This window comes from Parasphingorhabdus sp., from assembly GCF_048267785.1.
Lineage (GTDB): Bacteria > Pseudomonadota > Alphaproteobacteria > Sphingomonadales > Sphingomonadaceae > Parasphingorhabdus.
Map to the genome: position 1 here is coordinate 1 of NZ_JBLWWU010000003.1, position 114973 is coordinate 114973.

General features: G+C 57.7%; 111 protein-coding genes and 1 riboswitch (1 of these 112 cut by a window edge). Of the genes, 33 read left to right on the forward strand and 78 right to left on the reverse strand.

Annotation, left to right across the window (positions count from 1 at the left end; genetic code table 11):
- The 5 genes from atpA to ACN0VD_RS03385 form a co-directional block, all read left to right on the forward strand.
- On the forward strand, positions 1 to 1524 hold a 1524-nt coding region (atpA, locus tag ACN0VD_RS03365; RefSeq protein WP_417591616.1), incomplete at its 5' end, for a F0F1 ATP synthase subunit alpha.
- An 86-nt stretch (positions 1525 to 1610) separates the two neighbouring features.
- On the forward strand, positions 1611 to 2486 hold the full coding sequence (locus tag ACN0VD_RS03370; RefSeq protein ID WP_417591618.1) for a F0F1 ATP synthase subunit gamma: 876 nt from the start codon (positions 1611 to 1613) through the stop codon (positions 2484 to 2486).
- Between the two features lie 25 nt (positions 2487 to 2511).
- Positions 2512 to 3957, forward strand: a complete 1446-nt coding sequence (atpD, locus tag ACN0VD_RS03375; RefSeq protein ID WP_417591620.1) for a F0F1 ATP synthase subunit beta — start codon at positions 2512 to 2514, stop codon at positions 3955 to 3957.
- A gap of 50 nt (positions 3958 to 4007) precedes the next feature.
- The gene (locus ACN0VD_RS03380; RefSeq protein ID WP_417591622.1) at positions 4008 to 4265 is read left to right on the forward strand and encodes an ATP synthase F1 subunit epsilon; all 258 of its coding nucleotides are present in this window, start codon (positions 4008 to 4010) and stop codon (positions 4263 to 4265) included.
- 457 nt (positions 4266 to 4722) lie between these two features.
- Positions 4723 to 6264 carry a CpaF family protein gene (locus ACN0VD_RS03385; protein WP_417591624.1) on the forward strand — a complete coding sequence of 514 codons (1542 nt, stop codon included), beginning with the start codon at positions 4723 to 4725 and terminating at the stop codon, positions 6262 to 6264.
- A 9-nt stretch (positions 6265 to 6273) separates the two neighbouring features.
- Here ACN0VD_RS03385 and ACN0VD_RS03390 read toward each other — a convergent pair whose 3' ends face one another.
- From ACN0VD_RS03390 to ACN0VD_RS03425, 8 genes are all read right to left on the reverse strand, one after another.
- Positions 6274 to 6471, reverse strand: a complete 198-nt coding sequence (locus ACN0VD_RS03390; protein WP_417591626.1) for a hypothetical protein — start codon at positions 6469 to 6471, stop codon at positions 6274 to 6276.
- A gap of 7 nt (positions 6472 to 6478) precedes the next feature.
- Positions 6479 to 7360, reverse strand: coding sequence for a 3-hydroxyisobutyrate dehydrogenase (gene mmsB / locus ACN0VD_RS03395; RefSeq protein ID WP_417591628.1), 882 nt, complete (start codon positions 7358 to 7360; stop codon positions 6479 to 6481).
- 64 nt (positions 7361 to 7424) lie between these two features.
- On the reverse strand, positions 7425 to 8207 hold the full coding sequence (locus ACN0VD_RS03400) for an enoyl-CoA hydratase-related protein (protein ID WP_417591630.1): 783 nt from the start codon (positions 8205 to 8207) through the stop codon (positions 7425 to 7427).
- On the reverse strand, positions 8204 to 9247 hold the full coding sequence (locus tag ACN0VD_RS03405) for an enoyl-CoA hydratase/isomerase family protein (protein ID WP_417591632.1): 1044 nt from the start codon (positions 9245 to 9247) through the stop codon (positions 8204 to 8206). Before ACN0VD_RS03405 ends, ACN0VD_RS03400 begins: the two co-directional genes overlap by 4 nt.
- A gap of 7 nt (positions 9248 to 9254) precedes the next feature.
- A complete protein-coding gene (locus ACN0VD_RS03410; RefSeq protein WP_417591634.1) occupies positions 9255 to 10397 on the reverse strand; it encodes an acyl-CoA dehydrogenase family protein in 1143 nt (380 codons plus the stop codon).
- Positions 10398 to 10399: 2 nt separating this feature from the next.
- A complete protein-coding gene (locus tag ACN0VD_RS03415; RefSeq protein ID WP_417591636.1) occupies positions 10400 to 11641 on the reverse strand; it encodes a dipeptidase in 1242 nt (413 codons plus the stop codon).
- Between the two features lie 10 nt (positions 11642 to 11651).
- Complete coding sequence (locus ACN0VD_RS03420) at positions 11652 to 12605, reverse strand: polysaccharide deacetylase family protein (RefSeq protein WP_417591638.1); 954 nt, start codon at positions 12603 to 12605, stop codon at positions 11652 to 11654.
- 156 nt (positions 12606 to 12761) lie between these two features.
- Entirely contained in the window at positions 12762 to 14264 is a 1503-nt protein-coding gene (locus ACN0VD_RS03425) for a CoA-acylating methylmalonate-semialdehyde dehydrogenase (RefSeq protein WP_417591640.1), read from the reverse strand.
- A 90-nt stretch (positions 14265 to 14354) separates the two neighbouring features.
- On the opposite strand from ACN0VD_RS03425, the gene ACN0VD_RS03430 reads away from it, so the two are divergent.
- The 3 genes from ACN0VD_RS03430 (at position 14355) to hmpA (ending at position 18657) form a co-directional block, all read left to right on the forward strand.
- Entirely contained in the window at positions 14355 to 15278 is a 924-nt protein-coding gene (locus ACN0VD_RS03430; RefSeq protein ID WP_417591642.1) for a DMT family transporter, read from the forward strand.
- A gap of 25 nt (positions 15279 to 15303) precedes the next feature.
- A complete protein-coding gene (locus ACN0VD_RS03435) occupies positions 15304 to 17043 on the forward strand; it encodes an amidohydrolase (RefSeq protein ID WP_417591644.1) in 1740 nt (579 codons plus the stop codon).
- Between the two features lie 369 nt (positions 17044 to 17412).
- Positions 17413 to 18657, forward strand: a complete 1245-nt coding sequence (gene hmpA, locus ACN0VD_RS03440) for an NO-inducible flavohemoprotein (RefSeq protein ID WP_417591646.1) — start codon at positions 17413 to 17415, stop codon at positions 18655 to 18657.
- 245 nt (positions 18658 to 18902) lie between these two features.
- Here the strand turns inward: hmpA and ACN0VD_RS03445 are convergent, their stop codons facing one another.
- The 4 genes from ACN0VD_RS03445 to ACN0VD_RS03460 form a co-directional block, all read right to left on the reverse strand.
- Entirely contained in the window at positions 18903 to 19415 is a 513-nt protein-coding gene (locus ACN0VD_RS03445; RefSeq protein WP_417591648.1) for a DUF305 domain-containing protein, read from the reverse strand.
- A gap of 99 nt (positions 19416 to 19514) precedes the next feature.
- Positions 19515 to 21857 carry a heavy metal translocating P-type ATPase gene (locus ACN0VD_RS03450; protein ID WP_417591650.1) on the reverse strand — a complete coding sequence of 781 codons (2343 nt, stop codon included), beginning with the start codon at positions 21855 to 21857 and terminating at the stop codon, positions 19515 to 19517.
- Positions 21858 to 21991: 134 nt separating this feature from the next.
- Complete coding sequence (locus tag ACN0VD_RS03455) at positions 21992 to 22456, reverse strand: DUF411 domain-containing protein (RefSeq protein ID WP_417591652.1); 465 nt, start codon at positions 22454 to 22456, stop codon at positions 21992 to 21994.
- Between the two features lie 52 nt (positions 22457 to 22508).
- A complete protein-coding gene (locus ACN0VD_RS03460) occupies positions 22509 to 22784 on the reverse strand; it encodes a metal-sensitive transcriptional regulator (protein ID WP_417591654.1) in 276 nt (91 codons plus the stop codon).
- A gap of 60 nt (positions 22785 to 22844) precedes the next feature.
- On the opposite strand from ACN0VD_RS03460, the gene ACN0VD_RS03465 reads away from it, so the two are divergent.
- Positions 22845 to 24656, forward strand: a complete 1812-nt coding sequence (locus ACN0VD_RS03465) for a copper resistance system multicopper oxidase (RefSeq protein ID WP_417591656.1) — start codon at positions 22845 to 22847, stop codon at positions 24654 to 24656.
- Complete coding sequence (locus ACN0VD_RS03470) at positions 24653 to 25573, forward strand: copper resistance protein B (protein ID WP_417591658.1); 921 nt, start codon at positions 24653 to 24655, stop codon at positions 25571 to 25573. Before ACN0VD_RS03465 ends, ACN0VD_RS03470 begins: the two co-directional genes overlap by 4 nt.
- A gap of 41 nt (positions 25574 to 25614) precedes the next feature.
- Here ACN0VD_RS03470 and ACN0VD_RS03475 read toward each other — a convergent pair whose 3' ends face one another.
- The 31 genes from ACN0VD_RS03475 to ACN0VD_RS03625 form a co-directional block, all read right to left on the reverse strand.
- Positions 25615 to 26037 (reverse strand): BLUF domain-containing protein, encoded by a 423-nt coding sequence (locus ACN0VD_RS03475; protein ID WP_417591660.1) that lies wholly within the window; start codon positions 26035 to 26037, stop codon positions 25615 to 25617.
- 165 nt (positions 26038 to 26202) lie between these two features.
- Positions 26203 to 26625: a PaaI family thioesterase gene (locus ACN0VD_RS03480; RefSeq protein WP_417591662.1), complete on the reverse strand. Its 423-nt coding sequence runs from the start codon at positions 26623 to 26625 to the stop codon at positions 26203 to 26205.
- 130 nt (positions 26626 to 26755) lie between these two features.
- Entirely contained in the window at positions 26756 to 28330 is a 1575-nt protein-coding gene (locus ACN0VD_RS03485; protein ID WP_417591664.1) for a long-chain-fatty-acid--CoA ligase, read from the reverse strand.
- A gap of 221 nt (positions 28331 to 28551) precedes the next feature.
- Complete coding sequence (locus tag ACN0VD_RS03490; protein WP_417591666.1) at positions 28552 to 29193, reverse strand: DUF938 domain-containing protein; 642 nt, start codon at positions 29191 to 29193, stop codon at positions 28552 to 28554.
- Positions 29186 to 30169: a bile acid:sodium symporter family protein gene (locus tag ACN0VD_RS03495; RefSeq protein WP_417591668.1), complete on the reverse strand. Its 984-nt coding sequence runs from the start codon at positions 30167 to 30169 to the stop codon at positions 29186 to 29188. Before ACN0VD_RS03495 ends, ACN0VD_RS03490 begins: the two co-directional genes overlap by 8 nt.
- Before the next feature lie 121 nt (positions 30170 to 30290).
- Positions 30291 to 31874 (reverse strand): aminomethyl-transferring glycine dehydrogenase subunit GcvPB, encoded by a 1584-nt coding sequence (gcvPB, locus tag ACN0VD_RS03500; protein WP_417591670.1) that lies wholly within the window; start codon positions 31872 to 31874, stop codon positions 30291 to 30293.
- On the reverse strand, positions 31871 to 33229 hold the full coding sequence (gene gcvPA / locus ACN0VD_RS03505; RefSeq protein WP_417591672.1) for an aminomethyl-transferring glycine dehydrogenase subunit GcvPA: 1359 nt from the start codon (positions 33227 to 33229) through the stop codon (positions 31871 to 31873). The genes gcvPB and gcvPA overlap by 4 nt, the downstream gene beginning before the upstream one ends.
- 142 nt (positions 33230 to 33371) lie before the next feature.
- Entirely contained in the window at positions 33372 to 33743 is a 372-nt protein-coding gene (gene gcvH / locus ACN0VD_RS03510) for a glycine cleavage system protein GcvH (protein WP_417591674.1), read from the reverse strand.
- Positions 33744 to 33764: 21 nt separating this feature from the next.
- On the reverse strand, positions 33765 to 34907 hold the full coding sequence (gene gcvT, locus ACN0VD_RS03515) for a glycine cleavage system aminomethyltransferase GcvT (RefSeq protein WP_417591676.1): 1143 nt from the start codon (positions 34905 to 34907) through the stop codon (positions 33765 to 33767).
- 257 nt (positions 34908 to 35164) lie between these two features.
- Positions 35165 to 35266, reverse strand: a riboswitch (glycine riboswitch).
- Positions 35267 to 35384: 118 nt separating this feature from the next.
- Positions 35385 to 36044, reverse strand: coding sequence for an NAD(P)H-binding protein (locus ACN0VD_RS03520; RefSeq protein ID WP_417591678.1), 660 nt, complete (start codon positions 36042 to 36044; stop codon positions 35385 to 35387).
- Between the two features lie 128 nt (positions 36045 to 36172).
- Positions 36173 to 37327, reverse strand: a complete 1155-nt coding sequence (locus tag ACN0VD_RS03525; RefSeq protein ID WP_417591680.1) for a deoxyguanosinetriphosphate triphosphohydrolase — start codon at positions 37325 to 37327, stop codon at positions 36173 to 36175.
- Positions 37324 to 39126 (reverse strand): SPOR domain-containing protein, encoded by a 1803-nt coding sequence (locus tag ACN0VD_RS03530; protein WP_417591682.1) that lies wholly within the window; start codon positions 39124 to 39126, stop codon positions 37324 to 37326. Before ACN0VD_RS03530 ends, ACN0VD_RS03525 begins: the two co-directional genes overlap by 4 nt.
- A 185-nt stretch (positions 39127 to 39311) precedes the next feature.
- Entirely contained in the window at positions 39312 to 40868 is a 1557-nt protein-coding gene (gene ftsZ / locus ACN0VD_RS03535) for a cell division protein FtsZ (protein ID WP_417591684.1), read from the reverse strand.
- A 105-nt stretch (positions 40869 to 40973) separates the two neighbouring features.
- A complete protein-coding gene (gene ftsA, locus ACN0VD_RS03540; protein ID WP_417591686.1) occupies positions 40974 to 42233 on the reverse strand; it encodes a cell division protein FtsA in 1260 nt (419 codons plus the stop codon).
- 57 nt (positions 42234 to 42290) lie between these two features.
- The gene (locus ACN0VD_RS03545; RefSeq protein ID WP_417591688.1) at positions 42291 to 43172 is read right to left on the reverse strand and encodes a cell division protein FtsQ/DivIB; all 882 of its coding nucleotides are present in this window, start codon (positions 43170 to 43172) and stop codon (positions 42291 to 42293) included.
- A complete protein-coding gene (locus ACN0VD_RS03550; RefSeq protein WP_417591690.1) occupies positions 43169 to 44101 on the reverse strand; it encodes a D-alanine--D-alanine ligase in 933 nt (310 codons plus the stop codon). The genes ACN0VD_RS03545 and ACN0VD_RS03550 overlap by 4 nt, the downstream gene beginning before the upstream one ends.
- The gene (gene murB, locus ACN0VD_RS03555; RefSeq protein WP_417591692.1) at positions 44098 to 44994 is read right to left on the reverse strand and encodes a UDP-N-acetylmuramate dehydrogenase; all 897 of its coding nucleotides are present in this window, start codon (positions 44992 to 44994) and stop codon (positions 44098 to 44100) included. Before murB ends, ACN0VD_RS03550 begins: the two co-directional genes overlap by 4 nt.
- A gap of 136 nt (positions 44995 to 45130) precedes the next feature.
- Complete coding sequence (gene murC, locus ACN0VD_RS03560; RefSeq protein ID WP_417591694.1) at positions 45131 to 46537, reverse strand: UDP-N-acetylmuramate--L-alanine ligase; 1407 nt, start codon at positions 46535 to 46537, stop codon at positions 45131 to 45133.
- Positions 46534 to 47718, reverse strand: coding sequence for an undecaprenyldiphospho-muramoylpentapeptide beta-N-acetylglucosaminyltransferase (gene murG / locus ACN0VD_RS03565; protein ID WP_417591696.1), 1185 nt, complete (start codon positions 47716 to 47718; stop codon positions 46534 to 46536). The genes murC and murG overlap by 4 nt, the downstream gene beginning before the upstream one ends.
- The gene (locus ACN0VD_RS03570) at positions 47715 to 48974 is read right to left on the reverse strand and encodes an FtsW/RodA/SpoVE family cell cycle protein (protein ID WP_417591698.1); all 1260 of its coding nucleotides are present in this window, start codon (positions 48972 to 48974) and stop codon (positions 47715 to 47717) included. Before ACN0VD_RS03570 ends, murG begins: the two co-directional genes overlap by 4 nt.
- Positions 48971 to 50305: a UDP-N-acetylmuramoyl-L-alanine--D-glutamate ligase gene (gene murD, locus ACN0VD_RS03575; protein WP_417591700.1), complete on the reverse strand. Its 1335-nt coding sequence runs from the start codon at positions 50303 to 50305 to the stop codon at positions 48971 to 48973. The genes ACN0VD_RS03570 and murD overlap by 4 nt, the downstream gene beginning before the upstream one ends.
- A complete protein-coding gene (mraY, locus tag ACN0VD_RS03580; RefSeq protein ID WP_417591702.1) occupies positions 50302 to 51372 on the reverse strand; it encodes a phospho-N-acetylmuramoyl-pentapeptide-transferase in 1071 nt (356 codons plus the stop codon). The genes murD and mraY overlap by 4 nt, the downstream gene beginning before the upstream one ends.
- The gene (locus tag ACN0VD_RS03585; RefSeq protein WP_417591704.1) at positions 51372 to 52769 is read right to left on the reverse strand and encodes a UDP-N-acetylmuramoyl-tripeptide--D-alanyl-D-alanine ligase; all 1398 of its coding nucleotides are present in this window, start codon (positions 52767 to 52769) and stop codon (positions 51372 to 51374) included. The genes mraY and ACN0VD_RS03585 overlap by 1 nt, the downstream gene beginning before the upstream one ends.
- Positions 52766 to 54208, reverse strand: coding sequence for a UDP-N-acetylmuramoyl-L-alanyl-D-glutamate--2,6-diaminopimelate ligase (locus ACN0VD_RS03590; RefSeq protein WP_417591963.1), 1443 nt, complete (start codon positions 54206 to 54208; stop codon positions 52766 to 52768). The genes ACN0VD_RS03585 and ACN0VD_RS03590 overlap by 4 nt, the downstream gene beginning before the upstream one ends.
- Positions 54195 to 55913: a peptidoglycan D,D-transpeptidase FtsI family protein gene (locus ACN0VD_RS03595; RefSeq protein WP_417591706.1), complete on the reverse strand. Its 1719-nt coding sequence runs from the start codon at positions 55911 to 55913 to the stop codon at positions 54195 to 54197. Before ACN0VD_RS03595 ends, ACN0VD_RS03590 begins: the two co-directional genes overlap by 14 nt.
- Positions 55910 to 56494 (reverse strand): hypothetical protein, encoded by a 585-nt coding sequence (locus tag ACN0VD_RS03600; RefSeq protein ID WP_417591708.1) that lies wholly within the window; start codon positions 56492 to 56494, stop codon positions 55910 to 55912. Before ACN0VD_RS03600 ends, ACN0VD_RS03595 begins: the two co-directional genes overlap by 4 nt.
- Complete coding sequence (gene rsmH / locus ACN0VD_RS03605) at positions 56491 to 57438, reverse strand: 16S rRNA (cytosine(1402)-N(4))-methyltransferase RsmH (protein ID WP_417591710.1); 948 nt, start codon at positions 57436 to 57438, stop codon at positions 56491 to 56493. Before rsmH ends, ACN0VD_RS03600 begins: the two co-directional genes overlap by 4 nt.
- Positions 57435 to 57938: a division/cell wall cluster transcriptional repressor MraZ gene (locus ACN0VD_RS03610; protein ID WP_417591712.1), complete on the reverse strand. Its 504-nt coding sequence runs from the start codon at positions 57936 to 57938 to the stop codon at positions 57435 to 57437. Before ACN0VD_RS03610 ends, rsmH begins: the two co-directional genes overlap by 4 nt.
- 272 nt (positions 57939 to 58210) lie before the next feature.
- Positions 58211 to 59002, reverse strand: a complete 792-nt coding sequence (locus ACN0VD_RS03615) for a Gldg family protein (RefSeq protein ID WP_417591714.1) — start codon at positions 59000 to 59002, stop codon at positions 58211 to 58213.
- Complete coding sequence (locus ACN0VD_RS03620; protein ID WP_417591716.1) at positions 59003 to 59374, reverse strand: hypothetical protein; 372 nt, start codon at positions 59372 to 59374, stop codon at positions 59003 to 59005.
- The gene (locus tag ACN0VD_RS03625) at positions 59364 to 60359 is read right to left on the reverse strand and encodes a cysteine synthase A (RefSeq protein WP_417591718.1); all 996 of its coding nucleotides are present in this window, start codon (positions 60357 to 60359) and stop codon (positions 59364 to 59366) included. The genes ACN0VD_RS03620 and ACN0VD_RS03625 overlap by 11 nt, the downstream gene beginning before the upstream one ends.
- A 178-nt stretch (positions 60360 to 60537) precedes the next feature.
- On the opposite strand from ACN0VD_RS03625, the gene ACN0VD_RS03630 reads away from it, so the two are divergent.
- Together ACN0VD_RS03630 and ACN0VD_RS03635 are read left to right on the forward strand one after the other, a co-directional pair.
- Complete coding sequence (locus tag ACN0VD_RS03630) at positions 60538 to 61389, forward strand: crotonase/enoyl-CoA hydratase family protein (RefSeq protein WP_417591720.1); 852 nt, start codon at positions 60538 to 60540, stop codon at positions 61387 to 61389.
- A 17-nt stretch (positions 61390 to 61406) separates the two neighbouring features.
- Entirely contained in the window at positions 61407 to 62324 is a 918-nt protein-coding gene (locus ACN0VD_RS03635) for an AEC family transporter (protein ID WP_417591722.1), read from the forward strand.
- A gap of 19 nt (positions 62325 to 62343) precedes the next feature.
- On the opposite strand, the gene ACN0VD_RS03640 is transcribed toward ACN0VD_RS03635, so the two are convergent.
- The 3 genes from ACN0VD_RS03640 to ACN0VD_RS03650 all read right to left on the reverse strand — a co-directional run bounded on the left by ACN0VD_RS03640 (position 62344) and on the right by ACN0VD_RS03650 (position 64939).
- Positions 62344 to 63042 (reverse strand): glutathione S-transferase family protein, encoded by a 699-nt coding sequence (locus ACN0VD_RS03640; protein WP_417591724.1) that lies wholly within the window; start codon positions 63040 to 63042, stop codon positions 62344 to 62346.
- 147 nt (positions 63043 to 63189) lie between these two features.
- Positions 63190 to 64386 carry a formate-dependent phosphoribosylglycinamide formyltransferase gene (gene purT / locus ACN0VD_RS03645; protein ID WP_417591726.1) on the reverse strand — a complete coding sequence of 399 codons (1197 nt, stop codon included), beginning with the start codon at positions 64384 to 64386 and terminating at the stop codon, positions 63190 to 63192.
- 85 nt (positions 64387 to 64471) lie between these two features.
- Positions 64472 to 64939, reverse strand: a complete 468-nt coding sequence (locus tag ACN0VD_RS03650) for a VOC family protein (RefSeq protein WP_417591728.1) — start codon at positions 64937 to 64939, stop codon at positions 64472 to 64474.
- 131 nt (positions 64940 to 65070) lie between these two features.
- Here ACN0VD_RS03650 and ACN0VD_RS03655 point away from each other — a divergent pair, with 131 nt between their 5' ends.
- Positions 65071 to 67221 (forward strand): TonB-dependent receptor, encoded by a 2151-nt coding sequence (locus ACN0VD_RS03655; protein WP_417591730.1) that lies wholly within the window; start codon positions 65071 to 65073, stop codon positions 67219 to 67221.
- Positions 67222 to 67256: 35 nt separating this feature from the next.
- Positions 67257 to 67358 carry an entericidin A/B family lipoprotein gene (locus ACN0VD_RS03660; protein WP_417591965.1) on the forward strand — a complete coding sequence of 34 codons (102 nt, stop codon included), beginning with the start codon at positions 67257 to 67259 and terminating at the stop codon, positions 67356 to 67358.
- 93 nt (positions 67359 to 67451) lie between these two features.
- On the opposite strand, the gene tatC is transcribed toward ACN0VD_RS03660, so the two are convergent.
- The 9 genes from tatC to ACN0VD_RS03705 all read right to left on the reverse strand — a co-directional run bounded on the left by tatC (position 67452) and on the right by ACN0VD_RS03705 (position 74607).
- Entirely contained in the window at positions 67452 to 68228 is a 777-nt protein-coding gene (gene tatC / locus ACN0VD_RS03665; protein WP_417591732.1) for a twin-arginine translocase subunit TatC, read from the reverse strand.
- A complete protein-coding gene (gene tatB / locus ACN0VD_RS03670) occupies positions 68225 to 68593 on the reverse strand; it encodes a Sec-independent protein translocase protein TatB (protein ID WP_417591734.1) in 369 nt (122 codons plus the stop codon). The genes tatC and tatB overlap by 4 nt, the downstream gene beginning before the upstream one ends.
- A 35-nt stretch (positions 68594 to 68628) precedes the next feature.
- Positions 68629 to 68859 (reverse strand): twin-arginine translocase TatA/TatE family subunit, encoded by a 231-nt coding sequence (gene tatA, locus ACN0VD_RS03675; protein ID WP_417591736.1) that lies wholly within the window; start codon positions 68857 to 68859, stop codon positions 68629 to 68631.
- Positions 68860 to 68884: 25 nt separating this feature from the next.
- On the reverse strand, positions 68885 to 69526 hold the full coding sequence (gene scpB, locus ACN0VD_RS03680; RefSeq protein WP_417591967.1) for an SMC-Scp complex subunit ScpB: 642 nt from the start codon (positions 69524 to 69526) through the stop codon (positions 68885 to 68887).
- Positions 69527 to 69572: 46 nt separating this feature from the next.
- The gene (locus ACN0VD_RS03685) at positions 69573 to 70358 is read right to left on the reverse strand and encodes a segregation and condensation protein A (protein ID WP_417591738.1); all 786 of its coding nucleotides are present in this window, start codon (positions 70356 to 70358) and stop codon (positions 69573 to 69575) included.
- Complete coding sequence (gene nagZ, locus ACN0VD_RS03690; RefSeq protein WP_417591969.1) at positions 70355 to 71374, reverse strand: beta-N-acetylhexosaminidase; 1020 nt, start codon at positions 71372 to 71374, stop codon at positions 70355 to 70357. Before nagZ ends, ACN0VD_RS03685 begins: the two co-directional genes overlap by 4 nt.
- Before the next feature lie 112 nt (positions 71375 to 71486).
- Positions 71487 to 72125: an SPOR domain-containing protein gene (locus tag ACN0VD_RS03695; RefSeq protein WP_417591740.1), complete on the reverse strand. Its 639-nt coding sequence runs from the start codon at positions 72123 to 72125 to the stop codon at positions 71487 to 71489.
- 28 nt (positions 72126 to 72153) lie between these two features.
- Positions 72154 to 73878: an arginine--tRNA ligase gene (gene argS / locus ACN0VD_RS03700; protein ID WP_417591971.1), complete on the reverse strand. Its 1725-nt coding sequence runs from the start codon at positions 73876 to 73878 to the stop codon at positions 72154 to 72156.
- Between the two features lie 69 nt (positions 73879 to 73947).
- Entirely contained in the window at positions 73948 to 74607 is a 660-nt protein-coding gene (locus ACN0VD_RS03705; protein WP_417591742.1) for a hypothetical protein, read from the reverse strand.
- Positions 74608 to 74766: 159 nt separating this feature from the next.
- Between ACN0VD_RS03705 and ispH the strand changes: the two genes are divergently transcribed.
- The 3 genes from ispH to rnhA are packed head-to-tail and all read left to right on the forward strand — an operon-like array spanning position 74767 to position 77143.
- On the forward strand, positions 74767 to 75726 hold the full coding sequence (ispH, locus tag ACN0VD_RS03710) for a 4-hydroxy-3-methylbut-2-enyl diphosphate reductase (RefSeq protein ID WP_417591744.1): 960 nt from the start codon (positions 74767 to 74769) through the stop codon (positions 75724 to 75726).
- Entirely contained in the window at positions 75726 to 76685 is a 960-nt protein-coding gene (gene thrB / locus ACN0VD_RS03715) for a homoserine kinase (protein ID WP_417591746.1), read from the forward strand. Before ispH ends, thrB begins: the two co-directional genes overlap by 1 nt.
- Complete coding sequence (rnhA, locus tag ACN0VD_RS03720) at positions 76682 to 77143, forward strand: ribonuclease HI (RefSeq protein ID WP_417591748.1); 462 nt, start codon at positions 76682 to 76684, stop codon at positions 77141 to 77143. The genes thrB and rnhA overlap by 4 nt, the downstream gene beginning before the upstream one ends.
- On the opposite strand, the gene ACN0VD_RS03725 is transcribed toward rnhA, so the two are convergent.
- From ACN0VD_RS03725 to ACN0VD_RS03735, 3 genes are all read right to left on the reverse strand, one after another.
- On the reverse strand, positions 77140 to 77316 hold the full coding sequence (locus tag ACN0VD_RS03725; RefSeq protein WP_417591750.1) for a YegP family protein: 177 nt from the start codon (positions 77314 to 77316) through the stop codon (positions 77140 to 77142). The two genes, rnhA and ACN0VD_RS03725, sit on opposite strands and share 4 nt — an antisense overlap.
- A gap of 83 nt (positions 77317 to 77399) precedes the next feature.
- Entirely contained in the window at positions 77400 to 78515 is a 1116-nt protein-coding gene (locus ACN0VD_RS03730; RefSeq protein ID WP_417591752.1) for an NAD(P)/FAD-dependent oxidoreductase, read from the reverse strand.
- Positions 78512 to 79468: an alpha/beta fold hydrolase gene (locus tag ACN0VD_RS03735; protein WP_417591754.1), complete on the reverse strand. Its 957-nt coding sequence runs from the start codon at positions 79466 to 79468 to the stop codon at positions 78512 to 78514. Before ACN0VD_RS03735 ends, ACN0VD_RS03730 begins: the two co-directional genes overlap by 4 nt.
- 95 nt (positions 79469 to 79563) lie before the next feature.
- On the opposite strand from ACN0VD_RS03735, the gene ACN0VD_RS03740 reads away from it, so the two are divergent.
- From ACN0VD_RS03740 to ACN0VD_RS03770, 7 genes are all read left to right on the forward strand, one after another.
- Entirely contained in the window at positions 79564 to 80046 is a 483-nt protein-coding gene (locus ACN0VD_RS03740) for an A24 family peptidase (RefSeq protein ID WP_417591756.1), read from the forward strand.
- Between the two features lie 74 nt (positions 80047 to 80120).
- Positions 80121 to 81080 carry a Flp pilus assembly protein CpaB gene (gene cpaB / locus ACN0VD_RS03745; protein ID WP_417591758.1) on the forward strand — a complete coding sequence of 320 codons (960 nt, stop codon included), beginning with the start codon at positions 80121 to 80123 and terminating at the stop codon, positions 81078 to 81080.
- Positions 81080 to 82696: a type II and III secretion system protein family protein gene (locus ACN0VD_RS03750; RefSeq protein ID WP_417591760.1), complete on the forward strand. Its 1617-nt coding sequence runs from the start codon at positions 81080 to 81082 to the stop codon at positions 82694 to 82696. Before cpaB ends, ACN0VD_RS03750 begins: the two co-directional genes overlap by 1 nt.
- Before the next feature lie 21 nt (positions 82697 to 82717).
- Entirely contained in the window at positions 82718 to 83317 is a 600-nt protein-coding gene (locus tag ACN0VD_RS03755; protein ID WP_417591762.1) for a CpaD family pilus assembly protein, read from the forward strand.
- On the forward strand, positions 83317 to 84603 hold the full coding sequence (locus ACN0VD_RS03760) for an AAA family ATPase (protein ID WP_417591764.1): 1287 nt from the start codon (positions 83317 to 83319) through the stop codon (positions 84601 to 84603). Before ACN0VD_RS03755 ends, ACN0VD_RS03760 begins: the two co-directional genes overlap by 1 nt.
- Before the next feature lie 40 nt (positions 84604 to 84643).
- On the forward strand, positions 84644 to 85615 hold the full coding sequence (locus ACN0VD_RS03765) for a type II secretion system F family protein (RefSeq protein ID WP_417591766.1): 972 nt from the start codon (positions 84644 to 84646) through the stop codon (positions 85613 to 85615).
- A gap of 18 nt (positions 85616 to 85633) precedes the next feature.
- Positions 85634 to 86623 carry a type II secretion system F family protein gene (locus tag ACN0VD_RS03770; protein ID WP_417591768.1) on the forward strand — a complete coding sequence of 330 codons (990 nt, stop codon included), beginning with the start codon at positions 85634 to 85636 and terminating at the stop codon, positions 86621 to 86623.
- Positions 86624 to 86675: 52 nt separating this feature from the next.
- On the opposite strand, the gene ACN0VD_RS03775 is transcribed toward ACN0VD_RS03770, so the two are convergent.
- The 7 genes from ACN0VD_RS03775 to infA form a co-directional block, all read right to left on the reverse strand.
- Complete coding sequence (locus tag ACN0VD_RS03775; RefSeq protein ID WP_417591770.1) at positions 86676 to 87119, reverse strand: MarR family winged helix-turn-helix transcriptional regulator; 444 nt, start codon at positions 87117 to 87119, stop codon at positions 86676 to 86678.
- A gap of 9 nt (positions 87120 to 87128) precedes the next feature.
- Positions 87129 to 89222: a TonB-dependent receptor gene (locus ACN0VD_RS03780; protein WP_417591772.1), complete on the reverse strand. Its 2094-nt coding sequence runs from the start codon at positions 89220 to 89222 to the stop codon at positions 87129 to 87131.
- A 3-nt stretch (positions 89223 to 89225) separates the two neighbouring features.
- On the reverse strand, positions 89226 to 89636 hold the full coding sequence (locus tag ACN0VD_RS03785; protein ID WP_417591774.1) for a GFA family protein: 411 nt from the start codon (positions 89634 to 89636) through the stop codon (positions 89226 to 89228).
- A 1-nt stretch (position 89637) separates the two neighbouring features.
- Entirely contained in the window at positions 89638 to 90270 is a 633-nt protein-coding gene (gene maiA, locus ACN0VD_RS03790) for a maleylacetoacetate isomerase (RefSeq protein ID WP_417591776.1), read from the reverse strand.
- Positions 90271 to 90336: 66 nt separating this feature from the next.
- Positions 90337 to 91335: a ribonuclease gene (locus ACN0VD_RS03795; RefSeq protein ID WP_417591778.1), complete on the reverse strand. Its 999-nt coding sequence runs from the start codon at positions 91333 to 91335 to the stop codon at positions 90337 to 90339.
- Complete coding sequence (locus ACN0VD_RS03800) at positions 91328 to 91897, reverse strand: Maf family protein (RefSeq protein WP_417591780.1); 570 nt, start codon at positions 91895 to 91897, stop codon at positions 91328 to 91330. Before ACN0VD_RS03800 ends, ACN0VD_RS03795 begins: the two co-directional genes overlap by 8 nt.
- Before the next feature lie 110 nt (positions 91898 to 92007).
- On the reverse strand, positions 92008 to 92226 hold the full coding sequence (gene infA / locus ACN0VD_RS03805; protein ID WP_066742521.1) for a translation initiation factor IF-1: 219 nt from the start codon (positions 92224 to 92226) through the stop codon (positions 92008 to 92010).
- 231 nt (positions 92227 to 92457) lie between these two features.
- Between infA and ACN0VD_RS03810 the strand changes: the two genes are divergently transcribed.
- On the forward strand, positions 92458 to 94977 hold the full coding sequence (locus ACN0VD_RS03810; RefSeq protein ID WP_417591783.1) for a TonB-dependent receptor plug domain-containing protein: 2520 nt from the start codon (positions 92458 to 92460) through the stop codon (positions 94975 to 94977).
- Positions 94978 to 95105: 128 nt separating this feature from the next.
- On the opposite strand, the gene ACN0VD_RS03815 is transcribed toward ACN0VD_RS03810, so the two are convergent.
- The 11 genes from ACN0VD_RS03815 to hisG all read right to left on the reverse strand — a co-directional run bounded on the left by ACN0VD_RS03815 (position 95106) and on the right by hisG (position 105523).
- Positions 95106 to 95414, reverse strand: coding sequence for a putative quinol monooxygenase (locus ACN0VD_RS03815; RefSeq protein WP_417591785.1), 309 nt, complete (start codon positions 95412 to 95414; stop codon positions 95106 to 95108).
- Positions 95411 to 95911 (reverse strand): hypothetical protein, encoded by a 501-nt coding sequence (locus ACN0VD_RS03820; RefSeq protein WP_417591787.1) that lies wholly within the window; start codon positions 95909 to 95911, stop codon positions 95411 to 95413. The genes ACN0VD_RS03815 and ACN0VD_RS03820 overlap by 4 nt, the downstream gene beginning before the upstream one ends.
- 262 nt (positions 95912 to 96173) lie before the next feature.
- Positions 96174 to 97043: a transcriptional regulator gene (locus ACN0VD_RS03825; RefSeq protein WP_417591789.1), complete on the reverse strand. Its 870-nt coding sequence runs from the start codon at positions 97041 to 97043 to the stop codon at positions 96174 to 96176.
- Positions 97040 to 98233, reverse strand: a complete 1194-nt coding sequence (locus ACN0VD_RS03830) for a GNAT family N-acetyltransferase (protein ID WP_417591791.1) — start codon at positions 98231 to 98233, stop codon at positions 97040 to 97042. The genes ACN0VD_RS03825 and ACN0VD_RS03830 overlap by 4 nt, the downstream gene beginning before the upstream one ends.
- Before the next feature lie 184 nt (positions 98234 to 98417).
- Positions 98418 to 100544: a sodium-translocating pyrophosphatase gene (locus ACN0VD_RS03835; protein ID WP_417591792.1), complete on the reverse strand. Its 2127-nt coding sequence runs from the start codon at positions 100542 to 100544 to the stop codon at positions 98418 to 98420.
- Positions 100545 to 100701: 157 nt separating this feature from the next.
- Positions 100702 to 101637: a thiamine-phosphate kinase gene (gene thiL / locus ACN0VD_RS03840; protein WP_417591793.1), complete on the reverse strand. Its 936-nt coding sequence runs from the start codon at positions 101635 to 101637 to the stop codon at positions 100702 to 100704.
- Positions 101634 to 102557: an alpha/beta hydrolase fold domain-containing protein gene (locus ACN0VD_RS03845; RefSeq protein ID WP_417591794.1), complete on the reverse strand. Its 924-nt coding sequence runs from the start codon at positions 102555 to 102557 to the stop codon at positions 101634 to 101636. Before ACN0VD_RS03845 ends, thiL begins: the two co-directional genes overlap by 4 nt.
- 30 nt (positions 102558 to 102587) lie before the next feature.
- The gene (gene nusB / locus ACN0VD_RS03850) at positions 102588 to 103034 is read right to left on the reverse strand and encodes a transcription antitermination factor NusB (RefSeq protein WP_417591796.1); all 447 of its coding nucleotides are present in this window, start codon (positions 103032 to 103034) and stop codon (positions 102588 to 102590) included.
- Complete coding sequence (locus tag ACN0VD_RS03855; RefSeq protein ID WP_417591798.1) at positions 103031 to 103555, reverse strand: DUF1993 domain-containing protein; 525 nt, start codon at positions 103553 to 103555, stop codon at positions 103031 to 103033. The genes nusB and ACN0VD_RS03855 overlap by 4 nt, the downstream gene beginning before the upstream one ends.
- Positions 103556 to 103577: 22 nt before the next feature.
- Positions 103578 to 104873: a histidinol dehydrogenase gene (hisD, locus tag ACN0VD_RS03860; RefSeq protein ID WP_417591800.1), complete on the reverse strand. Its 1296-nt coding sequence runs from the start codon at positions 104871 to 104873 to the stop codon at positions 103578 to 103580.
- Positions 104873 to 105523 (reverse strand): ATP phosphoribosyltransferase, encoded by a 651-nt coding sequence (gene hisG / locus ACN0VD_RS03865; RefSeq protein ID WP_339826438.1) that lies wholly within the window; start codon positions 105521 to 105523, stop codon positions 104873 to 104875. Before hisG ends, hisD begins: the two co-directional genes overlap by 1 nt.
- Before the next feature lie 45 nt (positions 105524 to 105568).
- Between hisG and ACN0VD_RS03870 the strand changes: the two genes are divergently transcribed.
- A complete protein-coding gene (locus ACN0VD_RS03870) occupies positions 105569 to 106624 on the forward strand; it encodes a DUF2332 domain-containing protein (protein WP_417591802.1) in 1056 nt (351 codons plus the stop codon).
- A gap of 181 nt (positions 106625 to 106805) precedes the next feature.
- Here the strand turns inward: ACN0VD_RS03870 and ACN0VD_RS03875 are convergent, their stop codons facing one another.
- Both ACN0VD_RS03875 and ACN0VD_RS03880 read right to left on the reverse strand, forming a co-directional pair.
- A complete protein-coding gene (locus ACN0VD_RS03875) occupies positions 106806 to 107699 on the reverse strand; it encodes a pirin family protein (protein ID WP_417591804.1) in 894 nt (297 codons plus the stop codon).
- A 135-nt stretch (positions 107700 to 107834) separates the two neighbouring features.
- Positions 107835 to 108110 carry a BolA family protein gene (locus tag ACN0VD_RS03880; RefSeq protein ID WP_417591806.1) on the reverse strand — a complete coding sequence of 92 codons (276 nt, stop codon included), beginning with the start codon at positions 108108 to 108110 and terminating at the stop codon, positions 107835 to 107837.
- 114 nt (positions 108111 to 108224) lie between these two features.
- Here ACN0VD_RS03880 and ACN0VD_RS03885 point away from each other — a divergent pair, with 114 nt between their 5' ends.
- The 7 genes from ACN0VD_RS03885 to ACN0VD_RS03915 form a co-directional block, all read left to right on the forward strand.
- On the forward strand, positions 108225 to 108836 hold the full coding sequence (locus ACN0VD_RS03885; RefSeq protein WP_417591808.1) for a J domain-containing protein: 612 nt from the start codon (positions 108225 to 108227) through the stop codon (positions 108834 to 108836).
- Between the two features lie 54 nt (positions 108837 to 108890).
- Complete coding sequence (cobS, locus tag ACN0VD_RS03890) at positions 108891 to 109880, forward strand: cobaltochelatase subunit CobS (RefSeq protein WP_417591973.1); 990 nt, start codon at positions 108891 to 108893, stop codon at positions 109878 to 109880.
- A gap of 137 nt (positions 109881 to 110017) precedes the next feature.
- A complete protein-coding gene (locus ACN0VD_RS03895; RefSeq protein ID WP_417591810.1) occupies positions 110018 to 110260 on the forward strand; it encodes an AbrB/MazE/SpoVT family DNA-binding domain-containing protein in 243 nt (80 codons plus the stop codon).
- A complete protein-coding gene (locus ACN0VD_RS03900) occupies positions 110257 to 110655 on the forward strand; it encodes a type II toxin-antitoxin system death-on-curing family toxin (RefSeq protein ID WP_417591812.1) in 399 nt (132 codons plus the stop codon). The genes ACN0VD_RS03895 and ACN0VD_RS03900 overlap by 4 nt, the downstream gene beginning before the upstream one ends.
- 76 nt (positions 110656 to 110731) lie before the next feature.
- Positions 110732 to 112849, forward strand: coding sequence for a transglycosylase domain-containing protein (locus ACN0VD_RS03905; protein WP_417591814.1), 2118 nt, complete (start codon positions 110732 to 110734; stop codon positions 112847 to 112849).
- An 81-nt stretch (positions 112850 to 112930) separates the two neighbouring features.
- Entirely contained in the window at positions 112931 to 114754 is a 1824-nt protein-coding gene (cobT, locus tag ACN0VD_RS03910; RefSeq protein WP_417591816.1) for a cobaltochelatase subunit CobT, read from the forward strand.
- A gap of 32 nt (positions 114755 to 114786) precedes the next feature.
- On the forward strand, positions 114787 to 114973 hold the 5' end (the start) of the coding sequence (locus ACN0VD_RS03915; RefSeq protein WP_417591818.1) for a hypothetical protein. The gene runs 443 nt beyond the window's last position; the window shows 187 of its 630 coding nt (coding positions 1-187); the start codon lies at positions 114787 to 114789; the stop codon falls past the right edge of the window.

Consider the following 114973-nt stretch of genomic DNA (forward strand, 5'->3'; position numbering starts at 1 on the left):
ATTCGCGCCGCAGAAATTTCAAAGGTCATCAAGGACCAGATCGCCAATTTTGGCAATGAAGCCCAGGTTTCCGAAGTCGGAACCGTGCTCGCCGTCGGTGACGGCATCGCCCGTATCCACGGCCTCGACCAGGTCCAGGCCGGTGAGATGGTCGAATTCTCCAACGGTATTCAGGGCATGGCGCTGAACCTCGAGGCTGACAATGTCGGCGTCGTGATTTTCGGCTCTGACGCCGAAATCAAGGAAGGCGACGTGGTCAAGCGGACCGGCACGATTGTGGACGTTCCAATCGGCAAGGAACTGCTCGGCCGCGTGGTTGACGGTCTCGGCAACCCGATCGACGGCAAGGGCCCGATCAAAACCAAGAAACGTAGCCGTGTTGAAGTGAAGGCACCTGGCATTATCCCGCGTAAATCGGTTCACGAACCCGTTCAGACCGGTCTCAAGGCACTTGACGCTCTTGTTCCTGTTGGCCGTGGCCAGCGCGAATTGATCATTGGTGACCGTCAGACCGGCAAGACCGCTGTCGCAATCGACACGTTCATCAACCAGAAGACCGTCAACGCCGGCGACGACGAAGGCAAGAAACTCTACTGCATTTATGTGGCTGTCGGCCAGAAGCGTTCGACCGTTGCACAGATCGTCAAGAGCCTCGAAGAAAATGGCGCGATGGAATATTCGATCGTGGTTGCTGCAACCGCTTCCGAGCCTGCGCCTCTCCAGTATCTCGCACCTTATACCGGTGTGACCATGGGCGAATATTTCCGCGATAACGGCATGCACGCCTGTATCGTTTATGACGATCTCTCCAAGCAGGCCGTGGCCTATCGCCAGATGTCCCTGCTGCTGCGTCGTCCTCCAGGACGTGAAGCCTATCCTGGTGACGTTTTCTATCTTCACAGTCGCTTGCTCGAACGTGCCGCGAAGATGAACGAAGCCAATGGCTCCGGTTCCTTGACCGCATTGCCGATCATCGAAACCCAGGCTGGTGACGTTTCCGCCTATATTCCGACCAACGTGATTTCGATCACCGACGGTCAGATCTTCCTCGAAACGGACCTGTTCAACCAGGGCATCCGTCCTGCGATTAACGTGGGTCTGTCGGTGTCCCGTGTGGGTTCCGCTGCACAAACGAAGGCGATGAAAAAGGTCTCCGGCTCGATCAAGCTCGATCTCGCGCAATATCGCGAAATGGCTGCCTTTGCGCAGTTCGGTTCGGACCTCGACGCATCGACGCAGAAATTGCTCGCACGTGGTGAGCGTTTGACGCAGCTTCTGAAACAGGCGCAATTCTCGCCGCTGCCGTTCGAAGAGCAAACCGCTTCGATCTACGCCGGTACCAACGGCCACCTCGACAGCGTCGCGGCGGATGACGTTGTGCGCTACGAAGAAGCGATGCTGGCATATATGCGCAGCGAACATGCAGACATCTTGAAAACGATCCGTGAAAGCGGTGACCTGTCGGATGACACCAAGGCGGCTCTCGAAGACGCTCTGGCAGCATTCGGAAAGACGTTTGCTTAAACACGCGTCATGCTGAACCCGTTTCAGCATCTCTTGAGATCCCGAAACAAGTTCGGGATGACGAAGATTGGAGTATTTGACTAGCTATGGCCAGTCTTAAAGAACTGAAAGATCGGATCGCGTCGGTTAAGTCGACCCAGAAGATCACCAAGGCCAAGAAAATGGTGGCCGCTGCCAAATTGCGCCGTGCGCAAATGGCGGCCGAGGCAGCGCGCCCATACGCCAACCGGATGGAAAAGGTGATGACAAGCCTCGCCTCGAAGGTTTCGATTGATGAAAATTCATCGAAGCTGCTGGCAGGCACCGGCAAGCTTGAAACGCATTTGCTGGTCGTCGCGACATCGGATCGTGGCCTTTGCGGCGCGTTCAATGCCAATATTGTCAAGGAAGCCCGCGTCAAGGCTGAAAAGCTGCTGGCTGAAGGTCACAAGGTTCTGTTCTACATGGTCGGTCGCAAGGGCATTCCGATCATCAAGCGCTTTTTCCCTGGTCAGATTTTGAAGCATTTCGATACATCGAACGCCAAAACGCCCGGATATGAAGAAGCCAAGGCAATCGCCGCAGATCTGACCGCGCTGATCGAAGAAGGCAAATATGACGTTGCCCATCTATTCTATGGCAAGTTCAAATCGGCTCTGGTTCAGGAACCCACGGTTCAGCAAATCATCCCGATCCCCGTTCAGGACGGCGCGGTCGCTGAATCGGAAGGCGCAGTAGATTATGAACCGGACGAGGAAGAAATTCTCGCCGAGTTGCTGCCACGCAATCTGACGACCCAGATTTTCGGCGCACTGCTGGAAAATATGGCGTCGGAACAGGGCGCATCGATGACCGCAATGGACAATGCGACCCGCAACGCCGGCGACCTGATCGACAACCTCACGATTGTTTACAACCGCAGCCGCCAGGCCGCGATCACCACCGAATTGATTGAAATTATCGCTGGCGCTGAAGCGCTCTAAAGCACGTACGCAAGGAAACGTAAAAATGGCAAAAACCAAAAATGTAGGCCGCATTTCACAGGTTATCGGCGCTGTCGTCGACGTAACCTTTGATGGCGATATTCCGACAATTCTGTCGGCTCTGGAAACCGACAATAACGGTAACCGGCTGGTTCTTGAGGTTGCTCAGCATCTCGGCGAGAACACCGTTCGTACCATCGCCATGGATGCAACCGAAGGCCTGACCCGCGGTCAGGAAGTCACCGACACCGGTGCACAGATTCAGATGCCTGTTGGTCCTGAAACGCTCGGCCGGATCATGAACGTGATTGGTGAGCCCATCGACGAACGCGGCCCGATCGGTAGCAAAGCGACCGCTCCTATTCACGCAGAAGCCCCTGCTTTTGTCGACCAGTCGACCGAAAATGAAATTCTGGTGACCGGCATCAAGGTTGTCGATCTGCTCGCACCTTATGCGAAGGGCGGAAAGATCGGCCTGTTCGGCGGCGCCGGCGTGGGCAAGACCGTTCTTATTCAGGAACTGATCAACAACATCGCAAAAGGCCATGGCGGCACATCCGTTTTCGCCGGTGTTGGTGAGCGTACCCGTGAAGGCAACGATCTCTATCACGAATTCCTCGACGCTGGCGTTATCGCCAAGGATGCCGACGGCAATCCGAAGTCTGAAGGCTCTAAAGTGGCACTGGTCTTCGGCCAGATGAACGAACCTCCAGGGGCGCGTGCCCGTGTTGCTCTGTCCGGTCTGACCCAGGCGGAGTATTTCCGCGATCAGGAAGGCCAGGACGTGTTGTTCTTCATCGACAATATCTTCCGCTTCACCCAGGCTGGTTCGGAAGTGTCCGCACTGCTTGGCCGTATTCCTTCGGCTGTGGGCTATCAGCCTACCCTGTCGACCGACATGGGCGCGCTGCAGGAACGCATTACCTCAACCAACAAGGGTTCGATTACATCGGTTCAGGCCATTTATGTTCCTGCCGACGATTTGACCGACCCTGCACCGGCAACCTCCTTTGCCCACCTTGACGCCACCACCGTTTTGAACCGTGCGATTTCGGAGCTGGGCATCTACCCGGCTGTGGATCCGCTCGATTCCTCCTCGCGTGTTCTGGAACCCCGCGTTGTTGGCCAGGAACATTATGATACGGCCCGTGCCGTTCAGGAAACCCTGCAGAAGTATAAATCCTTGCAGGACATTATCGCCATTCTCGGCATGGACGAGCTTTCGGAAGAAGATAAGCTGGTTGTCCAACGTGCTCGTAAGATCCAGAAGTTCCTGTCGCAGCCGTTCCACGTTGCGGAAGTCTTTACCGGCATTCCCGGCAAATTCGTTGATCTCGAAGACACGATCAAATCGTTCAAGGCGGTTGTCGAAGGCGAATATGATCATCTTCCCGAGAACGCCTTCTACATGGTCGGCGGCATCGAAGAAGCGATCGAAAAAGGCAAGAAAATGGCGGCAGAAGCGGCTTAATCCATTAAATCCCTCTCCCTCACGGGAGAGGGCCTAGGAATTACAAAGACATGGCAAACCTGCATTTCGAACTCGTAACCCCTGAAAAGCTCGTCCGGTCGGATGATGTGTTCATGGTGGTTGTGCCCGGTACCGAGGGTGATTTTGGCGTGCTCGCCAATCACGCACCTGTGATGTCGACGATCCGCGATGCAGATCTGCTGGTCTACGCCAGCGAAGGCGCGACGCCGGAGACGATTTCCGTGCAGGGCGGATTTGCCCAGGTCGACGAAAATGGCCTGACGGTTCTGGCAGAAGCCATTTCCTGACCAAGGCCATGCCTCCAGCAACGAGGTCGCCCTGCCCTCGCCACGCTAAAGCAGCAACTCACTGAAAATAATGACAATTATTCCGTCATCGCGGTGCTGTTGGTCGGATCACCGAAGACAAGGATGCTGATCGCCATAGCTATTGGCAGTTGAATATCCACAATCGCTGCATCCCTGGTCCAGGCGACATCTTGTCCTTTAAAAGCCAACCGGAAAGCCGGCGAACGCCACGAGAACCAGCGTGACAGTTGCTCCCCTTTGTCCGGATATATGGTCAGCGTTCAAGATATTCTCTTCGCTGCATTTTTTGCCCTGAAGACTGTTCGTCATTGGGCAAGCCCCAACGATAATATTCTCAATCTTCCCGATGCAACGCAATGAATTTTGCGGTTTATTAACCAATTTCGGGGAAAGAGGGCATGTATCTTGTGATATTATTGAAATCGGACAGAACAGCATGAGCGCATTTGGCAAGAAAAATGGACTGGGTGGCGGCAAGCCATCCTTTGGTGTCGCCAAACCGATGAACGGTGGCGGCAAGAAAACTGCCAAATCAGATTCTCCCGAAGACAATTTGGGGGGCAATCAATTTCCTCCCCTGGAATCCATTCCGTTGCCGGGCGAAGGTGCGCCAGCCCCAGCCCCCGCTCCAGCCGCTCCTGAACAGAGTGATGCGATGGCGCGGCTTTCGGAACGGTCACAGCCAATGGCGGACGGCGGCGACAAGGAAGAGGGCTTTGGCGCTTCTGTCCACAAAATCAAGGAACAGGTGCTTCCTCGCCTGCTCGAACGCGTCGATCCGGAAGCCGCAGCGACCCTGAACAAGGAAGAGCTGACCGAAGAATTCCGTCCGATCATCATGGAAGTGCTGACAGAGCTCAAACTCACGCTCAACCGGCGCGAGCAATTCGCACTGGAAAAAGTTCTGGTCGACGAGTTGCTTGGGTTCGGACCGTTGGAAGAGCTTCTGCAAAATCCGGACATTTCCGATATCATGGTCAACGGCCCGGAACAGACCTATATCGAAATCAAGGGCAAGCTTGAAATCGCACCGATCCAGTTCCGCGACGAGGAACATCTCTTCCAGATCGCCCAACGGATCGTGAACCAGGTCGGCCGCCGTGTCGATCAGACCACGCCGTTGGCCGATGCCCGACTGAAAGACGGTTCGCGTGTGAACGTGATCGTGCCTCCGCTGAGCCTGAAGGGCACAGCGATCTCGATTCGTAAGTTTTCAGAGAAGCCGATCACGCTCGACATGATGAAAAACTTCGGTTCAATGTCCGAAGAAATGTGCACCGTGCTCAAGATTGCGGGTGCCTGCCGCTTCAACGTGGTTATCTCTGGCGGTACGGGTTCCGGTAAAACGACCATGCTCAACGCCATGTCCAAGATGATCGATCCGGGTGAACGCGTGCTGACGATTGAGGATGCCGCCGAGCTTCGCCTGCAACAACCGCATTGGCTGCCACTTGAGACCCGCCCGCCCAACCTTGAGGGCCAGGGCGCGATTACCATCGGCGATCTTGTCAAGAACGCCCTGCGTATGCGGCCGGACCGGATCATCCTCGGCGAAATTCGTGGCGCAGAATGTTTCGACCTTCTCGCCGCGATGAACACCGGCCATGACGGTTCCATGTGTACGCTCCACGCCAACAGCCCGCGCGAGTGTCTCGGCCGTATGGAAAACATGATTCTGATGGGCGACATCAAGATTCCGAAAGAGGCGATTTCGCGCCAGATAGCAGAATCTGTCGATCTTATCGTTCAGGTCAAACGTCTGCGCGACGGTTCGCGTCGTACAACCAATATTACCGAAGTGATCGGGATGGAGGGCGACGTGATCGTGACCCAGGAATTGTTCAAATATCAATATCTTGACGAGGATGCCGAGGGAAAAATCATCGGTGAATATCAATCCGCCGGCCTGCGCCCCTATACGCTCGACAAGGCGCGGCAATATGGATTTAACCAGCCGTTGCTCGAAGCCTGCCTGTAGTCTTTCCCTCTATTCGGTCGAGATAAATCCCAGGCCGAAAGCCATGGATATGCCGAAAGTCAACAAGGCCAGAGCGGTGATGGTTGACCAGGGCATGAAACCGACATCTTCGATGTCATCCCGATTGTTGCGGCGGCGGTTACCGATTTCGGCAATCACGGCAACCGTCCCTGACAGACCGCACAGCACAATCCACAGCGGCGGCATCAAAAGCTCAGCCCTTGGCCAGCATATTGATGATGCCGGAGAAATCCTTGCCGCCCTGCCCCTCTGTTTCGGCATATTGTTCATAGAGCTTCGCGGCTTCAGCGCCCATCGGCACATCCGCGCCGGCGCTTTGCGCCGCTTCCATCGCCAAACGAAGATCCTTCAGCATCAGAGCAGCGGCGAAACCACCTTCATAACCGTTGTCTGCCGGGCTTTGCGGCCCGACGCCGGGGACCGGACAATAGCTGGTCATCGACCAGCTCTGGCCGGAGGCTTTTGAAGAAATGTCATAGAATGTCTGCGGGTCGAGGCCGAGCTTCTCCGCCATCTTGAACGTCTCGCAGGTCGCGATCATCGACGCGCCGAGCAGCATATTGTTGCAGATTTTCGCCGCCTGTCCCGCACCATTGCCGCCGGCGTGGATCACCGCCTTGCCCATGTCGGACAGGATCGGCTCAGCGCGCTTGAAGCCTTCGTCGCTGCCGCCGACCATGAAAGTCAGCGTACCGCCATTGGCCGCCGCGATACCGCCGGATACCGGAGCGTCCACGGGCACGAGCCCCTTGGCCTCCGCCATGGTCGCCACATCACGCGCGCTGTCGACGTCAATGGTGGAACAATCGATCACCAATGTGCCGGGATTGGCATTGATGATGATCTCATATTCATAGACCTTGCGGACATGGGTGCCGGCCGGGAGCATGGTCACCACAGCCTCCATATTCTGGACCGCCTGTGCGGCGTCGCTTACCGGATGGCAGCCCGCTTCGCCAGCCCGTGCCAGCGCTTCGCCGGACAGGTCAAAGGCAAAAACCTCGTGCCCCGCTTTTGCGAGATTGGCGGCCATGCCGCCGCCCATATTGCCAAGGCCGATAAATCCGATTTTCATTATAGTCTCCAGTGATTGTCAGCAAAACAAAGCCAGCGGCCCTGCAAGGTAGACGCAGCTATTCCTAGCGTCCCTTCCATTGGCCTTCGCGCTTCTCGATAAACGCGGCCATGCCCTCTTTCTTGTCTTCTGTTGCGGTCAGGATCTGGAACAGACGCCGTTCGTGGACCAGGCCCTGCTCGAGATTATTTTCGAAGGCCGCGTTGACCATTTCCTTGTTCACCTGAGCGGCCATCGGCGGCATCGAGGCGACAAGCGCGGCAGATTTCAGCGCTTCATCGAGCAGATCATCGTGCGGAACCACGCGGGCGACAAGACCGGAACGTTCGGCTTCCTCAGCATCCATCATTCGCCCGGTCAGGCACATTTCCATCGATTTGGCCTTGCCGATCGCACGGGTCAGCCGCTGCGAGCCGCCCATGCCCGGTGCGACACCCAGCTTGATTTCCGGCTGTCCGAATTTCGCCTTGTCGCTGGCGATGATATAATCCGCCATCATAGCGAGTTCACAACCACCACCGAGCGAAAAGCCGTTGACCGCAGCGATCCACGGCTTGCGGGTCGCCTTGACGATATGGCTGGTCCATTTGGCGAAGAAATCTTCCAGATAGAAATCGGCGGCCGACTTGTCGTACATTTCCTTGATGTCGGCACCGGCGGCAAAAGCCTTGTCGCCTGAACCGGTCAGGACGGCACAATTCTGCGTCTCATCCGCCTGAAATGCAGCGAAGGCATCGATCAGTTCGTCGAGAACCTGGCTGTTCAGCGCATTGAGAGCCTTTGGCCGGTTGAGCGTGATCAGGGTGACTGCACCCTTTTTCTCGGTGAGAATTGTTTCATACGTCATAGGGGCTTCCATTCTTCATTGGCTGGGAGGGGCGCGAAAATCGCATCAATCCATTCGTCGGTCACTTCCTCGGGCGTCGCCGGATTCCATTTCGGGTCATTGTCCTTGTCGACAATCAGGGCCCGCACGCCTTCGAGGAAATCGTGCATCACCAGCACATGATAGCCGATCCGATATTCATTGCGCATCTCGTCGGCGAAGCTTTCCATCTCCGCGCCTTCCTTGAGCTGGCGCAGCGCCACCTTGCAGGTCTGCGGGCTCTTGGTGCCCAAAGTATCGCGTTCCTTGGCCGCCCATTCGCTGTCGTCGGCTTCCAGTGCGGCAAGAATATCTTCGAACCGGTCGGAGGCGAAAAACTTGTCGATCTTGTCGAGATTCTTGGTGATGCGGGCTTCGGGAACATTGCCCGAGAGCTGCCCCAATATGCCGTCGATACGATCGGGCTTCTCGGCAATGCGCTGCTTGGCTTCTTCTAGGGCTTCCGACGGCAGATAATGGGTAGCGATGCCCACTTCCTTGCACTCGGCGCCATCCAGCCGCGCACCGGTGAGGGCGAGAAACTGGCCCAACCGGCCTTCGAGCCGGGACAGGAACCAGCCGCCGCCGACATCGGGGAATAGTCCGATACCCGTCTCGGGCATGGCAAATCGGGTATGCTCGGTGGCCACGCGATATTTGGCCGGTTGCGAAATTCCGACGCCGCCGCCCATGGTGATGCCGTCCATGAAGGCGACCACGGGTTTGGGATATTCGAACAACAGATGGTTGAGCTGATATTCGTGATAGAAGAACTCACGGCCCTTCTTGCCATCGGTCATGCCGGATTCGCGTAGCATGGCAATATCGCCACCAGCACAGAAGCCCCTGCCCTCGCTATGGTCGAGGATAACCGCTTCCACGCCGTCATCGTCGCGCCATGCGAGCAATGCCTCGGTCATCGCAAGGCACATGTCGAGGTTGAGCGAATGGATCACTTTGGGCCGGTTCAGGCTGATATGGCCAACCCGCCCGGTTTTTCTGATAATGAGATCTTCTGTCATAAATTTCCTATTGGCGCAGCAATTCGCGCGAAACGATCATACGCATGACCTGGTTGGTACCCTCTAATATACTATGCACGCGCAAATCGCGCCAGAAGCGCTCGATCGGATAGTCCTGCAAATAGCCATAGCCACCAAAAAGTTGCAGCGCGTCATTGACAATCTTGCTGCCGTTGTCGGTCGCCAGCCGCTTCGCCATGGCGGCGAATTTGGTCTTGTCCGGCGTGCCTTCGGTCACTTTCGCAGCCGCTAGATACAGCAACGCGCGAGACGCTTCAAGATCGGTTGCCATGTCGGCGAGCATGAACTGGGTATTCTGGAAGTCGCTGATCGCCTTGCCAAATTGCTTGCGCTCTTTGGTATAGTTCACCGCTTCATCGAGACAGCGCTGCGCGCCGCCGAGCGAACAGGCACCAATGTTCAGACGCCCCCCGTCCAGACCCGCCATGGCGATGCGAAAGCCTTCACCCTCGTCACCGACCCGGTTTTCAACCGGCACCCGGACATTGTCGAAATTGACCTGGGCGGTGGGCTGCGAATGCCAGCCCAGTTTCTTTTCGTTGGCGCCGAAGCTGACGCCTTCCATGTCCTTTTCGATGACAAGGCAGGTAACGCCCCTTGCACCATCATCGGAGGTGCGCGTCATCGTGACGTAAATCTCGTTTTCGCCCCCACCGGAAATGAATTGCTTGGAGCCGTTGACGATATAATCATCTCCATCTCGGACAGCCTTGGTCTTCAGCGAGGCAGCGTCGGATCCTGCTCCGGCTTCGGTCAGGCAATAGCTGGCGATTTTTTCCATCGGCACGAGATCGGGCAGATATTTGTCCTTCACCGCCTGCGAACCATATGTGTCGATCATCCAGCTGGCCATATTGTGGATCGAGACAAAGGCGCTGGTCGAGGGACAGCCATAAGCCATGGCCTCCATGATGATCGCCGATTCGAGCCGCCCGAGACCGATCCCGCCCGATTCCTCAGACACGTAAATACCGCCGAAGCCGAGGTCGGCCGCCTGCTTGACCGTGTCGCGCGGGAATATATGTTTTTCATCCCACTCGGCCGCAAAGGGCGTGATCGCGTCGGCGGTGAATTTCTGCGCCATTTCCTGAATGGCAAGCTGGTCTTCGGTCAGAGAAAATTGGGTCATATCTATTTCTTGTTTCTTGCCATGGCAGCGGCGGTTGATTCGGCTCCCCGCATTACCCGCAATATATTGTGGCGGGCAATCTTTGCCAGGTCGCCAGCGCTATAACCACGCCTGGCCAGTTCGGCAAATAGCACTGGATAGGTCGAGACATCAGAGAGATCGTCGGGCGTAAACCTGATTCCGTCATAATCGCCGCCAAGGCCGATATGGTCGATACCGGCGACATCGCGGATATGATCGATATGGTCGGCGATATCCTTTGCGGTCACCGGAGGCATCGGATTTTCTTCATTCCATTTCGCCAAATGGGCTGCGCGTGCGGCCTCGTCTCCGGGATAGAGTGCTGCTGCGCGCGCTGTCTCGGCCTTCTGTCCTGCGTCCCAGTCGCGGTTTTCCGCACTGACATAAGAGGGTACGAAGGTAACCATCACCACGCCGCCATTGGTCGGCAACCGTTTCAAAACCGAATCGGGTACATTGCGGGAATGTCTGGTTACGCCATCGGCAGAACTATGACTGAAAATCACCGGTGCGCGGGTCACGTCCAGCGCATCATTCATCGTCGCTTCCGATACGTGGCTGAGATCCACCATCATCCCCAGCCGGTTCATTTCCTGCACGACGGAAACACCGAATTCCGACAAGCCGTCGCTTTTCGGCGCATCGGTTGCGCTGTCGGCCCAGTCGAGCGTCTTCCAGTGCGTCAGCGTCATATAGCGGGCACCCAGAGCATAAGCCTGCCGCAGCACGGCGAGCGAATTACCGATTGAATGGCCGCCCTCCATACCGATCAGCGAGGCGATACGGCCGTTTTTTTGGGCAGCTGCAACATCCGCAGCGGTCAGGGCGAGTTGCAGATCATCGGGATATGTATCGACCAGCCTGTGGACGATATCAATCTGCTCGATCACCCGTTGAACGGCCTCAAATTCCGGCAATTCCGGGTCGATCCAGACCGACCAGAACTGACCGCCGACTCCGCCTTGCCTGAGCCGGGCGATATCGGTGTGCATCACTTTCGAACCCGTCCCGGTGGTGGGCAGCGTGTTGCGAAAATCGAATTGCGAGAAATCACTCGCGAACCGCTCGGCAATCTGTTCCGGGGCGTCATTATGCCCGTCGATCACCGGGCTTTTGGCAAGCACGTCTTGCGCGACCTGCTCGGGCGTTTGAGCCATCACGGATTGCGGTCCCAGCACAGCGATGCCCATAGCCAGACCACGGAAGATGTTAATGTTTTTCATGCACCAAGGTCTAGTCGTGCAGGACCCTCTCGGCAAATAGCTTTTTTGCTACTTTTTGATCATTGCGCTGATACCAGCGGTTTCCGACATTGCGCTCCGCTGCGAGCATCTGGATGCGGGTGCCGTCGGCGAATTCAACGTCCGGTTCCATATAGGCAATGGGATCCCGAAAAGCTTCGTCGGCAGAAACAATGGTCCAGCCCTGCTTTTTCAAAGCTGCTGCCAGATCATCTACGAACATCGCTGCCAGATCGGTCTCATGCAGCAATATCATCTGCACGGGTGCCCTGCCCAAAGTCCGCCGGGCGAGATCATCCGAAAACTCGGCCGACTCCACATAGGATTCGACAAAAAGATCGCGCAACGCGTTCCAGTCCATAATCTTTCCAGCCTTGGCCGCAGAGATCGCCATATCCTCGAGATACCAGTCCGACGCATCGACAGTGACGTAGCCGTTCATCAACCCGCGCTGTTTGAGACCGGCACGAACCGCATCGCGCTTGGCCCTGTTTTTCTGTCCCTCGTCCAGAAATGGAAAGCGGAACCAGGGCCGGTAATTGGGCTTGTCTTTGAGCCATGCTTCTGCCGCATCGATATCGGCGAGAAATGTCGCTACCGTTACGGCAGAAAGCTTGCTGTGTTTGGCAGTATGATTGCCCAGGACATGTCCGGCCTTGGCATAAGCAGCGATATCGGCGGCGTCGTTATCATGAGCGGTAATCCGGCCCGGATTGATGAAGAATACCGCCTGCTCGACACCGGCGGTTTGCAGCGCCTCGATCAGCAATCTCGGCCGTTCATCCGGCTCCAGAAACGCACCCGCGCCGCGCGGGGCGTCGTCGAAACTGAAGGCGATGCGTTTGTCGGACATGGTAACGGGTGGCGGCAGAGACACCGTCTCGCTTGTTGCGTTTTCCGCAGGCCAGAAAGCGAACAAAATGATTGCCAGCAACAATGATGGCAAGAACACCCGTGGTGACAGCGCTAGCAACGCGGCACCGGAAATGATGTTGGCTGGACAGTCATAATCGTCATGTCCGCCCGAAATGCCGGAATTTCCAGCATTTCGGGAGACTTGTCCTGATTTGGAACTCTGTTGCGCTCAGGCCTTGCCGGGCATTTACCCCATGGTGGGAATGACAAAGGCATCCTTGTTACCGCCATCCGCTGTGCCATCGGGCCAGCGCTGGGTGATGGTCTTGACCTTGGTCCAGAATTTCACGCCTTCCATGCCGTGCTGGTTGGTGTCGCCGAATGCAGAGCGTTTCCAGCCGCCAAAGCTGTGATAGGCAACCGGTACCGGAATCGGCACGTTGATACCGACCATGCCGACATTGACGCGGCTGGCGAATTCGCGGGCCGCATGGCCGTTGCGGGTGAAGATCGCGACGCCATTGCCATATTGATGCTGGCTCGGCAGCGCGAGCGCTTCCTCGAAATTCTTGGCGCGGACGATCTGCAGCACGGGGCCGAAAATTTCTTCCTTGTAGCTTTCCATCTCGGGTTTGACATGATCGAACAGGGACGGTCCGATGAAGCAGCCGTCCTCGTGACCCTGCAGCGAGAAGCCGCGGCCGTCGACGACCAGTTCCGCGCCTTCATCGACGCCGGTCTGGATCCAGTTCTCGACCCGCTGCTTGTGCGCCGGATTGACGACCGGACCATAATGGGCTTCCTCGTCGGTCGAAATGCCGACCCGAAGAGCTTCCATCGCCGGGATCATTTTCTCGCGGAGACGATCTGCCGTGTCTTCGCCCACCGGTACGACCACCGGCAATGCCATACAGCGTTCGCCAGCCGAACCGAAAGCTGCGCCGGACAGATCATTCACAACCTGATCGAGATCCGCGTCCGGCAGAACGATACCGTGGTTTTTCGCGCCGCCCATTGCCTGGACCCGTTTGCCGGCTGCAACGCCGCGCTGATAGACATAATGGGCGATATCGGAGGAACCGACAAAGCTGATCCCGCCAATGGCCGGATGATCGAGAATGGCGTCGACCATTTCCTTGTCACCGTGCAGACACTGCAAAATACCGGCTGGCAGGCCAGCTTCAAGCATCAGTTCGACCAGCCGGACGGGAACCGATGGATCACGCTCGGACGGCTTCAGAATGAAGGCGTTGCCGGTCGCGATCGCCGGGCCGAACATCCACATCGGGATCATCGCCGGGAAATTGAACGGGGTGATGCCGGCGCCAATGCCGATTGGCTGGCGCATCGAATAGACGTCGATGCCGGGCCCTGCGCCCTGAGTATATTCGCCCTTCAGGACATGGGGGATGCCGCAGCAGAATTCGATGACTTCCAGACCGCGCTGGATGTCGCCCTTCGAGTCGGCGATCACCTTGCCATGTTCTATCGACAGCAGGTTGGCCAGCTCGTCCATATGCGCTTCAACAAGTTCCTTGAACTTGAACATCACCCGTGCGCGGCGCTGCGGGTTGGTTGCTGCCCAGGCCGGTTGCGCCGCCAGCGCCGCGTCTACGGCCTTGTCGAGCACCGCTGCATCACCGAGATCCACCTTGCCCTGGATGCCGCCATTATTGGGGTCAAAAATATCGCTCTGGCGGGCCGCTGCTGCGTTTCCTCCGGAGGCCAAGACATGGGTTACTGTGCGCATTGAAAGACTCCTGATTGCTTTTGCGGGCTATATGCTATTAACCGCGTCAATGCACAACACCCGCAACGCTATCTTTATTGGCAAGATTGCATGAATAATGACAATGCCGTCAGTCAGAACCGGCCCTTGGCCGGAATCGTCACCCGTCTCGCGGCGATGCTTTCGCTCGCGTTCATGTTTGCCTTCGTCAAACTGGCCGGAGAACAAGGCGTACATGTCACCGAAAGCCTGTTCTACCGCCAGTTGATCGCCATGCCGCTAATCTGCTTCCTGATCTGGCGCAGTCAGGGCGGATGGCCCTCGATTATCTCGAACAAGCACGGTCTGCACATGTTGCGCTCCGCTCTTGGCATTTTTGCCATGGGCCTCAATTTCTGGGCGATGACCCTGCTGCCGCTGGCGGACGCCACGACGATCAGCTTCACCGTTCCCATCTTCGCGACTTTATTCGCCGCGCTGGTCCTGCGGGAAAAGGTCGGCATCCGGCGCTGGTCGGCGATCCTGATCGGCTTTGTCGGGGTGCTGATCGTGGTCCAGCCGGGCGGATCGATGATCCCCGCCTTCGGCGCAGCCGTTGCTCTGGGCGGCGCTCTGGTCACGGCGGCCGTGACGATGGTTATCCGCATGCTGGGCCGCACCGAAACCAGCGTCGTCACGATCTTCTGGTTCTCGGTCTACACCCTGCCCGCGCTGACCGTTTGTGCCTTCATCTACGGCGGAGGGCATGACGCAAAGACCTGGGGCTATCTGCTTGGCGTCGGTATATTCGGCGCGCTCGGCCAACTGTGCATCACCCAGTCGCTGCGCTATGCGCCGGTCTCGACGATCGTGCCGATGGACTATAGCGCGCTGATCTGGGCGACCTTCTTCGGCATTGTCATCTTCGACCAATATCCCGGCCTGTCGATCTGGCTGGGTGCACCGATCATCATCGGCTCCGGCCTGTTCATCGCCTGGCGCGAACATGTCAAGGCAAGCAAGCTGACGGTTGCCAAGGCGGAGCCGAGCGCATAATCATTCCCTCAACAGGGAGAGAGACATGCTGAAATTCATATCGTCCATCGGGGCGGCGCTGGCGCTTCTGTTGGCAAGTGGCGCGCAGGCCGAAGAGGCGCTCGTGGCCCTCCCCTATCCCGAAGTAACCATCTTCGAAGCCGCAAAGATCATCACCATGGAGCCGGGCTATCCCGAAGCCCGCTATGTCGCCACGTCCGACGGCATCATCCTTGGGCTTGGCCAGACATTGGAAGATCTGGAAGCATGGACGCGGGATCGCGAGGTCACCGTCGACCGGCAGTTTGCGAAGCAGGTCCTGATGCCCGGCTTTATCGAGCCGCATGTCCATCCGATGCAGACGATCATGATGCTGCCGATCCCGTTCATCAGTCCCGAGGAGTGGAAACTGCCCGGCAAGACCTATCCGGCGGCGCGCGGCAAGGCGCAATATGAAGAGCGGCTGCGCGCGGAAATGGCCAGGAGCGAGGATGCCCTGTTCATCACCTGGGGCCATCACAAGCTGTTCCACGGCGACATGGACCGCGCCGAGCTCGACCGCATCGCGCCCGACCGGCCGGTGGTGATCTGGCAGCGCAGTTTTCACGAAATCATCGCCAACAGCAAGGCACTCACCCTGCTCGGCATCGGCGACAAAGCCGCGTTCACCGCCGCGTTCAGCAAGCCCAATATCGATCCCGGCCATGCCGACTTCGCCAGCGGCATCATCCACGAGACCGCTTTGTTCAACGGCATCGAAATGCTCCGCCCCTATCTCTTCTCGCCGGCCAAGGTGCAGCAGGGCCTGACCGACATGCGCCAGATGATGCTGGAAAATGGCGTCACCACCAGCGCCGATCTCGCTTTCGGCGGCTTTGGCGGACCGGAGATGGAGTCGGCTTTGTTCAAGAGCCTGTACGACCAGCCGACGACGCCATCCCGGATTCTCGCGATTCCCGTTGCGCCGCTGGTGACTGGCGATCCCAATGTCTGGCTCAAGGACATGAAAGCCAAATATGACAGCAGCAAATTCTTCTTCTCCAACCGGGTGAAGCTGTTCGCCGACGGCGCCTTCTTCGCCCAATATATGCAGATGAACCCGCCCGGCTACAGTGACGGTCACGAGGGCAAATGGCTGACCGAGCCGGAGGAATTGCTGAAGCAGACCGAACGTTTCTGGAACGCCGGCTGGAACCTGCACACCCATGTCAACGGCGACAAGGGTCTCGATGTGGTGCTCGACATCACCGAAAAGCTCGCCCTCCGCAACGGCCAGAATATCGTCATGGAGCATCTCGGCTATTCGACCGAGGCGCAGAACCGGCGGATTGGCGATATGGGCCTCTATGTCTCCGCCCAGCCCAACTATATCCGCATCCTCGGCGATGCTTACGCGAAGACCGGCATGGGTCCCGACCGCGCCGCGCAGATGAGCCGGCTAGGTTCGCTTGAGCGCAAGGGTGTGCCGCTCGGCCTGCACAGCGACTTCAACATGGCGCCGATCGACCCGCTCTATCTCGCCTGGGTGGCGAGCAACCGGATCACCCTCGACGGCAATGTCAAGGCGCCGAAGGAACGGCTCTCGCTCGACAAGGCCCTGCGCGCGATCACCGTGGAGGCGGCGCAGGTAATCGGGCTGGACGCGATGGTCGGCAGTATCGCCACGGGCAAGAAAGCCGATTTCACCGTGCTGGATCGCGACCCCTATGCCGGCGGCGCGGCGAAGCTGCAGGAGGTCGGAATCAAGGGCGTGATATTCGAAGGGCGCTGGTTCCCGGCGGAATAGCGCGTCTGCAAACACCGTTCGCACTGGGCCTGTCGAAGCGTTCGGCGCGAGCAAGCCAGACAGCATCGTCATCCTGAACTTGTTTCAGGACCCCTTGAGATGCGGGCCGACCGCCTGAGGTCCTGAAACAAGTTCAGGATGGCGGGTGCCCCCTGATCCGTTCGTGTCGAGCGCAGTTGAGCCGCTGGCCAGCGAAGGCAACGTCGGCGACAACAGCGCGCCCCCTTGACTGTGCTCACAATGGAAATTCCACCTTTAAACCAGCAGTTTAACCCCGGAATATTTTAGCACGAAACAGGCTTGCCAATCTCTTGCCAACCTTCTAATAGATAACATGCATTTTATATACATGTATTAAAGGACAAGAAATTGCTGAACCAGAATACCATTGATATCGTCAAATCCACCGCCCCCGTTCTTCAACAGCATGGCGAAACGCTGACCAAACATTTTTATCAGCGCATGTTCTCCCACAACCCTGAAGTGGGCCCGTTTTTCAACCAGGCCAACCAGGCCGAAGGAACGCAGCAACGCGCTCTCGCCGGCGCAATTTGCGCTTATGCCGCCAATATTGACAATCTCGAAGTGCTCGGCGGCGCGGTCGAACTCATTGCCAACAAGCACGCCTCCCTGATGGTGAAGCCGGAACATTATCCGATAGTCGGAGAAAATCTGCTCGCGTCGATCAGGGAAGTATTGAGTGACGGCGCAACCGATGATGTCATCAATGCCTGGGCCGAGGCTTATGGTTTCCTGACCGACATTCTGGTCGGACGCGAAGAGCAATTATACCGCGCCAGCGCAACCAAAGACGGTGGCTGGGAAGGCTTCAGAAAATTCAGAATCGACAAGAAGGACCAGGAAAGCCGGAATATCGTCTCTTTCTATCTGAAGCCCGAAGACGGCGGCGCTCTGCCGGAGTTTCTGCCGGGCCAATATATCACCATCCGGGTTCCCACGCCGGATGGATCCACCACCATGCGCAATTACAGCCTGTCCAACCAGCCGGGTCGTGACTATTTCCGGATCAGTGTGAAGCGCGAAGTCGCTCCGGCTGACGGTGCGCCGCACGGCTATGTCTCTAACTTGTTGCACGACAATATCGCGGCGGGAGATGTGCTAGAAGTCGGACCGCCTAACGGTGAGTTTTTCCTCAATGTCAAAGACAAGCACGAACGCCCGCTGGTATTGCTGGCAGCCGGGATCGGCATAACGCCGATCATGAGCATATTGAAAACGACGCTGAGCGCGATGCCGGACCGTCAGATCATTCTCGTTCACGGATGCCTGAATGATGATGTCCAGCCGTTCAAACCTTTCATTGATCAACTGGCGATCAAACACCCCAATCTGAAAGCCCATTATCGCTATAGTGACATGACACCGGATGAAGTCGGGTCGGATGAAAATTGCTCAGCCGGATTTGTCGATGCGGATCTGATCGAATCGCTGATACCGAGCCGCCATGCGGATTATTATTTCTGTGGCCCGAAACCGTTCATGATCAACATTTACCAGGACTTGCTGGTCTGGGGCATTCCGGCATCGCAGGTCCATTTCGAATTTTTCGGCCCGCGGGAGGAATTGGATCAGGCGCCGGCTGGACAAGCATAATACATATAGCGCTCTGATCGGGGACAGCCCGATCAGAGCATGTCCGGCAGGACATCCCTGTCGTTCGCCGGAAGCGCCATCAGATAGGCAAAAGTCCGGGAAACCGCCCTGGAATTTATTGCGCAAGCGATCATCAAACGCCGGTGCGCGGGGGCATTGGTTACCGTATCACTCTCGGAGAACACCCATGTGTTGATTGCGGGGATGCAAGGGCGAGAGCCACATCCTATTGCAGGCGCTAGCTCTTATAACGCGCCTTGAAATTCCGGAACCGGACGCGCTTTCGCTTCAGATTCTGTGACTGCTTTGCCGTTTGTGCGAATATCCTCGATCAACCATTTCATTTCCTTGATCTCGCGGCGTTGCGCCTTGATGATGCCATCGGCCAGTTCCCTTACGCGCCGGTCCTCGATATTGGCACGCTCGCTGGTCAGGATCGCGATGGAGTGATGGGGGATCATCGCTTTCTGCCACGCTTGATCCGAGATCGTGTCCTGCGAGCGGACCAGATAGAGCGAGCCGGCAAACAGGGCAGCAGCGCCTACGAGGATCATCGCATTCTTCCTTTTGTCGTCATACATGCCGAGCATGAAGAGCAGCATGATGATGGCCATCGCACCGCCCATATAAAGGGCCATCCATGTTCTCGTTTCGCTGAAATGGACATGATCGAGCGCGTAGGTGTTGAGATACATCAGACCAAACATCACCAACGTGGAGGTGGCGATCATCACGATGAATCCGGTATATTTAGACATTTGATTTCCCCATCAGATTGGCTCAATTCATGGTCTTGCGGGGTAATTTACGTCCGGGCAGGGAAAAAGTTCCTATTGGGCGCCGCCGACTCCCTTTCGCTAAAGCTGCTTGCCCCTGAGCCTAAGCGCGTTGCCGATCACCGATACCGAGGAGAGGCTCATCGCGGCCGCGGCAATCATCGGGCTGAGCAGAATCCCGAACCAGGGATATAATATGCCCGCGGCAACCGGCACGCCCAGCGCGTTATAGAAAAATGCGAAGAACAGATTCTGCCGGATGTTACCCATGGTCAGCTGGCTGAGATGGCGCGCCTTGGCGATGCCGCCGAGATCGCCTTTGACCAGAGTGATACCCGCGCTCTCCATGGCTACATCGGTGCCGGTGCCCATCGCAATCCCGACGTCCGCCTTGGCCAGCGCCGGCGCGTCATTGATGCCGTCGCCGGCCATCGCGACCCGTTTTCCAGCAGCCTGCAACTCGCTGATCACGCGATGCTTGTCTTCGGGCGAAACATTGGCGTGGATTTCGTCGATCCCGATCATCTTGCCAACCGCCTGCGCTGTGGCTTCGGCGTCACCGGTCAACATTACCACATGGAGTCCGGCCTTGTGCAGCGCCCTGATCGCGTCGATCGTGGTCGCCTTGACCGGATCCGCGACACCGATCAGGCCGGCTGGCTGCCCATCCACCGCGACAAACATCACCGTCTGGCCCTGCGAGCGGCCATCATCGGCTTTTGCCACCAGATCGGCGCTGGTCGCGCCAAGCCGTTCCATCATCTTTTCATTGCCGATCGTAACCCGTTTCTTCTCGACCGTCGCTTCGACGCCTTCGCCGGTGACCGACTGGAAATCGCTCGCTGCCTCAAACTCCATGCCTTTGTCTCTCGCGCCTTCGACAATCGCGGCGGCAAGCGGATGCTCGCTCGCGACTTCGACAGCGGCCACAAAAGCGAGTAGCCCGTCCGCGTCAAAGCCGCTTTCCGGTTCGACCGATACCAACTTCGGTTTGCCTTCGGTCAGCGTCCCGGTCTTGTCGACGACGATCGTGTCGATCTTTTCGAACGTCTCGAGCGCTTCGGCATTCTTGATCAATATGCCGTTCTGCGCGCCCTTGCCGGTGCCGACCATGATCGCCATCGGCGTGGCGAGACCCAGAGCACAGGGACAGGCAATGATCAGCACGGCGACGGCGTTGACCAGACCATAAGCCAGCGCCGGCTCCGGCCCCCATATCGCCCAGACCACGAAGGTTATCAGTGCGACCAGAACCACGGTCGGTACGAAATAGCCTGCCACGGTATCGGCGAGCTTCTGGATCGGGGCGCGGCTGCGCTGGGCGTCGGCAACCATCTGGACAATCTTTGCCAGCAGCGTGTCCTTGCCGACGCGCTCTGCGGTCATCACGAAGCTGCCGGTCTGGTTGACCGTGCCGCCGGTGACAGCATCGCCTTCGGATTTTTGCACCGGAACGGGCTCGCCGGTGATCATCGCCTGATCAATCGTGCTCGCGCCTTTGGCGATGGTGCCGTCGGCAGGGACTTTCTCGCCGGGCCGGACGCGCAGCTCGTCACCCGAGTGCACTTCGTCGAGGGCGATTTCTTCTTCCGAGCCGTCCTCGTTGATCCGCGTGGCAACGGGCGGAGCCAGTTCCAGCAGAGCGCGCAGGGCGCTGGAGGTCTGGCCGCGCGCTTTCAGCTCCAGGACCTGTCCCAACAGGACCAATGTCGTGATGACGGCAGCGGCTTCATAATAGACGGCGACCGTGCCGTCGTGGCCGCGGAAGGCCGCAGGGAATAGCCCGGGAAAGAAAGTCGCGACCAGACTGAAACCATAAGCCACGACAACGCCCAGCCCAATCAGGGTGAACATATTGGGGTTCATGGTCTTGATCGATTGTACGGCGCGGACAAAAAACGGCCAGGCGCCCCAGAGGACGACCGGCGTTGCCAGCAATAGCTGTATCCATGTTGCGGCGGGGGGATCGAACCAGGACTGGAACGGCTGGCCGGGGATCATGTCGCCCATGGCATAGACGAACAAAGGCAGGGAAAAGACCGCGCTGATCCAGAAACGCCGGCGCATGTCGATATATTCGGGATCGGGGCCGGTATCGAGCGAGAATGTTTCTGGTTCCAGCGCCATGCCGCAGATCGGACAGGAGCCGGGACCTTCTTGCCGGATTTCCGGATGCATCGGGCAGGTATAGATCGTGCCTTCGGGAACATCCTCCTGCCCGGCAGAAGGATTTGGCGAAAGATAGCGATCCGGATCGGCGACAAATTTGGTCCGGCAACCGGCAGAGCAGAAATGATAGTCTTGGCCGTCGTGATGCGCGTGATGTTCGGTGTTGGCGGGATCGACGGTCATGCCGCAGACCGGGTCCTTGACCGGGTGGGCACAATCTTCATGGCCATGATCGGGGGAAGTGGCGCCGGTCATCTCAATATCCTTTTCGATCTCGATCAATATACCCTATAGGGGTATATGCGAACTCAAGGCGAAAATGTCAATGTCGTCGCGACTGCGCCTGTCAGAAGCCCCGGATCGCTAGCGCTGCGACCCAGGGCCGGTGACTAATTATAGCTGGCGAATACGCGCTGGCCCTTGGGACCGAAGGCAATCACCTGATAAGGCTCTGTCCTATCCTGATATTCCATGCCGGGCGATCCCACCGGCATGCCGGGAACCGCAAGGCCGATCACATCTTCAGGTTTTTCGCTGAGCAATTTCCGGATCGCTTCGGCCGGGACATGACCCTCGATAACATAGCCTTCAACGATCATCGTGTGGCAGGCGCGCAGTTCGTTTGGCACACCGTGCAGATTCTTGACGATCTGCATATCGGCATTTTTAGCGATTACCTCGGCATCAAGACCGGTAGAAGCATGATCCGCCCATTCCAGACAGCAGCCGCAGCCGGCATCCCGGTACATGGTGTAGCTTGCCGCCTGCGCTGCCGTCGAACAGGCCGCCAGCGATAGCAGCAACAGTCCGGCCGCGCTGGTCTCCCGCATCGATTTGGCAATAGCTCCGATCATCAAACTTTCCTTTCCAACTGCCGCCTGCTGCCGAAGCAGCAGGAGCGGCGGATCACCGTTTCACTTTTTCAAACAGGTCGATCAATTCTTCAAATTTCTCTTTTTGCTCGGCCGAACTTCCGGTCGCGATCGCCTCGCTGACGCAACAGGCGGCGTGGTCTTTCAATATCTGGCTTTCGACCTTTGCCAGCGCCGCCTTCACTGCCTGCACCTGATGCAATATGTCGATACAATAGCGGTCGTCGGTCACCATCTGGGCGATGCCACGCACCTGTCCCTCGATACGGCGGAGCCGGTTTATTTTCTGATCCACTGCACCTTTGGCCATGACATCCCTCTTGTATTGGTACCCCATGGGGGTATATGCGAACTTATGCAAAACTCCAACATGAAATATTCCCGCCGCTCGATGATCGGCTCTCTCGCTGCATTGAGCAGCCTTGCTGCCCTGCCCATGCCCGCCTGGGCCATGGGCCAGATGGACAGGCGTGGAGGTGGTCTTGTGCGCAAGGGCATCAACGAGCTTTCCGGTGCGAAGATCGATCTGCATATTGCCGATGGCCGCTTTGCGACCGGTGGCCGGTCGGGCCATGCGATTGCCGTTAACGGCACCGTCCCGGGCCCGCTGATCCGGCTGAAGGAGGGTGAGCAGACGATACTCTCGGTGCACAATATGCTCGATGTCGACAGTTCGGTGCACTGGCATGGGCTGCTTTTGCCGTTCCAGTTTGACGGCGTGCCGGGGATCAGCTTTCCGGGGATCAAGCCCGGTGCGCGTTTCGATGTGCCGCTGACGCCGCGCCAGTCGGGAACCTACTGGTGGCACAGCCATAGCGGGCTGCAGGAGCAAGTCGGTCATTATGGCCCGATCATCATCGATCCCGCCGGCCCCGATCCTGTCGCCTATGACCGCGAGCATATCATCCTGCTCAGCGAATTCACCCCGATGCACCCGCATACCATCATGAAGAAACTGAAAGCGGCAGAGGGCTATTTCAGCATGCAGAAGACCAGCGCCACGGACGACTATGATCTGAGCGGTGAAGAGCGGCGGATGTGGGGAAAGATGCGGATGATGCCGACCGACATCGCCGATGTCTCGGCCCCGACCTACAGCTATCTGATCAACGGCCACGGACCGGAGGACGGGTTGGAGCTTGCCTTTAGTCCCAGCGAGCGGGTCCGGCTGCGGATCATCAATGGCAGCGCGATGAGCTTCTTCAACATCCGCCTGCCCGGCCTGCCGATGACGGTGGTACAGGCCGATGGGGTCAACGTGCAGCCGGTCGAGGTCGACGAACTGCAGATCGGGGTCGCCGAAACCTATGATGTGATCGTCACGCCGACCGAAGCGGGTGCTTTCGCGATTGCGGCGGAGAGCATGGATCGCAGCGGCATGGCGCAGGCCTCCCTCACCTCGCAACCGGGGCGCAAGGCCGCCTTTCCTGCCCTGCGCGCCCCGCCTTTGCTGTCGATGGCGGACATGGGGATGGATCACGGCAGCGATGCAACCGAACCACCCGAACCGATGGACCACGGCAAGATGACCCATGCCGCCATGGGTCATGCGATGCCGGACCCTGCGCCTGCTGACGCGCATGGCGGACATGACATGGCAGCCATGGACATGAGCGGCGGCATGGCCATGCGCGATACGTCGCTGCTGCCGCCGACAGTGAAGACCGGTCCCGGCATCGATATGGTGGCTATGAACCCGCAGGACCGGACCGGCTATCCCGGCCTTGGCCTGGATGATGTGCCGCATAGAGTGCTCAACTATCGCCTGCTGAAATCGCTCGAGATGGACCATGGGAAACGCGCACCCGAGCGCGAGATGGAATTGCATCTGACCGGCAATATGGAACGCTATATGTGGAGCTTTGACGGCAGGAAAATGAGCGCGGTCGGCGATGACCCGATCCGCTTCGCCTATAACGAGCGCGTACGGGTCAAGCTGGTGAACGACACGATGATGGCCCACCCGATCCATTTGCACGGCATGTTCTTTGAACTGGTCAACGGCCAGGGCCATCACCAGCCGAAAAAGCATACGGTGATTGTCCAGCCGGGCAGCAGCGCGACGTTTGACGTGACCACCGACGAGCCGGGTGACTGGGCCTTTCACTGCCATCTGCTCTACCATATGCACGCCGGGATGATGCAGACGGTCAGCGTTGCCTTTCCGGGAGGAGCGGCATGATGCGGCTATTTGCAACAAGCTTGGTGGCGATGATCGCGACCACGCCCGCACTGGCGCAGGACCATAGCCAGATGGACCACAGCGCGCATCCGATCCCCGCAGCCCCGGAAGAAGCGCCCGAGGTAGATCATTCAAAAATGGACCATGGCGCTATGGGTCACAGTCCGCCGGCCGCCCCGCAAGCATCCTCCCCGAACAACCTGACCGGCCCGCCCAATGCGGCGGATGCGATCTGGGGTGCGGAGGCCATGCGCCCGACCCGCGAAGCGCTCTATCAGGAGCACGGCAATATGCAGATGTTCTGGTTTCAAGGCGACCGGCTGGAATATCGCGCACGCGCAGGTGACGACGGCTATCTCTGGGATGTGCAGGGCTATTATGGCGGCGACCTCGACAAATTCTGGTTCAAGAGCGAAGGCGAAGGCAGTTTCGGCGAGCCGCTGGAAAGCGCCGAAGTGCAGGCTTTATACAGCCGTGCCATAGCGCCGTTCTTCGACCTGCAGGCCGGCGTCCGGCAGGACATGACCGGCCCCGACCGCACCCATGCGGTGATCGGCATCCAGGGTCTGATGCCCTATATGTTCGAAGTCGATGCCGCCGCATTTCTCTCCAGCAAAGGCGACCTCACCGCACGGGTCGAGACAGAATATGACCAGCGCCTCACCCAGCGTCTGACCTTACAGCCCCGTGCCGAAATGAATTTGTCGACGCAGGATATCCCGGAACTGGGCATCGGGTCCGGGATCGACAATCTCGAACTGGGCCTGCGCCTGCGCTATGAAATTGCGCGGGAATTCGCGCCATATATTGGCGTCGAGCAGGAATGGAAACTCGGTGGTAGCCGTGATTATGCCAGACTTGCTGGTGAGGATCCGAGCGCCACCAATTATATCATAGGGGTGCGCTTCTGGTTCTAGAACGGTTAGCGGTCCGTCGGAGTCATGTTTCCCAGCACCTGCTATTGCGCTGGTGTACCAAATGACTGGAAGCTTTCGAAGTGCTTCCGGGTCTCCGGCCGGACCCCTTCTCCTGACAGAATTTGGTCAAGATTTACCTTCCCGTTCTGACCATTTTTTTCGACCACGATGCCAGCCATCTGCCAATCAGGAAATTCACGTTGCTTGATCTCGCGGCGATCAAATATGATCATACCATGGTGGCGCCGGTCTGCCTCGATCAGATCAATACACTCATTAACACTCAACCGGGAGCCTTCTAGAATCTGCATGAAATTCAAGCCGTTGAAGGCAAGCAAACCGGTCAGCCCGAGGGTGTCGTTCCGCTCATTAGCTTCTGTCAAAATAGCCTGAAAATCGGCATCCGCCAGACTGGCGCGTGCAGTGCTGATGTAACTAAGCGATGTTATCAATCCATTCGGCATAGCGTAACTTGCCTCCCCGTTTCCACTATCCAGTCAAATGTAACATCAGGCTATCGTCATTTCACGCCGATGGCCAGACGCAAAAACAGGAGCAGTTGTGCGGAACATTACCTGCCCTGAAACTGTCGTGGAATATCTGGCGATGGTACGGCACCCCGGCTGACTTCATGCAGCCGCCCGCGATAATTTGCTCACCGTGCTGGCAGTCGCCGTCAATATATTATCTGCGTTGTAAACATGGCCTTCCAAAAAGACGATTTTATAGCCTTCCTTTATCGACCAGCCTTCAACCCGCAGCTTGCCCGCCCGGGTCGGTTCCAGATAGGTAGTTTTTATTTCCAGCGATGACAGGCCAACAATATCCGGATCGTGCAAGAACATCGCGTGGCTCATGGCAGCATCCAGCATAGCGGTGACAAAGCCCCCCTGAACGATGTCTATCGAATGGCAATAGTCTTTCCCGATATTGAATTCGAATGTACAGGCCCGTTTTTCCGCGTCGAGATCGACCAGCTTCCCGCCCAGCAAACGTATAAATTCAGGGCTTTGCCGATTTCTCTCTTCCAATATCTTTTCTTTGTTTGTCATCAACATATTCCGTGCTTACCGATAGGATCGGTGCTCCATTTTCTTGTTCCAGATTTCACTATCGCGTTGATCAAGAGACCGCGACCACCCGCAGCGGCTGTCACCCAATCCTCTTATTGTGCGCAAAGCGTCAATTCACTCCGCGATCATTGCCTTCCCAATATGGCGCCCTTAGCTCCCGCCGCAGGATCTTTCCACTCGCGTTTCTCGGCAATTCGGGGATGACATCGACAGTTTTTGGCACCTTGAATCCGGCAATCCGCTCTCTTGCCCAGGCGATGACGCTGTCGGTGTCAATCTCGCCGGCGTCCGGCTTGGGCGAGACAACGGCCTTCACCGCTTCGCCCCATTTGGCATCGGGAATGCCGATGACCGCGACTTCGTTGACCTGCGGGTGGCCGAAGATCGCGTTCTCGACTTCCGCCGGATAGACATTCTCGCCGCCGGAAATGATCATGTCCTTGACCCGGTCCTTGATGTAGAAATACCCGTCTTCGTCCATCACCGCCGCGTCGCCCGTGTAGAGCCAGCCGTCTTCGTCCACCGTCTCTGCGGTCTTCTCCGGATTGTTGAAATAATGCAGCATGTTGAGGCCGGATCGTGTGGCGATTTCTCCGATTGTGCCAGGCGGAACTTCCTGCCGGTTTTCGTCGACGATCTTCATCTCGACACTGGGCAGCGGGATGCCGATGCCGCGCATCCGTTCGTTACCGTCGGGGTCATGATCCTCGGGCGGCAGGATGCAGATGGTTCCAGTGGTCTCGGTCATGCCATATTGCTGGCAGAAAAGCGCCTTGGGCATGGTCTGCATGCACTGGCGCAGCAGCTCCAGCGGGATCGGCGCAGCGCCATAGGTGATCGAGCGGACGCTGGAAAAATCGGTGTCCTTGGCGCGCGGCCAGTTGACCAGCATCTGCAGCGCGGTCGGCACGAGGAAAAACTGGTTGAGCCCCTTGTCGATGCAGTCGAGCACGCTGTCGGGATGGAATTCGGGAATGACCATCATCGTTGCGCCGTTGTAAAAGGCGATCGGACCGATGCCGGAACCGGCTATATGCGCGCAGGGCATGACCGCAAGCGTGCTGTCGCCCGGCTTCAGGTCGATCCATGCATGTTCCGGTTTGTCCTCGACCAAGGGTCGCAACTTGAACAGATTGTCACTGGTCAGTACGGCACCTTTGGGATTACCGGTGGTGCCGGACGTATAGAGTTGCAGTACGCCTTCCGCCGGATCGCACTGGGGCAAATCGCCGGGCTTGGTATGGGCGACAAAATCGGCAAGATTTGGCAGATCGGCACCGGGTTTGGTGCAAAGGATGGTTTTGGTATCGAGCGATTGCTGCGCCGCGTTCTTTGCGGTTTCGACAAATTCCGGCTCGCAGATCAACAATGGCGCACCGGTATCTTTTAACACATAGGCCACTTCCGGCGCCGCGAGACGCCAGCCGATGGGTGCTATCACCATGCCGGCGCGGCTGGCAGCCGCGAACAGGGTGAAATAGAGCCCGCTGTTCTTGCCCAGCCAGCAAATGCGATCGCCCTTGGCGAGGCCTGCACCGGTCAAGGCCCTCGCATATTCCGTCACCCGCTTGTCGAGTTCGGCATAGCTGATCAGACCGTCCGGATCGTCAATCGCGATATTGTCCGGCGTTTTCGCAGCCCAATGGGCGATGGAAGACCCCATGCAGCGTCGTGTCTCTGTCATTTGCCCGCTCCTTGTTACTTTGCGCCCTTGTTAATCGGGCGATTAAGTGATGGCAAGGGGAACGGTGTTAGCCCCTCCTTTTCAAAGGAGGGGTTGGGGTGGTTTCTCTCGTCGAAGAACGGCGCTCGAAATTGCATTCTTATCTGCCTCGCCGCAATTCGCTGGCGCGAGCGATGCTAGCGCATCGCCACCACCCCAACCCCTCCTCTAAAGAAGAGGGGCTATTTCGCTTTCCGATAGACCAAAGATATATTATTCGCGGGCATCTCGATCAGGCTCTCACGAACGAACCCGTTGCGCGCAGCCAGCGCGTCCATATCGGCGACATCGCGCAGGCCCCAGCGCAGGTTGCGGCTCTTGAGGCTGCGTTCGAAGGCGAGATTGCCCGGTGCCGTTTCGACATCCGCGCGCAGATAGGGGCCGTAGAGATAGAAGGGCGCGCCGGGAGCGAGCAGCTTGCCGGCCTTTTCAAACAGGCCGATGCTCGATTCCCACGGGCTGATGTGAACCATGTTGATGCACAGGATCGCCACCACGTTCTCCACGTCCCATTGCGCGGCCTGCGCATCGAGCTGTTTCGGCGGCAGGATATTCGGCACCGCTTCGCGCTTCGTCCACGCGGCAATCGACTGGCAGCATTCGGGGTCTGGATCGCTGGGCTGGAATGTCAGATCGGGAAAAGCCTTGCCGAAATAGACGGCATGTTCGCCGGTGCCGCTGGCGATTTCCAATATGGTTCCCTGTTCGGGCAAGATGCCGCGCAGCACTGCGACGATCGCATCGCGGTTGCGCATGGTCGCCGGAGCATGGCGCTCCTCTCCGCTGTCGGTCTCCGCTGTCAGCCAGGGTTTTGAATCAGCCATCGATATGCTCCGTCAGGGGTTGCCGCCGCCAGATCGCGGCCAGAAAACTGCCGATTACCACATGATAGACCGCCGATATCGCGCTTGGCACCGGTGCCAGCGCGGCCTGCATCGGGCTGGCAAATTGTGCGGCGAAGGTCGGCGTCGAGGCAAGGCTGGAGCCCAGGCCGCTATTCTGCATGCCGACCTCGATGCTGATCGTCCGGCGCTCTGCCACACCAAGGCCCATGGCCCTGGTGATCAGATAGCCGAGCCCGAAGCCAAAGACGTGGAGCAGAAAGATCGCCAGCATCAGCACGCCGAAATGCGCCTCGATCAGCGCCTTGCTGTTGGCGATAATCCCGCCGATGATCAGCACGACGACGATCACCGATACGAGTGGCGAGATCCCGGCGATCTTTTCCGTCGCCCTGGGCAGATAGCGGTTGAACAGCACGCCCGCGATCACCGGCAGCAATACGATCGAGACCATGTTGATAAACAGGCTCCACTGGTCGATCTCGACATATTTTCCGGCGAGCCAGCCGGTGAGCAGCGGCGTCGCGATGACGGCGATCAGGGTCGAGGCCATGGTCATCGTCACCGACAGCGCCAGATTGGCATTGGCAAGATAGGCGACGACATTGGACGCCGTGCCACCGGGGCAACAGGCAACGAGGATCAGGCCGACGGCGAGACCGGTCTCCAGTCCGAATATTGTGGCGAGGAAAATCCCCGCAAAGGGCATTACGGTAAACTGCAAAATAATGCCGGTTGCCACACATCTCGGGATTTTGGTGATCCGCTTGAAATCATCGAACGACAGGGTCAGGCCCATGCCGAGCATGACCAGCCCCAGCATCACGCTGACCAGAGGCTGGCCGAGCGGGCGGAAGCGACCGTCGACGACCCAGAGGAAATGCTCGGGCACAAACCATGCCCAGGCTGTCCCCAATACTGTCCACAGGGCAAAAAGATTGGTCAGACGGTGGATCAAAGCTCCCTCTCCTTACTACCGTTCGCACTGAGCTTGTCGAAGTGCCTCCACGGCCCAGAACCCGTCCTTCGACAGGCTCAGGACGAACGGAGCAACGATAAATTACAGCTATTTCTGTTCTTTATTCCGCAGCTTGAGCAAATTCCTCGTCTTCCGTCCACACCAATATCGGCTTGCGCGCGGCCTGGGTTTCATCCAGCCGCCGCCGGGGAGCGAAATAGGGCGCGCTTTTCAGGCTTTCGTCACCCGCTTTGGCGCGCTCGGCCACCGAACGGAAGGCACCGATAAACTGGTCGATCGCCGCCTTGCTCTCGGTCTCAGTCGGCTCGACCAGCATCGCGCCATGCACGACCAGCGGGAAATACATGGTCATCGGGTGATAGCCCTCGTCGATCATGCCCTTGGCCAGATCGAGCGTCGTCAGCTCGTTGGTGAAGCCCTTGTCCGAGAACAGCGCCTCGTGCATGCACGGCCCGCTATGGGCGAAAGGCGCGTCGAGCACGTCCTCGAGACTGCGCAGGATGTAATTCGCGTTGAGCACGGCATCTTCGGCCACCTGTTTCAGACCGTCGGCGCCATGGCTGAGGATATAGGCCAGCGCACGGGTGAACATGCCCATCTGGCCGTGAAAGGCGCTCATCCGGCCGAATGTGTGCGGATGCCGGTCCTCGACCGTCTCTTCCTCGACCAGGGTGATATGCCCGTCGGCATGACGCTCGGTGAAAGGCAGCGGGCCGTAAGGAGAAAGCGCCTCGGACAATACGACAGGCCCGGAACCCGGTCCGCCACCGCCATGCGGGGTGGAGAAGGTCTTGTGCAGATTGATGTGCATCGCGTCTATGCCGAGATCGCCGGGACGGACCTTGCCGACGATCGCGTTGAAATTCGCGCCGTCGCAATAGACATAACCGCCAGCGGCATGGACCGCGTCGGAAATCTCCTTCATGTCCGGTTCGAACAGGCCGCAGGTGTTCGGGTTGGTGATCATCACGCCGGCCACGTCGGGCCCGAGACGCGCCTTGAGCGCCTCCAAATCGACCCGGCCAGCGGCATTGGCAGGAATATCCTCGACCTTGTAACCGGCAAAGGCCGCGGTCGCCGGATTGGTGCCATGGGCGCTTTCGGGCACCAGGATCACTTCGCGGGCATCGCCGCGTGCTTCCAGAGCAGCCCGAATGCAGAGTATGCCGCAAAGCTCGCCATGGGCGCCGGCCTTGGGCGTCATCGCCACGCCGTGCATGCCGGTCAGCTTGATCAGCCAGACGGCGAGTTCGTTGATCACGCCGAGCGCGCCCTGCACGCTGTCCACCGGCTGCAACGGATGGATATCGGCAAAGCCCTTGAGCCGCGCCATTTTCTCGTTGAGCCGCGGATTATGTTTCATCGTGCAACTGCCGAGCGGAAACAGGCCGACGTCGATCGCATAATTCTGGCGGCTGAGACGGGTATAGTGGCGCACCATCTCACCCTCGGACAATCCGGGAATGGCAATCGGCGCTTCGCGTTCGAGGCCACCGAGACGGCTTTCGACCTGCGGCGCCTCAGGCAAGTCAACGCCGCTGCGATCCGGTGAACCGATTTCGAAAATCAGCGGTTCGTCGACCATCAGGGCGCGGTTGCCGGTGTGGGTGGAAATGGAGCCAGTGTCGGTCATCTGCAGATTGTCTTCCTGTCTGGTCGGACGTCCCTCGGTAAGCATGCTCATGACAGGGCTCCTTCGAGAGCGGTCGCAAATTGCTCCAGCTCTTCCTCGGTGGATGTTTCGGTGACAGCGACCAGCAAGCCGCGCGCGAGTGGCGTGACCTCCGGATAGAGGCGGCCAAGCGACACACCAGCAAGAATCCGCTGGTCGGCAAGCTGCCGCACCACAGGTCGCGCATCCTTATCAAGTATCAGCGTGAACTCATTGAAAAAACAGCCATTCAATAGATTCACGCCATCGATCTGCGACAGCCGGTCCGCTGCATGGACCGCCTTTTTATGGTTGAGCATCGCCAGTTCGCGCAGCCCTTTCTCGCCGAGCAAGGTCATATGCGCCGAGAAAGCCAAGGCACACAGGCCGCTGTTGGTGCAGATGTTCGACGTCGCTTTCTCCCGGCGAATATGCTGTTCCCGCGTGGACAATGTCAGCACGAAACCACGCTTGCCTTCGGCGTCGACGGTCTCGCCGCACAGCCGGCCGGGCATCTGCCGGACATATTTCTGCTTGCAGCCGAACAGGCCGACATAAGGACCGCCGAATTGCAGGCCGACCCCGAGAGACTGGCCTTCGCCAACCACGATATCGGCATCCATTTCGCCGGGTGACTTGATCGCGCCAAGAGCGACAGGTTCTGTCACAACCGCCACCAGCAACGCCTTATGCTGGTGCGCTTTTTCCGCGATCGCGGAAAGATCGCTGATACGGCCCAATATATCGGGATACTGCACGACAACGCAGCTGGTCTCGTCGTCAATCTGGTCGAGCAGGCTTTGGCCGTCTGTGCCTGCGTCGAGTGTCGGCGTTTCATATGCCAGATCATCTTTGGTGAACCGCGCCATGGTTTTGGCCACCGAAACATAATGGGGATGCAGGCCGGAAGACAGAATCGCCTTGCCCCGTTTGGTGATCCGCCGCGCCATAGTGATCGCCTCCCAGCAGGCAGTCGAGCCATCATACATTGAGGCATTGGCAACGTCGACACCGAACAATCGGGCTACCTGGGTCTGGAATTCAAACAGGGTCTGCAGCGTGCCTTGGGCGATTTCAGGCTGATAAGGCGTATAAGCGGTAAGAAACTCGCCGCGCTGGATGATATGGTCGACGCTGGCCGGGATATGGTGCCGATAGGCCCCTGCCCCGAGAAAGAACGGCATATCGCCGGCCGCATGGTTCTTTTTCGCCAGCGCTTTCATATGCGCTTCCACCGCCATCTCGCCGGCGTGCATCGGCAGCCGCTCGATCGGGCCGTTCAACCGGGCCTCTTCCGGCACATCGACAAACAGATCATCGATCGATTGCACGCCGATCTTGGATAGCATCGACTGCCGGTCGTCGGGAGTCAGCGGGAGATAACGCATTATATTCTTCCTTCACTTAAACCCTTCCCTTTCAGAGGAGGAGGGGTTTGGATGGTTTGGTTCCGCCTGTCGCTTGCGCGAGCGATGCTAAGGCATCGCCACCAGCCCTTGGTCCCCTCCTCGCAAGAGGAGGAGAGAAAAATTACAGTCCGTCTACGAACGCCTTATAAGCTTTTTCGTCCATCAGATCGGCCAGCTCTTCCTTGTCCGAAAGGGTCAGCCGGAAAAACCAGCCATCCTCCTCAGGCGATGAATTGACTAGTCCAGGCTCGTCTTCCAGCGCTTCATTCACTTCGATTACTTCGCCGGATACAGCTGCATAAACGTCGGACGCGGCCTTGACCGATTCCACCACCGCAGCATCGTCACCCTGGTCCAGTTCCGTACCAACATCCGGCACTTCAACAAACACGATGTCGCCCAGTTGTTCCTGCGCATAGTCGGTAATCCCGACGGTCGCAGTATCGCCCTCTACTTCGACCCATTCATGTTCATCAGTAAAATATCGGCTCATTTCATTGTCCCCTTCAGTCATTCATAATTTGGGTTTGCGGTGGTATTGATGTGGCACAAAGGGCATATCCGCGACCGTGCAGGCAATCTTCTTCCCGCGCTGTTCCACGGTAATCCCGGTTCCGGTTCCTGACATATCCGTCGGGACATACGCCATCGCAATCGGGCGCTGCAAGGTGGGGGAAAAACCGCCGCTCGTCACTTTACCAATGGTCGCGCCTTGGGCGTCGATCACGACAGCTCCTTCTCGAACAGGTTGGCGACCGTCGACAAACAGACCAACCCGTTTGGTCTCTGCCTTGTCCGGATATTGCGCGAGCACACGCTCCGCGCCGGCAAAATTGCCTTCCTCCCGCCGCACCTTCGACAGCGCAAAGCCCAGATTCGCTTCGACCGGCAGTGTTTCGGCGGTCATATCATGGCCATAGAGCGGTAATCCCGCCTCCAGTCGCAAACTGTCGCGCGCCCCCAGTCCGATGGGGCGCACCTCGTCCAGTTCGAGCAATGCTTCGGCCAGCGTTTCGGCAAGTTCGGATGGAACGCTGATCTCAAACCCGTCTTCGCCAGTATAGCCCGAGCGACTGATCCCGAGCGGGATACCCCGCCACAGAAACGATCCCGCTTCCATGAAATGGAGATCAGTGGGCTTTGGCCAGTCCGGTTCGTGCGGGTCAATACCAAGCTTCGCCAGAGCAGCGGCCGCTTTGGGGCCCTGAAGCGCCAACAAGGCCTCGTCTTCGAGATGGTGGAGCGCCACGCTATCCGGCAATTGCGCACGCATATAGGCGATATCATCATGTTTGGTCGCACCGTTGACCACCAGATACAGATGATCGCCGGTGTTTGTGACCATCAAGTCATCCAATATTCCGCCATTCTGTGCGAGCAACAAAGTATAGCGAATTTTGCCAGCGGCCAGCGCCGACAGATTGCCCGGTGTGATCCTCTCAAGCGCTTCCGCTGCGCCCTCGCCCATCAGTTGCAACTGCCCCATATGCGAGACATCGAACAGCCCCGCTTCGGTCCGCGTCCAGATATGCTCCGCCATCACCCCCTCATATTGTACCGGCATTTCATAGCCCGCGAATGGAACCATCCGTGCGCCTAGACTCCGATGCCAGTCACCGAGAGGCAGTTGTTTCAGATTTTGGGTATTTTCATTCATGATATTTCCGCTCAGACAAAAGACAGCTCGCAGCAAAGTCCTGCAAAACTGCCCCCTCTGTCACGGAACCTGAGAGTTTCATGGCTTTTCACCTCGATATCCGCTCGTGCAGAGCCGGTCGAAGCACGCTTGCCAACCATCCTTCGACAAGCTCAGGATGAACGGTGAACATATATGCCGGATCAAATCCGACGCCATTTACCCCTTCGGTGGGGCGCCAGTCGTTTGACCATCCGCCCTCTTTCCAGAGTGCTTGTGAGGCGGTTGCGGTCCAGAGGCCTGAGAGTTTCCGGGGCGGTTGCTCCTTCGGCGGCCTTGCAGTCCTGTGAGACAGCAAAACGCTCTCCCGCAACGCCCCGTGATCCTTGCCCGAAAGCACCGATCAAAAAGCAGATTTGAGATTGGATCAGCGGATGGATGGAGTCAATGATTCTGTTGTGCGGTGCAGTATTTTATCTTGCGAGACGGATCATGGTCTCACACCATTGCCCAGATTGCATCATTCCCGTGAACGAATTCCCCCGGATCGCTCTCCGCCGTCATCATTACAATTGCCGCAGCGACATCGCTGGCTAGGATTGACCGGTAACGGCGGAGCTTGCCCTGCAGCAACATGTCCATGATCGGACTGGCCGCGATCGCGAGACTTTCGGCGACACGATTGTCTCCTTCCCGCTCACCACGCAGCAGGCCGGGACGGATAATATCGAGACGGTCGAAATTCTGCGCGCGGAGCAAATCTTCGGCCTCGCCCTTGATCTTGAGGTAGAAGCTAGATGCGCTGCTGTCCGCCATGGTTGAGGACACTGTAATAAACTGCCGTGCGCCAGCTGCCTTGGCCGCGACCCCCACGTCAGCAACCAGATCGCGATCAACTGCGGCAAATTCCTTTTGTGACCCCGCCTTTTTCATCGTCGATCCCAAACAGGATATCACGATGTCGGGCTTTATCTTGGCGATGGTTTTTGGCCAGTTTTCCTGCAACTGAACATGAATTTCCGCCTTGCCGACATCCTTCCGATAGGGACGCCGCAAGAGCAGGTGCATGTGCTTGTCCACGCCCTGTTCAACCAGCTTGCGGGTCACCAATCCCCCGATCAGGCCGGTAGCTCCGACAATCAGGATTGTATCGGTCATGTCTATCATCCCCCCAACGCTCTCAATCGATAAGCCGTCATACCAGCGAAAGCCGGTATCCAAAGCAATATTCGCGAGGCTCACCATTTTGGCTGCCCCCGGCCTGCGCCGGGGTGACACGATCCGTTTCAGCCTGTCGGACCGCCAAATATCTCCCGGTGCCGGTCGCGGGCATAGCGGTCCGTCATCCCGGCGAGAAAGTCAGCAATATGGCGGATGCGCGCCGGCTCCTCTTCAGGCAGCGCCGCCGCCCAGCCATCCGCCATCAGCGCAGGTTGATCACGATAGGCCTGCACCAGATCGGCGACCATCATCTTCCCTTCTTCCGCCGCGGCCATCTGCTTGGGATGATGATAGAGATTCTCATACATGAAGCGTTTCAGTGTGCGTTCCTTTTCCGCCATGGCATCGGAAAAGCCGCCGATCATCCGGCCTGCCTGTCGTACGTCCTCGGGCGATTGCAGGTTCAGGCTATCGATTCGTGCGCGCGTGGTTTCGAGCACATCATTGGCCATCAGACCAATCTGGTCACGGATCAGTTCCGGCAACAACCGGTCTTGCGCGACATCGGTAAAACGGTCGGAGATATCCCGCCACCGCTCGGCAATGAACGGCAATTCGAGCAATTGGTCGAGCGTCAGCAGCCCGGCCCGCATGCCGTCATCGATATCATGATTGTCATAGGCAATATCATCGGCAATCGCAGCAATCTGCGCCTCCAGAGAGGGCCAGCTATCCAGCTCAAGATCCATCGCGGCATTGACCTCAGCCAACGCCCATGTCGGCTTTGCCACCGGGCCATTATGCTTGGCGAGACCCTCCAGCATTTCCCATGTCAGGTTGAGCCCGTCCCAGCGCGGATAAGGCGTTTCAAGCTTGGTCAACGTCCGGATGGTTTGTGCATTATGATCAAAACCGCCAAAATCAGCCAGTGCCGCTTCCAGTGCGTCTTCTCCGGCGTGACCGAAAGGCGGATGGCCGATATCATGGGCGAGGCAGAGCGCTTCGGTCAGGTCTTCGTTCAGACCGAGAGCCCGCGCCAGCGTGCGCCCAATTTGCGCGACTTCCAGGCTATGGGTCAGCCGGACCCGGTAATGGTCACCATCGGGCGCGACAAAGACCTGGGTCTTGTGGCGCAGGCGGCGGAAGGAAATACTGTGGATGATCCGGTCGCGGTCGCGCTGGAAATCGTCGCGTGGTCCGCGGGTGACCTCCCGCTTTTCATCGTGCAGCCGCCCCCGGCTTTTCACCGGATCGCTGGCATAGCTTTTCAAACCGGTCATTTGGCGAGCTCGTTGACCTCGACTCCATCGGCACTGGCCCAGGCAAAGCCGTCACCGCCATCTTTTCGGAACTCCGCTTCAAAAGCCTTGGCTGCCTTGAAATCGTCAAACGGTCCGATCACCAGCCGCCGGGTTTTGCCCCAGGGGGAGGTCCAGCCCTTTTCGCCCTTGAACAGTTCGCTGTGTTTTTTTGCCATCCTGCGATAGTCAAACTTCAGGGCATCGAGGTTCGAACCCGTCGCAATCTGCACCCAATAGCGCTTGGGGTGTTCCGGTTCTTTCGGTTTAACCGGCGCCTTTTCAACCGGTTTAGCAACGATTTTAGGCTGTGGCTTTGCCGGTTCGATGGCGTCGAGATCAACCGGTACCACCGCCGTCCGGGTTTCCTTTTCGGGTATGTTGATGCCCTTGATAATATCGGCCAGCGGTTTCACCGCCGGAGCAGCGGATGCGGTTTCAACCGCGGCAGACTGGGTGTTCGCGAGGTCGAAATTGACCAGATTGACCGGATCTGAGACTCCGGCTTCGGTCGAAGACGGAGGCTCCATGGCTGGCTGCGCAAAAGGGCTGGAGACCGGCTGACGACCGGCAATAGCCACTTTGCGCTCGACCGATTCCGAGACCAGTGCGGGCGAGCGGTTCGGAGCCACAGGCGTTTGAAAACCGGGGGAAGCACCTTGGTCCGCCGATTTGATTCCGGCAGTTCTTACCGGATCAGACTTGCTTTTGGCAGGGGCCGGTTCGGGCGGGCTTTGAGACGCAATATCAGCAGAGGCTGCAGCCGACGGCGTTGTCGCCACCGGTGCGCGTGCGAATGTGGATGCACGGCCCGAACTTTTCCCGGTGGGTGCCGGCATATCCGTACGCGAGAGGACAACCACTTCATTCCTGGTCGGACGGCGGCTGGCTTTCCGTTCCGACGTTTTGCGGTCGGTCTTACCAGGACGGCGGCGCGGAGATTTGTCGGGCATGGCGAGCACGCGAGGACGATCGACATCTGCACCCAACGCAGGTCCGACCGGAATCAGGCCCGCGTCCGCGCCATCGCCGCCTCTCGCCGCCATGCTGGAGGCCATTTGAACCGCAGCCACATCGACCCCGATATTTTCGCTGGCCGGAAAATGCCCCAAATGAACCGCCGCTGCCTTCTGGGCGGCTGTCAGCTTGGGCATACGGTCAAAAAATGGCTTGATGGCTTTCGCCATCCGTCGTTCCATCGTTTGCTCGATTATATTCTCCGCGTCTTTTTTCTTGCCATTCATGGCATAGATAAACGCCCGGTTCCGCCACGCATCACGGTCGCTTTTCTGAAGCAGGGGGGCGAGCTGTGCTTCGGCCCGTTCAACATCGCCGCTGATCCCTAATGACAGCGCATAGCGCGCCACCAGTTCGTCGCTGCTGCCATAGCGCATCGCCAGTTCATAATCTTTCTGGGCATCCCGATTCCGGCCGATGAGATCATAAGCCAAACCGCGATCCTCGGCGATTTCGCGTACTGCAATGCCATTGGCGACCGCCTGATCGAAATAGCGGATCGCACCAAATGGATTTTCTTCGGCCAGCAACGCTCTGCCGAGACCGGCTTTCACCCTGCCACTTGACGAATAAATCTGATCCGCCTTGGCAAGGAACCCGATGGCGGCACGCATATCACCCAGCTCAAGGGCCGCAAGTCCCGCGTCCGCAAGGGCAGAGGAATCGTTGGAATCATTCGCGATACGGCGCAGTGCGTTCTGAAGATCGGCGGAATTGGACTGGCCGCTGGATTGAGCAGCGGCGGGCGTATTTGGAACAGCCAACGCTAAGAGCGCTGCGGACATTCCCAATAAAATTTTGAATCTGTATTTCACAAGATGCATAAAGGAATGATTCAGCAAGAAATCAATCACTCCGGAAGCCTGGCAAGGCCAATGGTGGCACGCAAAAGACAAACTCCCTCGCGCCGCCCGATCAGCACCAAAATCCGCTTGAACCGTATCCCGATTTACTGGTTATTCTGCCGGTTCAAAAAACGCGGAATGTCGAGCGGGTCCGAAGATTTGTCATCTTCGCCGCCTTCGTCTTCCTCGGATCTTGATCCACCTCGCGTCAAATTGGACATGCGTTCGAACAACGTGCCACCGCCCGAAGCAACGCGCGGTGCCGGTGGCGGCTGAACGCCTGAAGCGGACGTTTCGTCGTCATCGCGCTGAATCGCATCATCACCCAATACCAACTCGTCTTCTTCATCTGTTCCCGACACTGGCTTTGACGCAGCCATTCCCGGTGTGAGCGATGCAAAAGACGGCGTCGCGGATGGTTCATATTCCGGTTCATCATCATCGCCATAGGTTGCAACGGGAGAAGGTGCGACTTCGGGCGACGCTTCGGGTTCGGCTTCTGCCTCAACGTCAGCCTCCACTTCGGTCTCGGGTACCGGTGCGGACGCAATTTCCGCTTCCTCAGCAGCATCCTGCTCATCTTCGTCACTTGCAATCGATGACGCAAAGCTGGATGTCGCGGGGGGTTCCTCCGAATTTTGCATTGAACTGCCCATCGCAAAGGAAGCGACAGGAGCAGTTGATGATCTGCTGCCGTCGCTATCGATCCCGGTAGCGACAACCGACACACGGATACGCCCGTCAAGATTCGGGTTGAACGCACTACCCCAGATGATATTGGCATCCGGATCGACCAGCTCACGAATATGATTGGCGGCTTCGTCGACTTCCATCAGGCGCATATCGTCGCCGCCGGTAATCGATACGATAACGCCCTTGGCGCCCTGCATCGACACACCGTCGAGCAATGGATTGGCAATGGCCTTTTCCGCAGCTTCCAGCGCGCGTCCGTCGCCTTCGGCTTCGCCCGTGCCCATCATCGCCTTGCCCATTTCGTGCATGACGCTGCGCACATCGGCAAAGTCGAGGTTGATCAGGCCAGGCATGACCATCAGGTCGGTAATCCCGCGAACACCCTGTTGCAGAACTTCATCAGCAAGCAGGAAGGCTTCCTTGAAAGTGGTATTCGGATTGGCGACCAGAAACAGATTCTGGTTCGGAATGACGATCAGCGTGTCGACATTCTTCTGCAATTCCTCGATACCGGCTTCGGCGGATTTCATCCGGCGGGTGCCTTCAAAGGTGAATGGCTTGGTCACCACGCCGACAGTCAATATGCCGCGGTCGCGGGCGGCTTTGGCAATCACCGGAGCGGCACCGGTACCTGTTCCGCCACCCATGCCGGCAGCGATAAAGCACATATGCGTGCCTTCCAGCGCCTGCTCGACCAGATCGATGGTTTCTTCGGCAGCAGCACGGCCAACCTCGGGGCGCGATCCTGCACCCAGGCCCTGGGTAATATCGGGACCAAGCTGGATCCGCCGCTCAGCAGTCGAGCTGTTAAGCGATTGCGCGTCGGTGTTGGTAACGATGAAATCGACACCCTCAACCTGCGCCGCAATCATGTTCGCAATGGCGTTGCCTCCGGCTCCGCCGACTCCGATAACCGCAATTTTCGGTTTCAGTTCTTCGACTTCCGGTGGGCCAATATTGATACTCATCTCATTGTCTCCCGAGACATTATGTCGTGCTGTCAGATTTTGTTAACGCTTTGCACAAATTTCATGGTGGAATCACCCGAAAAGTTAATTTATTTTGCCGTTTTACTAAAAATTTCCCCGGATCGCCGACATCAAACGCCCGATCACAGCCGATCCGCCATATTTGTAAATTTTCTGATGGCTTCCCGCCATCGACCGCAGATCAACCGGATCCTGCGACGCGTAGAGCGCCAGCCCAGCGAGTCCGGCAAAGGCTGGACCACTATGCGCTTCGGGCAGCGCGCTCAGTCCGGCCGGTCGACCGATGCGCACCGTGCGGCCCAAAGCGGACTGGGCATAGTCGGCGATGCCCTTGAGTTCAGCCCCGCCGCCCGTCAGTACAACCTGCCGGCCAACCGGACCGGTAAAACCGAGTTCCTTCAGTGACCGGCCGATTTCTCCGATGAGATGATCCAGCCGCTGGCGGATGACCGAGATCAGCTGCGCGCGGGTGATCCGTCCGTCCTCATCGCTATGTTCAGCGCTTTTCTCCAGATCGAGATTGATAACATCATGATTGTCACGGGGACTGGTGGTGGCTGACCCGTAGAAACATTTTATCCGCTCCGCCTGAGCGCGCCGCAAACCGAAGGAAGACGCAATATCGTCGGTGATATCGGCGGCGCCATAGGGTAGCGTCATCAAACCGACCAGCATCCCGCCGGCAAATAGCGAAACATTGGTCACTTCAGCGCCCAGTTCGACCAGAGCCACGCCCAGTTCCCGCTCTTCCTTGGAAAGACAGGCGGTGCCGGCGGCGATCGGCGACGCAACGATCGACTTCACGTTGAGATGCGCGCCACGGACGCTCATATCTATATTGCGGACCGGTGAACCTTCGGCAAGAATGACGTGAATATCCACGCCAAGACGATCGGCGTGCAGACCCTTGGGTTTCTTGACCCCGTTCAGGCCGTCAAGCGTATAGAGCGCAGGCTGAGCGTGCAGCACCATCTTGCCCTTGGGATCGATGCTGTTGCGTCCAGCGTCTAGCAACAGGTCAATATCTTCCTGCTCAATCCGGTGACCACCCAATTCGGTTTCGACCGATGTGAGCATGCTTTGCAGGCCACCAGCGGAGAAGCTGACCCAGACATCATCGATATTGGTTCCGGCGATACGCTCCGCCTGCTCGACAGCGTCACGAACATCCAGCTCGGTCGTCTCGGTATCGGCGATATAGCCGCGTTTCACACCCTTGCTGGCGCGCTGGCCAGTGCCAAGAACCGTCAGTTCACCATTGTCCATCCGTCCGGCAATCATCGCGGATATCTTGGAAGAACCGATATCCAGTGCCGTGAAGATTTTCTCTACCCGTGCTGCCATTTGTCTAATCCTTTACCCCGATCAATGTCGTCATCAACCAAATAACCATTCAACCGATCAACTCTCCGGATCTGCCGGTTCTGTTTTCGGCGGCATTCGCAGATAGGCGCGTTCGGCATCCCGCAGATCGAAATGGACGACCCCGCGCCCGAGCAAGCGATTGACGCCGTCCATCCGCGCGAAATTCAACAGCGCAGCCGATGCGGTTTCCTCACCTTCGGGCAATGCCAGCGTCTCTCCACTATCAAACTCAAGATCCCACCGTCGATTGCCGATCCAGGTCGCACCGGTCACCATCGGACGCAGCGCGGGCGCTACATCGAGCAGCGAGTCCAGCTGGGTAAATTTCAGATTGGCTTTCTTGCCGACAATCACCGGCAGGTTGGGAATTTCTTCCTTGCTGATCTCTTCCAGCGGATAGCCGGTATTGTCGATCAGCGAGAGCTGACCCTTGTTTTGCCAGACCGCAACCGGTTCGCGTTCGACTATATCCACAACCAAGGTATCGGGCAGCCGACGGGAAATCCGGGCATCCTTGATCCAGCCGTTTGACATCAGATCGTCGCGCACCGCGTCGATATCGACCAGCATCATCGACCGGTCTTTCTGCGCCAGGGTGATTTCATAGACTTTCAACTCGTCGATGCGGTTGACACCGCTAACCTCGACCCGCTTCACTTCGAAGCCCGCCTTGCCGACTGCAGCGGCGACCTCGGTCTTGATCCGTTCGTTGATGCCGGAATAATGGGCGACGCTATAGGCGCCAAGAATGAAAACCCCTACCAGCCCCCAGGTCAGGCCTTTTTGCACCTGCTCTTCGGTAACCGGCATAGCGCGCAATATCTTGTCAAACACCGAAACCTGACGGACCTTGCGTGTTGCCTGCTTGCGCGGCTTGCCCTTGACTTGTCTGCTGGTGCGTTTTCGGGTGGCTGTCATAGCGCTTCTCTCACAATCAGTTCGACCAGTTTTTCGTAGCTGATCCCCATCTGCTTCGCCTGTTCGGGGACAAGGCTGAGCGGGGTCATGCCGGGCTGGGTATTGGTTTCGAGAACAAACAGGCCGGCCGCGCCCTGTTCGTCATCCCAGCGGAAATCGGTACGGGATGTGCCCTTGCACCGCAAAACTTCGTGAGCCTTCAGTGCATAGTCGAGACAAAGTTGTGCAATATCATCGGGAATCTCAGCAGGACAGACATGCTGGGTCAGGCCTTCCGTATATTTGGCTTCATAATCATAAAAACCCTGCGCGGTTTTCAATTCGGTTACGCAAAGCGCCTTGCCGCCGACAACGGCTGTGGTCAGTTCGCGTCCCTTGATAAAGGGTTCTGCCAGCAGTTCATCAAATTCCTGCCATGGACCAGCGACGTCGCGGCCAATCGGATGGCCGTAATTGCTGTCATCGGTGACGATCGCGACACCGACCGACGAGCCTTCGTTTACTGGTTTCAATACATAGGGACGCGGCAGCGGATCAGCCTCGTAGAGACTGGCACTGGAAACAACCTTGCCCTTGGGCATCGGGATACCGGCGGGGACCAGCTGCTGCTTGGTCAGTTCCTTGTCGATCGCAATGACCGATGTGACCATGCCGCTGTGCGTATAGGGGACCTGCATCAGATCGAGCATCCCCTGGACGCTGCCGTCTTCTCCCGGCACGCCGTGCAGCGCGTTGAACACCACATCGGGCCGGATACCGGCCAGCACCTGCGCTACATTGCGGTCCATATCGACACGGGTTACCTGATGGCCGTTTTTCTCCAGCGCATCGGCCACACCATTGCCGCTGCTCAACGATACTTCGCGTTCAGCGGACCATCCGCCCATCAGGACAGCGACGTGGAGACTCTTTTTGTCATTGCCGCTCATGCTTCATCCCCCACGCGCTGGATTTCCCATTGTAATTCTACGCCCGAATGGGCTTTGACCCGCTTGCGGACTTCGTCGCCGAGCGCTTCGATATCGGCAGAACTTGCGCCCCCGAGATTTATCAAAAAGTTGCAGTGTTTTTCCGACACCTGCGCCTGCCCGATTTGCAGCCCGCGGCAACCGGCTTCATCGACCAGCTGCCAGGCCTTATGGCCCTCGGGGTTCTTGAAGGTGGAACCGCCGGTCTTGGAACGCAGCGGCTGGGAGGCTTCGCGCTCGTCGGCGATCCGCTTCATTTCCGCGCCGATAATTTCGGGTTCGCCACTTTCACCCTTGAACGTCGCGCTTACTACAATCGCGCCTTCGGGCAGCGTGGAATGGCGATAGCTGTAACCCATGTCGGCCAGCGGGATTGTCACCAGATCACCGTTGCGCAGGATCACGTCAGCGCTTTCCAATATGTCACAGACTTCGCGGCCATAGGCGCCGGCGTTCATGCGCACCGCGCCGCCGATGGTGCCGGGTATGCCGCGCAGAAATTCCATTCCGGCAATGCCGTGATCGCGGGCTCTGCTGGCCGCCGAAATGCCCGGCGCACCAGCGCCGCAGCGCAGCGTCAGCCCATCTGCTTCGATCGATGCAAAGGCCTTGCCCAATCTGACCACCACGCCCTGGATGCCCCCGTCGCGGATGATCAGATTGGACCCCAGGCCGAGCGGCCAGACCGCTATCGCCGGATCAAGGTCGCGGAGGAACTGTTGCAGATCGTCGATATCTTTCGGCTCGAACAGCCACTCTGCCGCACCGCCGCTCTTGAACCAGACGAGCGGGGCCAGTGGCGCGCTTTCTGTCAGCTTGCCGCGGGTAACAGGCATGGTGGCAACGGCACTCATCAGCGCGGTTCCCGGCGCGAAAAACCGTTCGCACTGAGCTTGTCGAAGTGCAAGTCTCGGCTTGGGGCGTCCTTCGACAGGCTCAGGACGAACGGAGACAAAGACAAGTTCTGGATAAAAAGGAACAGAGACAGGCTCATTTGCGCGCCTCCGCTATGCCGTCTGCAAGTACGGCGGCCCATTTGGTGATGTCCCCTGCCCCGAGACAGATGATCATATCCTGTGGTTGCGCTTCCTGCGCCAGCCGTTCCGCCAGATGTTCCTGGTCCGCCACCGTTTCTGCCAATCGATGACCGCGGGTCTTCAACCCGTTGACCAGAGCGTCGCTGTCAATGCCCTCTATCGGGTCCTCTCCCGCCACATAGACCGGGGTCACGAACACCATGTCAGCGTCGTTGAAGGCACCCTGGAACTCTTCCATATGATCGCGCAGGCGGGTGAAGCGATGCGGCTGGACAACGGCAATCACCCGGCCTTGCGCGCCTTCGCGGGCTGCCGACAGTACCGCCTGAATTTCCACGGGGTGATGGCCGTAATCGTCGATGATCGTCACGCCATCGACTTCGCCGACCTTGGTGAAGCGCCGTTTGACGCCGCCGAAATGGTCAAAGCCCTTGGCGATCTGTTCATCGCTCATGCCCATTTCGAGGCCCACGGCGACTGCTGCAATCGCGTTCTGGACATTGTGCCGGCCCGGCATCGGCAGTTCGATACCGGTAATTCTTCTGGTCTCGCCATCGCGGTCGCGGACATCGACGTCAAAACGGTTGCCGCCCGGAACCGGCGTGACATTGATCCCCTTGACGTCCGCCTGGGCGGAGAAACCATAAGTGATGATCCGCCGGTCGCGAATGCGCGGCAACAAGGCCTGGACCTCGGGATGGTCGATGCACAGGATCGCTGCGCCGTAAAAGGGAACATTTTCGACAAATTCGAGGAAGCTGTCCTTGATCTTGTCGAAGCTGCCATAATGGTCGAGATGTTCGGCATCGATATTGGTGACCACCGCGATCGTGCCGTCAAGCCGCAGGAAACTGCCGTCGCTTTCGTCGGCCTCGATCACCATCCACTCGCTGTCGCCAAGACGGGCGTTGGAGCCATATTGGTTGATGATCCCGCCGTTGATCACGGTCGGGTCAATACCGCCCGCATCCAGCATCGCCGCAACCATCGAGGTGGTCGTCGTCTTGCCGTGGGTTCCGGCAATCGCGATGGTCGATTTCAGCCGCATCAGCTCGGCCAGCATTTCTGCCCGGCGGACCAGGGGTATCCGGCCGGCAAGCGCCGCTTCGACTTCCGGATTACCGCGCTTGACCGCCGTTGACGTCACAACCACCGCCGTGCCTTCGACATTCTCCGCACATTGACCGATTTTTACATCAATGCCCTTGGCGCGCAGACCTTCGACGACATAGCTTTCTGTAATGTCGCTGCCCTGCACCTGATAGCCCAGATTATGCATCACCTCGGCAATGCCCGACATGCCGATCCCGCCGATGCCGACGAAATGAATGATGCCGATATCCGTGCCTACGCCCTTCATCGCGCGCTGTCTTTCGCCAGCGCTTCCTTGCGCGATGATATCATTTTCTGCTGTTCCTTCTTCACCTTCATGGTTTTGCCCAAGGGTGAAGTACCGATGCTTTCGACCAGATCAGCAAGATCATTCACTGCCTCCGGCCGACCACATTTTGCCGCAAAACGGGCGGCATTTTCCAGTGCACCGGGCTGCAGAGCCATTTTCTGCATCTGTTTGGCCAGCTCCTTGGCGGTAAAGCGCGACTGCGGGATCGAACGGGCTCCACCGGATGCAACCATTTCCTTGACGTTATAGGTCTGGTGATCGTCCATCGCGCTTGGCAGAGGGATGAGGATCGCGGGACGACCAGCGGTGGTCAGCTCGGCAATCGTTGATGCCCCTGCCCGGCCGATCACCAGATGGGCCCAGCCGAGACGCTGTGGCAGGTCCGGAAGATAGGTCGCCAGTTCGGCCGGTATATCATGTTCTGCATATTTGGCCCGCACCCGCTCGATATCATCCTCGCGGCATTGCTGGGTAATCTGCAGACGACGACGCAAATGCATCGGCAGCATCGCCATCGCGTCCGGCACCACGTCGGACAGGATGGAGGCCCCCTGGCTGCCCCCGGTCACCAACACGCGGAAAATGCCTTCTTCGGACAAAGGCGGATAGGGTTCTTCGCGCAGTGCGACCACTTCCTCGCGCACAGGGTTGCCGACCAGATGGACCTTTTCCTGATATTTCGGCTTGATCCGCAGGACGTCAGGATAGGCGGTGGCAATGGCGTTGACCGAACGTGCCGCGAGCCGGTTGACCCGTCCCAGAACCGCATTCTGCTCGTGGACGATGGTCGGGATGTCGCGGCTATTTGCCGCAAGCAATGCGGGATAGGCCGGATAGCCGCCGAATCCGACGACGGCCGACGGCTGGAATGTCTCGTAAAGTTGCATCGCCATCCGGCGCCCCTTGAGAATGGCGCGAGTTCCGCCGAGCCAACTGCGTGGATCCTTGGTGATCCGGCCAGCGGGCAGAACATGCACCTGCCCCTCATCGACCATGCCGGGTATTTTCTCGCCGCGTGCGTCTGTGATCAGCGCCACGCGATGACCGCGCAGGACCAGTTCCCTGGCCAGCGCATAGGCCGGGATCATATGACCGCCGGTACCGCCAGCTGCCAGAACATAATGTTTCGAAAAACTCATACCGCTATCCGTCCTTGTTCGGGCCACGCCGAGACATATTGTGAACGATCAAGATACGGGTTTCGCCGTGTAAAGGCGAGCAAAAGTCCAATGCCGATACACAGCGCCAATATTGACGAGCCGCCATAGCTGATCAGCGGCAGGGTCATGCCCTTGGACGGGAATAGCTGCAGATTGACCGCCATGTTGATCAGCGCCTGCCCGCCAAACTGGGCAGTCAGCCCAGTTACCGCCAGAATGATGAAATTATCCTCTTCGTCGAGCAGACGGAGAAAGACCCGGACGATGATCGCAAGAAAGACCAGCGCGATCGCCATGCATGCAAGCAGTCCGAATTCTTCGCCAATGACGGAGAAAATATAGTCGGTATGCGCTTCCGGCAACTTGAACTTGGCGGTCCCCAGCCCCGGACCGGTGCCGAGCAGGCCACCGCCCGTCAGCGCCTTGTGGGCAAGCATTACCTGATCAAATTCATCGCCGCCAAACAGCCACGCGTTGATCCGGTGGGTGGCGACGGGATACAGGAAATAGGCCCCGACAAGACCGCCCACGCCGGTAATTCCGACCGCCGCAATCAGGCGCGCTGACAGGCCGGAAACGGTCATGACCGCAAACCAGATGCCGCAGATCAAGATGGTTTCTCCGAGATTGGGCTGCATCATCATCAGAACCGCGATAATGCCGGTCAGCACAACCGACAGCGAAATCACCGGCAGGGCGGGATCCTTGATCCTCAGCGACAGCAGCCAGGCCAGCGCGACAGCATAAAGTGGCTTGAGAAACTCTCCGGGCTGGATGGTCGCAAAACCGTAGCCTATCCAGCGCTGCGCCCCGTTGACGGATTTTCCGACCACAGGAACCAGAAACAATAAGACGATGGCAGCAATGGCCCCCAGGATCGCGAAACGCCGCGCCTGTTCTTTCGGTAACATCGAAATCACCAGCATCAGCGGAATACCGACGATTACCCAGCCAAGCTGCCGATAGAAATAATAGAGCGGATCGATCGTGACTGTTTCCGTACTATGTTTTAGCGCGGTCACCGGTGAAGCAGCGGCAACGGCGATCAAGCCGATGGCGAACAGCGTGAGAATCAAGCCGAGCAATATCCGGTCTAGCTCCCAGAACCAGATGGCCAGTGGAGAACGGTCGCTTCGTCCGAGACGCGTATGCAGTTGAAAGCGTTTCTTTTTGAGACCATCGGCAATTTCGGGCCGGGCGCTTTCCGTGTCTGATACCGGTTTCACATTGCTCATCGGTTCGCCTCCGCTGCTGCGGTTCCAACAAGATTGTTTTCGATTACCGAATTGACCGCTGTTCGAAAACAATCACCCCGCGCTTCAAAGTCACGGAACTGGTCGAAGGAAGCGCAGGCCGGCGACAGCAGGACCACCTCGCCGGGCCGGGCATTCGCGGCTGCGCGTTGCACCGCCGTCAACATCATTTCGCTGGATTCGACCGGAATTTTATCCGCCAGCAATTTTCCGAACATCGGACCCGCTTCGCCAATCGTATAAGCCTTGACGACATTCTGGTAAAATGGCTCACATTCGGTCAGCGTGTCGCCTTTGGGCATGCCACCGACTATCCAGTGGATTTTCGGGTAGGCGCCAAGCGCTGGACCGGTCGAAGCAGGATTGGTTGCCTTGCTGTCGTTGACGAACAGCACGCCCTGGGCTTCGGCTATGCGCTCCATTCGATGCGCCAATCCGGTAAAGGATTCAAGCGCCGGGCACCATTGTTCTTCCGATATGCCCAAAGCCTCGACTGTTGCAACGGCGGCGATTACATTTTGCAGATTGTGCGGTCCTTGCAGCGATGGCCAATCCGCTTGCCCCGAAATCGTCACGCTACTGGCGTCGATAATATTTTGAACCCGCCCGAGGTCGCGCAAACCGTTGAGAGCCAGGCGGGTCTTTTCATCGCTGCTGGCAAATATTGCCACATGGTCGGCTCCCAGCATGTCGAACAGACGCGCCTTGGAAGCAGCATATCCATCAAATCCGTCATAGCGATCCAGATGGTCCGGGCTGATATTGAGCAGGAGAGCGACATCGCAGTCGAGGCTCTGTGTCAAATCAATCTGATAGCTGGACAGTTCAAGAACGTAGACGCCACCTTTCGGCAGCGGTTCCTGTGACAGGATCGGTACGCCGATATTCCCGCCCATCAGGCTCGGAACGCCAGCACTGACCAACATATGATGGACCAACGCAGTGGTTGTCGATTTGCCATTGGTCCCGGTAATTCCAACGACCCGATGAGCGGGCAACGCAGGACGGGCCTGGGAAAATAATTCGATGTCGCCGATGATGGGCACCCCATCCGCAGCAGCCTTTTGCGCAATGGGCTGTCCGTTAAGGGCCACGCCGGGAGAAACAATGATGGCGTCATAGCCGGTAAGGTCCGAAACCAGGGGATCGGCAATCATCGCCTTGTCCCTGACGCTTTCACGCAATTCTTCCCGGTTGTCCCAGGCGAGCAATTCCGCTCCGCTCGCATGCAGGCTTTCGAACGCCGCCATGCCCGAACGGGCCAGTCCAAGAATGGCATAACGTTTGCCAGCAAAGGCGGGAGAGACGATCATCTGAGTTTCAACGTCGCCAATCCGGCCAGTGCGAGCACCAGACTGATGATCCAGAAACGGATCACAATAGTGGACTCGGACCAGCCAAGCTGTTCGAAATGATGGTGAATTGGTGCCATGCGAAACACGCGGCGACCGGTACGCTTGAAGAAAAATACCTGAACGATGACCGACACGGCTTCGAGCACGAACAGTCCCCCCACGATTGCCAGCACGATTTCATGGTGAATGGACACTGCAATCGCACCCAGTGCGCCGCCGAGCGCCAGACTACCGGTATCACCCATGAAAACCGCAGCCGGTGGCGCATTGAACCACAGGAAGGCGAGACAAGCGCCGATCACGCAGGCGCAGAAAATCGCCAGTTCACCCGCTCCACGGACAAAGGGAATGCCGAGATATTCGGAGAAAACCGCGTTACCGGAAAGATAGACGAGCACCAGAAAGGCGGCGCTGGCGATCACCACCGGCATGGTGGCGAGGCCATCGAGACCGTCGGTCAGATTGACCGCATTACCGGCACCAACGATCACGAACATCGCAAAGGGTATATAGAAATAACCGAGGTCGATCTGCACGTCGTTGAAGAAGGGCACATAGAGGCTGGTACCGATCTGCTGGACGATCAGCCACGTGGCAAAACCGGCGACGGCGAATTCCAGCAACAGCCGGACCCGGCCCGGAACGCCCTTGTGACTGGCTTTGCGGACCTTGTCATAGTCGTCCATGAAGCCGATGGCACCAAAACCGAGCGTTACGAAAATACAGGCCCAGACGAACATGTTGGTGAGGTCCATCCACAGCAGCAGGGATGTTACCACGGAAATCAGGATCATCAGACCGCCCATGGTTGGCGTTCCCGCCTTCTTGAGATGGGTGATCGGTCCGTCCTCGCGGATCGGCTGCCCCTTGCCCTGCCGCATACGCAGCATATTGATGAATTTCGGACCGATCAGAAGACCGATGAGCAAGGATGTGGATATCGCGGCACCCGAGCGGAAACTGAGGTAGCGAAAGACATTGAAAATGCCTTCGAAATCAAGCCATTGGGCCAGCAAATAGAACATCAATACTCCCCGTTAACCAGCGCGGAAACCACTGATGACAGCCCCAGATAATTTGACCCCTTGATCAAAAGTGCGTCCCCGTCGCCAATCAGTTTTCCGACCTCGGACAACGCTTCCGAAGCGCTCTCGGCATGTGACATTTTCACGCCCTGATCAAGGCCCTGTTCAAGTTTCGCGGCAGTATGTGCCATATCGTCGCCGACCAAAATAATCGCAGAGGCTCCGCACCGCAAAATATCCTCCGCCAGTGCGGCATGATAATGTGCCGACTGCTCACCGAGCTCGCCCATAGCACCCAGAATGAGAATTTTCTGGCCGCTACACGGCTCGACGGTAAAATGTTGCAACGTCGCCTTCATCGAAGTCGGATTGGCATTGTAGCTTTCGTCGACAACCAGCGCCTTGCCACCTGCTTTAAGCGATATGACATGCCGGCGGCCCCGGCCATCAATACCGCCCATTTCGGCCAGCGACAGGCCGGCAGACGCCAGATCGCCGCCAACGGCGCGCACCGCCGCTAGAATGGCAAGAGAATTGGAAACCCAGTGCCGCCCGGCCTCGGCTATCGTGAAACACAGGCTTTGATCGCCCAGTTTGGCGGTAACCAGAGAGCCACCGCGGGGAGCGGCAACCACATCAATCGCGCGAACATCGGCCCCGGTTTCAAATCCGAAAGATATCACCTCGATGGCATGACGTTCGGCCCTGTTGCGCAGCCGTTGATAATGGGGGCTGTCGTGCGGGATAATCGCAGTCCCGCCGGGCAACAGACCTTCGAATATCTCGGCTTTGGCATCGACAATGCCTTCTTCGCCGTTGGGGAAATTTCCGATATGAGCCGGCGCAATAGCGGTGATGATCGCGGCATGAGGCCGGACCAGCCGGGTGAGCGCGGACAGTTCATGCGCATGATTCATGCCCATTTCGAAAATACCGAATTTCGTATCTTCCGGCATCCGGGACAGGCTGAGCGGGACGCCGACATGATTGTTATAGCTTTTGACCGACCGATGCGCCTTGCCGAAAGAGCAGCGGTCGAGAGCCGCATATAGCGCTTCCTTGGTACCAGTCTTGCCGACCGAACCCGTCACCCCGATGATCCTGGCATCGGTGCGCGTCCGCGATGCCTTCGCCAACGCATCGAGAGCGCGGGCCGTGTCGGATACCAGAATATGGGGACCGGGGACTGGCTGACTGACAATCGCGCCAGCGGCACCCGATGCGAAGGCCTGTTCGACATGGAGGTGACCATCACTATGCTCGCCCTTCAGCGCAACGAACAGGTCACCCGAACCGATTTCGCGCGAGTCAAACGCGACGCCGCTCACGTCAAAAGCTTCGCTGGCCTTGCCGGCTGTCGCTTCCGCTATCGCGGCGGATGTCCACAAAATACTCATGGTTTCTGTGCTCCGGCACATTCTCTCGCCACTTCGACATCGTCAAAGGGGATGACCCGGTTGCCAATAATCTGACCCTGTTCGTGCCCCTTGCCGGCGAGCAGGATGATATCCTGCGGACCAGCCAGTTCGATCGCCCTGGCAATGGCTGCGCGCCGATCGGCAACCTCTTCGGCACCGGCTGCTCCGGCCATGATTTCAGCACGAATAGCGCCCGCATCCTCGCTGCGCGGATTGTCGTCGGTGACAATGACATGATCGGACCGTTCGACGGCAATTTTGCCCATTTCCGGGCGCTTGCCCTTGTCGCGGTCGCCACCTGCACCGAAAATGGTGATCAGCTGGCCCGTCACATGCGGCCGCAGGGCCTCGATCGCGGCGCGCAAGGCATCCGGCGTATGGGCGTAATCGACATAGACCGGCGCCCCAGCGCGGGTGATCACCGCGCGTTCCATCCGACCGCGCACAGGCTGCACCCTCTGCATGTGATCGAATATATCTTCAAGCCTTCCCCCGCTTGCCAGCACAATGGCAGCGGCGCACAGGATATTGGCGGCCTGATAGGCACCGATCAGCGGCAGCGCAATGCGGTGGGTGTTGTCCTGAACCTTGACCATCAGCACCTGGCCCAGATGGGTCGGCGTCTGTGATACCAGTTGCAATGTTGTTCCCTTTTCTCCGACCGTCAGTATCTCAAGGCCGCGATCCATAGCGCGCTGTATAACCTTGTCCGACCATGGATCGTCATCGGCCCAGATGACGGCAGTGCCATCGCTTGCCACAACCTCGTCAAACAGCCGCATCTTGGCCTCGAAATAGCTGTCCATATTGCCATGATAGTCGAGATGGTCGCGGCTCAGATTGGTGAACGCTCCAATCCGGACCGGCAGTCCTTCGGTGCGATATTGCGACAGGCCGTGGCTCGACGCTTCAAAAATCGCGTGACTGACCCCTTCGCGGGCAAGACCGGACATATTAGAGAGAAAAGTGACAATATCGGGGGTGGTCAGTCCCGTTTTGACCTGCTCGTCCGCTGTAGTGACACCCAGCGTGCCGATCGATGCGCTGTTATAGCCATCCATCCGCCACAGTTGACGGGTGAGTTCGGCGGTAGACGTCTTGCCATTCGTTCCGGTGACGGCTGCGACATGAGCGGGCGTCGGCGTGAAATAGCGCGCCGCCATTTGAGCGAATAACCGCCGCGGCTCCTCATCAACGATATGCACAATGCCTTCAACCTCGGCATCGGGATGGGCGACCACAGCAATGGCACCGGCGGCCACGGCCGCTTCGATAAAATCTTCGCCGTTGAACTTGGCACCACGGAAAGCGCCGAAAACATTGCCGGGCGCTATCTTGCGATGGTCGATGGCAAAGCCGGTGACCGCCTGCTCGCCGGCTTCCCCGTTCAATCCTGGTACCAGACTACTCAGCTGCATCATCTTGCTCTTCGGGTTTCCCTTTCGGCTTCCAGAGCAGTGGCGTCAACTCGGACACATCGACATCACGATGTTCGTCGGGAATGACACCGAGCATCGGACCAACACGCGAAACGAGTTTTCGCACGATAGGCGCTGCCGTCCAGCCCGCCGTCCGTTGAAATGATGTTTCCGCGGTTCCCTTGGGTTCGTCGAGCATCGCTATGACAACATAGCGGGGATTGTCCATCGGGAAGGCAGCGGAAAAGGTCGAAACCAGCGATGTCTTGTTATAGCCGCCTTCGGATGGCTTTTCTGCCGATCCAGTTTTTCCGCCAATCCGGTAACCCGGTGCATCCGCCTTGCGGCCGGTACCGTCCGAAACAATCATCCGAAGCAACTGACGCATCCTGGCGCTCGTTGCGGCCTTGAATACGCGGCGACCCTTGGCCTCTTTACCGGGTTCCACTTTCAACAATGTAGCCGGGCGCCAGATACCGCCATTGACCAGCGCGGCGTAAGCGCTGGCGAGATGAAGCGGGGTGACCGCTATGCCATGACCATAAGCAACAGTCATATTGGTGACCCGTCCCCAGTTGCGCGGCCACAGCGGCTGGCCCCTTTCGAATAATTCAATATGGGGCCGTTCGTCAAAACCAAGACGGTGGAACATGTTTTCCATGGGTTCCTTGCCAAGATTATCGGCGATCCGGGCGGTGACAATATTGGAACTGTGTACCAATGTTTCCGGTACATTCAAATAGCGCCCCTGACTGTGATCATCCTTGATCGTAAAGCCGCCAATTTTGATCGGTTCCATCGCATTGTACCGGACCGCCAGATCGGTGACCGTACCGGCGTCCAGGGCTGCAGCTATGGTTAGCGGCTTGAACGTCGAGCCCAGTTCGAACACGCTCTGGGTAACCTCATTATTCTGATATTTCATCGATGCCCTGCGGATTTTGTTGGGATCGAATAGCGGCAGCGACGCCAGCGCCATCACTTCGCCGGTCCGGACATCCAGAATTATTCCCGCGGCGCCGCGCGCCTCGGTCATGGTCATGGCATCCTGAAGCTCGCTTTCCATCGCCGCCTGAACCCGGCTGTCGATCGACAATATCGTCGGAGTAGCCCGTGAATTCTTGTCGACCAGACGATCATCGAGTGCCCGCTCCATGCCCATCACGCCGTGGCCGTCAGCATTTACATAACCCAGCACATGCGCCGCCAGTTCGCGTTGCGGATAAAGGCGTTCATTCTCGCGGGGAAATTCGATTCCGATTTCGCCCAGCGCATGCACCTGCTTGACCTGCTCTGGCAACGCCCGTCGGCGAAGATATGTCGGGTGGGAACCATTAAGTTTTGCGAGAAATTCTGCAGCGCTCGTATCCGGAAAAATGGCAGCAAGCTGCCGCGCCAATGTCTTTTTGTCGCCGAGCAGCCGGGCGGGCACTACGCGAACCGCATAGCCGCGCATGGTGCGCGCGAGTGCGACGCCGTTACGATCGACAATATCGCCGCGCGGCGGAATGAATGCGCTGCTCGACGCCCGGTAGGGAGTAGCATCCTCCAGAATGGTGAGACTGACCAACCGACCAATGACGACCGTGAAAACAGCGAGAAAAACCAGCAGCAATATCATCAGGCGAAAGTGCGCGTTGGCTGTTATTTCCTTGGCTTTTCCCGAAAACTGCACTTTCTTGCTATTGGCCAGAAGTGTCGTCATTCGACCATGCTTTCGATTTTCTCTGCAATCGCCTTTCGGCCGAGATCCCGGACCAATCCGTCATCCAGCAACTTTTCTTCCAAATGGGCTACCCGTGTCGTGCGGCTCTCCATACCATCACTGACAGTCGCCGCGCTGGCCGGTGTACCGTGGCTGCCGATTGCACTCCCGTCCGAATTGCGGTCCTGCGCCTTCGCGGTGCCAAATACCGAGCCGATGATTCCGGCCGGCTTGATACCATCCATCGAACTGATCACCGCCACCCGCACCGGCTTCCGCAGGTCCTTGCCGCCGAGATTGGCAAGCGCTCTCTCGCCATCCAGATATTGCGCGGCGACCGGCGATACGTAACCGAATTCGAGCTTGTTCCAGTCTTCGAGCTGACGGAGATTGGCGCGCGCGCTAAATTCTGTTTCCAGATAGCGGATATCTTTTTTGACCTCGACAATCTTCCGGTCGGTCCGCGCGAGATCGCTGCGCAGCGTCGCGACACTGAGCGAAAGCGGATATAACAAAATCGCCACCAGAAAAACCAGGGCGAGCCATCCCATGCCTTCGAGGCGCTTGAATGCAAGCTTCATGGCTTACCACCGCTTCGTGCGGGCGCCTGTGTCCGCACCGCTGATCTGAGGGTGGCGGAGCGGGCCCGGGGATTAAGGGCCTGCTCCGCCCCGGCCGGACGCACCGCTTTGGCTGGTTTATGAAAGGTGGGTGCCGGTCGTAACTCGTTAACTTGAGGAAGATGGCGGGAGCCGGCGGACTTCTGTCCGCTGCGGTCACGCAGGAAATTCTTGACGATGCGGTCTTCGAGGCTGTGAAAGGTCACAACCGCCAGACGGCCACCAGGCTGCAGCAGTTTTTCTGCCGCGACCAGACCGTCCTCGAGCTCGCCCAATTCGCGATTGATATGGATACGGATAGCCTGGAAGGTCCGGGTGGCCGGATCCTTCTTGTCACCGGCACGGAAGCCGAGCGCTTTTCTGACCACTTGCGCAAGCTCGGACGTCCTGGTCAGCGGACGCGCTTCGACTATCGCCCTGGCAATCCGCCGCGAGCGACGTTCTTCACCATAGCGATAGATCACATCCGCGATGGTCTCTTCTTCGGCTTCATTGAGGAAATCGGCAGCACTTTCGCCGTCGCGGGCCATCCGCATGTCGAGCGGCCCGTCTTTCTGGAAAGAAAATCCGCGCTCAGCCTGATCAAGTTGCATTGAGGACACGCCAATATCAAGAGTGACTCCATCGATATCTTCGTCGGCCAGTACATCGGCCATCTCGGAATAAAGAGCGTGGTGCAGGTTCAACTTGCCATCGGATTCATCGACCATTGCCTGCCCCGCCGCAATCGCGTCGGGATCCTGATCAAACGCATGAACAACTGCGCCCGCCTTCAGCATGGCGGCGCTATAACCACCGGCACCGAATGTGCCATCGACATGCGTCTCGCCAGGGGTGATGGCGAGCGCTTCGATCACTTCATCGAGCAGGACCGGAACATGGCGTGTAGCGGCAGCGGCGGTCATTTCTGCTTCCCTCCGCTTTTCTGTCCGGCTTCTTTCAGGTGATGTTCGACCAGACGCCGGTCAACCGGGACATCGTCGGTCGTGTCCAGCAATGTCTGCGGGTTCCACAGGCAGAAGGTCGTACCGATGCCGTGAAACAGGACATGGCTCTCGAGCTTGCCGATTTCCCGCAGTTGCGGTGGCAGAATGAATCGACCGCTGGCATCAAAGCTGAGGTCCTGCAGCGAGGAAAATTTCCGTGCGCCCGCGGCGTCCTTGTCAAAACTGTCGCCGCGCGCAATCGCCGCTTCCCATTGCTTGTCAATTTCGATGAGCATGTCGGCTTTGCGGCTAAGCCCGAATCCGACGAGGCAATCCCATTTTTCATGGGTACCGAGACACAGGGTTCGGCCATCGCTGCTTTCAACCAGGTTTTTGCGCAGAAAGGCGGGCACGGACAGTCGACCCTTGTCGTCTATCGCCGATATAGCAGAGCCTGAATATGCAAATGCACCTGACACAGCGGACGTCCTTCACCCCAACCGGAGGCAATAGTCTCCCCGCTTCAGAAGTGCGCTTTTCAGCGCCCTTCCGGAAACAGAATCCCGGACAGGAAGAAAACCCCGATAACAAAACAGGGTTATCAGGGGACGGACGGGGATGAAAGGGGATTTTACGGGATTTTATGGGTACGAATGTTTAACATATTGAAATATAGTTACTTTAATTTTTACCGAATTGATTTTTTGGTCGAAGCTCCTGCGCTTAGTGTCTGGAAAGGTTCAAAATATCGTCATTTCTCGCTGACATTAGAGTCAATATGCTCGTCCACCAGAGAATCGATGAACCGCACGGCACCGCTATTCTGCGGCGACTGCAGGGTGGGTTCCGGCCAATATGCGGCATTGAGGAAATCCGCATCGGCGATGATCGACGCCCGCCCCTGCCCGACCGAACATTGAACGATAAAATCCGCAGCGCTCGACTTGCATCGCACGCCCGACGCCCGATTTTCCGTGATGGGTTTGAGTTTGCCGATCCCCTGGGTGACAAAAGAATGATCGCCAAAATGAAGGTCGACAGCGTCGATATCCGGTTGGGCGTCAGCGACCAGTTCCAGTCCCCAGTGACTGAGCAATGGCGACAGCAAGCCGCTGACCAACGGCCTCCGCCTATCCCCGAGCGGCAGTGCTGACGGCCAGACCAGATCGGGATCGGTCAGGATGATCACAGCTCCCCCTGAGCGTACCCAGTCATCGAGAATGGCGAGGTCTGCCGGGTCCATGGCGCGAGGCTGTGCAAGAAGGAGGATATCTGGATCGTCCTGTTCAAGCCTTTCCAGACTGTCGAGGGCCGTTATGTCATACTGGTCCTGCCAATAGCGATAGATCGCCGCTGGCTCGGCTCCCCCGGATAGAATGGATTCCATCGAGGCATTGTCACCCCATACCAGTGGAAGACTGGTCATAAGCTGGACACGCGGCTTGGATAGCGTTTGTTCAGGCGGAGTTTCCGGCGCGCTGCATTGCGTCAGAACCAGCAGCACCGCCATGGCACACGAGGCCAGCCGCCACAAACGCGGCAACTATCGTCGCTCCCGGTCCATCGGCGCATCAAGGTTCGGATCGGGCTTCAGGTCGGGCACCGTTTGCCCCGGAAGATTGGCGGAAGGCGTCTGAACCTCGGGCTGTCCGGTATCAGGTGCCGGTCCCGGGGTGAGGCCCAGTTCAGCGAGCGGCTCGGCGGGTTTTTCTTCCGGCTTGCTGGCGAGCGGAGCGGCACCATCCTCGGCCTCGCCCTGCATTTCTTCCAGCGCCGTCTGTTCGTGGCTGGCTCTCTGGATCACGAAATTGGCGATGCTGACCAGCAGAAGTACGGAGGCAAGACCAATCACGCCCACCTGAATGCGCTGCATCGTATCCTGTCGACCGGACGTTTGTGCCTTCTTATCTCTCATTGGCGAGCCATGGAAAAACCGGCAGTCCCTTTTCTTTGAGCCAGGCGGCATTGTAGAGTGAAGAGAGATAGCGGAAGCCGGTATCGCACAATATGGTCGCAACCCGGCTACCCGGCCCCAGTTCCTTGCCCAGCGCAATCGCGCCGGCAACATTGATTCCCGATGACATGCCGAGACACAACCCTTCCTCCATCAGCAGCCGTTCGACCCAGACCAATGCTTCCTCGTCGGAAATGCGATACTGCAAGTCAACCGGCGCGTCTTCCAGATTGCCGGTAATCCGGCCCTGACCGATCCCTTCGGCGACGCTGCTGCCCTCGGACTTGAGCTCGCCATGGGCATAATATTCGTAGAGCGCTGCGCCATGCGGATCGGAAAGCGCGATCGTGATATTTTCGTCTTTTGCCTTCAGCCCCATGCCGACGCCGGCCAGCGTGCCGCCGGTGCCAACCGCGCAGGTAAAGCCGTCGATCTTGCCATCCATCTGGTCCCAGATTTCCTCGGCAGTCGTCTCGATATGGGCGCGGCGGTTGGCGACATTGTCAAACTGGTTGGCCCAGACGGCGCCTTCGGTTTCTTCGGCAATCCGGCGCGATGTGTGGACAAAATGGCACTGGCTGGAATAAGGCGCAGCCGGCACCGTGATCAGCTCGGCGCCAAGCGCGCGCAGCGTATCCATTTTTTCCCGGCTCTGGGTTTCGGGCATCACGATGGTCGACTTATAGCCTTTGGCATTGGCGACCAAAGCGATACCGATTCCGGTATTGCCCGCAGTCCCCTCGACAATCCGCCCGCCGGGCTTGAGTTGCCCGCGTTCCTCGGCGTCCTGAATGATGAACAGCGCCGCGCGGTCTTTCACCGAGGCGCCGGGATTGGCAAATTCGCACTTGCCGTAAATGTCGCAACCGGCTGCTTCGCTAGGTCCCGAAAGGCGGACAAGCGGCGTATTGCCGATCAGTTCGAGTGTGTTTGGAATGATGCTCATGGACAATACATAGTGCGCGCGATTTCGCGCCGCAAGCTTGAAGCCTTTTCAGGGCCGATAGCATGGCTTTAGTCGTCCGCACATCTCGCCTGCCCCCGTGAAAATTGTTCGTGCGCCGCGGAAGTTTATCATGCTAGGCGAATGGCAACTTCCGACAAAGAATAAGGATAAGAGGATCATGGTCGAGAAAAAATATGAATGTTTCGATGTCGAGATAGGCGACGGCATCGCCCATATCCGGATGAACCGCCCGGAAAAACTCAACAGCATGAACCGCGCGTTCTGGAATGATTTGCCGGAAATTATCGAGGATATCGACATCAACGCCCGCGCGCGGGTCATTGTGATCAGCTCCACCGGCAAGCATTTCTCCGCCGGCATGGACCTCTCCGTTTTCGCACCGCAGCCTGACAATAAAATCGATGGCGCCGACAAGCATGTGCTCGCCGAAATGTTCCGCTCCAATGTCAAACGGATCCAGCACAGTTTCAATGCGCTGGAAGAAGCCCGTATCCCGGTATTGTTCGCGCTGCACGGCGGCGTTATCGGCGGCGCGATCGATATGATCAGCGCCGGTGACATCCGCTGGTGCAGCAAGGACGCGATATTCTGCATCCAGGAAACCAATATCGGCATGACCGCCGACGTCGGCACCTTCCCGCGCCTGCAGCGCTATATCCCCGAAGGCTGGGTTAAGGAAATGGCTTACACCGGCCGCCGGATCGACGCGGCAAAGGCGAAGGAAATCGGGCTGGTCAATGACGTGTTCGAAACGCAGGAAGAATGTCTCGCCTATGTCATGGCTACCGCGAAAGAAATTGCGTCCAAATCGCCGCTGGCGGTGACCGGCTGCAAGGTCCTTATCAACTATGGCCGCGACCATAATACCGCCGACACGCTCGACTATATCGGCGTCTGGAACGCCGGCATGTTCCCGCCTTCGCATATCCAGGAAGCGGTCGCTGCGATGGGCGAAAAACGCGAACCGGATTTCCCCGATCTGCTGCCGCTCAGAACCACGGCTTTGTAGTTTCGCGCGATCCAGCTATGATAAATTTTATCTATGCCCTGATCCCGGTGGTCCTGATCACCGCATTGGGCTGGTTGCTGGCGCACAGGAATTTCCTGCCGGCCGAGGGATGGCGGGCGATCGAAAGGCTGGTCTATTTCATCTTTTTCCCGGCGCTGATCATCAATGTGCTGGCCAGCGCCTCTTTTGAAATCGTGCCCTGGGCGATGGTGCTGGCACTGATCGGTTCGCAAGTGGCGCTTGCTGCGCTGGGGCTGTTCGCCAAGCGGGCCGATGATGGCCCGCGCAAAGGATCGATCATCCAGTCCAATGTCCGCTGGAACACCTTTGTCGGCCTGTCCATCGCCAGCGCGCTGTTTGGCGAGCCGGGTCTTGCCCTGATGGCCATCGCGGTCGCGGCGCTGACGCCGACCGCCAATGTCATCTCGGTGCTGGCGCTGACCCATTTCGCCCGCGACGACGGAAAGGCGAAACCGCATGTGGTGATGGATATGGTGCGCAATCCGCTGATCATCGGCTGCGTGATCGGGATCGCGCTCAATCTGCTGGGTATTGCTCCAACCGGCATTGCCGAAAAGACCCTTGATATATTGGGTCAGGCCACGCTGGCGCTCGGTCTGCTGGTGGTCGGCGCGGCGGTCGATCTGCAGGCCTTCAGACGGGCGGGCCATACGACATTGACATGGTCGGCGGTGCGCCTGCTCGGTTTTCCGCTCGTGGCTCTGGCCGCGGGACTGTTGCTCAATCTTGCACCGGACAGCCTGGCGATCATCATGATCGCCGCCGCCACGCCGACCGCCAGCAGCGGCTATATATTGGCGCGCCAGCTCGGCGGCGATGCCACCTTGTCGGCCAATCTGGTTGCCGTGCAGACGGTCTTCTCCGTCCTGTCCATGCCGGCGATTTACGCGCTCTATCTGCTGACGCTAGGTTGAGAAAGCCGCGTTACCCCCTCTAGCTGAGATCAAATTTCTCCGGCACCAGTTTCCCGAGGATTTTGTAGCAACCGGCATTGTTGCGCTGAAAACAGTCATGCACCTTCATCATTTCAAAATGAGCAACCAGCGCTGGCCAGCGGGATTTATCCGGCAGTCCGGCTAGCATCTCGGTCTGCGCGATCTGCGCGGCGACGGATATATCGGCAATCGAAATGGTCTCGCCGATGAAATAGCGGCGTCCATCGAGATATTGCTCAAGATAATCCCACAACGGCGGCAGTTTTTCGTTCCACGTCGTGCGCGCCGTTTCGAGATCGGGTGCCTTGCGCTGAAAAATATTAAAAACAATCGGCCGGAACAGCCCCAGTCCGCCAGCCATAGCCAGACCGGTATCGGCATATTCCTCAAGCCACAGGGCCCGGCCATGGTCGAACGCATCGGCGGGATAGACCGCCGGGTCGGGTTGCCGCTTTTCCAGATAGCCGCAGATCGCCGAACTGTCGGTAATCGTTCCGGCGGCCCCGTCCTCGGCGATTTCCCGGTCGCGAAGCGAGGGGATGCGGCCAAGCGGACTGATTGCCTTATACCAGTCCGGCATGCCCATGACATTGACGTCCTCGCAATCATAGTCGAGCCCCTTGAGCGCCATCACCGCCTCGACCTTGCGCTGGAAGGGGGACAGAGGCGAGCCGTAGAGGACGAGAGATGCGGTCATGGGTGAGAGTCTCCTAAGATTAATGTTTTGAAGGTCTTTGACGAATTCCGTGAGATTGGGAAGCCCTGACCTTTTCTTTCTTCCGTGACGGAGAAGGTTGAAAGGATTTATCGCAAGAAGACGCGAAGCCACGAAGGGCGGGCGGAATTATTCTTTTCCGTAAACAATCTCAACAGCATCCGCCGCCCGCTTTGCCAACGCCCTCGCCGCATTCGTATCCGCCCCGGTCGCCAGAGCAACCGCCATCCGCCGGTAAGGCCGTGTCACCGGCTTGCCGAATATCCGCACGTCCGTTTCCGCGCCTTCGCTGCCCAGCGCCAGGGCATCTGCCACGCCGGTAAATTCGAACTGCTCGCTGTCCCGGTCCGCCAATATTACCGCGCTGGCGCTGGCTGGCGCGGTTAGCGCGATATGCGGGACCGGCAGCCCCATGATCGCGCGGGCGTGGAGGTCGAATTCGCTGAGATTCTGGCCGATCGAGGTGACCATGCCGGTATCATGCGGCCGCGGGCTGAGTTCGGAGAAGATCACTTCGCCCTGCTTTGTCACGAAAAACTCGACCCCGAACAAGCCCCAGCCCTTGCCGTCGCCGGCGAGATTTTCGACGACGTTGCGCGCCATATCTTGCGCTGTCGCCAGAGCTGCGTCGGTCATCGCTGCCGGTTGCCAGCTTTCCTGATAATCGCCGCGTTCCTGCCGATGGCCAATCGGCGGGCAGAAGAGAACGCCGTCGCGGGTGCGGACGGTCAGCAGGGTAATCTCGTAATCGAAATCGATAAATTGCTCGACAATCACCCGCGCCCGGTCGCCGCGCATATTGGCGACGGCATAATTCCACGCCTCTTCGAGCTTGTCGGCACTATTGACATTGCTCTGGCCCTTGCCTGAAGAGGACATGACCGGCTTGATCACCAGCGGCAGTCCGATGTCCTCCGCCGCGCTAGTCACTTCGGCAAAGCTTTCGGCATAATGATAGCGCGAGGTGGTCAGGCCCAGTTCTTTCGCCGCGACATCGCGGATCGCGTCGCGGTTCATGGTCAGCTGGGTGGCGCGGGCGGAAGGCACGACGTGAAAACCCTCTGCCTCCATATCGGCCAATATTTCGGTGCGTATCGCCTCGACCTCGGGGACGATCAGATCGGGCTGATGTTTTTCAATCGCCACGCGCAGTTTGTCACCGTCGAGCATCGAGAATATTTCGCGGGCGTCTGCCACCTGCATGGCGGGGGCGTCGTCATAGGCGTCACAGGCAATGACATAAGCGCCGAGCCGCTTGGCCGAGATGGTGAATTCCCGGCCCAGTTCGCCGGAGCCGAGAAGAAGGATTTTTTTGGTGAAGGTCATCTGCTGACTATGTTGGGATTGCCAGGAGGGCGCAAGCCACAATATATCCTCCCCGTTGCGCAGCAATGGGGAGGATATATGACAGTTAAGTCCCCTCGCCCGCCATCATCTCTTCCATCCGTCTGCCCATTTCCTCTTCCGAGACATCCTCGACATGGGTCGACAAGGTCCACTCATGACCAAAAGGATCTTTCACCCAGCCGGACCGGTCGCCGTAAAACTGATCCTCCACCGGGCGCACGATTTCTGCGCCCGCAGCAACCGCCTTGGCAAAGGCTGCATCAACATCCGGCACATAGACCATCAGGCTGGCGGTTGCGCCGCCGCGCCTGTTCGGGCCGAGCTTGTCCATGTCCGGAAATTCGTCCGACAGCATCACATGACTGTCACCGATAATGAGGTCGGCATGGCCGATCTTGTCGCCCATCGGCAGGCGCATATGCTCGGTCGCGCCAAAGGCCCTTGTGTAAAATTCGATCGCCGCCTCGGCATCATCGACCGTAATATAGGGCGTAATGCTGTGATATCCTTCTTCCTTCCACGCTGTCATCATCGCTCTCCGCTCTGGTTGATCGCCGTTTATAGCAAATTTCCCTCGTTTTGCCGAGTCCGTGAAATTACCGATTGATATATTATATCATTACACCTATCTGACAGCCAATTCCAACCTCCAGCAGAGAAGAGATGATCTTGTCCCATAGAAAATTCCTGATTTCCGCCGCGATTCTGACATTGCCTGCCGCTCCCGCCTTCGCCCAGAAAGATGCCGCTGCCGAACAGCGCAGCAGCGGCCTGTCCGACGATTTCCACAATGATGACATGATTGTTGTCACCGCCCCCTATGTCGAGCAGCTCGACATATTGGCCGGCACTTCTGTCCTGTCCGGAGATCAACTGGCAGAGGATCTGCGCGGCCAGATTGGCGACAGCCTGACCGGCCTGCCCGGCGTTTCATCCACCTCTTTTGCTCCCGGATCGTCACGGCCCGTCCTGCGCGGCTTTCAGGGCCCTCGGGTTCGCGTGCTGACAGACGGCATCGGCTCGCTGGATGCGTCCAACACCTCGGTTGACCATGCGGTAACCATTGATCCCCTGACCGCCCAGCGGGTCGAAGTTTTGCGCGGCCCTGCGGTTCTGCTGTTTGGCGGTGACGCGATTGGCGGCGCGGTCAACGTGATCGACAAGCGTATCCCCCGCGACATTCCCGACGACGCCGTCCATCTGGACGCGATTGGCGGCTATGGCAGCGCAGCCGACGACTGGAGCGTCGCCGGATCGGTGGATGTGCCCCTGACCTCCAAGCTGGTAATTCACGCCGACGGCAGCTTCCGCGACACCGGTGATGTGAATATACCCGGTTATGTCCTTGCCCCGGCCTTGCGCGCCGAAGTGCTGGCGCAAGCTGCTGAAGAGACCGAAGAAGGTCATCTGGACGAGGCAGAAGAGCTGACCGAGACCGCTAACCAGTCCGGCCGGATCGCCAATACTGCGAGCCGCACCGAGACAGCAGGCGCCGGGATCGCCTATATCGACGATGGTGGAAATCTTGGTTTCTCGGTGAGCTATTATGACACGAATTATGGCGTTCCTTCCCGCCCCGGTACCGAGCATGCGCACGGTGAAGAAGAGGAAGACCACGAGGAAGAAGGCCATGAGGAAGAAGGCCCGGTCACCATCGGTCTGAAGCAATATCGCGCCGATCTTCGCGGCGGCGTCAATATGGGCGGATTTTTCGAAGCCCTGAATTTCCGCGCCGGCTATTCCGACTATGAACATACCGAATTCGAGGGTGACGAGATCGGGACGGTCTTTTCGGTTTCCGGCATAGAAGCGCGCGCCGAGCTGGTGCAGGCGGATCATGACGGCTGGCGCGGCGTGATCGGAACGCAGGTTCTGGTCCGGGATTTCAACGCTGTCGGCGAAGAAGCCTTCGTACCCAAGAACAGCCTCGAAAGCTGGGCCCTTTTCACCGTACAGGAAGTCGATCTCGGCAACTGGGAAGTGGAAGGCGCGATGCGCGTCGAACAGACCGACATTGCCGCCAACAGCATCAGCTTTGACCGCAGCTTCAACACATTGTCCGGTGCCATCGGTCTAGCCTATGCCCCTGACGACAGCGCCCTGAAGATCGGCACCAATATTTCCCGGTCGGAACGCGCGCCCTCGGCAGAAGAGTTGCTCTCCGACGGGCCGCATATCGCGACCCAGGCCTATGAAATCGGCAATGCGGGTTTCACCACCGAGAAAAGCTGGGGCGGCGAGCTATATGCCCGCTGGGACAGCAATGATGTCCAACTGAGCGCGACCGCCTATGCAAATTTCTTCGACGATTATATTTTCGAGGCGGAAACCGGTGCCGAGGAAGATGGCCTGCCCGTGTTCCAGTATTTCCAGCGTGATGCGACTTATTATGGCTTTGAAGCCTCGGCATCGGTGGTGTTCGCACGAGCGGGCGGTTTCGACTTCATCGCCGACGGCGTGGCCGACTATGTCCGGGCCAAGATCAACAACGGCGGCGGCGCGGTTCCGCGTATCCCCCCGCTGCGACTGCTCGGCGGCATCAAGGCACATAGCGACAATCTTGACCTTCGCGCTGAAGTCGAATGGTCGGACAGCCAGAATAAAGTCGCGGCATTCGAAACCGCAACCGATGGCTTCACCATGGTCAATGCCTCTGCTGCCTGGCGTCCGTTTGGCAAGGATGGCGGCGTTACGCTGCTCGCCTCGGCGAACAATATTTTCGATGTCAAGGCTCGTCGTCATGCCTCGTTCACTAAAGACTATGTACCGCTGTCCGGTCGTGATATTCGCGTAAGTGCGAAGTTCAGTTTTTAGGATATGTTCAAATGCAGAAAATTACCGCAGCAATCATGATTTCGTCCATGCTCCTGCTCAGCGCCTGCGCTACCGTCAAAGGCGTTGGCAGGGACATTGAATCCGTAGGCCAGGCTGGCCAGGACGCGATTGACTAGGAATTATGGTTTGTGAGCCTGTCGAAGGGCGCCTCTCGGAAGAGATGCGTAATTTGGCAGGCTCACCACTTGCGGATCACGCCACCCAATCGGTCAGGACGTAATCTCTTTGCTCTTCTTGCGTTCCGTGAACCACATGATCAGCAGCGAAACCTCATAGAGCAGGATCAGCGGAACCCCCAGCATCAGCTGGGACACGACATCCGGCGGGGTCAATATCGCGGCCAGCGCAAAAGCCCCGACAATCATGTAGCGGCGCACGCCCTTTAATTGCTGGCGACTGACAATTCCCGCCCGGTTGAGCAGCAGAAGCAGTACCGGCAGCTGGAAACATACCCCGAACGCAAGAATGAATTGCATCACCAGCGAAAGATAATCGCCCATTGCCGGCAAGGCTTCCTGTGTCAGACCGCCGACTTGTCCTTCAAATCCCAGAAAGAACCGGAACGCGGTCGGCATGACAATGAAATAGGCTAGCGAAGCTCCCGCGACAAACAGAACGGGTGTCGCAATCAGAAAGGGCAGAAACGCCTTTTTCTCATTAGCATAGAGGCCCGGCGCCACAAAGGCCCAAAGCTGATTGGAGATGATCGGAAAGGCGAGAAAAAAGGCCGCGAACATCGCTACCTTGATCTCGACGAAAAAAGCCTCGTAGAGTTTGGTATAGATGATCTTTCCTTCACCGGCGGGGAACGCATCGGTGAGCGGCTGTACGAGAATACCGAAAATCTCGTCGGCGAAAAACATACTGACCAGAAAAGCCACGACCAGCGCCGCCACCGACCAGAGAAGCCGTTGGCGCAGCTCCATCAGATGCTCGATCAACGGTGCCTTGCTGTCATCCAGATCCGGTTTGCTATGGTTGTTCATGGTTTGGAGTCGTCTGCAGGGGGCAAGGGGGAGCGGTCCTCGGCATCGGCAGAAGGTTCGACCCTATCCGCAGAGGGGCTCTCCAGCGGCTCCATCATCGGTTCTTCACCCCCGCTATCATCGGGAAGCGCGGGATGTTCTTGCATGATGCGGTCATTTTCGGCCGCCCATTTCTTTTCCATTTCCTGAAGCTCCGCTTCGCGGACCATTGCATCGAGCCCGGTACGGAAATTGGCCATCACCGAGCGTCCTTTGGCCATCCATTTTCCCGCCGTAGCCAGTGCGCGAGGCAATTCCTTGGGGCCGATGACGACAACGGCAATAATCGCGATAATCGCGATTTCGGAAATGGAAAGGTCAAACATTGTCTATATGGCCCTGGATATGAAGGCCGGCCTGATCAACCAGCCGTTTTATCAGCAGTCTTGCTGGTTTCACCTGACACGTCGCCAGTTTTTCCTTCAATCTTGGGGGCTGGATTGGCGGTGTTCGCCTCTTCCTCGGTGATTCCTTTTTTGAAAGAACGGATGCCTTTACCGACATCGCCCATCATCTCCGAAATCCGGCCTCGGCCGAATAGAATCAACACCAGCGCCGCTACTATTAAAATCTGCCAAACACTCGGTTGCATGCGATATTCTCCTTGAGAAATCTATTTAAGCGCTTTCCAACCCGTTTTCCAGCAAAACACCATCATCATCTGGAAACTCTCGCCCTACAGACTCTTCCGAGACATGCTCTGCGGCCTCGTCCAGCTCCATCTGGTCCAGCACCAGATCTACGGGGTCGAGCAATCCCGCGGCTTTCAGGTCATCAAGACCCGGCAAATCCTTGCGACTCTGCAGGCCAAAATGGGTCAAAAATTCCGCAGTGGTGGCGTAAATCAATGGTCTCCCCGGCACTTCGCGGCGACCGGCCGGGCGTACCCAACCCGCTTCCATCAATACATCGAGCGTGCCCTTGGCAACCTGAACGCCCCGAATCGCTTCGATTTCAGCGCGACTCACCGGTTCGTGATAGGCTATGATCGCCAGCGTTTCCATGCCCGCACGGCTGAGCTTGCGTAGTTCGGCCCGTTCGCGGCGCAAGAGGTGCGAAAGATCCTGAGCGGTTTGAAAATGCCAGCGATCACCGGTTTTGACCAAAATGATCCCGCGATCCTGATAATCGTCCTGCAGTTCGCTCAGGATGTGGCGAATATCCAGTTCCTCACCGACATAGGCCTTGATATCGGCGATTGTCATCGGGTTTTCCGAGGCAAAAAGGGTCGCCTCAACCGCTCGCTTGCCGATATCCATTGCATCCGTGTCCCGTTCGATCAGACTGGTATCTTCCATGTCATGTTCACCCATTTGTCGTCGCCTTTATTCTGAGCGGTGCAAAACAGCCTTCCTGTTGCAGCTCCAGCTTCCCCTGACGGGCCAGCTCCAACGTCGCGAGAAAACTGGACGCGAGCGCGGACTTGCGGAGCTCGGCCGGCGCACCGGGGGGCAGAAAATTCCTGATATCCATCCAGTCAATCGCTTCGCCCAGCATCAGCGACACCCGTGCCAGCGCATCATCCAGAGTCATCACCATCCGCTGGCGGACGATGTGAATCGCCGGTGCTCCACGGACTTTCACGCGGGAATAAGCGGCAATCAGGTCATAATATTCGGCCTGCCACTGCCGTTCCTTCACCACCCGCAGTCCCTCCGGTGCGCCACGCATAAAGACGTCACGGCCAATCCGGTCGCGCGCCAGCAGCCGGGCACCCGATTCCCGCATCGCGTTGAGCCGCTCCAGCCGCATCTGCAGCCGCAGCGCCAGTTCTTCCGGCGACGGATCGATCTCCGGATCCTTGGGCAGCAGCAAGCCGGATTTCAAATAGGTCAGCCATGCCGCCATCACCAGATAGTCCGCCGCGAGCTCCAGCCGCAGGGTCTGGGCACTGGCGATATATTTGAGATATTCCTGAACCAGCTCAAGAATTGAAATTTCGCGCAAATCGACCTTCTGGTTGCGCGCGAGGGCAAGCAGAAGATCGAGAGGCCCTTCCCAGCCATCGATATTCAGCGTTAGCGCGCCGTCGTCAGGGGCGACCGATTCGGGCGGGAAAAAGAAGCTTTCGTCTTCCCGTTCTTCACTCATGCCGTTGCTGCTATGAGTTCGTCGCGCCGGGCGAGCAACATGTCCAGTTCATCCTCAGACTCGGCGTCTTTTGTGTCAGCAATCGTCGCCATCGCCCGATCCAGCCGTTCCTGCGTTTTATCCGACATCGGCGCGAGCCGGTCGGCAATCCCGATCATGTCATCCATCTTTGCCCAGCAATTGAGCGCAATATCGCATCCCGCCATCTGGGCCCGTTCGGCCCGCTCGGGAACGGTGCCGGACAAAGCTTCCATATCGAGATCGTCGGTAAAGAGCAGGCCGTCAAAGCCGATCCGGTCGCGAATGATATCCTGAACAACGGTCTTCGACAGGGTCGAGGGCGTCTCTGCGTCCCAGGCGGTGAACAGCAAATGGCCGGTCATGCCCATCGGCGCCTTGTTCAGCGTCTGGAAGGGAGCGAGATCCAGCTGCAATTCTTCGTCGCTGGCCGTCACCGTCGGCAAGGCCTTGTGGGTGTCGACGCTGGTCCGGCCATGGCCAGGCAGATGCTTGACCACACCGACCACGCCGCCGCGCTGCAGGCCGTCGAGAATAGCGCGACCGAGAGCCGCGACCCGCATCGGTTCGCTTCCCAGAGCGCGGTCGCCAATCACATTATTGGCGTCCGGCTGACGCACATCAAGTAGCGGATGGCAATCGACGGTGATCCCGACCTCACGAAGCGTAACCGCAATCGCCTGTGCATTGAGACGCGCGGCCTCAATCGCCGTCGCAGAAGCAATATCGTAAAGCTTGTCGAAAACCTCCCCTGCCGGGAATTTGGGCCAGAGCGGTTCCTGCATCCGCGCAACACGGCCACCTTCCTGATCGATCAGGATCGCCAGGTCATCGCGACCATGAATTGCGCGCAACTCATCGGTCAGCGCTCTAAGCTGCGCCTTGCTTTCGATATTGCGACCGAAGATAATATAACCCGCTGGGTCGCTATCACGGAAAAACGCCTTTTCGTCGGCAGTCAGGCTCAGGCCCGTCAATCCAAAAACGGCGGGGGTCATAGCCATGATGATGTCTTCTCACGCAACATATCTTATACTTGCGCCGTTTCAGCGCGGGGTAAAGGTGAAAGCGCCGTTATCCACAGCGCTTCAACCATCATTTGCGCCAAAGCTAGCGAACGACGAGGCAGCTTTCTCCGGCTGCCTTCAGATTATTGCAAAGCTGCTGGGCCGCCTCATAGCTTGGTGCAACTGCATTCAGCCGGTAAATCGTGCTACCCTCAACGGTGCCGGGAAGAATTTTCTTCGGAAGCGCCCCGATCGATTCAAACCGCCGCGCGTACCCCGCCCAACTGCTATCAGCGAGGCTCGCCGAGCTGAATGCACCGAGCTGAACCAGAGCCGTTCCGGGGCTTTCCTCGCCAGCCACGGCATCGGGTTTGCGGATCGGTGCTTCGGTTACCACAGGGTCACCGAGTTGCGCCGGCGTATCCTTGCCTTCGCTGGCAGCGAAGCTGGCATCGCCCTCGCCTTCAAATGTTCTGGCCTGCGGATCGTCAGGCCGAACCTTATAGTCACCCTCCTGCGCAGCGATCAGTTCCCCGTCGCCATCCAGTCCGCCGCCATCGCGGTTCTGCAACCAGTAGATACCACCAACAATCGCCGCCAGCAGCAGCAATCCGACACCGATGAACAGCGCGACCCGAAAGGGCGAATATTCTCCGTCATCGTCATAATCTTCAGCTGATTCCAGCCACGGCAGACGATCATCGTCGTCCAGATCAAGATTATCACGCGTGGTGTCTGACATTTTATGCTCCCATAAGCAGAAGGACTGATCACATCGATTCTGCGGCCTCAACCCCCATCAGCGCGAGACCGTTCTTGATAGTCTGCCCGATATTCTTGGCTAAGAAAAGCCTTGCCGATGTCGTTTCCGGGTCGTTAACCATTATGATCCGCTTGTCAGGCCGGTCATTGCCCAAATTATAAAAGGCATGAAAAGCGGCCGCGAGGTCATTCAGATAGAATGCGACTCGATGCGGTTCACGCGAAGCGGCCGCCGATTCGACAATCCGCGGGAATTGCGCCGCCATTTTAACAAGATCCAATTCCTCTTCGCCCAGTCGGTCAAGACGGTCGGCTGAGGGCAATATTCCTTCCTCTGCGGCTTTGCGCAAAGTCGACTGGATGCGGGCATGGGCATATTGCACATAGAATACCGGATTGTCGCGAGAGGCCTCCATTACCTTGGCGAAATCAAAATCCATCTGGGCGTCGGCCTTGCGCGTCAACATTGTAAAACGCACGGCATCCTTGCCGACTTCATCAACCATATCGGCGATAGTCACGAACTTGCCCGAGCGTTTGGACATTTTTTCCGGTTCGCCGTTGCGTAGCAGGCGCACCATCTGGACCAGTTTTACATCAAATTTGGTTTTGCCCCCGGTCAGCGCCGCGACCGCCGCCTTGATCCGTTTAACCGTACCACTGTGATCGGCACCCCAGATGTCGATCAGTTCGTCCGCTGATTGGGCCTTTTGAAAATGATAGGCGAGATCACCACCAAAATAGGTCCAGCGACCGTTCGACTTCTTGATCGGACGATCCTGATCATCGCCAAACTGGGTAGAACGGAACAGCGGCAACTCGACCGCTTCCCAATCCTCGATCACCTTGCCCTTGGGCTGCTCCAGCACGCCGTCATAGACCAGATCACGTGACCGCAGTTCCGCTTCGGCGGCGTCGGCCTTACCCGCTTCATGCAGCTTGGCTTCTGAAGAGAACACGTCATGCCGGATGCCGAGCATGGCCAGATCAGACCGGATCATATCCATCATCTTCTCGACGGCCGCCTTGCGGAAAATCAGCAACCAGTCGGATTCCGGAACATCTTTATATTTGCCCCCAAATTCGGCGGCCAAGGCTTCGCCCACCGGCTTCAGATAGTCGCCGGGATACAGGCCTTCAGGTATCGCGCCAATATCTTCGCCCAAAGCTTCCAGATAGCGCAAATGGGCCGAACGGGCGAGCGTATCGACCTGTGATCCGGCATCATTGACATAATATTCGCGGATGACCTTGTGACCGATGGCTTCCAGCAGATCGGCCAGTGCATCACCGACGACCGCGCCGCGGCAATGGCCCATGTGCATCGGGCCCGTCGGATTGGCAGAGACATATTCGATATTGACCGTGACACCCTTGCCCTTGTCCGAACGGCCATATTCTGCGCCCAGATCGTCGATTTCGAGCAGCTCGCCGAGCAGCACCGGTGCAGCAACCCGCAGGTTGATGAATCCCGGTCCGGCAATATCCACCGATTGCACATCATCCAGCACACCCAGTTTCTCGGCAATTTTCTCGGCCAGATCCCGCGGCTTCATCCCGGCCGCCTTGGAGAGAACCATCGCTGCATTGGTCGACAGGTCACCGTGCAACGGGTCCCGTGGCGGCTCCAGAGTGACGTTCGAACGATTGGTCCCGGCCGGCAGGGTGCCGGCTTCGATCAATTCATCCAATATGGCATCAATATGTTTCTGAAAAATCTGGAACAGCATGATTGGCTCAATTCGTCATAGAAAAAAGGGCCCGACGGGATCAGGCGTGGACATTCATCAATTCAGGCAACCCTATCGGGTAGCGTTATATTGCAACTGTGCCTGGGTTAGCTGAAAACCGATGAGAAGTTCGAAAGACGATCGCGCAACGGCCGCCTTTACGGCTGGATCGGCCAGCGGATCGAGCGCTGCATCGGGATCCCCAGGCTTGCGCCGCCGAGTCAGCCGTTCGATGACATCTTCTGGCAAACGTGCGGCGCTGGCGTCGATATAGGAACCCGCCTTGCCCGATGCCGAGGCACGATAGTCCCCATCGGCAAATTGCAGCGTTACGTTATTGACCCGCTTCGCCACAACAGCGGTGCCGCCTTGGACGACGGTGGAAAAATAGGGCAACGTGACCGTACGGGCGCCAGCCGGATTGCTCCGTACAGCGCGGACATCGAATGTTGCCTCGGTATAGATACGGGCGCCTTCACTATTGCAGGTCGAACGGACATTGGTGATGTTCGCAACAACATCGATGGCGCTGGCATCGGTGCTGTTCACCGGATTAAAAACGGTTATGTCGCCGGTATGATCGGGAACGGCAACCGGAGGGCAACCCGATCGGGTAACCGAAACGCCCACGCCCGAGCTGACATCAAGCGCCCCTTCTTTTGCACATCCGCTGACAGCCAAAATCGTGACCGCCGCCAAACCTATTTTTTTCAATCGGCCATTCGCCATCATTCTCAATCCTTGCCTTTAATCACGGGCAACACACATAGGTTTCAATGTGCATCGATAAAAACCTCGCAACCCTTATCTGTGCCTTTAATCCGGTGCAACCGTCCATAAGATGAACAGACGGGCTTTTCGCCGGTGCAGTTATTCCCTAAGGGCTTCATTATGAATCATTCGGATAAGCAAAAACGGCAGATTGACTTGCTTGTGGCAGCGCCTCGCGGCTTTTGTGCGGGCGTTGACCGGGCGATAAAAATCGTTGAACTGGCGATCAAAAAATATGGTGCGCCGGTCTATGTGCGTCATGAAATCGTGCACAACCGCTATGTAGTGGATGAATTGAAGAAACTGGGCGCAATATTTGTCGAAGAACTGGATGAGGTGCCCGACGGTGTTCCGGTGGTGTTTTCTGCGCATGGCGTTCCCAAGGCGGTACCCCATAAAGCCGAAGAACGGGGGCTGGAATATCTCGATGCGACCTGCCCGCTGGTGTCGAAGGTCCATCGTCAGGCGGAACGGCAGACCCAGGCCGGTCGCCACATCATTTTTGTCGGTCATGCCAATCACCCCGAGGTGATCGGCACCTTCGGTCAGGTCGCCGATGGCCGGATGACACTGGTTGAAACGCTGGCCGATGTAGAAGCGCTACAGCCCGAGGATCCGGAGGCGCTTGCCTTCCTGACCCAGACGACATTATCCGTCGATGACACCCGCGCAATCGTCGAGGCGCTACAGACCCGCTTTCCCAATATTATCGGTCCGAAAGGCGAGGATATTTGCTACGCGACCTCCAACCGTCAGAATGCCGTGAAGGAAATTGCCAAATCCTGCGAGCTCGTTCTGGTCATCGGCGCGCCAAACAGTTCGAATAGCCTGCGTCTGGTGGAAGTGGCCGAACGCGGTGGCGCGGCCGCCAAACTAATCCAGAGGGCCGATGAAATTGATCCTGCCTGGATGGAAGAGGTCAGCACGTTGGGACTGACCGCGGGGGCATCAGCACCGGAAATACTGGTGCGTGAAGTGACGGACCGGCTTGAGGAATATTTCGATATCCGGGAAAAGAATATCCAGACCGCCGACGAAAATATGACGTTCAAGCTCCCACGTGGTCTCGAAGCAAGCTGATGGCGGTCTATACAAAAGTCAGCGCAGAGGAAATCGGTCAGTTCCTCACCCGCTTCGATGTCGGTACTTTGGTATCCGCCAAAGGCATTGCCGAAGGCGTAGAAAACAGCAATTATCTGCTCGAAACCACGCAGGACAAATATATCCTGACCTTATACGAGAAGCGGGTCGACCCGGACGACCTCCCGTTTTTCATCGCCCTGCTCGATCATCTGTCAGCGCATGGCTGTCTGGTGCCGCCGATGATCGCCGATCGCGAAGGTAAGAAAATCCAGCAACTATGTGGCCGTAGCGCCTGCCTGATAACCTTTCTTCCCGGTGTGTCCGTAAGCCACCCTACCGCTGCCCAGGCCCAGGCCACCGGCGAGGCTTTGGGGAATATGCACTGCGCGTTGACAAACTTCACCCCGGAACGACGCAACAGCATGGATCACGATGGCTGGCGAACGCTTGCCGAACAATGCGGTCCCGCACAGCTCGACAAAATTGAGCCGGGGCTGGCGCAGGCGATCGCACGGGAACTCGATCATCTCGATGCACATTGGCCGCATAATCTTCCCCGGTCTGCGATCCATGCCGATCTTTTTCCGGACAATGTTCTCATGCTTGGTGACCGGGTCACCGGTCTGATCGATTTTTATTTTTCCTGCACCGATATCCGCGCCTACGATCTCGCGGTGACCCATGCAGCATGGTGTTTTTCCGAAGACGGTACCGATTTCCACGCCCCCGTATCGCAAGCGCTGATGGCCGGCTATATATCCGCCTTCGCGCTGAGTGATAGTGAACGTCAGGCACTTCCCTTATTGGCCCGCGGAGCGGCTCTGCGGTTTCTGCTGACCCGCGCCTATGACTGGATCAATACGCCGGCCGATGCACTGGTTACCCGCAAAGACCCTCAGGCCTTTCTCCATCGACTGCAATATTATCAAATCCACCCGGATATTTTCGAAGCATGACCGAAACACAAGTCGTAGAGATTGCCACTGATGGCGCGTGCAAAGGCAATCCCGGGCCAGGCGGATGGGGCGCGCTAATTCGCCTTGGTGACAAGGAAAAAGAAATTTCGGGCGGAGAGCCGAACACAACCAACAACCGCATGGAATTGCGCGCGGCCATCGAGGCGCTCAATGCGCTAAAGCGCCCATGCAGGGTGAAACTGTCAATCGATAGCACCTACGTGAAAGACGGCATTACCAAATGGATTTTTGGCTGGCAGAAAAATGGCTGGAGGACCGCGGCCAGAAAGCCGGTCAAAAATGCCGATCTCTGGCAGGAACTGTTAAAGGCCGTCGAGCCCCATCAGATCGAATGGCATTGGGTCAAGGGCCACGCCGGCGATGCCGACAATGAACGTGCCGATCTGTTGGCGAGCAACGCTGCCATGAACGTTGCCGCCAATCGTCACCAATTCTAGCTATTGTCTTCAATTTCGGCCTTCGGACCGTTTTTCTGAATCGAACTAATCGCATTTTTGGCGCTGGCCTTGCTGGAATAGCCTTCGGTCGCAAAAATGATTTCGCTGTTATATTTAAAGCGAACCCGAAACTCGCCTTTTTTGTCTTTCCAGATCTCAAATTTGTGCGCCATCGCGATATTCTCCTTCTATTGGGTATAGAAACAATAGGCCATCGGACCGCCAGTGCAACGATCACGTTGTAAAACGTTCTTTCCTAGGAAAAGCGCGACGCCCGGTAGAGGCTGGCATCGACAGCATTCAGGCTTTCATCCGGTGCCTGTCCCAGCAGAATCGACCGGGCCAGTTTTGCCGCCGCCGGAGCCGTCTGGATACCGAAACCGCCCTGACCGGCGAACCAGAAGAAATCATCCACTACGGCATCAAAGCCGATGACCGGCAGGCGATCCGGAGCAAAGCTGCGCAGGCCTGCCCATTTCCGGCTCACCCGCTTCACGGTAACATCCAGCACTTTTTCAAACCGGTCGATGGCCGTCGCAACGCTCAGTTCGTCAGGTGCAACATCGCCGGGCTCCGAGGGTATTTCGTCATGCGGGCTAAGCCAATAGCCACCGCCTGCTTCGGGTTTGAAATAGAAACTGCCATCCAGTCCGACAACCAGTGGCATGTCCTGTGTTGATGACGGATCGGTCTCTATCTGGACCATGTTGCGGATGAGCGGCTGGATACCGACTGGTTTCGCGCCTGCCAGCCGGGCAACATTATCCGCCCAGGCACCAGCCGCATTGACCAGCACAGTTGCGCGATAGGTTTCGCCTTTTGCAGTCAGTTCCCAGCCATCGCCATGTTTCCGTATTTGTGTGACCGATGACCGGCATATCAACTCCGCCGCCTTGTGTTTGGCGTCTCGCAAGTAAGCGGCATGAAGCGCAGCGACGTCGATATCCCGGCAATCCGGCTCATGGATCGCGTGCTGCCACTCAGGCTTCAAATCGGGTACAAGCCGCACCGCGCGCTCCCGTGACCAGCGATCCATAGCCAGACCACTGTCGGCAAAATCCGCCAGAAACTCATCTGCCAGATGCCGCTCATCCTCTCTGGCGATATTGATCGCACCGCGCGGACGAAGAAAACCGGATGGCGAAAATTCCGCCGGAGGATTGTCCAGAAACTCCCGCGAAGCGGTTGTCAGCGGTTGCACCAGAGGCCCACCATAGCTTTCTGTCCAGAAAGCAGCCGAGCGCCCGGTGGAATGATACCCGGGGAAATCTTCGGCTTCGAGCAGCAAAATTGAACGTTCTGTGCCAATTTCAGATGCGATGCTGGCTCCGGCAATGCCGGCTCCGATTATGACAATATCAAATTGTTTCATTTTGCAGGGGCAACTCGGTCAAGAAAATCGAAACAGGCGTCGAGCGCGACGTTGCGTATGTCATCAACCTCGCGAAAGATTTCATGCGCACATTCCTCACCGAAAAGCTTCATCTCGGCATTGGGGATCAAATGCACGGCGCGCTCGATTGTTGGATGATCTACCAGTTCGTCAACAGATGTTGCCAGTATCAATATTGGGACTTTCATCTGTTTCAGCTTTTTCCGGTTCCGCAGTTTTCGGGTGGAGGAATAGGCGCGTTCGACCCAGCGCCAGCTCGCCGGCCCCAGTCGAACGAAGGGCCGTTCTCGGAACCAGAAAAATTCATCCGAATAGCGGGCCACATCGTGCGTTAGCAGCGCCTGCCGGGGCACATAAGGTTCCAGAGGATTTTCAATCGGTTTCCAGGCACGCCGCTCGCCGCGACCGATGATGCACATCATTCTGGCGGCCAGTTGCGCGGTCCATTCGGGCATGCCGCCGCCAGCCGGGGCAAGCATCGGCGCACTCAATATGACCGCATCCGGATGAATGCGCTGCTCGGCCAGCGCCCGCAATACCAGGTGCCCACCCATGCTGTGGCCCAGTACCACATGCGGTCCCGGATGGTTGGCACGCCAATCATCATACAGCGCTTCCAGATCACTCACCCAAGTTGAAAAATCATCAATATGACCGACGTGCGGGTGTGGTCCGCAGCGCCCGGACCCGCCTTGCCCCCGCCAGTCAACCGAGGTGACATTCCAGCCGCGCAGGTAAAAATCGTGGAAAGTCTCCAGATATTTTTCATAAAAGTCGGCACGCCCGGTCATGAACAGAAGCGATCCTCTCGGATTGTCCTGCCGCCAGTCCAATTGCCTGAATTCCCAGCCATCCGGCCCGACCCACGTCCCTTCAACTGCGCCTGCTGGAACCGACCGGCGATCAAAGTGCTCGTCTTGCAGGTCTGTCATATCAGGCTTTGTCATTGTCACAGTGTCGGCAGATATGCCCGCTCCGGGAATCATGGTTACTATTTGGTAAGGCAAATTAGCTAGACGATCTATCTATGGATAGCGAAACCTTCATCTACTTGCTCTGGGGCGGATTGGCAATTGCACTGATAGTAGCGGCCGTTACCGACCTCAAGCGACGCCATATTTCAAACTGGCTCAATCTCGGCATTGCTTTGGGAGCACCGGTCTTCTGGATCGCCAGCGGCCTAACATTTTGGCCCGACATGATCGGACAAATTGGTTTGGCTGTCATAATATTTACCATATTCACCGGCCTTTTCGCAATTGGCGCGATGGGTGGCGGTGACGTCAAACTACTGACAGCCCTTGCCTTATGGATGCATTGGCTGACTTTTCTAGAGCTTCTGGTGATCATGTCCATCGCTGGTGGCGTGCTGACGCTGTTAATGATGATCAGCAAGAGAATCCAAAAGACCGAGGGAGCAATAAAGGTTCCCTATGGTGTTGCCATCGCCCTCTCAGGGATTTGGACCATCTGGGGCATAACTGGGCAAAGTTCACAAACGATATTTTAACCATTTTACTCGAAAGAGACAATGACCGCCAATGGAACCATTCGGGCGGGGGCATTCAGGAGGCGTGAGACGTCATGGACAAGAAGAAGATCATTTTGCTGGTTGGAGCACTGATCGTGGCGGCAGTCACGGCATTGCTCGCCAAGAACATGTTTGACGGTGCGTCCGCGCCGCAGGCTGAAGCAAAGAAGACCGAAGTGCTTGGCGAGGAAGTGCTCGTTGCTACTCGCGCCCTTCCGGTTGGCACGCTTATCACGACCGACAGCTTCCGATTTCAGCCCTGGCCAAAAAATCTGATCGAAGACGTTTATTTCATGAAGGAAGGCACTGACGTTGAAACGTTGGTGGGCACCGTGGTGCGCAATCCGATTACCGCGGGTCAGCCGATGACCAAGGGTTCGCTTGTTGCTCCGGGTGATCGCGGCTTCCTCGCTGCTGCACTCGGCCCCGGCATGCGCGCAGTAACGATCCCGGTATCTGGCCTGACCGGTGTCGCGGGTTTCATATTTCCCGGCGACCGAGTCGACCTGATGCTGACCCAGTCGGTGAAGGGCGAAGGTCCGGAACTCAAGGTTTCAGAAACCGTTATCCGCAACCTGCGGGTGCTGGCCACCGATAACCGGGTTACGGCTGCACGGAATGAAGAGGGCCAGCAAGTCGCCCAGAAAGCAAAACTGGTAACCCTGGAAGCCACGCCAAAAATTGCCGAACAGATCTCGGTCGCCCAGACTCTGGGCACATTGAGCCTGTCTCTCCGTTCCCTGGCGGACAGCGCCGCCGAACTGGAAGAAGCCATTGCCTCTGGTGCGATCAAACTGCCGAAAACGGATGATCCGGTGGTCGAAGCCGACATGATCCGTTCGCTGGCAGCTCGTCCAACCAGCACAAAATCAACTTTCTCGACCGGTGGAGACGTATCGCGGTTTGAAACACGCTCACCTCCGCCACTGGCCGAAAAGGAAAAACCCAAAGGTCCGGTAGTCCGCGTCGCACGTGGCAATACGGTCAATGACATTGAGTTTGGAGACAAATAATGGCCGTAGAATATGCACAGCATAGCCGTTCGGTGAAAAAGGCAATGGCCGTGGGTGTCGCTGCAGCTCTCGCCATGGCTCTGGCAGTCAATAACGCGACACCGCTGAACGCTCAGGCGGTCAAGGTATCGCAGCCGGATAGCCGTATTTCCATCGCAGTGGGCCGTGGCAAGTTGATCACCCTGCCCTCTTCGATTGAAGATATTTTCATTGCCGAAAACAGCATCGCCGATGTCCAGGTACGGTCACCGCGCCAAGTTTATATTTTCGGCAAGAAAGGTGGCCAGACCAGCTTTTATGCAACCAGCGCCACGGGCAAGGTCGTCTACTCGGCTGAAATCGCCGTCGGTGCAGAAATTTCGTCGATTGACCAGATGCTTAATCTGGCAATGCCGGATGCCAAAATCGCGGTTAGCACGACCAATAATTTCGTTCTGTTGACCGGGACGATCGCCGACCCGGATGACGCCGAAGAAGCAGAAAATCTGGTACAGGCATTTGTCGGTGACAGCACCCGTGTCGTCAGTCGGCTGAAAACAGCCACGCCCATGCAGGTCAACCTGAAGGTCCGGTTTGCGGAAGTCAGCCGTTCGCTGGCGAAGGAAATCAACGGCAATCTGATAACCCGGGATACAACCGGCGGATTCCAATTTGGCGTATCGCGTGGGCGCTCATTCGGTACGATCACCGATTTCGACACCTCGTCCTTCCCCAACCTGGATGCATCGCAGCTGTTCGGATTGCCTGCAGGCTCGATTTCGTTGCCATTCAATCCATCAACCGGCCAGTTCGTCACTTCCGGCGGAACGGCGTTCAACTATAATGCGGCATCCGATCTCAACACCATTCAGGCGGCAGGCCGTCTGTTTGGCGTCGACATCGCAACCGCATTTGACGTTTCAGAGCGTGTCGGTCTGGTCAGCACATTGGCATCGCCAAACCTGACGGCGATTTCAGGCGAAACCGCGACATTCCTTGCTGGCGGCGAGTTCCCCATTCCGATTTCGACCGGGCTGGGTGAAATATCGGTCCAGTACAAGAATTACGGTGTCAGCCTGTCTTATACACCGACCGTCCTCTCCAACGGCCGGATTTCCATTCGTGTCGCTCCGGAAGTTTCGGAGATAACGACCAACGGAGCGGTTGTTCTCAACGGTTTCAGCATTCCTGCGGTATCGACCCGTCGGGCAGAGACCACTGTGGAACTGGGGTCAGGGGAGAGCTTCATGATCGCCGGTCTGATGCAGAACAGCTATAACTCGGCGATCGACAAGACACCGGGACTGGCCGATGTTCCGATCCTCGGTTCCTTGTTCAAATCCGATGGCTATCGTCGTAACGAAACCGAACTGATGATCGTGGTGACGCCTTATCTGGTGAAACCAGTCAACGACAGCGAGATTGTGTTGCCAACCGACGGCTTCAAAGCCGCCAATGATGCAGAACGCTTCCTGATGAACCGCAATCATTCGGGCACCGGTGCCGATCGCCCCAAACCGAGCGTGGCTCCCGCTACGCCGGAGGGCGAGGCATTTGGCAGCCTGGAACCAAAACGTCCCGCCAAATCGGCCAAGAAATCCGGCAGTGCAGCCCCCGGTTTCAGTTTCGATAAATAAGCCCGATCAGGAGAACAGATCATGCGCATCATTTCAATGGCACTCATCACCGCCCTCGGGCTCTCGGTTACGGCTTGTGGCAGCACCACGGCAAACCGCGGCGTATATAGCGAACGCCAACCTGTCGTTTCCAAAGCGAACTATGTGCTGGACCTGAGTACGGGCAGTGGCGGATTGTCTTCATCGGAACAGAACCGCCTCTCTGGCTGGCTTGATGCTCTCGAACTCGGCTATGGTGATCGCGTTTCGATTGATGATCCCAGCTATTCAGCCAGCGCCGCGGCAAAGGCCGCGGTGGAAGCCATTGTGGCCCGCTATGGTCTGCTGATCAGCGAAACCGCGCCAGTGACCGAAGGCCATGTACCCGCCGGCTTGATGCGGGTCGTCGTTTCGCGGACGTCCGCATCGGTGCCCGGCTGTCCCGATTTCAGCTATCGCAGCCACACCGATTTTCAAGTGCGCACAAGTGAAAATTATGGTTGCGGAACGAACAGCACCATGGCGGCGATGATTGCCGACCCCGAAGATCTCGTCCGCGGCACCAATGCCAACGGTGAAGACCAGGCCCATGCTTCCAAAGCTATCCGTGCTTATCGTGACAAGAAAGTTGGAGAACAATAATGAACGCTCCCTGGAAACCCGGCTCGAACAACGGACGTGATCCGTTTGCCGCATTTGTTTGCGATGAAGATACGCTAGATTTACTCCGTCCGGTTGTCGAAGAAATGGGTTGGGCGGGCGATAAATGCAACATGGGCGGACTGCGCAATGCGGTCCAAACGCTGTCCGTTTCCGCCAGCCCCAATATCTTGCTGGTCGACCTGTCCGAATCCGGCGATCCGTTGAACGACATCAATTCTCTGGCCGAAGTCTGCGAACCGGGCACCGTCGTGGTTGCCATGGGTCAGGTCAATGACGTGCGTCTCTATCGCGACCTGATTGTCAGCGGCCTGCAGGATTATCTGCTCAAGCCGTTTACACCGGACCAGTTGCGTGATGTACTGGCTCAGGCACAGGCGGTGATCAACGCGCCGAAAACCGAGGAATCACATGCCGAGAAGCCCCATGTTTCGACGGCGGTCATCGGCACGCGTGGTGGCGTTGGTGCTTCCACCATTGCCACGTCGCTGGCCTGGTTGCTCAGCCATGACAAGGAACGTCTGACCGCCCTGCTGGATCTGGATGTCCATTTCGGTACCGGCGCTCTTTCCCTGGATCTGGAGCCTGGTCGCGGGCTTACCGATGCGATTGACAATCCGAGCCGGATCGATGGCCTGTTCATCGAACGCGCCATGATCAAGGCCAATGAGAAATTGTCACTGCTGTCTGCAGAAGCGCCGATCAACTCGCCGATGATGACCGATGGCACCGCATTTTTCCAGTTGCAGGAAGAATTTCGCGCGGCCTTCGATTGTACGGTGATCGATTTGCCGCGGGACATGCTGATCAACTATCCGCATCTCCTCGGCGACGTTAATGCCACGGTGATCACGACGGAACTGACTCTGGCGTCAGCCCGCGACTGTATTCGTTTGCTGTCCTGGCTGAAATCGCACGCCGCACAGAGCAAGATCTATGTCGTTGCGAACAAGGTGCAAACCGCCAATCTGGAAATTAGCCGTCAGGATTTCGAAAACTCTATCGAGCGCAAGATCGATATCCTGATCCCCTATGACATTCGTACCGCAGCGCAGTCTGCGAAACTGGGTCAAGCATTGGTGGAAGCCGGAAAATCCAGCAAGGCCGCCGCGAAAATCGTCGAGCTGACGAACCTCGTCCTCGGTTCCGTCGAGGATAGCGACGACGATGGCAACGGTGGCGACAAACGATCACTGATGGGCAAACTGGGTGAACTGAAATCATTGCTCCCATCGAAAAAAGTCAAGGAAGAAGCTCCTAAAGTCTGAAGCAGGTGCAAACATTCTTCAGCTTTAAAGGAATTAGACTATGGGTATAATGCAAATCGCAATATTGGGTGCAGGGGTTTTAGCGGTTTTGCTGCTGATCATATTTGCATTTGCAGGCCCGTCACAGTCAACGGCCAAGGCGCGACGTCTCGACAAGGTCAAATATCGCCATTCCGACAGCGCGAATGTTCAGGTTGAAGCGCAAATGAAAAAAGCGCTCTCGGCGCGGCGCAAAACCACACGCCCCAAAGGCGAAACCATGACCAAGATGGAAAGCCTGGCAATCCGGTTGGAAAAAACCGGCAAGCTCTGGCCGCTGTCCTATTTTTTCTACGCGGTGGGAGGGTTGTTCCTGCTGGTCTTCGGACTGCTGCTGATCAAAGGCGCACCACTTTTGCTATGCGTAACAATCGGGCTTCTGGTTGGTGCCGGATTGCCGCATTTTGTCGTCGGCTTCCTGATCAACCGGCGTGTTGGCAAATTTACGGCCTCCTTTCCCGACGCTATCGAACTGCTCGTCCGCGGCCTGCGTTCGGGCCTGCCGGTGACCGAAACGATCGGCGTGGTTGCCAAGGAAATTGGTGGACCGGTTGGCGAGGAATTTCAGAAAGTCGTCGACCGGATCAAGATCGGTCAGACCATGGAAGATGCGCTTCAGGAAAGCGCAAAGCGCATGGAAACACCGGAATTCAAGTTCTTCTGCATCACCCTGGCGATTCAGCGTGAAACCGGCGGCAACCTCGCCGAGACATTGTCCAACCTCGCCGATGTGCTGCGCAAGCGCGGACAGATGAAACTCAAGATCAAGGCCATGTCGTCGGAATCCAAGGCTTCGGCCTATATTGTGGGATCCCTGCCGTTCATTGTGTTCGGGCTGGTCTACACCGTGAACCCGACATATCTGGCTGGCTTTTTCTTTGAAGAACGGTTGATCATTGCCGGTTTGGGTGGACTGACATGGATGAGCATTGGTGTGTTCATCATGGCCAAGATGGTCAATTTCGAGATTTAGGATGAAGGTGCAAGGCAAATGACAACCAGCGGCGGACCAACATTGATGGGCGTGGACGTCCTGTGGGTAGCGACTATATTGTCCGCTGTCGCAGCAGCAGCGGTATTTTTCGCAATCTACGCCGCCGTGACGGTGCGCGATCCGATGGCAAAACGGGTCAAGTCGCTGAATGAGCGCCGCGAACAGCTCAAGGCCGGTATCACCGCCTCGACCACCAAGAAACGCGCAAAGCTGGTGCAGCAGAGCGATACGACGGACCGCATGCGCAATGCCTTGTCCTCGATGCAGGTTCTGCAGGATACCCAGGTCAAGGAAGCGCAACAGAAACTGGCACAGGCTGGCATCCGTTCAAAGGATCTCGCCTTCGTCGTGATTTTCAGCCGGCTTGTATTGCCAATTCTGCTCGGCGGCGGTGCGGCGCTTGCAATTTATGGCTTCGATTATCTCGCCGAATGGTCGGACCTGAAACGGTTTGCCGTATTCGCCGGTGCGACGATTTTTGGCTACAAGGCCGCCGATATCTACATAAACAACCTGATTGCCAAACGGACAGACCTGATCCGAAAAGGTCTGCCTGATGCGATTGATCTGCTCGTGATTTGCGCGGAAGCCGGCCTGACGGTCGACACGGCATTTGCCCGGGTTTCAAAGGAACTCGGCAGCGCCTTCCCGGAACTGGCCGATGAATTTTCGCTGACCTCGATCGAACTGGGATTCCTGACCGAGCGGCGGCAGGCATTTGAAAACCTCGCCTATCGCGTCGCACTTGACCATGTCAAAGGCGTGGTGACGACGATGATCCAGACGGAAAAATACGGTACTCCACTGGCATCTTCATTGCGCGTTCTGTCGGCAGAATTCCGCAACGACCGGATGATGCGGGCCGAAGAAAAAGCAGCACGCCTGCCGGCGATCATGACGATACCGCTGATCATGTTCATTCTGCCGACCCTGTTCATCGTGATCCTTGGCCCTGCGGCCTGCTCGATCTCCGATGCCATGTTGTAGCCGGAAACACGTTCAGAAAATCAGGAGAGCGGCAGTCCCCTGCCGCTCTTTTTCATTCTGCAGCCAGGTCGTCTGCCGATTTTTTCACCTTCACCAGCATGGCCGATAATTCGGCCTGCTCGCTCGCGCTGAGCACCGCCATCACTTTCTTTTCCATCGCCTGAGCGGCGGGCATGATCTCTTCGTACAGGTCACGTCCGGTGGAACTCAGCAACAAATGGTGGGAACGGCCATCCGCGGTATTGGGACTGCGATCAAGCAAAGCGCGATCAACCAGATTTTTTACCGCACGATTAACCGTCACCTTGTCCATCAGGGTCGCTTCGACCAGTTGCCGCTGGGTAGAGGCACCACGGGAGCCTAGCACGGCCATTACCCGCCATTCGGGGATTTTAAGGCTAAAGCGGCTCTTATACTCTCCTGCAATAAGATCGCTGACGGCGTTGGACGCCGTCGAAAGCTGGTAGGGCAGAAAATCATCAAGGCTTACGGTCATAAGTAATATTTATTCAATTTTGGCGCGAAGTCCAACCCAAAATGTCCGAGGAAATGCGCGTTCTATTATTCCATTGCTGCTAACGGCTGCCTCTACCCGCGCATCAAAAAGATTTTCAAGCCGCGTTTCGACGAGCAGACGATCCGTAACGGCCAGCGTCATGCGCCCATCTATCGTGAATGCATCGGCGAGGCTGAGGATATTGACGTCATCCTCATACTGCTGTCCAATATAGCGCGCCAACAGGCTTGCCCCGGATCCATTGTCCGCTTTCCAGCGGATTGATCCGGAGGCATTGTGGCGGGGAACCTGCGCGGGGCGCAAGCCGTCGATCGGAGCAGCATCGCCACTGCCATCGACTGTCGCGTCGACATAGGAATAAGCGGCGCGGAAAGTCAGTCCATCAGCCCACTCGCGGAGATCGAATTCGGCTTCAATTTCAACGCCTTTGGACTCAACTGCCGCCAGATTCTGGCGCTGGCTATATGTCCCGTCCGCGGCGACAAAGCCAACGCCGGGAAAGACGCCCGGACCACTGGCCAATGTCACATTTGCAATGGCATTATCGAGCTGGTTATAGAAGGCAGTGATGCCAATCTTTGCGACATCATTGTTCCAGTCCAGCCCCAGTTCAGCTCCCTTGACCCGTTCCGGTTCCAGCAATTCATTCGCAGCCGTTGCATCCGATCCGACCCGGAAAGGCCGGAACAGTTCGTTGAGCGTTGGCAAGCGCCAGCCGAGATAGGCGGCACCGCGCAGGGTCAGCGCATCACTTGCATCCAAGGTAAAGCCACCGCGCCCGGTAAATTCGCTGCCACTGCGATTGGTATATTGCTCGTCCGTCCGGACCGATCCGGGAAACGGATTGATCAGTTCGATCTCTTTGCGAAAGCCATTGTCGATCGACCAGAAATCAACGCGTCCCCCACCCGTCAGCACCAGTGCATCACTGGCTTGCAGGCTGGCTTCGACAAAGCCGCCATAGGTGGCGGTGCTGCCGCCGGCCCTGCGACTGCGCTGCGGCGTGTCATCGTCGAGAAAGAAGAAATTCTCGTTGGTTGTCCCTTCGGTTCGGCGCCAGTCGCCGCCGATCCGCAACTCGAGATTGTCACCAACCGGTGGCCGCACCTCAAAGCGTCCGCCGACGCCTGTGGAAGGCACGCTAAACTGTTCAAATACCCGGCTGACCGAATTGCGATCATCGTCAACGCCGCCAAAGCTGACATCGAAATTGCGGATTTGCACATAGGCCAATGCCGACCATTGCCAGTCGGACGTGCGGTCAACCAGCCGGATGCTGGCATCCGCACCGTCATTGTGATTTTCACTAAAGGCAAAGCCGCGTTCGCGGTCGTCGGTGAAGGCACGGACATTGCTCTGTAATTCAATATGGTCGGACAGCGGCGCAACGAAGCGCACGGCCAGGCCAGCCTGCTCATATTCCGAAGGACGATCCACCGAACCACGCTGCCCTTCAATGATTGGAATGAAGCCGTCGCCGCGCGCATAATTAGCGGAAATGGTGAGCTGCCCCTGCCCCAGTTCGCGACCGAAGAGAAGATCGGCATCGACGCTGTTGCGACTGCCATAAGCTGCGCCGAGTTCGATCCGGTCTCCCACATTGTCGCTGAACAGTTCAATGGTTCCGGAAATTGCGCCCTGACCGTCGGCGACACTGCCACCCCCGTGGGTAATTCTGGCAATTTTCAAAGCCAGCGCATCATAGCCGGGCCATGCCACCCAGCCGCCAAAAGGGTCCGCTTGCGGCACTCCGTCCAGCATCAGCAGGGCACGGGAAGAGGCATTGCCACCCAGTCCGCGCAACGTAACGCCCTGGCTGGTCGGATTGGCCGAGCGCGCGTCCGACCGGCGAAATTGTTGCAGTCCGGGCACGTCGCGCAATGCATTTTCGACAGTCTGGGACGAATCCATCTCGATTTCGGTCGCGTTATAGACACTGTCGCCACGGGTAACGGGCAACCCGGAAACAATGATCTCTGCAACTAGATTTTCATCATTGCCGGCTTGCTCCTGCGCCCAGGCAGGGACAGTCACCGACGCCATTGATACCAATAGCGGATAGGCCAAAACTGATTTTTTCATGATTTAATTGTGCATCCATTTCTGATAGACCGGCATTTCGTCAGGAAGCCGGTGATAGTCCTGCGCGTCGCATGCGAAATTGGCGCTGTCCGCCTTGCCGAAGACGCCCGGATCATCGAGCGTTCCGACTTTGACGATCACAGCAACTTCAAAACCCGGCGCGCGAGTGGCCAGATGGGTGCCGCAATCGGCGCAAAATTCGCGTGTCACACCCTTTTCAAGGTCGTCGCGCTTAAAGCCCTTCACAGCCCCTTTGGTGATCTCGTACCCGTCCGCCGGCATCGCCATCAGCAACAGACTGTTGCCGCCGGTCGTATATTGGCATTCGCGGCAGAAACATTCCGCTTTCAGCATCGGTTCGCCTTCGGCCTTGTAGCGCACCGCGCCGCAATAACATCCGCCTTCTACAATCATATCATTCTTCCTTTACAGCTTCGGGGGTGGCTTTCTGAAAAGCCTCCAGATCATTGCAAGACGCATCAATCCGCACGAGTTTGGGGAAAGCGCTCAAATTCGTTGCCAACCGGCGTGCGTTATACATTTGCGGCACGAGGCAGACATCGGCCAGATTGGGTTTATCTCCCCCGAACAGGCCGGTTTCCGGGGCCATGGCTTCGAGAGCGACAAAGCCCGTTTCAATCCAGTGGCGATACCAATTGTCGATGGCGTCCTGATCCTGTCCCAGTTCATTCTTGAGATATTTCAATATCCTCAGATTGTTCACCGGATGAATATCCGCCGCTACCACCAGCGCCTGCGCCAGCGTATTGGCCCGTTCCGCCGGATCGCCGGAGACCATCGGCGGATCTTCATATTTTGCATCGAGATAGTCGATAATCGCCAGTGACTGGGTAAGATCATGGCCGTCGATCGACAGCATCGGCACAAGGCCCTGCGGATTGCGCGCGATATATTCTTTCGTCCGGTGTTTCCCGTCGAGCAGATTGGTATTTATTGCGGTGTAGGCCACGCCCTTCAGATTAAGCGCGATCCGCACCCGGTAGCTCGCCGAGCTACGCCAATAGTCGTAGAGAATGATATCTGTCATGCTCCGGTTGTGGAGAGAGGCCACCGGAAATGCAAGCGTTGCTCTTCTTCCCGCCAGGGAGCAGGATTATCCTATCGAACCGCCATCGATCGAAATCCCGCCGCGCGGTTCGACTGACACGGACCGCCCGGTCCGTTTTGCCAGTTCCTCCAGCATAAACGGTTGCAACTTGTTCGCGACTGCCGGATGCACTTCCAGTCGCATCGCACCCGCTCCGCGATCGCGCTCCGCCTGCCGCAACAACTTTAGCGCAGCATTGGTCGAGCGATTGGCCTGCATGATTTCCGGCACCGATGGCCGCAGCTTGCGGCTGACAATCTGCATGAAACCAAAACCGTTGATTGCCGTGCGTTCGCAATTGACGGTCATATAGTCATCAAAAATGGCGGCTACGGCTGTTCGCTCGGGCTTGGCTTCCAGCGTGGGGAAATCAACGCCGATATTGCCAGCAATATCGAACCGAACCAGCGCCAGTGCGATCTGCTTCGCCGCCCGTTTCGCCAGTTCCGGCGGCGCCAGCGGTCCATCCACGTCGATCACCGTCATCGCCGGGGCAAGCGACACCAAGAGGCACCCACCGTCAAAATCGATCCGCCCGCTTTCCGCCTGCTCGACCGCCTCGTGCCAGCCGTGAAGAGCGAAGACATCGTCTTCGTGGGCATGGACCTGTTTGACGGGCAATCCGATAGCATTGATCTCCGCAAGAATATCGGGACCGTCACACAAGGGACGGTCACTGTCCGCTGGCTGTGCCTTGGCGCGCTTGACCTGCCCGCCCCGCTCGGTCAGCGCTGCCCGGACAATTTCCACCCGGACCGGCGCCCCTTCGGTCAATTTCTTGGGCAGCGGCTGCAGCAGGGCTTCCTGTCCATCCGGCAGGGTTACAATCCCCGACTTCCCGGCAACCCATTGCCGGGAGAATGTCGCATCGACAATTGCCCCGGCTCTGGCACTGCCGTCGGGCCGCTCGACACGTATCTGGACCAGCGCGCCATTTTCCAGCCGCAATGCGCGGTTCTCGCCGATCCCGGCTTCGTAAAGCCAGCCATTGGAAAAATCAGCCAAGGGGATAGCCTGCGCTGATCAGCAGGTTACGGGTTTCGTAGAGGGGCAATCCCATAATTCCGCTATAGCTGCCCGACATCCAGGTGACGAAGGCTTCTGCCGTTCCCTGTATCGCATAGCCGCCCGCCTTGCCCTGGCCTTCACCAGTGGCAATATAGGTCTCGATCTCGTGGGCTTCGAAGCGCTTGAATTTCACGATGCTGTCGGACAATTTCGTCCGCGCGGTGCCATCGGCTGCGATGACGCAGACCGCCGACATCACATGATGCCGCCGCCCGCTGATCAGTTCCAGAAATTTACGCTGTTCCGCGGCGTCAGCAGCCTGCCCCAATATCCGGCGACCGACGGCTACCGTGGTATCTCCGGCGACGAGAATTTCATCATCTGCCCGCTCAACCGCAACCGCCTTTTCCTGCGCCATGCGCAGCACATAGTCGCGCGGCAATTCGCCCTTCTTCGGGCTTTCATCAATGTCGGGAGAGATAATCCGGTCGGGCGTCACGCCAAGACGACCGAGCAGTTCCAGCCGGCGCGGACTGGATGAGGCCAGAACCAGTTTCATGTCAGCAAACACCCTCTGAACCGTTCGGGCTACGCGGGTCGAAGTCATGATTCGAATATAATGTCAGCCGGACGCCGTCCTTCGACAGGCTCAGGACGAACGGCATAGCATCACTTGAAACGATAGGTGATGCGACCCTTGGTCAGGTCATAAGGGGTGAGTTCCACGAGCACTTCATCACCGACCAGCACGCGGATGCGGTTCTTGCGCATCTTGCCAGCGGTGTGACCCAAAATCTCATGGCCATTTTCCAGCTCGACGCGGAACATGGCGTTGGGGAGCAGTTCGCGAACCATTCCCTTCATTTCCAATAATTCTTCTTTTGCCATATGGCGGTGCATTTTCCTTAATATTGCGACAAATCCGCGTGTTGCAGTGCGCCATAACGACAAATGCGCAAAAAGGGAAGGATTAGCTGCATCAGCGAATATGATAATATCTATCGGTGCCGCTGCAATTTCCTTGCGACAATTTAATACAAAGAAAATATACCATTAGCCTGACTAGCATGGCATTTCGAATGCCTTCTCTCCGCCATATTAGAGCTATCGAAACAAATTATGATATCTTCCCCACGATCCTTTTCCGCTTCATCTCCCTTCATTCTGGCCGGCATGCTCCTCGCGAGTCCTGCCGGCGCGCAGATCACCGATACAGAGCCGGATTATGCGGACGATGAAATCGTCGTCACGGCGTCACTTCCGCGCGGCGCCGTCGTCACCGAAATACCACCCGTGGTCGAACTGAGCGAGGAGGATATCGCCAGCTATGGTGCTTCTTCGGTGCAAGAGCTGCTTGAGGGAATCTCGTCACAGACCACGTCCAGTCGGGGTCGTGGCAGCGGACGGCCGATTGTTCTGATCAATGGCCAGCGTACTTCCGGTTTCCGTGAAATTCGCGATCTGCCGCCCGAAGCCATCCGCACGATCCAGGTCTTCCCCGAAGAGCTCGCGCTGCGCTATGGCTATAGCGCTGATGAGCGAGTGGTAAATTTCATCCTGAAAGACCTATATACCGGTGTCAGCGTCGCTGGCGAATATGGAATCCCGACGGCTGGTGGACAGGGCCGCTCCGAACTGGAAGCCAACGTCACCCACATCAGCAAAAACGATCGGATGAATATCAATCTGGAATGGCAGAATAATACCGCGATTACCGAGAGCGAGCGAGACATCATACAGGATGCGGCTGGCGATCTGGTCAATCTCGGCGATTATCGCACCCTGGCTGCCGCAACGGATAATGTAGAACTCAACGCCAACTACAGCCGGACTTTCGACAATGGCATGTCCCTCTCGCTCAATGGTGGATATGTCTATGACAAGGCGCGTAGTCTCCGAGGTCTGCCCAACGGCACATTGGACGTCGCGGGCGATCCGCTGTTCCGCTATTTCACCGAATATGGTCCGCTGCGCCGGGTACAGGAAACCAACACCGTGCAGGGGGGGCTAACGCTGAACGGCACGCTCAGCGGCTGGCGCTGGTCGCTGACCAGCGATTATACACGCGAACAGGTCAATACCGACACTGACCGGTCCGGCGATACCAGCGCTCTGCAGGCCGCGATTGATGCAGGCACCGTTGATCCTTTCGCGACCAGTTTCGGCGCTTTGCTAGGCGTACCGACCACCGATACCGCCAAAGTTGTCGACCAGACGATCAACAATCTTGCCACCATGTCCGGCACATTGTTCGTCCTGCCGTCGGGTGCTGTTACCACCACCATCCGTGCCGGCTATGACCATGAAAATCTCAACAGCCGGGAAACGCGCGGCGCAATTGTCAGCACCACGGACCTCAGCCGTGATGAACTGAGCACCGGGATCAGTGTCGATATCCCGCTTGCCAACGAGAACATCGATGTCGTCGAGGCCATCGGCAAGGTCTCCCTCAACGGTAATTTTGGCTATTCCGACCTGTCCGACTTTGGTGGTCTGGTGGAATTCGGCTTTGGCGTGAACTGGGAACCGATTGACGGCCTGGTATTCTCCGCCACCGCCATCGGCGAAGAAGCGGCACCGAGCATCGCCCAGCTTGGCAATCCGATCATCATCACCCCCGACGTCACAACCTATGACTTCACCAATGGCGAAACCGTTCTCGCGGCCATCACCACCGGCGGCAATTTTTCCCTGCCGGCGGAAACCCGGCGGGATATCAAGCTGGCGGTCAATTACCGGCCTGAATGGCTCGACGGATTTACCTTTCTTGGCGAATATTTCCGCAACAACAGCAAAGATGTCGCATCGAGCTTCCCGTTGCTGACACCCGAAATCGAAGCCGCCTTTCCCGACCGGGTAACCCGCGATACCAACGGCCGGTTGATTGCGATCGACCAGCGACCGGTCAACTATGCAGAAGTCAGAAGCGAGCGCATCCGTTACGGCATCGATTTTTCAAAACGCTTTGGCGAGCAACGCAGCAGCAGGGGCGGCGCGACTAGACCGGCTGTAGTGGCACCTCCCCCTCCGCCGGAAGGCGACCAGCCTCCACCACCAGACGGAGAGCGAGGCGGCGGGCGGCCTGAAGGCAACTCTGCCTCGCGATCCGGCCCTCGCGGTGGCGGTGGCGGTGGCGGTCCGGGAGCCGGCGGACCGGGCGGCGGTCGCTGGCAAGTGTCTGCTTTCCACACTATTCGTCTTGAGGAGACCATCAAGATCCGTGATGGCGTCGAAGAACTGGACTTGCTGGACGGATCTGCGATCGGCTCGACCGGCGGCAGCCCGCGGCACGAATTCGAGATCAACGGTGGCTGGTTCAAAAACGGCATCGGCTTCCGGCTTAACGGCAAACACCAGACAGCAACCCGTGTCGATGGCGGCCTGACGGGCTCCAACCTGCGCTTTTCCGACCTCACCACGCTCAACCTGCGGATGTTCATCAATCTGGATGATCGCGGCAATCTGACCGAGAAAGTCCCGTTTCTGAAGAACAGCCGGATCGCCCTCAAGATGGATAATATCTTTAACGATATTCAGACCGTCCGCGACGACAGCGGCCTGATTCCGCTCAGTTATCAATCGGGTTACGTCGATCCGGTCGGGCGTTATGTCGAAATTGATTTCCGCAAGCGGTTCTAGGGATATGCTGAATCACTATTAGGGTGACCCGTTCGTGGTGAGCCTGTCGAACCACGCCTCTCGTCGACAGGTGCCGTTGAGCTACGCTCGCCCTCCGGGTCGACAGGCTCAGCGCGAACGGATTATACCTAACCCAGTTCCGTAATCGACACCGCTTCCGCCCGATATATCTCTATCTCCGGACGCTCCCCGAGCAGCGCAGTCAGCCGCTTGACGAAAGCACCCGATGCCGGAACCGCAAAATGCGCGGCGACAGCGGCCTCGTCCTGCCATATTTCATGGAAGAACAATCGCGCCGGGTCTTCGCAATCGGCGTGGATATGGTGGGAGATACATCCCGGCTCGGCGCGGGAACGGGCGCTATGCTCGCTACACAGGGCGACGATCTCCTCACGCTGGTCGGTCGGGACGGTGAAAGATGCTGAAAGAATAATCATAATCTCAGCGTCGCCCGCGTCGTGCTTTTCGACATATAATAAGCCAGAACCGCAGCAATAATGGTGACCATCACGGTAAAGACCGGCGGCGAGAAGCGCAGATCCGGCATAGCGCCCTGCAACGCCATGCCGATCAGAACGGCGGGAATCAGCGTCATCGCCAGATGTTTCAGCGCAAGCAGGAATGGCGCAAAGCCGACGCGGGTGCCGGCAGGAAGGTCGGGCGCGATCTTGCCCGCCTTGCGCTGCGAAATCGTGATACCGTAGACAATCAGCGTCAGCAACAGGCTCATCAGCACCGCGATCCCGACCAACGTGCCGCCGAGATTGGGCGCGGAATCGCCAAAGGGCAGCGTTGCGGGGACAAAGGGCAGATCACGGGTCAGCCAATAATTGATCCCGCCCGCCAGCACGATATTCACCACCGCATCCATTCGCGCCTGTTTTTCGATAAAGGCATCCATGGTGACGGGCGCTGCGGCAATAAGTGTAGCCATACTCTCTCCCTGTTTTTTCTCGGGAGAGTGACGGCCACGGGAGGAATGTCAAGCGGGAAGCCACCGCGAGAAAGGACTGGAATGTTGGGACGGAGTGCAAATGTGCACTCATATCGTGATTTGAGCGAGCCGCTTTCCCCTGAATCCCCGATTTCCTTCAACGCGGCACCGGCAATGGCCAGAGATTCTCGAACACAGTGCAAACTTACACTCATGCCATGATTTCAGATATATGGGGTCTTATAAAGCCCCTATTCCACCGCTAACCAGCCATTTTCCGCAACACCCGCCAGGCCAGCGCCTTGGCTCTGTTCCGCGCGGGAAAACGGCCCGGTGCTCTGGGGAGGATACCCCGCTTGCGCAGCCAGCCGTTGAACGCACGCGCATCCGCCTCTTCGAAGCTCCAGTCCGAACGCCAGGTGATCGACAAAGAGATGCTCGGTTCCGGCCCGACCTTGACAAAATGCGGCGCCATGACGGGCACGAAGATAGCCTTGCCGGGGGTCAGATGATGGCGCGTGCCTTCAGCTTCGAAATCATCCTGCCAGACCAGATTGCGGTGGCCGCCGAGATGATAGCCTTCGTGGATTTCGTCGGCAGCAAAGCGAGCGTCACCGGCGGGAAACGTGGTCATCCACTTTTCACCGCGCAACTGCAGCAGGATATTATGCTCCGGATCGAAATGATAAGGCGTCACCGCGCCGGGCGAAGAGACGAAGATGAATCCCTGCGGTTTCAGCATCTGGCCGGTCTTGGCCTCCAGTATCGGCCGGATTTCCGCGAGCAGAGAGAACAGCAACGCTTCATATTCCGGCATCTGCTCGATATTCTTGAGCACCGCCCAGCTCGCCGACTGGTCGATCTTCCGGATCGTGTCGCCGATGGTCATGCCATTGTCCGGCACATCTTCCGGGCGGATGCCTACGGGCAAGTCACCGGGATTATATTCCACACTGGTTTCCGGCAATGCCGTGCCAAGCCGGGCCAGCGCATCGAGGGTCAGCAGCTGGTGCGACGACATCCCATGATCCAGCACGCGGGCCCGTTCAGGATAACAGGCATCAAATTGCCGACGACTTTGCGCGCCGAAAATCTGCTGCTGGAACATGTCCTGGCCACTAATCTGGTTCATTGCTGCACCTCTGTCGGATCAAAAATCATACGCCCCCTGATCTTCCCCATCAGGTCTTCACCGAGCCGCAAGCCGCGGAAAATGGCACCGCGGGAGACACCCTTCAATTCGATCGAGAACCGTCCGATATGGCGGCGGCCAGACCACAGACTGTCGATCATCGGATGGTCTTGCGCGGCACAGCTGTCCATCCAGTCGATGGCCGGGTTTTCGAGGATCTTGAGATTTTCCAGCTGCAGCAGGACACCCGGCGAGAAGCGGGCGAAGGCTTCATCAAAGGCGGTTTTGAAGGAAAAGCTGCCGCGGCCGCTATGGAAATTCACCAGCATCACCAGCGGATCTTCTTCGAGGCGAATATCATGGCGCTCCAGTTGCCCTGCCCGCGCAGCACCGGTCAGTGCATCGCGAAAAAATGCGCGCGTCTGCCCGGACGAGTCCAGTGAAGAGCCGCTGAACCCTTTCCAGCCGCGGCTTTCCAGATCGAGAAATTCATCAATCCATGTTTCGAGACCGATGTCATCGGTGCGATGACAAAAGGTAACATCACCGAGTTCATCCAGTCGCTTGGCCTGCCGCCGCAATTCCTTGCGTTTTTTCCCCCGGACGGTCGCCTGATAATAAGCCTCAGGATCAAGATCACTTTGTAACAGCGCCCGGGCTTCGCTATGGACAAGATCGCAGCGACGCTTCTGGTCACTGCAAACCTTCCGCAGAGCCTGATCCAGTGGGCCGCCGATGGTCATGCCGTTGATATGCAAAAAACCCGGCCAGTCGCCATTGTCGAGCGCGGTCAGCAAATGGTTCCAGAATTCCGATTCAAATCCCTGCCGGACAAGGGGTGTGCCGAGAAAACAATTGTGATGCACCCAATTCTGTACGTGCGGAACCGGCCAGCGTCCGAACCTGTTTTCGGGACCCACGGGGAGCAGACCAAGCAGTTGCGAGCGCCCCGCTTCCCCTGCCCACAAAAGAAACAGGCTTAAATCGGGATGATGGTCAAACTGGATCAGACCCGGATTCAGAAACCAGTGCTCGTAGAAGATATTCGGCTCGCTCGCCTGCATGGCCAGTGCGCTCCATGCTTCGACCAGATTGACGTCGATCGCGGCCAATGATTGGAAAACCGCCCGTGGTTCGGAGGGAGGGAGACGGTCGCCAAGCTGGTTCTCTCGCACATCCGTGCCCGTCAATTTTTGTAACCCACTCAAATCCATTGGAATCTATCTACCCACATTCCATTCTTGTGCAGCGGCCAGCTTAAGGAAAAAGGGGTAATATGTGATTAACGCCCTTTGGTGGCGGATTCAGGACAAGAAAAACCCTGCCGGAAACGCTCCCGGCAGGGTCTGGTGTCAGATCAGATGGTGCGGCCGGTTAGTGGATGCCGCCCTGCGCCGCATAAAGCGCTGCGAGCAGCAGCAATGCGACAATATTTGTGATCTTGATCATCGGGTTGACGGCCGGACCCGCGGTATCCTTGTAAGGATCACCCACGGTATCGCCGGTCACCGCAGCATGGTGGGCGTCCGAGCCCTTGCCGCCGTGATTGCCATCCTCGATATATTTCTTGGCATTGTCCCAGGCACCGCCGCCTGCCGTCATCGACAGCGCAACGAACAGACCGGAGACAATCACGCCAAGCAACAAGGCACCAAGAGCCGCGAAGCCATTGGCCTGACCGGCAACCGCTGTGATCACGAAATAGACCACGATTGGTGCAAGGACCGGCAGCAGCGATGGCAGGATCATTTCCTTGATCGCAGCCTTGGTCACGAGATCGACCGTCCGTGCATAGTTGGGACGCGACGTTCCATCCATGATGCCCTTGTCAGCGGCGAACTGTGCGCGAACGTCTTTCACAACGTCACCCGCAGCGCGTCCGACAGCGGTCATGCCCATGGCTCCGAAGAGATAGGGCAAGAGCGCGCCGAGCAACAGACCGACAATCACATAGGGATTTTCCAGGCTGAAGCTGACTTCAAGGTTCGGGAAGAACTCCTTCAGATCAGCGGTATAAGCCGAGAACAACACCAACGCTGCCAGGCCGGCAGACCCGATGGCATAGCCCTTGGTGACAGCCTTTGTGGTGTTACCAACAGCATCCAGCGCATCGGTTTTTTCCCGCACGCTTTCATCGAGGCCCGACATTTCGGCAATGCCGCCTGCGTTATCGGTTACCGGACCATAAGCGTCCAGCGCCACAACCATGCCAGCCAGTGCGAGCATCGAGGTTGCAGCAAAGGCAATGCCGATCAAACCGGCGAGCTGATAAGCGACCACGATGCCGACCACGATGACCAGCGTCGGCAGGGCCGTTGCTTCCATCGAAATCGCCAGTCCCTGGATCACGTTGGTGCCGTGGCCGGTTTCTGACGATTTGGCGATCGACCGCACCGGACGATATTCCGTACCGGTATAATATTCGGTGATCCAGATGATCAGGCCGGTTACAGCCAGACCAACCATCATCGACCAGAACAGGGCCATCCCGGTAAATCCGCCAGAGCCATCAAGCTCGGTTCCGATTGCCGTATCCATGTCACCCAGCGTACGCATGGTGACATAATAGATGGCCGGGATCGAAAGCACCGCAGTGGTCAGGAAGCCCTTGTACAGCGCGCCCATGATGTTCGTGCCCTTGCCCAGACGCACCATATAGGTGCCGATGATCGAGGTCAGGATGCAGACACCACCGACGATCAGAGGCAAAGACATCAGGTCATAGAGCATTGCGCTGCCGACGAGGTCACCAAAGAGCAGTGCCAGCAGCACCATCGTTGCACCAACCGTCACAACATAGGTTTCGAACAAGTCAGCCGCCATACCAGCGCAATCGCCAACATTGTCGCCGACGTTATCCGCGATCGTTGCAGGGTTGCGAGGATCATCCTCGGGGATACCCGCTTCCACCTTGCCGACCAGATCCGCACCAACGTCAGCGGCCTTGGTAAAGATACCGCCGCCAAGACGTGCGAAGATCGAAATCAGCGATGCACCAAAGGCCAGAGCAACCAAGGCGTCAATAACCGTGCGGTCATTGGCAGCCATGCCCATCTGGGTGGTCAGCACATAGAAGAAGATCGAAATCGCCAGCAGTGCAAGTCCTGCCACCAGCATACCCGTCACCGCACCGGCGCGAAACGCCACGGTCAGCCCGGTTTGCAGGCTTTCGCTTGCCCCCTGTGCCGTGCGAACATTCGCGCGAACCGAAATGTTCATGCCTATATAACCCGCGACCCCCGACAGCACTGCGCCGAGCAGGAATCCTACAGTCGAGATTGGTCCGAGAAAGAGAAAGACCAGAACCGCGACGACGATTCCGACGAGCCCGATGGCCCGATATTGCCGGTTCAGATAGGCTTGCGCGCCTTCCTGAATTGCTCCCGCGATAGATTGCATTTTTTCGTTGCCAGCAGGCGCATTGAGCACCTGTCGGCTGGTTATAAAGCCATATAATATGGCGATAAATCCGCATAAAATTGAAATGGTGACAACGGTCATCGATTCAAATCCCCTCCATTTGTTATAGTTAAACGCCCCGTCAGACGCGGAGCTGTCGGCTCAAACTATAGGGCGGGAGGAAAAACCTGCAAGCGTTGATTTTGAGGGGGTCACGCGGCCCATTTCAGACATGTTATGTGAAACCGGCTTGCCCGGATCAGGCGTGCACGAAGCCGAGATGCTCCGGCAATTCCAGTCTTTCGCCGTGGCTGTGCAAGCTGACTCCCGATCCCGGACGACATACGCCGACGCAGGTCAGCGGAATGCCGAGCACGGTTTCGGGGCTGGCCGTAAGCAGCAACTGATAGTCGTCACCACCGGTCGCCGCCTTGATCCGTGCGTCCCGATCATCACCAACCAAATCCCGAAATTGTTCCGACAACGGGATTTCCGCCAGATCAATTTCAATCTGCACGCCGCTGGCCGCCGCGATCCGCGATGCATCGAGCAACAGCCCGTCGGAAATATCCATCATGCTACTGACCAGATTGGACAGCAGTCGTCCCTCTTCCAGCCGGGGCTGCGGACGCGTATGCGCTTTCAACAGCGATGCCGTGACGTCAATATCCTCGGACCGGAGCAATCCCAATGCGATCTGCAGACCGGCCCAGGGATCGCCAATCGTGCCGGTGACATAGACGGCGTGACCCGGCTTTGCGTTGCTGCGCGAAGGCACGATATGGCCTTTCGCTTCGCCAATCGCGGTCAGGCCAAAGGTTCTGGGTCCATTTTCTCCCATCGCAACCGTATCGCCCCCGAGCAGAGGCACCGCAAATCGGTCAATCGCCTGCTTCAGACCTTCGACAAAGGCCGCATCCCACTGGTCACCGGATGTCCGGCCATAGCCGAGCAGGATGCCGAGCGGCTTGGCCCCCTTCGCCGCCAGATCGGACAGGTTTACCGCCACCAGTTTCCACGCCACATCGGCGGGATCGGCGTCGCGAAGGAAGTGAACCCCCTCTACCATCATGTCATGGGTCATCACCAGCTTGTGCCGCCCAAACGGCATCATGGCGGCATCGTCGATCAATCCACGCGCTGCCGGATGGGTGGTAATGGCCTTCAATCGGTCAATAAATTGCAATTCGTTCAAGACAGGGCGTGCTCCAGTGCCATTCTGATGGAAGCGTTGGCGCGCTTGCTGACCGCTGCCTGGGGGGCAAATCCGTTAAATCCGTGCGGCGCGCCCGGGTAGATAGCAAGCTCAACCGGAACACCGGATGAACGAAGGCGGTTGGCATAGGCAATATTTTCATCGAGAAACAGATCGAGGTCGCCGCACATGATATAGGCGGGCGGCAGGCCGGACAGATCCGCCGCCCGCGCTGCTGCGGCATAGGCGCTGGCGCCTTCTTCCTCGGCATAAAGCGACCAGGCATGCAGCGAGGTTTCTCGATTCCACGTCGAAGGCGGAAGATCCATATGGCCCGATTGCGTATCGTGCTGATCGTCGAGCATCGGATAGAGAAGCAATTGGAACGCGATCTCCGGCCCGCCCCGGTCGCGATTCATCAAGGCGGCGCTCGCCGCCACCCCGCCCCCCGCACTGGGACCGGCCAGGATGATCTTGCGCGGATTGCGGTTTTCCGCCAATCGTTCGATCACAGCGCAAACGTCCCGGGCCGCAGCCGGTGCGCGATCTTCCGGTGCCATCCGGTAGTCGACCGAGATTACCGGAGCGAGCGAGGAATAGCCCTGTGCCGAAAAATCATCGGCGCTGCCCATCAAATATCCGCCGCCGTGCAACCAGATGATCGCACAATCAGGGTAGAGCACGTCGCGTCCGCGATATTCGATCACCGCAACATCAGGATCATCTCCCAGTCCCGGCATAGGATATGCATCTTTATGGCCCTCATATTTCGGCAGATCGGCCGTCATTTGGGCAAAAAGCGTGGCCAGTGCCGCGCGGGCACCCGGGACATCGGTCCTCAAAATGTCGTAGATATAGGGACCTTCCGCCATGATGGCGTCGTGGAATGCAGGATCAAGCCGGTCTAGATATTTGGACAATCATTCCCCCAGTGCCAGCCGGGGGTTTGTTCAGCCCCGTACCTGCTGCGCGATGCTATCCAGCAACCCGTTGACAAAACCGGCATCCTTTTTGTTGAAGAAAGCATGCGCCACGTCCAGATACTCGTCAATTACCGTTGCGACCGGTACATCTTCCTGTGCGACCAATTCAAATGTCCCGCAGCGGAGAATCTGCAGCATCGTCTTGTCGAGGCGTCCCAATGTCCAGCCGGAAGCCAGTTTGGAATCGACCAACCCGTCAATTTCTTCCAGTCGCGACGTCACCCCGATAACCAGGTCATCAAAAAAGTCACGCTCGGCCGGATGATATTGATCATCCTCGATTTCTTTGCCCAACCGGTGCTCATGAAACTCCTTGAGCAGCTTGGGCACTGGCGTCTTTTCCATCTGGTGCTGGAACAATGCCTGGACAGCAGCCAGACGAGCAGCGGATCGGGATGTGGATTTTGCGGTCATACTCTTTTCATCCGCGGCATGCCCAGGAAATCACGCTTGCCAATCCGCAGCCCGCGCGCGCGGAGCACATCATAGGCTGTCGTGGCATGGAAATAAAAATTGGGCTGGGCAAAGCTCAGCAAGAAATTTTCGGCGGTGAAAGGCATGGCTGCTTCCTTGAAGCGAAATTCCATATGCTGACCGATAAATCCTTCCATATCGGCTTCGCTGATCGCTTCAAGCCCTGTTTTGGCCTCGTCGAGTAATTCGTAGAGGCCTGCCCAGTCTTCGGGGGGCGGAGCTATACTTGGCGTAAACACGCCTTCCTTCACGCCTTCAATCGCGCCCAGCGAATGTTCGCGGCAGCATTTCACCTGATAGGAAAAAGGCAGCATATCCTCGATCAACCGTGCACCGATAATCTCTTCCGGCGGGATCCGCTTTTCCTCGCAATGGGCTTTCGCTTCGTCAACCAGCTCGCGAACCGCTGCAATAATCTGAAGCTGGGTCGGGATTACAGCATCATATAGAGAAATCGTCATGGTCATTTCTTTCTGTTGATTGTCAGCGCCGGTCGAGCCGCTTCTGTACGCTGGCGGCATGGGCTGGCAAGCCCTCTGCCTCTGCCAGTGCGACCGCGGCCGGACCGATGTTGCGAAGAGCCTGTTCATCACAATGGATGAAGCTGGTGCGTTTCATGAAGTCGGTGACCGAAAGACCGGACGAGAAACGCGCCCGCCTTCCGGTCGGTAATACATGGTTCGGGCCAGCGACATAATCACCGACGGCCTCGGGCGTGTGGCGACCGAGAAAGACCGAACCGGCGTGCCGGATTTTCTTGAACAAGGCGTCGGGATCGTCGACCGCCAGCTCGAGATGTTCGGCAGCGAGCCGGTCGACCAAAGGAAGCGCCTGCTCCAGCCGGTCGACGATGATGATCGCGCCATTGTCATTCCAGCTGGTTGTCGCGGTTGCCGACGTTGCCAATATGCCCAATTGCTTGACTATCTTTTCAGAAACTTGGTCAGCAAACTTCACATCATCTGTGAACAATATCGATTGGCTGGTCGGGTCATGCTCCGCCTGACTGAGCAGGTCGGCCGCGATCCAGTCAGGGTCATTCTTGCCATCGGCGACAACCACGATTTCCGAGGGGCCAGCGACCATATCGATGCCAACGACACCGAAAACCTGCCGCTTGGCTTCGGCGACCCAGGCGTTGCCGGGACCGGTAATCACATCGACAGATTTGATCTTTTCCGTACCATAAGCGAGCGCTGCCACCGCCTGAGCGCCACCAATGCGCCAGATTTCGTCAACCCCTGCCAGTTCTGCCGCCGCCAGCACCAGCGGATTAATATAGCCGCCGGGCGCAGGGGTCACCATGATGATCCGCTCGACACCGGCTACCTTGGCCGGAATGGCGTTCATCAGCACCGAAGAGGGATAGGCCGCGCGGCCACCGGGAATATAGATGCCTGCGCGCTCTACTCCGTTCCAGCGAGCGCCGATACGCACACCGGCGTCATCCATATAATCCCTGTTATCAGGGAGTTGCCCCTCGTGATAATCACGAATTCTCAAGGCTGCCAGCTCCAGCGCCACGCGCAAAGATGCTTCCAAACCTTCCAATGCCGCTTCCGCCTCGGCCTTGTCCACGCGCCAGCCGGTCTGCTCCAGATCATGCTGGTCAAACTTGCCGGTCAGCTGCGCAACCGCTGCATCCCCCCGATCGCGGACATCCTGGATGATCGCCCGCACATCGGCCGACACATCGTCGTCCGCCTCGCGCCGGGCATTGACCAGCGCGTCAAAGGCTTCGGCAAAACCGGTGTCGGTGATGGCCATCCGCATCGGCATCAGACCTGCCCCGCCAGTTCGCGGAATTTCTGCACCAGCGGCGTCAGTTCGGCGCTGCGCATCTTGAACGCCGCGCGGTTGACGACCAGACGGCCGGAGATATCCAATATCCGGTCGGTCTCCACCAGATTATTGGCTTTCAGCGTACTGCCCGATTCGACCAGATCAACAATATGCCGCGACAGGCCGAGTGAAGGCGCCAGTTCCATCGCGCCATTGAGCTTCACACATTCGGCCTGAATGCCCTTGCTCTCGAAATAGCGGCTGGTGAGATTGGGATATTTGGTGGCGACCCGGAGATGGGAAATATTGCCGACCTGCTCCGCATCATCCTTCGGCTGGGCCAGCGACAGGCGGCAGCGCCCGATGCCGAGGTCGACCGGCGCGTACAGCTCGCTATAGCCGAATTCCTCGATCACATCGGACCCGACGATTCCGATCTGGGCTGCGCCGTGGGCAACAAAGGTCGCCACGTCAAACGCCCGCACCCGGATGATCGCCATATGCGGCAGATTGGTCGCGAATTTCAGACTGCGGTTGGACTTGTCAAAAAAGGCATCTTCTGGCACGATCCCCGCCTGCTCCAGGAGCGGCAAAGCATCGTCGAGAATCCTCCCTTTCGGAATTGCAAAGATCAGTGGTTGGGCCATATTGGCCGCGGCTTTACGGGTTCGCAGATGAAAGGGCAACGAGTTATGAATATTTTGGACGTTGAAGATATCGCGCAGGGAATGCGCAGTCAGGCGGAACATTGCCTGCGCAACGACGCACCGGTAACGGCATCCATCATTATCGCTCAATTGGCACTGATCAACGGCCCGACGGCCTGCGGAAAGAAAATCGCCGACTGGCCGGGAAAACCGCTGGAAGACGCGATGCCGCTGCGCCTAACCGGCGGCCTTCACCATCTCTATCTCAGCGGCAAGGAACCGCGTCTGGCCGAAATTTACGAAGGCCGGATCAGCGATCAGGATGCGATCGACCTTCTCGTCGGACAGGTCGTGGCCGACCATGATGCAGAATTACTGCCCTGGTTCGACAGCCCGCCCCAGACCAACGAGTCGGGACGCTCGGCCAGTTTCATGGCCGGCCTGCTATGGTTATCGGAACGTATCGGCCCCCGATTCGAACTGCTCGAACTCGGCGCCAGCGCCGGGGTCAATACGATGATGGAGCGCTATCATTACGACCTGAATGGCGTCCTTGCCGGGCCGGAGGATTCGCCGATGCGGATCAAGCCGGAATGGCGCGGCCCCCCGCCCCCGCAAGCACCGGTAGATATCGTCAGCGTCCGCGGCTGCGATCAGAATCCGATCGATCTAACCGACGACGAAACCGCAGCCCGGCTCAAGGGTTATATCTGGCCCGAAATGCCCGCCCGCTTCGAGCGTATGGGAGCATCCATCACTCTGGCTAAACAGGAAGCGCCCGATCTGGTGAAGGCCGACGCCGCCGACTGGACCGAAGAGCAGCTGACCCGGCCGCAGGAAAGCGGCGTGACCCGGGTGTTGATGCATTCGATCGTCTGGCAATATCTGCCCCAGCCAACAAAGGACCGGATCACGGTCGCGATGGAAACCGCCGGTAAAGCGGCGACCGCGGACAAGCCGCTCGCGTGGATGTCGCTGGAAACCAACCGCAAGACCTTCCGACACGAACTGACCATCCGCTACTGGCCGGGGGGCGAGCAACCGGCCTTGCTGGGCAGCGCCCATGCCCATGGCGCGTGGGTCGAGTGGCTTGGGGAGTAATAGCGGAGCATGAGCAGATTGCCCTCTCCCATAGGGAGAGGCAACAAGCCTTGGCAATTCATTGCCTTAGGCGCAGTCGGTGAGGGGTTTTGCTCGCCCGATAAAGCGAAACCCCTCACCGAGTTCCGCTAGTCCGCAAGCGAACAAGCTACACTTGCCTCTCCCTTTGGGAGAGGATTTGCTAATCCGTAATCGTATTGGGCCGCCCCTCGGGCAGCGGGATAAACTCGTCCGGATCACCCGGCACTTTGGGAAAGCGTCCTTCGAACCAGTCGGCCTTCGCCTGATTGATCCGCTCCTTGCTCGAGGAAACAAAATTCCACCACACATGCCGTTCGCTGGTAAAAGCCTCGCCACCCAGCAGCATCGCCCGCCCACCCGACAGGGATGAGAGCGAGACCTTCGCCCCCGGCGCAATCACATAAAGCAGATATTTTTCCAGCGGCACGCCGTCCAGCGCACCGTCACCGTCGACCAGCATCACTGCCCGTTCGTCGGCCTCCGCATCAATCGGGATCGCGCCACCGGCAGACAGTAATATGTCTGCATAAATTGTCTCGGCATGACAGGTGGTCGGCGCCGTCTGCCCCCAGAGGCTCCCCATGATGATCCGGGCTTTTGCGCCACTATCATCGACCAGCGGCAAAGCGCCATCCCCGACATTCTCGAACGCCGGATCGATCTCTTCCTTGCCATCGGGGAGTGCCAGCCAGGTCTGCATCCCGAACATCGGTTTCTTCTGATCGCGGCTCTCCAGCGGAGACCGCTCCGAATGGACGATCCCGCTACCGGCCGTCATCAGGTTCACCGCACCGGGCCGGATCGTCTGGAATGTGCCAAGGCTGTCGCGATGGTCGATCGCGCCTTCGAACAAATAGGTTACCGTCGCCAGATTGATATGCGGATGCGGACGGACCCCCATGCCCGGCCCTTCCGGCAATACCGCGGGACCGAATTCATCGACAAAGATAAACGGCCCCACCATCCGGCGATGCCGGGACGGCAGAACGCGGCGAACCTGAAATTCTCCTAGATCATGGGTCGTGGGCGTGATTGTCTGGATAATGTTGGTCATATTCTATCCCAATCCCTGAGCGATTGTCGATTAAAACATCAGTCGTGCGGAGGACATATATTGCACATCATGCTCGCCCTTCTTGTCGTCGCTTCGGCGGCCAAATCTTATCCATCAATGGCGACAGAGTCTATATCACTCCCCCGGCGCCCTTGCCTTGATTGCCATCGCGTGAACCTTGTCGCGCATCATGTCGCCCAGCGCCTTGTTGACCATCCGCTGACGATTGAGACGGGACAGCCCAGCAAATTCAGCACATTCGATTTCGACCGTGAAATGCGATTCCCCGCTACCATCGTCTCCCGCATGGCCATGATGGCTGGCGCTGTCGTTGATGACATTGAGCGATATTGGTGCGAGTTCGGCGGTCAGCCGCTTTTCAATCTCGCTGTGGACTGGACCTTTGGGCATCGAATCTCCATATTGTCGTTTCGACATCCACTATAACCGTTCGCCCTGAGCCTGTCGAAGGGCGTTTCAATTCAAAGGACAGCCTGGCTTCGACAAGCTCAGCCCGAACGGCATTTGACTCACACTTCTCCCAAAAGAAAACCCAACCGCTTTCACGGCCGCTTCGAAACCGATGGCCAGATATGCGCGATCGAAGGCTGTCAGGAACAGGGCGAATTTCGCGCTCCGTCCATCTATGGCGCGCGCGCCAGCTATGACGGCCCCGGTGATTATCGCTGGCTCTGCCTCGACCATGTCCGAGAGTTTAATCAGGGTTATGACTATTTCGCCGGCATGGATTCCGAAGAGATTTTCCAGGCCCAGCATCCCGTCCGGGGATGGGATTCGTCCCGCCGAATCTATGACGGCGGCGCGGGCGCCCAACCTGCATGGGCCGATTTTACCGATCCGCTGGATGCAATTGGTGCGCGGTTTGCCAGCATGAAGACCGCAACCAGCAACCGTGGACGCGCGTTGTCCGGCGCGGATCAGAAAGCGCTAAAGACGCTAGGGCTTGGCGACAAAGAAGCCAAAACCGTTGGCCGCAGCGATATCCGCCGCGCCTATTCCGCGCTGGTGCGCAAATATCATCCCGATCGCAATGGCGGCGACCGCAGCCACGAGAAACAGTTGGCAAAAGTGATCGAGGCCTATACGCAGCTTAAGGAATCACCAGATTTTAGATAGTGGCTCGTCCCTTTTGCTTTTTCTAGGGCGGCAAAGATTTTTCGAAGGACTATGATGACCGAAATACCCGATATCACCCCGGACGCCAGCGACGAAACCATATTGGACGCACCCGACATTACCGTCGATGCGCGCGAAGTTTTCGGCGTGGATGTGGATATGCAGGTCCCTGCGTTCAGCCTGAAGGACGAACGGGTGCCCGACCTTGATCCTTCCTATGTTTTCGATCCGGAAACCACGATCGCGATCCTCGCCGGCTTTGCCTTCAATCGCCGCGTCATGGTGCAAGGCTATCACGGTACCGGAAAATCGACCCATATCGAACAGGTTGCAGCGCGACTCAACTGGCCCTGTATCCGGATCAACCTCGACGCGCATATCAGCCGGATCGATCTGGTCGGTCGCGACGCAATTGTCTTGAAAGACGGCCAGCAGGTTACCGAATTCCGCGAAGGCTTGCTCCCTTGGGCGCTGCAGACACCAACCGCACTGGTGTTCGACGAATATGACGCCGGACGTCCCGACGTGATGTTCGTAATCCAGCGCATATTGGAAGCCGAAGGCAAGCTGACCCTGCTCGACCAGAACAGAGTGATCCGCCCGAACCCCTATTTCCGGCTATTCGCCACCGCCAATACGGTTGGTCTTGGCGACACCAGCGGGCTTTACCACGGCACGCAACAGATCAACCAGGGCCAGATGGACCGCTGGAATATCGTGGTGACACTGAACTATCTGCCGGCCGAAACCGAATCCAAGGTGATCCTGTCAAAAGTCCCGAATGCTGGTGACGAGACGGTAGAAAAGATGATCCAGGTCGCAGACCTGACACGGCAGGGTTTCATCAACGGCGATATCTCGACCGTGATGAGCCCGAGGACGGTGATCAGCTGGGCGCAAAATGCCGCGATATTCAAGGATATCGGTTTCGCCTTCCGCCTTAGCTTCCTTAACAAGTGCGACGAAGCGGAACGGATGCTCGTGGCGGAATATTATCAACGCGTCTTTGGTGAAGATCTGCCGGAAAGCGTGATGGGCGGCTAGGCTTACGGTCAGGCATTCTTGATCGCGTCCTAACTATATTGGCTGAGAACTAACTCACCCGGTGCTGCTAAGCTACCGGCTATTTGATGCCGATTGCGTTCACTTCGTGCTTTTGTTATAACACCCGTATGAACAAGATGACCCCACTTCCCGCTGGCCATGCGCTCAAACTGGTCAAAATCGGCAACTCCACCGGCGTAATCCTGCCCAAGGATTTGCTCGAGAAGCTGCGCGTTTCTCAGGGTGATACCGTCTTTTTGAGCGACTCACCTGACGGTGTCAGGCTGACCGCGATCAACCCCGATTTCCAGAAGAAAATGGCTGCCGCCGAAAGTGTGATGCGCGAAGATCGCGACATCCTTCGTGTCTTGGCAAAATGACCGGCGACCGGATTGAGCCGATCTGGCTCGGTGCCGACATTGCCCTTGCCATTCACGATCGACAGCTTGCCGAACATGGCGGCCCATCGGGTGTCCGTGATCAAGGCTTGCTCGAGTCCGCTCTCGCAAAACCGGTCAACAAATGGGGTTACGGCGAAAATGATTTGTGCGCCTTGGCGGCGGCCTACGCTTTTGGCGTTGCCCGCAACCACCCATTAACCGATGGCAACAAGCGTACGGCCTGGGTCCTGGCGCGAACTTTTATGGTGCTGAACGATCTCCAGCTAGTTTTTGACCGGGAGGAGGCAATTGCAACAGTCCAAACCCTCGCCGCCGGAGAACTCCCAGAAGAAGAACTCGCATCATGGTTCCGCGAACATATTACCAAAGATTGATGTTCATGGGCGGGCAATTGCTGTTCGACTATTTCCGCTCGCTTATGGCGTATTATTTTTGTAATACAGCAAATTGATGCACGATAGAACCTCTTCTGAACCTAGGCGACGGCGCTGGTACTCGCCCTTTGGCCGGGCAAAAGCCGCCGAAACCACATTTTACGAACCCTATGGCGATGCCATACCGCCGCGCATCGAGGAACCGGTCGCGCCGCTCAAAAAGCCGCGTGGCAAATGGTGGTGGGTCAGTCGCGGTTTGGCAGCGGCACTGTTCCTGTTCATCCTGCTGGTCGCCTATCTTGCCATCACTGCGCCCTTGTCAAAATCCCTGCAACCGATTGTCCCGCCGCAAATCACCTTGCTGACGTCTGATGGACAGCCGTTCGCGCGCAACGGTGCGGTCGTTGACGAACCGGTGAAGATCGCCGCCTTGCCGGATCATGTGAAACAGGCCTTCATGGCGATTGAGGACCGGCGCTTCTATTCGCACTGGGGCGTTGATCCGCGGGGTCTGGCGCGGGCGCTGTTCAGCAACATATCCGGCAACGGCATGACCCAGGGCGGCAGCACGATCACGCAGCAATTGGCCAAAACCACATTTCTGACCCCGGAACGCAGCCTGACGCGCAAGGCGCGGGAAATGCTGATCGCCTTCTGGCTTGAGGCATGGCTGACCAAGGACGAGATACTCGAACGCTATCTCTCCAACGTCTATTTTGGCGATAATGTTTACGGGCTGCGCGCTGCGTCGCTCCATTATTATTATCGTCAGCCGGAAAATCTGAAGCTGGAACAGGCAATCATGCTGGCAGGTCTGGTGCAGGCCCCGTCTCGTCTGGCACCCACCCGCAATCCGGAACTGGCTGCGAAACGGGCCGCGATTGTCAAAGCCGCAATGGTCAGCGCCGGCTATCTCAGCCAGAAAGAGGCCGACAGCCTCGGCATCGCTCGACTGGATGTCCGCGCGAAAAATGCCCTGCCCACCGGCACCTATTTTGCCGATTGGGCCATGCCGCAAGCGCGGGAAATGACCGACTTCAGCTACGAAAGCCTAAACCTGACCACCACGCTCGATGCCCATATGCAGGAAATCGCCCGCCGCGCCGTAGCCCGTGCGCCACTTGGTCAGGCCCAGGTCGCTCTGGTCGCGATGCGGCCGAACGGAGAAGTCGTGGCGATGATTGGCGGAAGGGACTATGCGAAATCCGCTTTCAACCGTGCAACCCAGGCCAAGCGACAACCAGGCTCGACATTCAAGCTGTTCGTCTGGCTTGCCGCGCTGCGTTCAGGCATGAGTCCGGACGATATGGTCGACGACAGTCCGATTACCAAGGGCGGCTATCTCCCCAAAAATGCCGGAGAAAAATATCGCGGTTCAATCAGCCTGAAAGAAGCCTTCGCGAAGTCGAGCAATGTGGCCGCAGTCCGTCTCTTTGGTCAGGTCGGTGACAAGGCCGTCATCCGCGAAGCGCGCAATCTGGGGGTCAAGTCGCGGCTGGCAGAGGATGACCCCAGCCTGGCGCTCGGCACATCGACAATGACCCTGCTGGAGCTGACCGCTGCTTATGCCGGCGTTGCCGGGAATAGCTGGCCGGTCGAACCTTATGCCTTCAAGAAGGAAAAGCAAACATGGTTCGAATGGCTGTTCGACTGGCCGGGACGTTATAACTCCAAAACCCACGCCAATATGGAAGTGCTGCTGAGATCTGCTGTCAACGATGGCACCGGACGGCGGGCTATATTGACGATCCCCAATTACGGCAAGACCGGTACCAGCCAGAATAATCGCGATGCCCTGTTTGTCGGTTATGCCGGAGAGGGCGATGACCGGCTGGTGGTTGGCGTGTGGATCGGCAATGATGACAATAGCCCGCTAAAGGGCGTAAGCGGCGGCAGCCTGCCCGCGCTTATCTGGAAGGACTTCATGCAACAGGCCCTCCAATCCCGAAAGCCCGCTGGTGCCGCCAAGCCCGGCAAGAAACCCGATCCGGAAGGTCCGGTCATACCTCTCGACCTTCCCGAAGCCCCCGAAATCCCGGTAGATATCGGTGATACAGAGGTCCGGATAAACGGCGATAGCGGCATCCGGGTGGGAACGGACATTGGCGGCGTGCCGATTGATGTCAGGATCGATCAGGATGCCGTGGCGGTTGAAAGCCGGCCGCAAGAAAACCCGCCGGGACAGGAACGCTGACCGCTTTGACCCGCCTAACAAAAAAGCGGCAAATTAGCCCTTTGATTCCCCTCTTCTTTGCGCTTAAAGCTGTTCGCTTCTATGGCTGATCGTTCCAAACTTGATGACCTGAAAGACGTGCTCGGCGGCACGGCGCGTGCGATTGCCCAGAAGCCGGACATCGAACTGGCCTATACAGCGGAATCCCCGTCACAGTCCGGTGAACATCTCAAGGTGCCGATGCCGGCTCGCGATCTGCCACCGGCCCAAGTTGCCGAAGCGCGTGGGTTTGCCGATAGTTTTTCGCTGAAATTGCGCCATCACGACGAAGCCATGCATCGCAAGAACGCGCCTCAGGAAGCGATTGCCCGCGCCTGTTTCGATGCACTTGAACAGGTGCGGACGGATGCACTGGGATCCCGCAGCATGGCGGGTGCCAAAGAGAATCTGAATGCGGCGCTGGAAATGCGGATGCGATCCGATCCGATTGCGCGGGCACAGAATCGCGATGAAGTTCCCATTTCAACCGCCCTTGCCCTGCTGGCACGTGAGAAATTGACCGGACAGGCTCCGCCGAAAGGAACGGTCAAGGGCCTCGACATGCTGCGCGAGTGGATTGAGGAAGGCGCCGGCGCGGATCTCGACGGTCTCAACCTGACGCTCGACGACCAGAATAGTTTTGCCAAATTGTCGACCCAGTTGTTGCAGCATCTCGATCTGATCAAAAGCGATGATCAGTCCGAGGCAGAGGACAGTGAAGACGACGATAGCGATGAAGACAGCGACGACAGCCAGGATGACGGCGCCGACGAGGAAGCGACCGGCGATCAGGGCGAATCCGAAATGCGCTCCGAACCGTCGGACGATGACAGTCAGGATGGCGAAAGCGACCAGAATGCCGAGGAACTGGAAGAAGGCGCGGAAGAGGAAATGGGAGACGCCGGCGATGATGGCATGATGCCGGTGCGTCCCAACCGGGCGATGTCCGACCTTCCCCCCGGTTTCAACTATGCGCCGTGGACCGAAAAATATGACGAGGTCGTCAGCGCCACCGAACTTTGCGACGAAGAGGAACTGACGCGCCTGCGCGCTTTCCTCGACCAGCAGCTGACCAATTTACAGGGCGCGGTGACCAAGCTTGCCAACCGCTTGCAACGCCGCCTGATGGCGCAGCAGAACCGCAGTTGGGATTTCGATCAGGAAGAAGGCATGCTGGATGCCGCCCGGCTCGCCCGCGTGGTCAGCAATCCTTCGCACAGCCTGTCCTACAAGATCGAGCGCGAGACCGATTTCCGCGACACGGTCGTGACCCTGCTGATCGACAATAGCGGTTCGATGCGCGGACGGCCGATATCAATCGCGGCCATTTCCGCCGACATCATGGCCCGCACGCTGGAACGCTGCGGGGTGAAGACCGAGATTCTCGGCTTTACCACCCGCGCCTGGAAAGGCGGACAGACCCGGGAAGACTGGCTCGCGGCGGATCGCCCGGCCAATCCCGGACGGCTCAACGACCTGCGCCATATCGTCTACAAAAAAGCCGACGAACCCTGGCGTCACGCCCGCAAGAATCTCGGCCTGATGATGCGCGAAGGCCTGCTCAAGGAAAATATCGATGGCGAGGCCCTGCTCTGGGCGCACAGCCGGCTAATCGCCCGCCCCGAGGAACGCCGCATATTGATGGTGATCTCCGATGGTGCGCCGGTCGACGACAGCACCCTGTCGGTCAACCATGGCGCCTATCTGGAAAATCATCTCCGCAAAGTAATCGAATGGATCGAAAGCCGCTCACCGGTGCAACTGGTCGCCATCGGTATCGGCCATGACGTGACCCGCTATTACAAGAAAGCCGTCACCATCATGGATGCCGAGCAACTGGGCGGAACCATGGTCGAGCAACTCGCTGGCCTGTTTGATGAGGATTGATGACTCATTTCGAATTCGGGAGTTTGGATTAGTTGCCAACTGAACTTCTTGTCGCGTTAATCGCAGGTGGACTTACGCTTTTAGGCATTATCGTTGGTAGTGCCTTGACTTCATTGAATTCCTATCTGGAGCATCAGCGGTTAGAAAGAAAAGAACGTGAGCAAATCGTCGAGCAAGAGCGTGCTATTCTTAACGGTGCGTTTGCGCTTTCGAACTTTT

Bases quoted from the DNA above. Each gene is read 5' to 3' on its own strand.
- tatA (WP_417591736.1), bottom strand. From the start codon at position 68,859: ATGCAACCGAGTGTTTGGCAGATTTTAATAGTAGCGGCGCTGGTGTTG.
- ACN0VD_RS03760 (WP_417591764.1), top strand. From the start codon at position 83,317: ATGAACGCTCCCTGGAAACCCGGCTCGAACAACGGACGTGATCCGTTT.
- ACN0VD_RS03545 (WP_417591688.1), bottom strand. From the start codon at position 43,172: ATGACAGCCACCCGAAAACGCACCAGCAGACAAGTCAAGGGCAAGCCG.
- tatC (WP_417591732.1), bottom strand. From the start codon at position 68,228: ATGAACAACCATAGCAAACCGGATCTGGATGACAGCAAGGCACCGTTG.
- cobT (WP_417591816.1), top strand. From the start codon at position 112,931: ATGGCTGATCGTTCCAAACTTGATGACCTGAAAGACGTGCTCGGCGGC.
- atpD (WP_417591620.1), top strand. From the start codon at position 2,512: ATGGCAAAAACCAAAAATGTAGGCCGCATTTCACAGGTTATCGGCGCT.
- infA (WP_066742521.1), bottom strand. From the start codon at position 92,226: ATGGCAAAAGAAGAATTATTGGAAATGAAGGGAATGGTTCGCGAACTG.
- gcvH (WP_417591674.1), bottom strand. From the start codon at position 33,743: ATGAGCCGATATTTTACTGATGAACATGAATGGGTCGAAGTAGAGGGC.
- scpB (WP_417591967.1), bottom strand. From the start codon at position 69,526: ATGGATATCGGCAAGCGAGCGGTTGAGGCGACCCTTTTTGCCTCGGAA.
- ACN0VD_RS03435 (WP_417591644.1), top strand. From the start codon at position 15,304: ATGCTGAAATTCATATCGTCCATCGGGGCGGCGCTGGCGCTTCTGTTG.
- gcvPA (WP_417591672.1), bottom strand. From the start codon at position 33,229: ATGCGTTATCTCCCGCTGACTCCCGACGACCGGCAGTCGATGCTATCC.
- murD (WP_417591700.1), bottom strand. From the start codon at position 50,305: ATGATCGTCTCTCCCGCCTTTGCTGGCAAACGTTATGCCATTCTTGGA.
- ACN0VD_RS03655 (WP_417591730.1), top strand. From the start codon at position 65,071: ATGATCTTGTCCCATAGAAAATTCCTGATTTCCGCCGCGATTCTGACA.
- hisD (WP_417591800.1), bottom strand. From the start codon at position 104,873: ATGCCGATGCGGATGGCCATCACCGACACCGGTTTTGCCGAAGCCTTT.
- ACN0VD_RS03735 (WP_417591754.1), bottom strand. From the start codon at position 79,468: ATGACAGACCTGCAAGACGAGCACTTTGATCGCCGGTCGGTTCCAGCA.
- nusB (WP_417591796.1), bottom strand. From the start codon at position 103,034: ATGACCGCAAAATCCACATCCCGATCCGCTGCTCGTCTGGCTGCTGTC.
- murG (WP_417591696.1), bottom strand. From the start codon at position 47,718: ATGAGTTTTTCGAAACATTATGTTCTGGCAGCTGGCGGTACCGGCGGT.
- ACN0VD_RS03785 (WP_417591774.1), bottom strand. From the start codon at position 89,636: ATGATTGTAGAAGGCGGATGTTATTGCGGCGCGGTGCGCTACAAGGCC.
- thrB (WP_417591746.1), top strand. From the start codon at position 75,726: ATGGCGGTCTATACAAAAGTCAGCGCAGAGGAAATCGGTCAGTTCCTC.
- cpaB (WP_417591758.1), top strand. From the start codon at position 80,121: ATGGACAAGAAGAAGATCATTTTGCTGGTTGGAGCACTGATCGTGGCG.
- ACN0VD_RS03815 (WP_417591785.1), bottom strand. From the start codon at position 95,414: ATGATTATTCTTTCAGCATCTTTCACCGTCCCGACCGACCAGCGTGAG.
- ACN0VD_RS03800 (WP_417591780.1), bottom strand. From the start codon at position 91,897: ATGAAACTGGTTCTGGCCTCATCCAGTCCGCGCCGGCTGGAACTGCTC.
- mmsB (WP_417591628.1), bottom strand. From the start codon at position 7,360: ATGAAAATCGGATTTATCGGCCTTGGCAATATGGGCGGCGGCATGGCC.
- nagZ (WP_417591969.1), bottom strand. From the start codon at position 71,374: ATGACCCCCGCCGTTTTTGGATTGACGGGCCTGAGCCTGACTGCCGAC.
- ACN0VD_RS03470 (WP_417591658.1), top strand. From the start codon at position 24,653: ATGATGCGGCTATTTGCAACAAGCTTGGTGGCGATGATCGCGACCACG.
- ACN0VD_RS03385 (WP_417591624.1), top strand. From the start codon at position 4,723: ATGAGCGCATTTGGCAAGAAAAATGGACTGGGTGGCGGCAAGCCATCC.
- tatB (WP_417591734.1), bottom strand. From the start codon at position 68,593: ATGTTTGACCTTTCCATTTCCGAAATCGCGATTATCGCGATTATTGCC.
- ACN0VD_RS03430 (WP_417591642.1), top strand. From the start codon at position 14,355: ATGAATAATGACAATGCCGTCAGTCAGAACCGGCCCTTGGCCGGAATC.
- ACN0VD_RS03460 (WP_417591654.1), bottom strand. From the start codon at position 22,784: ATGGCCAAAGGTGCAGTGGATCAGAAAATAAACCGGCTCCGCCGTATC.
- ACN0VD_RS03905 (WP_417591814.1), top strand. From the start codon at position 110,732: ATGCACGATAGAACCTCTTCTGAACCTAGGCGACGGCGCTGGTACTCG.
- ACN0VD_RS03370 (WP_417591618.1), top strand. From the start codon at position 1,611: ATGGCCAGTCTTAAAGAACTGAAAGATCGGATCGCGTCGGTTAAGTCG.
- ACN0VD_RS03480 (WP_417591662.1), bottom strand. From the start codon at position 26,625: ATGACAAACAAAGAAAAGATATTGGAAGAGAGAAATCGGCAAAGCCCT.
- murB (WP_417591692.1), bottom strand. From the start codon at position 44,994: ATGAGTGCCGTTGCCACCATGCCTGTTACCCGCGGCAAGCTGACAGAA.
- ftsA (WP_417591686.1), bottom strand. From the start codon at position 42,233: ATGGCAGCACGGGTAGAGAAAATCTTCACGGCACTGGATATCGGTTCT.
- cobS (WP_417591973.1), top strand. From the start codon at position 108,891: ATGACCGAAATACCCGATATCACCCCGGACGCCAGCGACGAAACCATA.
- ACN0VD_RS03455 (WP_417591652.1), bottom strand. From the start codon at position 22,456: ATGATCGGAGCTATTGCCAAATCGATGCGGGAGACCAGCGCGGCCGGA.
- ACN0VD_RS03445 (WP_417591648.1), bottom strand. From the start codon at position 19,415: ATGTCTAAATATACCGGATTCATCGTGATGATCGCCACCTCCACGTTG.
- rsmH (WP_417591710.1), bottom strand. From the start codon at position 57,438: ATGACCGCCGCTGCCGCTACACGCCATGTTCCGGTCCTGCTCGATGAA.
- purT (WP_417591726.1), bottom strand. From the start codon at position 64,386: ATGACCTTCACCAAAAAAATCCTTCTTCTCGGCTCCGGCGAACTGGGC.
- mraY (WP_417591702.1), bottom strand. From the start codon at position 51,372: ATGTTCTATTTGCTGGCCCAATGGCTTGATTTCGAAGGCATTTTCAAT.
- gcvPB (WP_417591670.1), bottom strand. From the start codon at position 31,874: ATGAGCATGCTTACCGAGGGACGTCCGACCAGACAGGAAGACAATCTG.
- ispH (WP_417591744.1), top strand. From the start codon at position 74,767: ATGAATCATTCGGATAAGCAAAAACGGCAGATTGACTTGCTTGTGGCA.
- ACN0VD_RS03725 (WP_417591750.1), bottom strand. From the start codon at position 77,316: ATGGCGCACAAATTTGAGATCTGGAAAGACAAAAAAGGCGAGTTTCGG.
- ACN0VD_RS03855 (WP_417591798.1), bottom strand. From the start codon at position 103,555: ATGACGATTTCTCTATATGATGCTGTAATCCCGACCCAGCTTCAGATT.
- ACN0VD_RS03520 (WP_417591678.1), bottom strand. From the start codon at position 36,044: ATGACCGATACAATCCTGATTGTCGGAGCTACCGGCCTGATCGGGGGA.
- ACN0VD_RS03875 (WP_417591804.1), bottom strand. From the start codon at position 107,699: ATGACCAACATTATCCAGACAATCACGCCCACGACCCATGATCTAGGA.
- ACN0VD_RS03775 (WP_417591770.1), bottom strand. From the start codon at position 87,119: ATGACCGTAAGCCTTGATGATTTTCTGCCCTACCAGCTTTCGACGGCG.
- ACN0VD_RS03900 (WP_417591812.1), top strand. From the start codon at position 110,257: ATGACCGGCGACCGGATTGAGCCGATCTGGCTCGGTGCCGACATTGCC.
- ACN0VD_RS03450 (WP_417591650.1), bottom strand. From the start codon at position 21,857: ATGACCGGCGCCACTTCCCCCGATCATGGCCATGAAGATTGTGCCCAC.
- ACN0VD_RS03780 (WP_417591772.1), bottom strand. From the start codon at position 89,222: ATGAAAAAATCAGTTTTGGCCTATCCGCTATTGGTATCAATGGCGTCG.
- ACN0VD_RS03755 (WP_417591762.1), top strand. From the start codon at position 82,718: ATGCGCATCATTTCAATGGCACTCATCACCGCCCTCGGGCTCTCGGTT.
- ACN0VD_RS03880 (WP_417591806.1), bottom strand. From the start codon at position 108,110: ATGCCCAAAGGTCCAGTCCACAGCGAGATTGAAAAGCGGCTGACCGCC.
- ACN0VD_RS03765 (WP_417591766.1), top strand. From the start codon at position 84,644: ATGGGTATAATGCAAATCGCAATATTGGGTGCAGGGGTTTTAGCGGTT.
- ACN0VD_RS03390 (WP_417591626.1), bottom strand. From the start codon at position 6,471: ATGCCGCCGCTGTGGATTGTGCTGTGCGGTCTGTCAGGGACGGTTGCC.
- ACN0VD_RS03770 (WP_417591768.1), top strand. From the start codon at position 85,634: ATGACAACCAGCGGCGGACCAACATTGATGGGCGTGGACGTCCTGTGG.
- ACN0VD_RS03695 (WP_417591740.1), bottom strand. From the start codon at position 72,125: ATGTCAGACACCACGCGTGATAATCTTGATCTGGACGACGATGATCGT.
- ACN0VD_RS03895 (WP_417591810.1), top strand. From the start codon at position 110,018: ATGACCCCACTTCCCGCTGGCCATGCGCTCAAACTGGTCAAAATCGGC.
- ACN0VD_RS03740 (WP_417591756.1), top strand. From the start codon at position 79,564: ATGGATAGCGAAACCTTCATCTACTTGCTCTGGGGCGGATTGGCAATT.
- ACN0VD_RS03405 (WP_417591632.1), bottom strand. From the start codon at position 9,247: ATGACAGAAGATCTCATTATCAGAAAAACCGGGCGGGTTGGCCATATC.
- ACN0VD_RS03490 (WP_417591666.1), bottom strand. From the start codon at position 29,193: ATGGCTGATTCAAAACCCTGGCTGACAGCGGAGACCGACAGCGGAGAG.
- ACN0VD_RS03730 (WP_417591752.1), bottom strand. From the start codon at position 78,515: ATGAAACAATTTGATATTGTCATAATCGGAGCCGGCATTGCCGGAGCC.
- ACN0VD_RS03650 (WP_417591728.1), bottom strand. From the start codon at position 64,939: ATGATGACAGCGTGGAAGGAAGAAGGATATCACAGCATTACGCCCTAT.
- rnhA (WP_417591748.1), top strand. From the start codon at position 76,682: ATGACCGAAACACAAGTCGTAGAGATTGCCACTGATGGCGCGTGCAAA.
- ACN0VD_RS03415 (WP_417591636.1), bottom strand. From the start codon at position 11,641: ATGAAAAACATTAACATCTTCCGTGGTCTGGCTATGGGCATCGCTGTG.
- ACN0VD_RS03600 (WP_417591708.1), bottom strand. From the start codon at position 56,494: ATGAAGCTTGCATTCAAGCGCCTCGAAGGCATGGGATGGCTCGCCCTG.
- hisG (WP_339826438.1), bottom strand. From the start codon at position 105,523: ATGGCCCAACCACTGATCTTTGCAATTCCGAAAGGGAGGATTCTCGAC.
- ACN0VD_RS03525 (WP_417591680.1), bottom strand. From the start codon at position 37,327: ATGACCGGTTTGAAAAGCTATGCCAGCGATCCGGTGAAAAGCCGGGGG.
- ACN0VD_RS03595 (WP_417591706.1), bottom strand. From the start codon at position 55,913: ATGACGACACTTCTGGCCAATAGCAAGAAAGTGCAGTTTTCGGGAAAA.
- ftsZ (WP_417591684.1), bottom strand. From the start codon at position 40,868: ATGAGTATCAATATTGGCCCACCGGAAGTCGAAGAACTGAAACCGAAA.
- ACN0VD_RS03630 (WP_417591720.1), top strand. From the start codon at position 60,538: ATGGTCGAGAAAAAATATGAATGTTTCGATGTCGAGATAGGCGACGGC.
- ACN0VD_RS03685 (WP_417591738.1), bottom strand. From the start codon at position 70,358: ATGAGTGAAGAACGGGAAGACGAAAGCTTCTTTTTCCCGCCCGAATCG.
- ACN0VD_RS03410 (WP_417591634.1), bottom strand. From the start codon at position 10,397: ATGACCCAATTTTCTCTGACCGAAGACCAGCTTGCCATTCAGGAAATG.
- ACN0VD_RS03640 (WP_417591724.1), bottom strand. From the start codon at position 63,042: ATGACCGCATCTCTCGTCCTCTACGGCTCGCCTCTGTCCCCCTTCCAG.
- ACN0VD_RS03810 (WP_417591783.1), top strand. From the start codon at position 92,458: ATGATATCTTCCCCACGATCCTTTTCCGCTTCATCTCCCTTCATTCTG.
- ACN0VD_RS03585 (WP_417591704.1), bottom strand. From the start codon at position 52,769: ATGAGTATTTTGTGGACATCCGCCGCGATAGCGGAAGCGACAGCCGGC.
- ACN0VD_RS03465 (WP_417591656.1), top strand. From the start codon at position 22,845: ATGAAATATTCCCGCCGCTCGATGATCGGCTCTCTCGCTGCATTGAGC.
- ACN0VD_RS03425 (WP_417591640.1), bottom strand. From the start codon at position 14,264: ATGCGCACAGTAACCCATGTCTTGGCCTCCGGAGGAAACGCAGCAGCG.
- ACN0VD_RS03380 (WP_417591622.1), top strand. From the start codon at position 4,008: ATGGCAAACCTGCATTTCGAACTCGTAACCCCTGAAAAGCTCGTCCGG.
- ACN0VD_RS03820 (WP_417591787.1), bottom strand. From the start codon at position 95,911: ATGGCTACACTTATTGCCGCAGCGCCCGTCACCATGGATGCCTTTATC.
- maiA (WP_417591776.1), bottom strand. From the start codon at position 90,270: ATGACAGATATCATTCTCTACGACTATTGGCGTAGCTCGGCGAGCTAC.
- ACN0VD_RS03590 (WP_417591963.1), bottom strand. From the start codon at position 54,208: ATGCAGCTGAGTAGTCTGGTACCAGGATTGAACGGGGAAGCCGGCGAG.
- ACN0VD_RS03705 (WP_417591742.1), bottom strand. From the start codon at position 74,607: ATGATGGCGAATGGCCGATTGAAAAAAATAGGTTTGGCGGCGGTCACG.
- gcvT (WP_417591676.1), bottom strand. From the start codon at position 34,907: ATGAATGAAAATACCCAAAATCTGAAACAACTGCCTCTCGGTGACTGG.
- ACN0VD_RS03625 (WP_417591718.1), bottom strand. From the start codon at position 60,359: ATGAGCATCATTCCAAACACACTCGAACTGATCGGCAATACGCCGCTT.
- ACN0VD_RS03570 (WP_417591698.1), bottom strand. From the start codon at position 48,974: ATGAGCAATGTGAAACCGGTATCAGACACGGAAAGCGCCCGGCCCGAA.
- ACN0VD_RS03550 (WP_417591690.1), bottom strand. From the start codon at position 44,101: ATGAGCGGCAATGACAAAAAGAGTCTCCACGTCGCTGTCCTGATGGGC.
- ACN0VD_RS03620 (WP_417591716.1), bottom strand. From the start codon at position 59,374: ATGAGAGATAAGAAGGCACAAACGTCCGGTCGACAGGATACGATGCAG.
- ACN0VD_RS03870 (WP_417591802.1), top strand. From the start codon at position 105,569: ATGAATATTTTGGACGTTGAAGATATCGCGCAGGGAATGCGCAGTCAG.
- ACN0VD_RS03475 (WP_417591660.1), bottom strand. From the start codon at position 26,037: ATGCCGAATGGATTGATAACATCGCTTAGTTACATCAGCACTGCACGC.
- ACN0VD_RS03660 (WP_417591965.1), top strand. From the start codon at position 67,257: ATGATTTCGTCCATGCTCCTGCTCAGCGCCTGCGCTACCGTCAAAGGC.
- ACN0VD_RS03750 (WP_417591760.1), top strand. From the start codon at position 81,080: ATGGCCGTAGAATATGCACAGCATAGCCGTTCGGTGAAAAAGGCAATG.
- ACN0VD_RS03825 (WP_417591789.1), bottom strand. From the start codon at position 97,043: ATGAACCAGATTAGTGGCCAGGACATGTTCCAGCAGCAGATTTTCGGC.
- ACN0VD_RS03485 (WP_417591664.1), bottom strand. From the start codon at position 28,330: ATGACAGAGACACGACGCTGCATGGGGTCTTCCATCGCCCATTGGGCT.
- ACN0VD_RS03400 (WP_417591630.1), bottom strand. From the start codon at position 8,207: ATGACGTATGAAACAATTCTCACCGAGAAAAAGGGTGCAGTCACCCTG.
- ACN0VD_RS03835 (WP_417591792.1), bottom strand. From the start codon at position 100,544: ATGACCGTTGTCACCATTTCAATTTTATGCGGATTTATCGCCATATTA.
- ACN0VD_RS03635 (WP_417591722.1), top strand. From the start codon at position 61,407: ATGATAAATTTTATCTATGCCCTGATCCCGGTGGTCCTGATCACCGCA.
- murC (WP_417591694.1), bottom strand. From the start codon at position 46,537: ATGAAGGGCGTAGGCACGGATATCGGCATCATTCATTTCGTCGGCATC.